Here is a 115,343-nt window from a genome sequence, read left to right on the forward strand (position 1 = left end):
CCATTGTAAGAATACTCTTTAAGCTACCCGAAAGCAGCCAATGTGTCTGTCTGTCCCGACCCGTTTTCCTTTTCCTTAGAATTGACGCAGGTAATTTACCCGCGCGGATTTTAATTTCGTCTCTTTCAATCTCTCAAAGAACCTGCAGAAGGACTTCCTCCTTCTCCTGTGCTACTGCTGTAGCTCGTGTTATTTTTTCCGTTTCAGAACCTTCTGTTCTGATTGGGGTTGCAAAGGTAAGCAAACTTTTTAACTTTGCAATGCTTTTGAAAAACTTTTTTTTCTTTTCTGTTTCAGCTACCCTGCCGCCTGCTGTGCATTTTTCAGGAAGCGGAGGCAAAGGTAAGCAGCTTTTTCCGACCTTCCAAAAGAAATTCAATTTCTTTTTTTTACCTCTTTCTGCTTCTGCTTTAGCTACTTACAGCTGTTAGCAAAACCTCTTTCTGGCCGCCTCCTGCTGAAACGGGTTACAAAGGTAAGCAGAACTTCTGAAGTTGCAAGCAAAAGCAAAAAATAATTTCAAGCTTTTCGTTTTCATCATGCGCCGGTAGCCACTGCCTGGCTTCCGTTTCCCGCCGCTCGTTTGCGTTGGGAGTGCAAAGGTAGAAATTGTTTTTCGCTTTGCAAGAGCTGTAGCTAACATTTTCCCGATTTTCAGGTAAAGTCCTCTGAACCAGCTGGATTATTTTGTCTGAACCGGGATTCCCGCTGATTTTCCTGATGCACCTGATGTAGTTCGTTGACACTACTTCCTGCCCGGCAGTGGCAATAGTGGCAGGAGCAGTCAAGGAGCAGGGAAAAGAAATCAATGAAATCAGATAAATCAGCGGGAATCCCGGTTCAGGCAAAGCAGCAGAGGCTGTGGTGACAGGTGCAGTAATTACTTGCAGCCATTTATCTTGTCAGATCTCACCTTATTTTGCCATCTTAGCGCTCTCATGCGTATGGTGCAGAGGAAGCACCATTTTAATCCGCTACACCACATGAACTACCAGAATTCACTCGCCTTTGCCCAGCAGCAGGACCAGCTGGATCCGCTGCAGCACTATAAAAGCCGCTTTTATGCACCACAACTTAAAGGCCAGGATGCTATCTACTTTTGCGGAAACTCCTTAGGCCTCCAACCCAAATCGGCACAGGCTTACCTGGACCACGAAATGCAGAACTGGGCCGACTTTGCTGTTGAAGGCCATTTTAAAGGCGATACGCCCTGGTTCAGTTATCATGAACTTCTTGCAGCAGCTACTGCCCGTGTAGTGGGAGCTAACCCTGCAGAGGTAGTGGTGATGAACCAGCTTACCGTAAACCTGCACCTGATGCTGGTGTCGTTTTACAGGCCGCAGGGCAAACGGTATAAGATTATTACCGAAGGCGGGGCTTTTCCGTCTGACCAATATGCCCTGGAGTCGCAGACACGGTTTCATGGCTACAATCCGGATGATGCCATTATCGAACTATTCCCGCGCGAGGGGGAGCACACGTTGCGCACCGAAGATATTATCCAAAGCATAAACAGCCATGCCGATGAGCTGGCGCTTGTGATGATGGGCGGCATTAACTACTACACCGGTCAGTTGTTCGATATGGCAGCCATCACAGCGGCAGGGCATGCAGCTGGTGCCTTAGTGGGCTTCGACCTGGCGCATGCGGCGGGCAATGTGGTGATGCAGCTGCACCAGTGGGAGGTGGACTTTGCGGTTTGGTGTAGTTATAAATACCTGAACTCCGGTCCGGGTGGCACATCCGGAGTGTTTGTGCACGAGCGCCATGGCAACAATCCCGACATTCCACGTTTTGCAGGCTGGTGGGGACACGATGCCTCTGTCCGGTTTCAGATGAAAAAAGGATTTATCCCGATGCCCGGAGCTGCAGGCTGGCAACTGAGTAACGCCCAGATTCTGCCGATGGCCGTACATCGCGCTTCGCTCGAGCTGTTTGACGAGGCCGGTATAGCCAACCTGCGCCAGAAAAGCGAAAAACTGACAGGTTTCCTGGAGTTTCTGATAGATGACCTGCAGGTAAACAAAAATACGCTGGAGGTAATAACGCCACGCGACCCGGCGGCACGCGGATGTCAGCTCTCGATGCTCGTGAAGCAGAACGCCCGCCTGCTTTTCGATAAACTGACAGAAGCCGGCATCATCGTCGATTTTCGTGAACCTAACGTTATTCGGGTCGCTCCTACCCCGCTTTACAATACCTTTGAGGAAGTTTTCCGCTTTGCTGAAGTGCTGCGCCAGTGCCTGACTACCCGCTAACGTCCCTCCTTCCCAGGCATTTAAGGTGCAGTGGCTGTGGTGGCGGGCGCAGCAGAATTTATGAGCGACAGGAATGCCTGGGTGGCGACATGCAAAACAGTTGATGCCGGGAAATCAGCCCGACACCAATCATCCGGAAAAGAACTGCTAATATCCGGGAAAGACGAAACAGGCGAAACCTACGTATGAAGCCCTACCGGCGGAACTGGTTCGCAACATGACAACCTCCGCCTGTCTTTAACGGCGCTATTACAATGGATAATTATATCGTACAACTCACTATTATAGGAGTTGCTGCCCTTTCCATGGCCTGGATACCCGCCATCATGGAAAGAACATTTGTTTCGTACCCTATCCTGTTTTTGCTGGCAGGTGTGGCGATTTACCTGTTGCCCTTACGGCTTGCCGATCCGGATCCTATCTGGCAGGAAGATTACGTTGTCAGGCTTACGGAGCTGAGTGTGATTATTTCACTGATGGGCACCGGCCTGAAAATCAGGCGCAGGTTTAGCTGGAAAAACTGGCAGATCCCCTTGCGCCTGGTGTCGGTAACCATGTTGTTATGTATCGGTATTCTGGCCTTGGTAGGGTGGCACTTCCTGGGAATGACTGTGGCGGGCGCTGTGTTGCTTGGCGCCGTACTGGCGCCCACCGACCCGGTGCTGGCGGAACAGGTACAGGTTGGTCCGCCACACGATAAAGAAGAAGACGATGTGCGCTTTTCGTTAACAGCAGAGGCCGGCCTGAACGACGGTACCGCTTTCCCCTTTACCTGGCTGGCCGTGGTGCTGGCGGTGGCGGCCCAGAATAACAGCGACTGGCTTGGCGAGTGGGTCGTGCGCGATTTGCTTTACAGGGTAGCAGCCGGTGTCGGCATTGGTTACCTGCTCGGGCGGCTGCTGGCTTACCTCATTTTTTTCCTGCCCCGTAAATCGAGCTTTCCACGGGCTACAGACGGTTTCCTGGCTTTATCGGCCACGCTGGTATCGTATGGGGTAACGGAACTGCTGCACGGCTACGGTTTTATTGCCGTTTTTGTAACGGCGCTTACCATGAGCAGCTACGAAGAAGAAGATTACTACCACACCGAAATGCACGACTTTGTAAACCAGGTGGAGCGCATCATTATGGTTATCCTGCTCATGCTCTTTGGAGGAAGTTTGGTGACCGGGGTGCTGGAGTACCTGACCTGGCAGGGCGCACTGGCCGGACTGGTCTTCCTGTTTCTGATCAGGCCGGCCAGTGCGCTTATCGGGCTGATCGGGGTCGACTGCTCGCTGAAAGAGAAGCTGGGGATCAGTTTTTTCGGGATAAGAGGGATCGGCTCTTTCTTTTACCTGTCTTTCGCGCTGGATAAGATTAATTTTGTTGATGCCAACCAATTGTGGGCGGTAGTTAGCTTTATTGTCATGACCTCTATTGTTTTACACGGCGTAACCGCCAGCAGGGCGATGCAATATCTTGATACTGCCCGGAAGCAGCAACCGGAAGTAAAAGAGGAGCAGCAAAGTCTAAAAAGCAGCCCCAACGACCGGTAACATATCACCCAACATCATTAACCACACACGGATGCCCTTAGCAGGTGATTTTGAAAAGCTGGCGATGCCCGATGCCGAGGTATATTTTGCCCCGCATTTCTTCGGTGCTACACAAAGTGAGCTCTATTTTCAGGAGCTGCTGCAGCAAATAAACTGGAAACAGGAAAGCATCAAACTTTTTGGCAAAGAAACCGCCATGCCGCGCCTTACCGCCTGGTACGGCGACAAAGCCTACACCTATTCCGGCCTGCAAAACAAGCCTGCTCCCTGGATTCCGGTACTGCAGCAACTGAAAGAGCAGGTAGAGCAGGCAACCGGCCACACCTACAACAGCGTGCTGCTCAACCTCTACCGCAGCGGCCACGACAGCATGGGCTGGCACTCCGACGACGAGCCGGAACTGGGGCAGGAACCTGTTATTGCCTCGCTTAGTTTTGGAGGCGAACGCCGCTTTGCCTTCCGCCACCGCTTCCGGAAAGATGTAGCACCCGTCCGACTGACACTGCCTTCCGGAAGTTTGCTGCTCATGCAGGGGCCAACACAGCACTTCTGGCAGCACAGCATCCCGAAAACAGCAAAAACCGTACAACCCCGCATCAACCTCACCTTCCGGCAGGTATTATAACAGCTGCTTTTGGGGTTGTCATTGCCAAAACTTACCTGTTACTTTACAGCCACAAGGGAGTTTGCCTTTCATTATGACGGATAAAAAGAACATTGCCATTATCGGAGCCGGTCTGGTTGGGTCGCTGCTTTCGCTGTACCTGTCCAGGCGGGGCCATAAAGTTGACCTGTACGAGCGCCGCCCGGATTTAAGAAAGATAACCGTAGATGGCGGCCGCTCCATTAACCTCGCCCTCAGCGACCGGGGCTGGCGCGCCCTGCGCGGCATTGGCATTGAAGAGCAGGTGCGCAAGGTGGCGGTGCCCATGCACGGCCGCATGATGCACGACGAACAAGGCAAGCTCTCGTTTCTGCCCTACGGCAAAGAAGGACAATATATTTACTCTGTCTCCAGGGCGGGTCTGAACATGGCGCTGATGAACCTGTCGGAGCCCGACCCCAACATCAACTTCCACTTTAACGAGCAGCTCCTGGACCTGGACCTGCGCAAACACGAAGCGCTGCTGCGAAACACGGAAACACAGGAACAGACCAAACTCAAACCGGATTTACTTTTCGGTGCCGACGGCGCCTTCTCGATGGTGCGCCTGGCCATGCAGAAAACGGAGCTCTATAACTATTCGCAAAGCTACCTGGAGTACGGCTACAAAGAACTGACCATTCCGGCAACAGCAGACGGTGGTTGGGCACTCGAAAAAAATGCGCTGCACATCTGGCCGCGTGGCAACTACATGATGATTGCCCTGCCCAACATCGACGGCAGCTTTACCTGCACCCTCTTTTTCCCTTATAAAGGCGAAGCGTCTTTTGCCTCGCTCACCACAGAGGCGCAGCTGCTGGAGTTCTTCGGGCGTGTGTTTCCGGATGCGGTGCCATTGATGCCCGGCCTGGCAGAAGAGTTTTTTGAAAACCCGGTTGGTTCGCTGGTAACCATCAAGTGCTTCCCGTGGTCGTACGGGGGCAACACCTTATTGATCGGCGATGCGGCCCATGCCGTTGTTCCTTTCTACGGGCAGGGCATGAACGCCGGCTTCGAAGACATCACCGTACTGGACCAACTGCTGGATACCTTCGATGGCGACTGGCAACAACTCTTCGAAACCTTTGAGCAGAAACGTAAACCCGATGCCGATGCCATTGCCGATCTGGCGGTAGAAAACTTCATCGAAATGCGCGACAAGGTAGCCGATCCGCGTTTCCTGCTCCGCAAAAAAATAGAAGCTAAAATAAACGAGCAGTACCCCGGCAAATGGATTCCGCTTTACTCGATGGTCACCTTCTCCGACTACCCCTACTCCTACGCCCTGGAAACAGGCCGCATCCAGGACAAGATCATGCGCAAGGTAATGAAGCACATTAAATCGGTGGACGATTATAGCAAGCCTGAAGTGCAGCAGCTCCTGGAGAAACAGCTTATCCAAAAGGAAAAGCTAAAACCTTACCGGGCGTAACCGCCAACACAAGTATCTAAGTCACACTTTCAGGAGCAGAGGCTGTGGTGGCCGGTGCAGCAGCGTTTAAAAACTTTTCTGCTGCAGCCACCACTCCTTCTGCTCCTGAAATGCTCTGAAAAATACGGCAAAGGAAGCAGTTACAGCCTCGTTTTTTCTGCTGCACCGGCCACCACTCCCGCTGCTCCCGTTCCGGCTTTTGCTGCCGAAAAATTCTGCGCATCCACCTGAAGGCTGTTGTACAATTTTGCCCTTACCCGGGGCCGCTAAAACAACAACTAATTTATACAAAATCAGTATAGTTATTAAGGCGGCACAACAACTATCGCCTTAATAAAATCTATTTTTTACCACATAACTTCATTGTTATTTTCTATAACCAAATTCCGGAATATCATGAAAAATATAAATAAACTAAAGGAGATAATTGTAGCCGCATGTATGGTGTGCCTGGTAAGCTTTACAAACAGTGTTTTTGCACAGGAGGCAACACCGCCGGAGACAGAACAGCAACAACCTTTGGCAGCCTTTACCGATGCTGAACTGCAGCAGTTTATCGATGCCAATGGCAGGCTGATGGTAGTACAGGAAGAGAGTGAAAAGCTGATGTTGTCTATCTTAGTAGAAGAGAAACTTGATATAAATAAATTTAATGAACTGGCCGTTGCGTACCAGAACCACAAATTCGATGAGGCAGACGCTACACCCGAAGAAAAAGCCGCTTTTAACAAAATAGCGCAACGCTTAATGGAACTTCAGCCTGTTGTACAGAAAGGCGTACAGGAAGCCATCGAAAAAGATGGCATGTCGCTGGATAAATACGAAAAGATCATGATCGCTTACCAGGAAAGCCCTGTGATACAGGCCCGGATACGGAGCATGATAGCTGTAGCTGACGAATAAGAAACAATCGGGCTGACAATGAAAAAGCCTCACGCCCGGTACCGGTGCGTGAGGCTTTTTTATGTAAAGGTGATGCTGCTTTTAGTTTTGAGCAAACTCCACAATTTTAAAGGTTTTGGAACGCTTGTCGTAATAGCCGTAATGCAGCTTGTTACCATAGCGGTAGCGGGTTCTTACTTCCGGCATCGGCTTCAGTTCTTCTTCGTATTTCTCAACCTTGTCCTCGATCAGACCATCTTCGCCCGTCTCTACTTTGGCAAGGGACTTACTATCAAGTACCGCTCTGAAATACGTGCTGATGCCCTGGTCAGCCGAAGCACCGGAACCGCTGTTCCGGAACGGATCGTACACGCCGTAGTAGTACCCCGGAAAAGCGCCGTAGCTGTACGGCAGGCTATAAGCAGGCACCCAGCGCCCCGGAATCATCATTAATCCACGGGAGGTGCTCACGTAGCGGTCGGGTGTGCGTACCATCCGCGACGGATCGCCATTACGCTGCGTTTGCGGCGGCTCATACGAACCAATGGTCAGCTGGATGGTGCTGTCGCTGAAAGCATCTACGGTAATGGCCGGTACACCGCTGGCCAGGTTTTTCATCACTTTAGAGGTTTTCTCCAGCACCTTGGTATCCGAAGAGAACAGCCCTTTCACACCGCGCTGATACACCGGTGTGGCTTTAATGGCGATCTCTTCTTCAGCCGTATAGCTATATTCTTTCAGCGGTTGCAGGGTGTTGAAATCGTACGCCGTCAGGTTCAGCTGCTCTTTGTCCATCAGCACCCGGAACAGCCGGCCCTGGTGCAGGAACGAATTAAACCCAAGGCTGCCTTTTTGCTCGATGGCCGGTAGCGCCCGGTAAGCGGATTGGCCCGTGTTCCAGTCCAGTGTCAGGATTTCGGTGGTTGTTTTGTTGCCTTCTCCTCGCAGGTAATAGCCGTCGAAGATCATGAAGATCTTATCGCCGTTGGTGTACATCTTGCTGCGGTGGTGGCCCGTGAACACATTGCGCTCCAGGTCAGGATGCACGAATATCAGCTGGCTTTCCCGCTCCATGCGCTGGCGCGTCTTGGGCATGTTGTTGACAAAGGTTTTCTTCTCGAGCCGGGCCTCGCCCTCCCCGTTGTCGCGGTGCAGGATCAGGTTACCTTTTCTATCGGAAAACAGCATGTACAGGTGGCTGGCATCGGCAAATCCGCCCATGAACTCTTCGCCCCGGCCTTTTACCACCTCAATGTCCTGCAAACTGCGGAACGCACCGGTATTTCGGCTGATGGCAAACGGGCGCACATACTCGCGGCGGCCATTTATATAGCGGCTATAGAAAACAAATTCGTCCGGCGTAACCCGTGAACCAAAAATCTGCGGCTGCTGGCTGTAACGGTACGGTATTTCATGCGAGGCGATTACTTCGCCGGTAGGAGAAATTACATTAAAATAAAGCTTATTGCTCTGGTAGGAGTAAATACAAACGTTGCCGTCGCCATCCGCCACCGACACCATATCTTCGGCACGTCGCACGGGCAGCTCTACATTTGCAAACTCCTGCTGGGCGCTTGCTTCTAAAGCAACCGCACCCATTAGAAACATGATTAAAAGGAACTTGCGCATTAATTTTATCTGATTATTTTAATTGTTTAACGTGCAAATTTCCGGCCAAAGTATACAAACAATCATTCGTTTCATAGCAACCGTCATTTTTCTTTTGATAAGAGTAGCATTTCATATCGAACAAACCCTATTTTGCCACTTTAGGTACACAAGCTGTTATAATAAGAAAGAGGCTGCCCCGTATCCAGAACAACCTCTCTTATCTTACCAGATTTAGCCGCTGCTAAAACTCCGCATTCTTCGGCGTGCGCGGGAATGGGATTACGTCGCGGATGTTGCCCATACCGGTCACGAACTGCACCAGGCGCTCAAAGCCCAGTCCGAAGCCGGCGTGCGGGCAGCCTCCGAAGCGGCGGGTATCCAGGTACCACCACAGGTCCTCTTCGGTTATGCCTACGCCTTTCATGCGCTCCACCAGCAGTTCGTAACGCTCCTCCCGCTGCGATCCGCCTACAATCTCGCCGATGCCCGGCGCCAGGATGTCCATGGCGGCAACGGTTTTGCCATCGTCGTTGAGGCGCATGTAAAAGGCTTTGATGTCTTTGGGATAATCCGTCACGATTACCGGCTTTTTGAAATGCTTTTCTACCAGGTAACGCTCGTGCTCGCTCTGCAGGTCTACGCCCCAGGCTACATCGTACTGGAACTTCTTCTTTTTATAGTGATTCGAGTTGAGCAGGATGTCGATGGCTTCGGTATAAGTAATGCGCTCAAAGCTGTTGTTTACCACAAACTCCAGCTTTTCCATCAGCGTCATCTCCTGGCGTTCCTGCTGCGGTTTGCTCTTATCTTCTTCCGCCAGGCGTTGCCCCAGGAACTCGATGTCGTCGGCGTTTTTCTCGATCGCTTCGCGGATAATGTATTTGATAAACTCCTCGGCCAGGTCGGCGTTCATCTTCAGGTCGTGGAAAGCCATTTCGGGCTCTATCATCCAGAACTCAGCCAGGTGGCGGGCCGTGTTGGAGTTCTCGGCACGGAATGTTGGTCCGAACGTGTAAATATCGCTGAAGGCCATGGCAGCCAGCTCGCCCTCCAACTGCCCCGATACGGTCAGGTTGGTGGCGCGGCCAAAGAAGTCTTCTTTAAAATCGATCTGCCCTTCCTCGGTGCGGGGCAGGTTGTCCAGGTCCAGCGTAGTTACTTTAAACATCTCACCGGCACCCTCGGCATCCGATGCTGTTACAATAGGCGTGTGCATGTACACAAAACCGCGCTCGTTAAAGAACTTGTGCACCGCGAACGCCAGCGTGTTACGCACCCGGAATACAGCCCCAAAGGTGTTGGTACGGAAGCGCAGGTGCGCAATCTCGCGCAGGTACTCCAGCGAGTGCGCCTTTTTCTGCAGCGGATATGTTTCCGGGTCGGCCTTGCCCAGTACTTCGATGGTTTTGGCCTGCACCTCGTAGGCCTGTCCCTTGCCCTGCGAGGCCACCAGTTCGCCGGTAACCGCTATGCTGGCACCGGTGGTTACATCTTTCAGCGCCTCTTCGCCGAAATGCTCTGAATCAGCTACAACCTGCAGGTTATGTATGGTGGAGCCGTCGTTCACGGCGATGAAGTTTACAAACTTGTTGCCGCGCTTGGTGCGTACCCAGCCCTTCAGCAGTACCTCTTTGCCTGCCTCGGCTCCTGTCAGCAGATCTTTTACTTTCGTGCGTTGCATGTGTTATGATTGCGTATAATGTATGAAAGCGATGATGCCTATAAAAGTATAAATTAATTTTTGAAACTTGTTGCCTTACTTCCAGTTAAGATATATCGGAACAGGTACAGCAGCCGCCCCGGCAGAAAGCCCAACTTCCCCGATGTTGGTTTGGTTTTCCGTTGCTTTTCGGGCAGGCGCTGTAAGAAAACCCTCAAAGTAACGATATTTTAACCTTTTTTGTAAATGCGAGTAAAATTATCCTAAATTTGGAGGTGCACAACCAAGCCTAGAAAACAGATTTTAACCTATGCAGCGACTCGATTTAAGACAACTTTTATCCCAGAAGTTATCGCCGCAGCAGATACAGTTCATCAAGCTGCTCCAGATACCTACTGCTGAGTTAGAGGCGCGCATTAAGGAAGAAATGGAGATAAATCCTGCCCTGGAAGAGGGGCGCGAGGAAGCCGAAACCGATCCTTTTGCCGAAAGCTCCGGCGAGGAAGAGTACGAAGACGATTTTAACAAGAACGATGAGATCGACCTGAACGATTACCTGCATGACGATGAAATAAGCGGCTACAAAATGCAGGGCGACCGTGGCGGCGGCGACGAGGAAGACCGGGAAATGCCTATTGCCATGTCCTCTTCCCTCACCGATAACCTGCTCGACCAGCTGGGTTACCTGGAGCTGGACGACAAGCAGTACAACATTGGGATGCAGCTGATTGGCAGCATCGACAACGATGGCTACATCCGGCGGGAGTTAAGCTCCATTGCAAACGACCTGGCTTTTTCGCAGAACATCGAAACCACCGAGCAGGAAATAGAACAGGTCCTGCACCTGATCCAGACCTTCGACCCGGCAGGCATTGCTGCCCGCGACCTGCCCGAATGCCTTTTGCTGCAACTGCACCGCCGTGAGCAGGACGCGACCACCGTGCTGGCAGAACGCATTATTACCGAAGCATTCGACGAATTCACCAAAAAGCATTACCACAAGCTGCAATCCAAATTCGGGGTTACAGAAGACGAACTTAAAAAAGCAGTCGACCTGATCGTAAAGCTCAACCCGAAACCGGGAGGCGCCGGAGCCGGTATGACGCGGGTGCAGTACATCATTCCCGATTTTATTTTAACGAACGAAAACGGACAGCTGCAGCTCTCGCTCAACTCCCGCAACGCGCCCGACCTGCGCATCAGCCGCTCCTACTCCGACATGTTTGATGCCTATGATAAATCAGACAAAAAAGATAAAAAGCTCAAGGAAACCGTAACCTTTGTAAAGCAGAAGCTTGATGCTGCCAAATGGTTTATCGATGCCATCCGGCAGCGCCAGAACACGCTGCTGCGCACCATGGAAGCCATCATCAAGTACCAGCACGACTTTTTCCTGGAAGGCGACGAAAGCCAGCTGCGCCCCATGATCCTGAAAGACATTGCCGAGGAAATTGGCATGGACATCAGTACCGTGAGCCGCGTAGCCAACAGCAAAGCCGTGCAAACCGAGTTTGGTATTTACCCGCTCAAATATTTCTTCTCCGAAGGTATTGCCACCGAATCGGGCGAAGATGCCAGCAGCCGTGAGGTGAAACACATTTTAAAAGAGATTATCGACAAAGAGGACAAGCACAAACCACTCTCCGACGAGAAGATTGAGAAAATGTTGAACGAGAAAGGCTACAATATTGCACGCCGCACGGTGGCCAAGTACCGCGAACAACTCAACATTCCCGTTGCCCGGCTACGGAAGGAGCTGTAGCCGCTGTAAACTGCTAACCATTAAAACATCAGCAACCCGGACTGCACAGAAACCTATGCCAGCAGCGGCAGCATATCTTGCCAGAAAATCCTGGCGTTACAAACTCTGATTTAATTTGTCATTCCTGATTATCAATACCTGCTTGTGAGCCGTTCTCTTGCGAAGGTACTGTCGGTGGTTTTCCATCCGCTGCTAATGCCTACCCATCTTTTTGCTTTTATCTTGTATTACCTGCCGGCCCCCATGTTCCCGCTGCCCCTGCAGGTGCGCTGGGCTGTGCTGGTCATGATTTTCTTTACCACGTTTATAATCCCCGCTTTAGGAGCCTATGCCATGATACGTGCCGGGCAGGTAGATTCTTTTGAAATGGAGAGGCGGGAACAGCGCAGCCTGCCCCTGCTCTTTACCGGGCTTTGCTACACCACCACGGCCTACCTGCTTTACCGCGAACCGGCCCTCGACCAACTGTTCTACTTTATAATGGGTGTAATTGCCGTGTCTGTTTTCCTGACCTTCCTGATTTCGCTGTTCTGGAAAGTGAGCGCCCACAGTGTGGGTGTGGGAGGCAGCCTTGGTATCCTGTTTATGCTCCACCGGTTGGTTCCGGATGGTTTGATGTTGCTTCCGCTATTATTCGCTATCCTCCTGACAGGGGCCGTACTTTCTGCCCGGCTTGCCTTGCATGCCCATACGCCGGCGCAGGTATATGCCGGTTTTGGAAGCGGTTTCCTGCTGGCCCTGGTAGCCGGTGCTATAGCATTTTAGACCTGCAAGCATAAAAGCAAAGGGAGCGCCCGCCGCATAGCACAGGCACTCCCTTCCTTTTTATCTCCCAACACCCCGTTAACTATTTGCTGCAGCAGTCACCACACCCGCTACTGCTACAGTAAACCAGGGAAAACACCGGAAAAAGGCTTTTCTCCCAAACCTACTGCTTCACGATCTTTTTAGTAAAGCCCGCGTTATCAGGCCCGGTTACCCGCACCAAATACACGCCACCCGGAAACGTACTCAAATCGATGGTGGCTTCGCCGCGCAGGCTGCTGCGTTCGTACATTTTCTGCCCGGTAATGCTGTGTATGCTTACAGTAGCATCCTGTACTTTGGCAGCATCCAGCGCCACATGCAACTTATCTGTAACTGGGTTTGGGTACAGCTGGGTGGCACCGGCCAGTACATCATCCTTAACACCGGTAACCGTTACATTTATAAAATCGCTGAAGGCAAAACGCAGGAAGTTCACTTCCTGCCCTGCCTCTTCATCAAAAAACCTGAAAACAATATCTGTAATGCTTCCTGCTGCATCTTTCTGGATTTGAGTAATCTCGCTGTTTCCGGCATCTACTATCCATTGGTTGTTTTCGTATACCTCACTTTTTAAGCTTACCAGGTAATCCCCTGCCATAAACTCCACTGTTGTTCTGTAGCCCGGCACCCAGGTATTGTTCTGGAAAGCATCGACTACTTCTGTTACGGTAGTGGTGTTGGCAGCAGCGTTGAAGGAGTAAGAGAACGTATGGCGGGCATTGTTAAACCAGGCGCCTCCATCATAAAGTTGCAGGATATAGCTTTGCTCAAACTGGTTCTGCGTATACACCAACTCTGTCATACGCTCGTCTGCTACCCAGGCGCCTTCCATACGCTCATAGGAGGTTATGCTAACCGGCACCAGACTGCTGCCTGCATATTCGTAAACAGATTTCGAGATATCGTTCCAGTTATTTTCTTCGTATTCAGCTGAAACAGATTGAGACAAGCGGTTATTGGAATCGTAGGTGTGGGTGTGCCTGGTAGCAGCGCCTATTTCCCACTGGTTTGTTTCCCGGTTCCACTCAAAAATGGCAAAATAGGTCATGTGGCCCTGCTGGTCGTATTTAATACGGGTACGGGACTCGTTTACCCAGTTGTTTCCGACTTTTACCTGGTTAAGCTCCAGCGTGTCACGCCCCTGTGCATCGTAGGCGTGCGTAGTGCGCAGCACGCCGGCTGCAAGTAAGTTGGTAGCCTCGCTAACTGTAACAAGTCCTTTGTTGTTGTACTGGTGGGTAATATCCTGCACCGGCATCCAGGACGTACCAAACCAGAAATACTGCTTTTCTGACCGGGGAAGCCGCATCGTCGTCTGGCTGGCGGCAAGTGCAGGCGTGGCTCCTCCTGCCGAGAGCGAAGAAAGGGAACTGCTGGCCGTTAAGCGGCTGGCGGGCCGCTGGCTTCTGGATTGGGAATAGCTCACAGAGCTCAGGCATAGCAGCATAGCTGCTACTAAAAGTAGACTAACTTTTTTCATAGTTTATAGATTAATTAAGGTTGTGCGCGTAAAGTATCCCAACGAAGAAAAAGCTGCTTCCGGGACGATTTGAGCAAAAGCAAAAAGTGTGCAGAAAATTAATTTTTGCTAATATTTATTCTTGGTTCAGCTAAAAAAACTATAAAAAAATTGCAACACTACTGATTAGCAGCTACTACACCAGGTAAAAAAGATAACCAAGTACACAGACCATGACGTATGAATGCCTTTTGTATGAAGTAAAAGAAGGAGTAGCCTCCATCACCTTAAACAGGCCCGAAGTGTTTAATGCCTTTAACGACCAGCAGAGCTACGACCTGCAGGATGCCCTGAAGCAGGTAGCCCGCGACGAGGGGGTACGGGTAGTGGTGCTAACAGGAGCCGGCAAGGCTTTCTGCTCCGGGCAGGACCTGAAAGCCATTGCCCAGGCCGGCAAACGCGACCTGTCGGAGTCGCTCGAGAAGCGGTACAACCCCATTATCCGGGCTATGCGCAACCTGCCGAAGCCGGTGATCTGTAAACTGAACGGGGTTGCTGCCGGTGCCGGTTGCTCGCTGGCGCTTGCCTGCGACATGATCATAGCCTCGGCAGAGGCCAGCATGGTGGAGGTATTTGTGCAGGTGGGCCTGGTGCCGGACTCCGGTTCTTCTTTTTTTCTGCCACGGCTCGTCGGCTCACTGAAGGCTTTTGAGCTGAGCACGCTGGGTTCTAAAGTAAAGGCTGACGAAGCGCTGCAACTGGGCCTGGTAAACAAAGTGGTAGCGCCAGCTGCACTCGATGCGGAAGTAAACAAACTGGCCGCCTATTATGCTGCAGCTCCCACCAAAGCCATTGCGCTTACCAAGAAGCTGCTCAACCGGTCGTTCAGTTCCACGCTGGATGAAATGCTGGAGTACGAGGCACAGTGCCAGAAAATTGCCGGAAACACCAACGATCACAAAGAAGGTGTCGCCGCTTTTATAGAAAAACGAAAACCAGACTTCCATGGCTCCTGATTTTCCGTATAACTATACCAAAATAAAGTTGCACTAAAGTTTTGATTTACAGCTTTTTTTAGCGATTTTACAGTACGTGTTTTACCCGTATACTGCCTCTCCGTTTCGGTCAGCGACAGCCCGAGTAGCCATTGCCAGTTATAACCTTACTTTATCAAATAAAATTATGAAACCTACCTTCTCCCACGTTACCCTGCAGGTCTTGCTCCTGCTGTGCGCACTACTCGCTTTTTCCTGTAAAGAAGATAAAGAAGAAGATCCTGCACCAGACACAACAAACCAACTGGAATACAACGGCCAGAAATACACGTTTAAATCCGGACTGGTAGAGGATTATGGTCCGCTAAGTGTGTTTGGGACCACGAATACGCACCACAACTACGACTTCACCATTTTAGACGGAACGTTTACCAAGCAGGCCGATAATTCCTATGCCCCAACATCTGCAAGCTCAACGGTGATGGTGTTTGCCGAACTTTTTTCTCCGGGCACCGCAGGGTTTACCACCGGTACGTTCACACACATTGCCCCCACCGACAATGATGACGATGACCTGAACGATACAGAACTTGAATCCAAGTACAAGAACAAAGCTTACTTTAACTATGCCCTTGTTTTTATCGACAGCAACAACAACAAAACACTGGAACAGACCGACATTATCCTGATAGCAACAGGCGGTACCATAAAGGTATCGGGCTCAGCAGCCAACCCCACCCTGGAGTATAACCTGACCTTACACGATGGCAAAACGCTGACAGGAAGCTATACCGGCGGCTTCACGTATTCGGATGAAACCGACTAGCTGAAACCCGTCCCCTTCCTGCTGAAAAATAAAAAAGCCTGCAACAGAATTACGCCATTGCCAAAAGCAAGTCCGGAGCTTCTGGGTGCAGGCTTTCGTGTTGCTTCTCCTGTTTTAACTGCACCTGTCACCACAGCCACTGCCCCAACACAAAGGAGCAGTGGCTGTGGTGACAGGTGCAGCAGAACAAAACCAGGCGGTTTGCGCCCTTACCTGAAAGAATAACCCAGCGCCACCTTAAACTGCGGCAGTGCGGTTGCCAGCAGAACGCCATTCCGCTGGGAGGTAATCTCTTTACCGACAAAGAGATCCTGCAGCAGTTCATTCGCATTTTTGGAGTAGCCATACTTTGCCCGTACGCCCAGCCCGCCGGCTACTTCCAGCGCGAAATGTTTATTTAACCTGAACTGGTAGCCAAACCGGTAGGCCAGGTCGAAGGTATTCAGGAACAGGCGCCCGATGTAGCGCGCATCGGGGTCGTTTACATCCGGTTCCGGCTGATTAAATATTTCATAGCTGGAATCGTCGAACAGGAGGAAACGGTAGCCGAAAAAAGGGCCATGAAAGAAGCCATAGGGAGCATTTCCTTCTTTAGAGGTATAGTGCCGCTGCTCCATCCGCAAAGCAAGGCCTTTTGTATCCCGGGCCTTATCTCTTGATAAGTTGGAGTCTCCGTCTTTCAGGTAGGTCCTGTAAATATAGCTTAGCCCGAGTTCGTTGCTGACATCGCCGGCCCTTACACGCTCATAGGCAAGGTAGATTTCGCCTAACTGCAGCGGATGCACTTTCAGGATCCTGTTCGGGTTGCCGGCCAGTATTTTCTGCCTGTATTCCTGCTCATTTCTGTAATCGTCGTCGTCTTCGGTTTGTGCCTGCACAGCAGAGAGCGGCAGCAGCAGTAAAAAGAAGCAAGCTGCAACAAATAAGGAGTTGATTTTTTTCATAATCTTAAGCTCTAGGGGTAAATAATTTGTCATGGGTACTATAACTATTGGTATTAGGTTAGGAACAGGTTTATTTTTCAGCAAAAACCGGCTCAGCACAAAGCTGCAGCAGGCGCTTTTCCGTAACAACCTCACTGCCCGGGCAGTGGTGTTGCAACAGGTTATACCGGATAACTACAACTTTGTTCGGGCGTATATAGTCATATGTTCAACTATAAATAGGTAACAAAGCCTAAAACTATGAAAAAATTAGCATCGACAGGATTTATTGCATGCGCCCTGCTGGCAGGGATGGCAGCTTGCGATTCCCAGAAAACCGACAGCGTTGAGCAGGCGCAGGAAACCAATGAGCAGAAGTTTGAGGAATCGGAAATGGAAGAGCGCAAAGCTGACCAGTCGGAGTTTTTGACGAAAGCGGCCAGCAGTGGTATGTTTGAGGTAGAAGCAGGAAAACTGGCACAGAAACAGGCACAAAATGCGGAGGTGAAAAACCTGGGACAAACAATTGCCTCGGGGCATGAAAAAGCCAACAGTGACCTGAAGTCGCTGGCATCGCAGCTAAACATTACGCTGCCCGACAGCATGAGCCAGGAGCACATGGACAAGCTGAAAGAGCTGCAGGAAAAGAAAAAAGGAGCAGAATTCGACAAAGCGTATGTGGATATGATCGTAAGTGCACATGAAAGCGACATCGACATGTTTGAGAACGCTTCGGAGAACATGCAGGCGCAGGAAGTAAAATCTTTTGCCTCGAATAAACTCCCCGCCCTGCGCGAGCACCTTGATCAGGCAAAGCAGCTAAAAGAAAAACTAAACAAGCAGTAAACAGTTTATTTAGTACAACTACCACGGATGCACCTGCCGGTGTTTAACGGCAGGTGCGTCATAAGTTCACCATTCTTATGAGAAACCTTTTCGCCACCGGCATGCTTGCTGCGCTGCTTGCTGTTAACAGCAGTTGCACCCCCGACGACAGCATACACCATGCTGCCGAACAAAGTGTGCAGCGCTTTGAGGAAGCAGGCATGCAGAACATGGAAAACGATGCATTATTTTTAGCCGAAGTTACAAGTGCCAATATGCTGCAGCTGCAACTGAGCGAGCTGGCAGCTAACCAGGCCGTAAGCCCGGAAGTGCGGGAGCTGGCCCAGCAGATGAAGCACGAGCACAGGCAGATACTGGACGAAATAAACACCGTTGGGGCTGAAGGAAATTTTATTCTGCCCTCCAAACTTGGAAAGGATCACCAGGAAACCTACGACGAGATCAGCTCCCGCTCCGGTTTACCGTTCGACCTGGCTTATATCGAGGAAGCCGTGGAAAGCCACAAAGACCTGCTGAAGCGCTACGAAGATATGGCAGACAACGGCGTTTCTATGAACATAAAGCAGTTTGCCTCCAAACAAGTGCCGCTGGCAAGACAACACCTGGAAACAGCGCAGGCCCTGGAAGAGAACGTGAGCGACTACTAAAGTCTGTTCTCGACATACTGCAGCAGCGGCTGTGGTGGCTGGTGCAGCAGAACTTTTGAAGCCAAAATAGCTAAGGCAAGGGCACAAAAGCAAAAGGATAGCTCCGGTTCAGGTGGCTATCCTTTCTTTTTATGCAGCTGCTATTCTTCTGTCGTTTCAGCAGGGTCGTAGTAGTGGCTGGTGCGGAGCTCTTCTGCCAGGAACCGGGCGGTGTAGCCTTTGCCCTGTGCTGCTATCTCTTCGGGTGTACCCGTTGCCACAATCGTACCGCCGCCTTCTCCCCCATCCGGACCTATGTCAATAATATGATCGGCAATTTTGATCAGGTCGAGGTTGTGTTCGATAATAAGCACCGTGTTTCCTTTGTCGGCCAGTTTGTGCAGCACGTCGCTCAGGTGCTCGATGTCCTGGAAGTGCAGCCCGGTGGTGGGCTCATCCAGGATGTAGAGCGTTTGCCCGGTGTCTTTTTTCGACAGCTCCGTCGCCAGCTTCACGCGTTGCGCCTCGCCACCCGACAAGGTAGTCGCCTGCTGCCCCAGCGTGATATAGTCCAGCCCCACATCGTTGAGCGTGGAAATCTTGCGCAGGATGCGCGGATGCGCTTCGAAGAACTCTGTTGCTTTCTCCACCGTCATGTCCAGCACATCGGTTATCGACTTGCCTTTGTAACGCACCTCCAGGGTTTCGCGGTTGTAGCGCTTGCCTTTGCACACCTCGCAGGGCACGTACACATCGGGCAGGAAATTCATTTCGATGGTACGCATACCGGCTCCCTCGCAGGCTTCGCAACGACCGCCTTTCACGTTAAACGAGAAGCGGCCTGGCGAATAGCCCCTGATCTTGGCTTCGGGCAACGAGGCAAACAGCGAACGAATGTCGGTGAAAACGCCGGTGTAGGTAGCGGGATTGGAGCGCGGCGTGCGGCCAATCGGCGACTGGTCTACCTCAATTACCTTGTCAATCAGTTCCAGCCCCTCAATGCTTTTGTAAGGCAGCGGCTCGCGCTTCGCCCGGAAGAAGTGGTGGTTCAGGATTGGGTACAGCGTATCGTGTATAAGCGACGACTTGCCGCTGCCCGACACACCGGTTACACAGATCAGCTTACTCAGCGGCAGCTCCAGCGTTACGTTTTTCAGGTTATGCCCCGTTGCGCCAACCAGTTTCAGCACATTGCCATTGCCAGGTCGCTTTACCTTCGGCACTTTAATGCCACGGCGGTTGCTTAGGAAGTCGGCGGTGGTGGTGCCGGCCTGCATCATCTCCTGCGGCGTGCCGGCGGTTACAATCTGCCCACCGTGTATACCGGCTCCCGGACCTATGTCCACCACATAATCGGCCTGCAGGATCATATCCTTATCATGCTCCACCACAATAATGGAGTTGCCGATGTCGCGCAGGTCTTTCAGGGCGTTGATCAGGCGCTCGTTGTCGCGCTGGTGCAGGCCAATGCTGGGCTCATCCATGATGTAGAGCACCCCCACCAGCTGTGTACCAATCTGCGTCGCCAGCCGGATGCGCTGGCTCTCGCCGCCCGACAGCGTGCGCACAGGGCGGTGCAGGCTCAGGTAGTTCAGGCCCACGTCCAGCAGGAAACCGATGCGCTTGCGAATCTCCTTCAGCAGTTCCCGCGCGATTACGTTCTGCCGCTCGCTCAGGCGTTCCTCCAGGTTACTGAACCAGGCAGCCAGTTTGTTGATATCAAGCACCGACAGTTCACCGATGTTTTTGCCGTCGATCTTAAAGTGCAGCGATTCTTTCTTTAAGCGGTAGCCGTGGCAGTCGGGGCAGACGGTGGTCTGGGTAAACTCTTCCACCCAGGCACGGATATTCTCCGAGTCCGATTCCATCTGGCTTTTCAGGAAGTTCAGGATGCCCTGGAACTCGATAATGTAGGTTCCTTTTTTGGTGTTTACCTCCAGGTCCTCATCCAGCCCGTAAAGCAGCACCTTCTGCACTTCCTCCGGCAGGTCTTTAATAGGCGTGGCAACCGAAACTTTGTAGTATTTAAAAAGCGCCTCTATTTGTTTGAAAATCCAGATGTCGCGGTACTCGCCCAGCGGCGCAATGCCGCCACGCCGGATGCTCAGGTCTTTGTCCGGCATAACGGATTCTTCGGTTATTTCCTGGATCTCGCCCAGGCCGGTGCAGGTAGGGCAGGCGCCGTAGGGGGAGTTGAAGGAGAAGGAGTTTGGCGCCGGATCATCGTAGGCAATGCCGGTGGCCGGGTCCATGAGGTGGCGCGAGAAGAAGTGGGTCTGGCCGGTATCGGCATCCATGATCAGCACCATGCCTTTGCCATGCGTCAGCGCATTCTGCACCGAACTTGACAACCGGAAACGGTCTTCTTCTTTGGCTACAATCTTGTCGATCACGATCTCGATGTCGTGAATTTTGTACCGGTCTACCTGCATTTTCGGCGTCAGCTCCAGCAGCTCGCCATCTACGCGCACCCGCACAAAGCCCATCTTCCGGATCTGCTGGAATAGTTCGCGGTAGTGCCCTTTGCGGCCCTTCACCACCGGCGCCAGCACAACCAGCCGCTTCCCGTTAAAATTCTCCAGGATGTGGTTTACGATCTGATCGTCGGACTGGCGCACCATTTTCTCGCCTGTTACATAGCTGTAGGCATCGGCGGTGCGGGCCCAGAGCAGGCGCATAAAGTCGTAAATCTCGGTAATGGTGCCCACCGTGGAGCGGGGGTTGCGGCTGGTGGTTTTCTGCTCGATCGAGATAACCGGCGACAGGCCTTCTATCTTGTCCACGTCGGGGCGCTCCAGGCCGCCCATAAAGCTGCGGGCGTAGGCCGAGAAGGTTTCCATGTAGCGGCGCTGCCCTTCGGCATAAATGGTATCGAAGGCCAGGGAAGATTTACCCGAGCCGCTGATGCCCGTAAAAACCACCAGTTTGTAACGCGGCAGCTTCAGGCTGATATTTTTGAGATTATGTTCGCGGGCACCGTATACCTCTATCTGCTGCGCTTCTCCGTTCGGGGAGAGCGCTGCTGAAGCAGTGCCTGTATCAGGTGATTGCTCTTGCTTAAAAGCCATTCAGTATGCTTTGATTTAATTTGCAAAGGTACAAAATTACCCGTGTTTTGGTGCAACAATGTGCAGGCACAGGTTCAGCCACACAGGCAGCCGCAGCGCTTTTAGGGAGATGTGTCACGTTCATCCTGCGCGGTAACTTCTGCCAGCACCGGACTGGTAGGAACATACTCGTGTGTATACCGCAGAATTTCGGCTTTCTTCTTCGAAAACCGGTAATAACCAAAGTAACCGACACCAAGCCCCACCGGAATAAAAATCAAACCGAGACCAATATAGGCAGGATCTTCAAAAATCTTCATAAACGTAAGTCCGGCCAGCACCATCCCGATGGCAGACCGCACGTAGGCCAGAAAAGTACGCTCATTGGCCAACTTGGTGCGTTCCATCGCCAGGCTGTCGCGAATTTCAAGGTTATGCTTTTCCTTTACTTTAAGCTCCTGCTTAATTACTTTTCTCTCCTTCCTGCTTAACAACCTTCTTAAAACCATAGATGTGTATACGATAGCAAAACCGTTGGGGGTTAGCAAGACCGCTGCTGCTGCTATATTTTGTTTCGGGTACTACAAGCAGTTCCTCCGCAGGAGCAGAGGCTGTGGTGGCAGGAGCTGAAAAGTTTTCAGCGCCTGCCACCACAGCCTTACCTGCACAAAAAAAGCAAGCCGCTGCTGGGCTTGCTTCCGATAGTAGAAACTGTTTTGATATTGATTAGAAGTTTGGAGACAGCAGGTATTTGCTGTAGAAATCGTCGATGATTTTTACGGCTTCCGACGGATCGTCTACGATGTGCACCAGGTCCAGGTCTTCGGGGCTGATGTTGCTTTCTTCCTGCAGCATTACGCTGTCTAACCAGTCGAAGAGGCCCTGCCAGTAGGAGCGGCCAACCAGCACAATCGGGAAAGCGCCTATCTTTTTGGTCTGGATCAGGGTGATGGCCTCGAACAGCTCGTCGAGGGTGCCAAAGCCGCCGGGCATCCCGATAAAGCCCTGGGCATATTTTACGAACATGACCTTGCGCACAAAAAAGTAGTCGAAGTTAATGAGCTTATCGGGGTCGATGTAGATGTTGCTGAACTGCTCGAACGGCAGCTGGATGTTGAGCCCAACCGATTTACCACCCTCGGAGTGTGCGCCCTTGTTGCCGGCTTCCATAATGCCCGGTCCGCCGCCCGTTATCACACCATAGCCATGGCGCACGAGTTTGGCGGCAATTTCTTCGGCCATCTGGTAATAGCGGTGGTCGGACTTAGTACGGGCCGAACCGAAAATGGAAACGCAGGGACCGATCTTGGCCAGCTTTTCGAAGCCTTCTACGAACTCGGCCATCACTTTAAATATCTGCCAGGAGTCGGCTATTTTAATTTCGTTCCAGTCTTTATCAACAAACGCCTGCCGGATGCGGATGTCCTGTTCAGAGGCGGGAGCACCATGAACGTTTCCGTGTTCACGTAAATCGGTGATAGAGGTCGCCTTGTTTTCATTTACATCGGGGTGACGAATGGTTTTCCCGCTGCCGGGGTTATGCACCTCGTCGTTGAGTTTTGTCTTGCTTGTTTTGCTAAGCTTTTTCATAATTTTTTTCTTCTTCAGGACAGGAATTCCTGCGGATCTGTTTTAGCTGACAACATCCGTTTTTATATAATTTTTTATTGAGCAACAGCGCCTTTTCATTTCCAGGAAGCGGGACAGACAGCCTGTTCTCTCTAAATCAAGCAGTTATCCTTATTTGGACCGGATAGCGACCACCGGATCTAAGTTAGAAGCAAGCACGGCAGGTATAATTCCGGACAACATGCCTATGACCGCCGATACGCCGAGCCCCAGCAATATGTTACTTACCGATAACACTATCTTCATCAGGTCCTGCGGGATGAGCGTGAGCAGGAACACCAGCAGTATGCCAATGCTGCCGCCGATCAGGCTCAGGAACACCGCCTCGAACAGGAACTGGAACAGGATAAAGTAATTCTTGGCCCCTAACGATTTCTGAATGCCGATAATGTTGGTACGCTCTTTTACCGACACAAACATGATGTTGGCGATCCCGAAGCCGCCTACCAGTATGGCAAACCCGCCTATTACCCATCCCGCCAGCCCGATCACCTTAAAGAAACCGGTTACTGCTTCTGCAATCATTTCGGGGCGGTTCAGGGCAAAGCTGTCTTTGTCGCGGGGCCGCAGGCCGCGGATGTTGCGCAGCATGCCCTGCAGTTCATACTCCAGTTCCAGGAGCCCTTCGTCATCGTCGCGCCCTTTTATGCCAATGGTGGCACTCACGCCGTTAGGGCCCGTGTTGTAAATCTTGCTGAAAGCCCCGAAGGGCACAATGCCCTGCTTATCTAGGGTCGGCATGCCGAACATACTTTCCCCCTGCTTCTCCAGCACCGCGATCACCGTAAATTTCTGCCCGCTTACCTTCAGCGGTTTCCCGATGGGGTCCTGGTTCGGGTAAAGCCCTTCGGCCACCGCGCTCCCAATAATAATCACATTGCGCGAAGCATCAATTTCCTGCTGAATAAAGTACCGGCCCTGCTCTATGGGCAGATCCCGTATAATGTTATAGCCATAGGTAACGCCTGTCAGGCCTGCGTTCGAGAAGCTGTTGTTCCGGTATTTGAACAGGTTGTTCCCGCGGTCCGAAAAAAGAGCCATACCGGCATCGTTCGTAAGGTTACGGTCCAGCTGCCGGAACTCCCGCAACGTGGGCTGGGGTCGTCTGAAATATTCCCACCAGGGCCTGTCGTGGCTGAAGCTGATCGGCCATTTCTGCACATAAATAACGCGCTCCCCCAGAAAGCTCATGCTCTCCCGCACGTTCCGCTCCAGCGAATCGACGAGTGTAAACACGGCAATAATGGCAAAAATACCAATCGTCACGCCCAGCAACGACAGGATGGTCCGGAACAGGTTAGCTTTAAGGGCTTCCCAGGCAAAACGAAAACTCTCGGTAACCAGGCGCAGGTATAACATAAAACGTGGCAGTGCTTATTTTCTAAATTAACAATTATTTTGCCCAAAAACCGAATTGTAGAACCTTTTTGTGCATGCACAGCAGCAGAGAACCGTCATGGGCAGCACTCCCTTCAGCCGATGCGCATGAAGGCGCCACTTCACTTAACTATTTCTGCCGTAAAACGTTTTCAGAAGCAGCTGCACCAGATTTCTTACCACAGTGCCTGAACAAAATCCGGCAGCTTGATTATCATTATTTCTTTAAGGCAAGCGATACAATTTATTGAATAAATTCTTATGTTTGTTTAGTCAAATTTATGGCATACTAGTTAAAGGTTGAAAAACATGGATGTGAAGCCAGTGTTTGCGGTAGCTCTTGTAGCATGTTGTATGGCTGTTAGCTTTATGCTAAAAGTATATACCAACCAGACCAATGTCATACTTTTCAGTACAGCAGAAGCACCGGATCTGGTTAACAACGAGCCGAAGGGGCTGGCGGAGCAGTTTAAAAAAGTAAAAGCTGAATCTGCCGGGAACAAAATAAGTCAGCAGGGCGAAAATCTGGCAACGCGTGCCATTACCGTGAAGCTGTACACACAATCCCAGTTCTAAAACACAGCAGCCCGCTACTACCGCTTCTTACCACCCCCTCCCCCACAACAGGATATTTATTACTTTTTAATGGCAGCGCCGGGTATAACAGGCCATACCAGCATGCCCCTTTTCAACGGCCGGTTTTAGCTGCAGGCACTAAGGCAATGGTGGCAATGGCAGCAGAACAAATGCCGGTCCCGGCACCACGGCATCACCGGAAAAACAAAAGAAATCAGTTCACAGCCACTCTCACCACACCTGCTGCAGCAGTATGCAGCAAGAAAAAGAGAAGCACGCGCTGCCTGTAAGCTATTTTGGACGGGTAATGTGTTGCCTTACAGCGAAGAGGAGCATAATCCCGGGCAGAGTTATGCGAATAAACAGGGAAAATTAAGATTTATGAACTACCTTTGCAAACTATTTTCGACAGGAGAGGTTATTTTTAATGGACCACTTTTACATTTGCGTGCCTGCCATTGGCCGGAAACAGCCTGTAGCCACAGCAAATGCATGTAGAACGAACATCAATTAACAGCTTAAATACCGTAATATTTAACATATGAAGTTATCAGAATTTAAATTTGAACTTCCGCAGGAACTTTTAGCTACACACCCCGCTGCTAACCGCGACGAAGCACGCATGATGGTGGTGCACCGCAGCAGCGGCAAAATCGAGCACAGAATCTTTAAAGATATCCTGGAGTATTTTGACGACGGCGATGTAATGGTTGTGAACGACACCAAGGTTTTCCCGGCCCGCATGTACGGCAACAAAGAAAAAACCGGCGCCAAGATCGAGGTTTTCCTGCTGCGCGAACTGAACCGCGACATCCACCTGTGGGACGTGCTGGTTGATCCGGCCCGTAAAATCCGTGTCGGCAACAAACTGTACTTTGGCGAAAGCGACCTGGTAGCTGAAGTAATCGACAATACCACCTCGCGTGGCCGTACGATCAAGTTTTTATTTGACGGCACCGACGAGGAGTTTTACAAAACCATAAACGACCTGGGCGAAACGCCGCTTCCTAAATACATTAAACGGGAAGCCGAGCCCGAAGACAGGGAACGTTATCAGACGGTGTATGCCCAGAACGTAGGTGCTGTGGCGGCTCCCACTGCCGGTCTGCACTTTACCAAAGAAGTACTAAAGCGCCTCGAAGTAAAAGGCGTAGATGTAGCGCCGCTGACGCTGCACGTTGGCCTGGGCACCTTCCGTCCCGTAGATGTGGAAGACCTGACAAAACACAAGATGGACTCCGAGAACTTTAATGTTCCGCAGCCTACCGCAGAGCTTGTAAACCGGGCCCTGGATAATAAAAAGCATGTGTGTGCTGTTGGTACTACCACCATGCGCGCCCTGGAATCGTCGGTATCGGCGAGCAGCCGCCTGAAGCCAAACGAAGGCTGGACAGACAAGTTCATTTTCCCGCCGTACGATTTCAAAATTGCCAACAGCCTGCTCACCAACTTCCACATACCGGAGTCTACGCTGCTCATGATGACAGCTGCTTTTGGCGGTTACGAGCTGATTATGAAAGCGTATGAAGAGGCTGTAAAAGAAAAATACCGCTTTGCCAGCTACGGCGATGTGATGCTGATTTTATAAGCGGCACCTATACCCGTTACAAAACAAATGCCCCGGTTAAGCAATAGCCGGGGCATTTGTTTTTATATTGCTGCAGCAAAAACAGTTTGAATGAAAGAGAAACCAGAGGAGTACGCGATTATTGTGGCCGGCGGCACGGGCAGCCGCATGCAGCGCGAAGTTCCCAAACAGTTTATTGAGGTAGCCGGCAAACCCATCCTGATGCACACCATCGAACGCTTCTATGCCTACAACCCGCAGCTACGGCTGATCGTGGTACTGCCGGAGAGCCAGCTGGAAACATGGCGGCAGCTGTGCCGGCAATACAGGTTCAACATTTTCCATTTAACGGTGGCAGGCGGCGCAACACGCTTCCAATCCGTAAAAAACGGGCTGGCTGCGGTTACTGCAGGCGAGGCACTGGTGGCGGTACACGACGGGGTGCGTCCTTTTGTGAGCACAGCCATTATACAAAATTCTTTCCAGACTGCTGCACAACAAGGCAATGCCATCGTAGCCGTTTCCCCTAAAGATTCGATCCGGGAACTGACCGGTACGACAAGCAAGGCTGTGGCACGCACCAATTACAAGCTGGTGCAAACACCCCAGACATTCCGGGCTGAGCTTCTGAAGCGGGCATACGAGCAACCGGAGCAGGACTTTTTTACCGACGATGCCTCGGTAGTGGAACAACTGGGCGAGCAGATCGTGCTGGTGGAAGGCAGCTACCGCAACATCAAAATCACAACGCCCGAAGACCTGCTGCTGGCAGAGGCATTTGCTAAGGAACCGTTATAGGCTGGCGGCTGCTCTCCAGGAACTCCTGGTTTTGCTGTATGGCTTCCAGGGAAATGGGTTCTAAGGCCGGAGAAGGTTTAGACAGGTTAAGGAGGTAGCCCTGCAGTGGCAGCAGGTTGTACAGGTCATGCGTGATGCACAGCACTGTTTTGCGGTTTTCCAGCACCCAGTGCTGCAGCAGCGAGAACACCTGCTTTTTAAAGTACACATCCAGCTGCTGCGTAGGCTCGTCCAGCAGGCAAATGGCGGCGTCCTGCAAGGTTAGCTGCGCCAGCCATATCAGTTGTTGCTCCCCGCCCGAGAGGGTCGTAAAATCCTGCTCCAGCAGGTGCGAAAGCTGCAGTTGTTCCACCACCGAAGCGGCCAGGGCATAATCGGCGGCGCTGTAGTTTTCCAGAAAGCGCTTCTTCCGGAACAACCCCATCACCACCAGGTCGTGCACCTTAATCGGGAAGGATACGAAGTTCTTTTGCGGGAGGTAACCGAGGATTCCGTTGGCAGCAGGATGGGGTATGGTCTTCAGGTTCTGCCCTTGCAGGATGATCTGCCCCTGGTAAGGCACCTGCTGCTGAAAAGCTTTGAAAAGGGTACTCTTGCCAACCCCGTTATGCCCAATTATGGCTACAAAAGCAGGCGCTGGTACAGAAAAAGAAAGGTTGCGGATAAGAACACGCTGTTCATAACCCGCAACCAGGTTTTTTACTTCAACGATCAAACGCTAATCAAATATTGAATTAAGCACGGCGGCAGCAGCTTTTCGCTTCCGGCCGCCTTAAAATTCTTAATGCTCTTAGTACTCGTCCTCGTTAAACATGAAATCTTCCTTAGTAGGATAATCTGGCCAGATTTCCTCTATGTTTTCATAAGGTTGTCCGTCGTCTTCAAGTGCCTGCAGGTTTTCCACCACTTCCATTGGCGCGCCAGAACGGATTGAGTAATCAATAAGTTCGTCTTTAGTCGCTGGCCAGGGTGCATCCTCCAGGTATGAAGCTAATTCCAGTGTCCAATACATAATATGTTCTCCTTAACTTATGGCTGAAAAAATTTAGTTTGCAAAAGTATTAATAAATATATAAACAAAAATTTTTTTTAAAAATAATTTGTTTTTTCTCCTTTTTTACCAACACAACGAATTCAAGTTGCAAATGTTGGTTATGCCCGGAGGTTTTTTTAAAAAAAGTTTGTCTCCGAAGGCATCTAAAAGAGGCCCTCTTGCGGGTTATTAATACTAAGGCAGGAACACAAGGCTAAGTATCAGCTGCTTCCGGCAACCGGCTTCTAACTTCCGGAAGTCACCAGTTTGTTTTTGAAGATAGAAATCAGGTGCTCTTTGGTATCTATTTTACGCTTAAAGTTCCGGATTTTGCCTTGCAGCATACTCCTGAACGCCTCGTTCCCGGGCGAATCGCTTAGCTTACCCAGGTTAGACTCCAGCACTTCTAACTCCTGTTTGTCTGACTTAATAAACTCTTTCAGGGCATTGATACGGGCCTGTGCCCCCTCCGTTTCACTCATTTTTTCGTTAGAGGCCTGCTGACGCTTCCGGATGTAGTGCTCCAGGCTGCTCATTTCAAATATCTTGTCGCATGCCTTTATAAAACGCTCCCACACCGCATCCGAAACAGAAGGGTGTACCGGCCCTACCTTCTTCCATTCGGCCTGCAGTTCTTTGGCGCGTTTTACGGAAGCATTCAGGTTGTTTTGCTGCAGCAACTGCTCTGCCTCGGTAACCAGCGCTTCCTTCTTCTCCAGGTTGGCCTCGTAGAATTTATCCCTGGACTGGTTTTTTTCGTTGTTGATCTTGTTTTTCAGCCGCTCAAAAAAGTGATTGTGGGCTTTGCGGAATTCCGTCCATAGGTTGCTGGTTACTTTGCGGGGCAGGCTGCCGCCTACTTCTTTCCACTCGTTCTGCAGTTGCTTGAGCTTTTGTGTGGTTGCCTCCCAGTCTTCGGAATTTTGTAGCGCCACCGACCGCGCAATCAGGTTTTTATACCTTTCGTAAATGCGGTTCTGCATTTGCTTCTTATCGGTAAAGAATGACTTTTTGCGTTCGAAGAACACTTCCAGCGCCGCCTTAAACCGCTCTTCAATCTCGTCGGTCAGTTCTTTCTCCACCGGGCCTGTTTTAATCCAGGTAGCGCGCAGTTCCTTCAGTTTATCGGATGTCTCCTGCCACTCCACGCTTTCCTGCAGCGCCTCCGCTTCCTGTATCAGCCCAATTTTTATAGCAAGATTTTTTTCCCTGTTCTGCTTGATGGTCTCTTTTATCTCTTCCTCGGCCGCACTCAGCTTGTAATAAAGCGCTTCAAAATCGCCTAAAGCATCGTAGCTGCCTATTTGCTCTTTCAGGTGCAGCACTTTCATCAGAAAAGAGCCTTTGTTTTCAGAGGTTTCTATACGTTCCAGCAGGTTTTTCACCTTATCCTGAAACATTTCAAAACGTTTTGCAAAGTAAACAAGCGAATCATTTTCCGATTCTTTCACTTCGCCTACCTGCCTGGCCGGATAGTTCATAAATGCTTTCAGCCAAACTTGCTGGTCTTGAGTAAAGCCATATTGCTGGGCTTCTTTCAATAGTAGATCGTGGTTTTCCATTTACTGGATCGGGTTTTTGTAAAATAAGGAGCAAGGTAAAAAAGTAACTTAACTAGCATACGCAGTTCATCGGGCTGCGTTTGCCGGGGTACTCCTAAAAAGCTGGAGCCAGGCCATACAACCCGGACCTGTGGTACTTTTCCACCATAGGTCCGGACCTCATTATGCTGAGTGCCTTTCACAAGTTTAATCATTTCGGTTCATATTTGTGAAGGGTAAATGCATGATTTTTTCCGATATTTGTAATTCCTTACAGAATAACTGATTTCTGGCTGCAGGTAATATCCCAAATCTGATATATTTTCCGGATTGGTCTGCATCAGGCACAGTATTTAAATTGGCACAAAACGAACAAACATACCATGAGTAACGAAACTATCATATTTTCGATGGCCGGGGTAAGCAAAATTTACCCTCCAAAGAAACAAGTACTTAAAAACATTTACCTGTCGTTTTTCTACGGCGCCAAAATTGGCGTGCTTGGTCTGAACGGTTCCGGTAAATCGAGCCTGCTTAAAATTATTGCCGGCGTAGACAAGGAATTCCAGGGCGAAGTGGTGTGGTCGCCGGGCTATACAGTAGGCTACCTGGAGCAGGAACCGCACCTGGACCCAACCAAAACCGTGCGCGAGGTAGTGGAAGAAGGCGTAAGCGAAGTAGTGGGCCTGCTGCGCGAATTCGACGAGATAAACATGAAGTTTGCCGAGGAGATGACCGACGATGAGATGAACAAGCTCATTGAGCGGCAGGGCGAAGTGCAGGAGCGCCTCGACCAGCTCAACGCCTGGGAACTCGACAACCGCCTGGAGCGCGCCATGGATGCCCTGCGCACGCCCCCCGAAGATGCCGTGATCGCCAACCTGTCGGGTGGTGAGAAGCGCCGCGTGGCCCTGTGCCGCCTGCTCCTGCAGGAGCCGGACGTGCTCCTGCTCGACGAACCTACCAACCACCTCGATGCCGAGTCGGTGGACTGGCTGGAGCAGCACCTGCAGCAATACAAAGGCACCGTGATTGCCGTTACCCACGACCGTTACTTCCTCGACAATGTGGCCGGCTGGATACTGGAGCTCGACCGTGGCGAAGGTATTCCGTGGAAAGGCAACTACAGCAGCTGGTTAGAGCAGAAGTCTACGCGCCTGTCGCAGGAGGAGAAGACGGAAAGCAAGCGCCAGAAGACGTTACAGCGCGAATTGGAGTGGGTGAAGATGGCGCCAAAAGCCCGTCATGCCAAATCCAAAGCACGTATCAGCCAGTACGACAAGCTGGCCGGCGAAGACGTGAAGCAGAAAGAAGAGAAACTGGAGCTGTTCATCCCGGATGGTCCGCGCCTGGGCGCACAGGTAATAGAGGCGCACCACGTGAGCAAGGCCTACGGCGATAAACTGCTGTTCGAGGACCTGAACTTCGCGCTGCCGCAGGGTGGCATTGTGGGCATCATTGGTCCGAACGGTGCCGGTAAAACCACTTTGTTTAAGCTGATAACCGGCCAGGAGAAGCCTGATGCCGGCGATTTTACGGTAGGCTCTACCGTACAGATTTCGTATGTAGACCAGGAGCACGCCCACCTCGACCCAACTAAGTCGGTGTTTGAAGTGATTTCCGGTGGCACCGAGCACATGATGATGGCCGGGCGCCAGGTGGTATCCAGGGCCTACGTGAGCAAGTTTAACTTTTCGGGTGGCGACCAGGAGAAGAAAGTAGAGAAGCTGTCGGGTGGGGAGCGCAACCGCGTGCACCTGGCCATGACACTGAAAGAAGGCGGCAACCTGCTGCTCCTCGACGAACCAACCAACGACCTGGACGTGAATGCTATCCGGGCGCTGGAAGATGCTTTGGAAAACTTTGCCGGCTGCGCCGTTATCATCTCCCACGACCGCTGGTTCCTCGACCGTATCTGTACGCACATCCTGGCCTTCGAAGGCGAGTCGCAGGTATACTGGTTTGAAGGCAACTATACCGAGTACGAAGAGAACAAGAAGAAGCGTATGGGCGATGTAGAGCCGAAACGCATCCGCTATAAAAAACTGGCTTAGCCCCCGGATTAAAAGATAAAAGCGCCCCGTGGTTTTCCATCGGGGCGCTTTTGTTTTCTATTGCCCCCCACCCTGCACCAGCGTTCTTCCGGCTCCTTGTTTTGTCTCTACAGCCATTCCTGCACCGAAACCAGCAGGAGAAAGACTGCCACAGCCATCCCTTCATTAAGCCCCGACTAACCAGCCTGAGGCTTCATCAGCCTTTTCAGAATTATTACAAGTATTTATTTTGTTTTTTTCTTTCCGAGCGAAAGCTCATCATATCAACCTTCAATTAAACCGATGTTACAACAGTACTTTTTCATTTTTTTATCAAACAAAACATAGGTAAACGGCTATTCATCTGTTTAGATGCGCAGGTCAATTTCCGGACTAATTTCCAGACGCTTTTTAAAACCGCAAATAGCTGTATATCAGCAAGTTAATTTACAAACCTAAATTTACCTTTTACTCAATAAAAGCTGCCATTCACCCTTGTTTTTGAACTATATACTTATTTTTTAAAACAATAAAATATATTTTTCATAAATTATATCAAAATCATAAAAAAAATCTACATTTGCATGGAACGAACAATCGTTTGTACTCGTAGATATAAAAACAAGAGCTATAAGGGCTTAATGACCTATGTTTTATAACTTTAATATTTATTATTATGAAAAAATTTTACTTAAGTGCCGATGCAGTTGCTTATTTGGTAATCGCTAGCTATTTCGCAGCTATTGGAACTGTTGCTTACTTTGTTTCTTAGTAACGGCAGTCCAGTGCAGAGCAGGAGACTGCATAGGAGAAAAAGCTCCTGCTCTGCATCTCTTTACAATCAGATTTGGTTCTGAAGCAGCTTATAACTGTCCCCCCTCATGTCTTTGGTGCAGGCACTGGTTACGATGGCCTTACCTCCTGTGCAGGAGCGAAGGCACCAGCACCTGCAGGCATCTTGCTGCGCTTCGCAGCAGCTCAATTCCTTTTTTTATTCTTTGGGTACCTCTCCACAAGCATTTCATCTTGTTTCCGGTGCTTATTGCTGTTTGCTTCGCCGGAAGCCCTAGCCGGGAGCTGTGGCAATGGTGGCTGGTACAGCAAAGCGCCAGAACGCTGTTGCCAATTGTCTTTGTTTTTGCGTACTTTCGGTAATCAACCAAAGTAACTAAACAGATGGCTATAGCAAGACCCTTTAACTTTAAGCAGTGGATAGACGAACACCGCCACCTGCTTAAGCCGCCTGTGGGCAACCAGCAGGTATTTAAAGGCAACGACGATTTTATTGTGATGGTAGTGGGCGGCCCCAATGCCCGTAAAGATTACCACTACGACGAAGGCGAAGAATTCTTTTACCAGCTGGAAGGCGACATCATGCTCAAGATAATTGAGGACGGCAAACCTGTAGATATTCCGATCAAAGAAGGCGAGATTTTCCTGCTGCCGCCCCGCGTGCCCCACTCGCCCCGCCGGCCTGCCAACACGATAGGCCTGGTGGTGGAGCGTTACCGCAAACCCGGCGAGAAAGACGGTTTCCTGTGGTTCTGCGAGAACTGCGGCAATAAACTTTATGAAGAATATGCCGATGTAACCGACATTGTAGAGCAGCTTCCTAAAATTATGAACAACTTCTGGGAGAGCGAAGAGCGCCGCACCTGCAGCAACTGCGGTGAGGTAATGCAACCGCCTGCCAAACCTACCGAAGCCCCGAAATAGGCATGTCCTCTTCTCTCCTCTCGCTGGGAACAGCAGCAGAGGCTGTGGTGGCAGGTGCAGCAAAGCTTTTTTCCTGTTAAAACAGCAGGTAAGGCAATGGTGGGTGGTGCAGCAGCGCAGAAAAAGCCTTTCACCTCACCAACAAAAAGCGGCTGCTCCGGTACATCGGGCAGCCGCTTTTTGTTGGTGAGGCATATTTCCTGTTAGTTAAAAATAGTCGTAGAAGATAGCGGCCAGGGCGTTGTTGGTAAAGGTATTGCTGGTTTCCACGTCTGCGTTCAGCGTGGAGTCGTCGCCGTACACATGGATGCCGTAGCCGCCGCTGTTGCTGATGGTTGAGTTCCTGATGGACAGGCTGCCTCCGTGCGATACGGCTATGCTTGTTTTTACTTCCGAAATCAGGTGTTCGCCACCGGCATATTTTATATCTACGTGTTCCATTACATTTGAAGAACTTCTGGTATAGATAACAAAGCCGTTCCAGGAGCCGGTGGTTTTAACGGCACCGGTAATCGTAATTTTCTTACCGGCAGTACCGATGGCTTTTATGTATCCTTCCCCAATATCAAAATGGGTATCTTCGGCCACCTCGATGGTAATGCCGGGCGTTAATTTCCAACCGGTCATGACGTTCATGGTGCCCAGCAGCCTGTAAGGCGTGTTGTCGTTAAAGGCCTGCCACACCACTTCGCCAGGACCATTAATAAATGAAGACTGTACTTCGATGATGTTTCTGCCGTTGTTACTGGTAAATACTGTAACGGCATCCAGTTTAGGCACGTTCACGGCTGTGAGCAGCACCGGGGCTTCGTGGTTGTTACTGAAAACATTAGAGGCAAAACCATAGAGGGTAGAGCCGTCGCGCAGGTACAACCCGTACCCGCCGCTGTGAGCTACTGTGGTGTTCTTTATTGTGATGCGTGCCCCGTCCGATACGGCAAGCGCCGTTTTTACATCGTCTACCAGCCCTGTGCTTCCTGCATATAAAATTTCAACATGAGAGAACTCGTTGGCGCTGCTGTTGGAGAAGAACATGAGGCCGGTCCAGTAGCCTTTCTGAGCCGCTTTGCCTGTAAAGCGAATCTTTTTATCTGCTTCGCCTTTGGCAATCAGCACACCGCCGTCATTAACATCCATGGCCACATCTTCGGCAAACGCAATCACAACGCCTGGCTTTATGGTAAGCTGCGCATCTACTCCTATCCGGCTGTTCACGACATAGTCCGGGAGCGCGGGGTCCTGCACCCTGTCTTCGAGCGTGGTGTTTGCGGTGATGTTGTCCAGTACCAGCGGTGTGGTGGCAGCAGTAGCAATAACCAGTACTTTGTCGGTGTGGGAAAGGGAGGCACTGCTTACAGTCAGTTCCAGCTCGTATTCGCCGGGCTTATCCGGCATAAAAGCAGGGTTGGTGGTGGTAGCACCCTCCAACAAGGCATTGCTGCCTGCCGGTTTTTTTACCAGGCTCCACGCATAGCTGAGCGACATGTTTGCGCTGCCTTTGGAGGCAGTGCCGTCGAGCATAACCGTTTCGCCGATCTCTACCGTTTTGTCGGTTCCGGCATTAGCGGTGATGGTAGCCGGTTGTGGGTCTTCTTTTTCGCAGGAAGTGAGCAGGACAGTGACTGCCACAGAGAGCATGAAAAATGGTCTGATGAATTTCATAGTTTTAGATTTAATCGGTTTGAAAAATGTGCTGTTTAGAATTTGTTGCTTATTCTGTTCTTTGGTAGACGAAGAGCGGGTCGGTGCCTCCCTGGTCATCTTCGCCAAACACATAGAGTAACTTTTCACCGTCTATTACCCTGATTTCATAAAGGATGGTAATGGGTTTTAAATCGTCCGGAGTAGCCTGTCGTTCGCTGGTTTCGTTGCTGCAGCTGGCGGAGGTGCCTTTTTTGATGGTTTTAAAGCTGCCCTCTACCGGGTAAAAAATGAATTTGTTCGTACCTTCGAACTTAACCGTGCCTTTTTTGCGGGTGTAGATTTCGGTAACACAGTTGGAGCCGTTGCGCATGCCCAGGTACTGCTCAAACTCCATCCGCCCTTTGCCATCTACTTCCGAAAAACGGTACTGGCGTCCGGCCTCCAGTTCTTTGCCCACTTCGTTGCCATCGGCATCGTAGTAAGACTGCGGACCGGAATACCCCCAGAACCAGACACCGCCTTTAAAATCGGCATGAACGGCAGTGCCTGGCGAATTCTGGTAGGGGTCCTGGGGTACTACTGGATCTTTTTCACACCCCAAGGTGATAAAAAGCAGCAGCAGGCAGGTTAAAAAATTAGCTTTTTTCATAGTATAGGTTTTAGAGGTTTTCAGGTGCAACTAAGCTGTAAAGGCCTCTGCACAGCAGGCAGCACGCTACAGCACCGGTTTTGTAAAATGCTCTCCTGCAACAATTTGCCTGGCGTTTATCCTCTTAGTTACATGACAAAATTAAGGCGCCGGAAGCCCGTGCGCCTGCGCAGAAATGCTGAAAAAAATAATTAAGTAGTACTACTTAGAAAATGAGGCCGGCACTGCCGCCGGCCAGGCAGGAGATACAGAGAAAGGTGCGGAAATGGCAGCAGCAGAAACTTACTCGATGAGTCCTCGTTTGATGGCTTCTTTTACCAGGGCGGCGGTGTTTTTGGCTTCGAGCTTTTGGGTGAGGTTAAAGCGGTGGGTTTCCACGGTCCGGAGGCTCAGGAACAGCTTATCGGCTATTTCCTGGTTGGAGTGCTCTTCGGCTATCAGTTTCAGGATTTCTTTTTCGCGCTTAGTCAGCGGAATTTCGTACATGGAGCGCCGCTGCCCGCCGATGCTTTCGCGGAGGAGCAGGTTTTTGATGGGCTCGTCGATGTATTCCTGCCCGTCGGCTACTGCTCTGATGGCTTTTAGCAACGTTTGCTGGTCGGCGTTTTTCAGTACGTAACCGGAGGCGCCATTCCGCAGCATCTGCTTCACGTAATGGGAATCATCAAAACTGCTGAAGGCTATTATTTTTATGTTCTTGTGCTGGCGAAGCACCAGTTTACACAAGTCGATACCACTGCAACCGGGCATCTGGATATCGAGCAAAATAACATCGGGCTGTGCCTCCTGCAGGTGCTCCAGCAAGGCGTTGCCATCGGTGGCGGTACAGATGATGCTAATACCGGGAACATCGGAAAGCATGGCTACCAGCCCGTTAATAACTACCTGGTGGTCGTCTACAATAGCGAGTCGTATGGCATCCATAGGTTATGCCAGTTCTTTTTCTAACATAGCGGTATTGAATTCCAGGTAAGCACTTACGCCACTTCCGGCTTCAGCATCCACTTCCATTTTCCCGTGGATGGCTTCCACCCGCGACCGCAGCGTCAGCAGCCCCAACCCGTCGGAAGAGGCGTTTTTGTTGCTGATGCCGACGCCGTTATCTTCTACGGTAATGGACAAGATGTTCTCCTGCTGGCTCATCTGCACAATGGCGTGGGTGGCTTTGGAGTGTTTGATGATGTTGTTGAGCAGCTCCTGCACGATGCGGTACACCGACAACTCAAAGCCGCTGCTGTAGCGCTTAATATCGCCCCAGGAATCGTACTGCACCTCCAGCATGTCTTTGTTCATGATGCTCTGGCAGTACCGGCGCAAGGCTTCGTCGAGACCGTAATGCAGCAGCACCTCCGGCATCAGGTTGTGGGCGGTTTTCCGTACTTCGTCCGAAGCCTCGTCGAGCAGGTAAATAGCCTGCTTATAGCCGGTGGCAGCACTTACCTCAGGGTTAGCAACCGACAAGCTGCTCATGTGCATTTTTACGGCTGCCAGCATACCGGCCACCCCATCGTGCAGGCTCCTGGAAATCCGGCTGCGCTCTCCCTCCTCCCCCTGCATCACGGCATGCAGCAGCTGAATTTCTTTTTCCTGCTGCATGGTCTGCAGCTGCCGGGCGTACAGTTTTCTTTTGTGGCGCAGGTTCAGGTACACCATGCCTGCCACCAGCAAAGCCACCAGCGTGGCGGCTACACTGTAGATGACAAAACTTTTTGTCTGCTGCAACTGCAGGTCCTGCTTTGCTATTTTCAGCTGGCTCTCGGATAAGGCTTTCTCCTTTTGTGCCGTCTGGAATTTGATTTCGAGCTCCGCTACATTTTTCTTGTCTTCGAGGTTGTTGGTGCTGTCTTTAAAAATCACGTACTTCTGGTAAAACTCCAGCGCTTCTTTGTGGCGGTTCAGCTTAGCATAGGCATCGGAGAGGCCCTGATATACATCGTCGAGCTGAATGGTAGTGCCCTGCTTCTGCCCCAGTTCCAATGCTTTGTTTAAATAAAAAAGGCGCTGCTGCTGGTTACCTGCCAGCTTGTGTCCCTCTGCCAGGTTGATATAGCTGATAAGGACATAGTGGTTATCTTCTGAAGCCAGCGCATGCTTCAGGGTTTGCGCTGCATGGTATAATATAGGCTTTGCTTCTTTTGTTTTGATATACACCTCTGTCATGCTGGTATGCGCGACTACGAGGTTACGAAGTTTTCCGGAGGCCTGCGCAACGGAAAGTGCTTCTCTGGAATACGTCAGGGCTTCCGGGAACTGGTCAAGCGACGACAGGCAGTTGGCCATCCCGTACAGGCCGTTGATCAGTTTGGTGGTGTCCTGCGCTTCCCGAGCCACGGCCACGCCTTTTTTAAAGTAGGCGATGCCCTTTTCGAACTTACTCAGGTTGTAATACATCACGCCCATGGCGTTGTTTGCCTGCGCCAGCATGGGCTTGTCATTTGTGTTTTCCAGGATGCGAATGGCCTGCATGGTTGCGTTAATCCGGGTATCCATGTCGCCGATTCGTTCGGATACCGCGCCCAGATTGAGCAGGCACATAACTACAGAGCTGGTGTCGTTGTCTTTCTTAAAAAGCGGAATGGCCGTTTTGAAATCTGCTATTGCCTTTTTATCCTCACCGGAATTGGCATGAATTACGCCCATATTGAGCCAGGCAATGCCCTGCCAGTAAGGGTAATCCAGCTTTTCACCTAACTTCAGCAACTCCCTGTAAAGCGCCATCGACTTCTTCGTATCCGTCTCTACAAGTTTCCAGGCATAATTTGCCAGGTCCACCACCTTTGCGCTGTCATCCTTCGCCGCCAGAATCCGGGCCATGGTGGTATCTTGCTGCGCCTTAGCCTGTAGCTGCAACAGCACCAGCAGCATGCATACGAGTAAGCTTGTTATACGCATCCTTAACACCTCTTCATCCATGAAAATATAGTACAACCAATATAGTATACCAGCTAAACAGTTATTGTACGACAGGAGAAGTATTTTCTTTCCTATCCCTGAGAAGCAGAACACCCGCAGGTGCTATAGATCTCAGAAAACGCTGTAATTAATTCACCCGCTGCACATTCCACCAGTTAACAGAATAGTTAAATTCACAAGAAAAATTATTCAACCAAGGTAACAAATCTCATTTTTATTTGAGAAAATAAAAACAAAATTTTTAACATTACTTAAAAACAGAGAGCATCTTGTACCAATAAGTACATCTGAAAGAAGCAGAAGGAGTGGTGGCTGCTGCTGTTAACTTTTCGGAGCCTGTATCAGGTGAAAAAAAACAATTTCCTGCCGCAGCGAAAGAGCTGACTTCTTTCTTTCGCTGCAGCAGTCCCCCCCCAAAAAACAGCCACTGAAACAGGTAAAATTCAGAATACTTTATTTATCAGTAAATTTTTTATTTATTTATAAAAACAACTGTTTGTTTTTATAAAAAGCTTTTATTACTTGCATCCTAATACCCTAATACCAATAACGTGTTTATAAGCAGCTTATTAAAAACAGATTACGACCCGGCAAACAGTATTTTGAAGGTCGTTTATCCGGATTTACAGGATTTTTTACTGGTTGAAATAATCAATGCCACCGACAAGTTAGTTGAAACAGTAAAAACATATAATGTAAAAAGGATCCTGATTGATTCTTCCAAAACGGCAGTGCCGGCAGGAAATGCCGAAGGCAGGGAAATTTCTCTGACGTTAGCCCTGGGATTGATGAAAACGCACGTTCAGAAAATTGCGCGTGTCGAGTCTTTTAGCGCTGACGTAGAGGCGACCGTGCAATCCCATATCAGTTATATCAACCAGACCATTTATATTCCCTTCCTGTTTAAAAACTTTACAGATAAAGCAGAAGCCCTGGAATGGCTGAAGCGGTAAAAACAACAGTGGCTACGGCAGGCATGCACCAGAAGACCAGCAGCGGCTGTGGTGGCAGGAGCAGCAGGTGCGTGCAGCGTAGTCTGTCCGTAAAGCTGGTTTACTTGTTACCCGGAAGCGCAAAATGTTTGGTCATGAACCGGATGAAGATGTCGTAGTCTTCCGGAAGTACGGCGTGGCCGCCGCTATGCATGTAGTAGCCCAGCGTGTTGAGGTTGGAGTCGTCGCCGGCGGCCGGGAACGTGTCACTTTCGATACCTTTTTTCCCAAACAACCGGTAAACAGGTTCAGCGGCTTTTGCTGCCAGGAACTCTCCTTTCGGGTCGGACCAGGAGTCGGTATCGCCGGTTTGCAGCAGCAGCGGACGTGGCGCGATGAGCGATATAAGCATGTGCCCGTCTACCGGCAGTTCGTTTACTTTATTTGAAAAATCGTGGTAGCGCGGGGCGAACTGGTAAAAGTAACGCGTGGTATCGGTCATGTGCGCTACCGTTTCGCCAAAATTCCGGCGGCTAAGCGCGGCTCCGCTCTCCCCTGAAATGCTGGCGATCACCATCGCGAACCGTGGGTCGCGCGCTCCCGTCCATAAAGCCGTTTTGCCCAACCTGGAGGCTCCGGTTACCGACACGCGTCTGGCATCTACTGTCTTATCGGTTTCCAGGTAGTCCATCACCCTGCTCAGGCCCCACGACCAGGCCGAAATCGCGCCCCATTCGTTGGCTGCTACCTGTGTGGCGCCCGGTTCCAGGTAGGCGCTACGAATACCATATTTTATCCCGTTCCGGAAGTCGGGTTCAATGTCGCCGTAGTAAACGGTTGCGTAGCCAATACCGGCATCGATGAATTTTTCAACGTTTACCTTTCTGAACGGAGACGCCGTGGCCAGCACGCGCGCTTCGCCTTTCCACACCGTTCCCTGTCGAATACCCGGGTCGTCTACTGTCGTGGCATTGGCTGTGAAGGAGATGTTTAACAGGAGCGGTGCGGGTTTGGTGGCTGCTGCAGGAACATAAAGCAACACATCCATCTTATGTTTGGCGGTATCTTTGTCGAAATAAATCCGTACCTGTTTCCGGATGGCTTTGCCGTTGAAAACAGGAGTACCTTTATCAAACACATCAAACGCCAAAAAAGCAGGCTTTCCCGGAACACGCCCAAACTGGTTCTCATAAAAAAGCTGCAGTATCTCCGGTCGTCGTTTTTTCGTCCACATAGCCGGGGTAGTTACTTTTTTCCCGTTTTGCAGCGTCAGCGGATCCGGCAGCGTATACGTTCCAACCTGCGCCTCGTCGTAATTAACCGGAATGCCCGCCACTTTAGTTGGCGGGTTGCCCTGCCCGTAGCTGGCGGAGCTGTAGCACACGATGGCCGCCAGGAGCAGCATTTGTTTGGAATAACGTACAAGCAGATTCATACTTTTAGTATCGGTTAAATAGTTCGGATTTACTATAAAGTGGCATAGTATAGCTACTTTATAGCTCTTGTTGGGAGATGTAATTCTTTTACCAACTTCTAATCCTTAAATCTCCACAATCTGCGGATTCCAGCCTGATTAGAGGTTACCAAAGAATCCTTGTCTGCTTTGATTATTTTGGTCTTAAAAAAGGGAATATTATCCTCAACGTATATCAGGGTATCGTTCCTGAATTCGTATTTTACATACTCGAAGGTGTCGACAAAGAGTATCGAATCTTCTTCGATGCTAAAGCTAGCATTTTCATTTTCTCCGGAGGCCCATACACCTTTTATATCTTCCTTAGTAAATTGAGCTTGGGTGCCTGAGTTCTGTAATTCTATTGCTGGAGAAGAAGCGTTGTTTTGATGTTGGTCAGTAAATTCTTTTTCTCTCTCTTTTACACTACAGCTTATCAAAAGCAGAACGAAAGCAAAGGTGTATATTTTCTTCATTTATTAATTCTTATATCTCCCAACTGGCTTATAATAGAAGAAGACACAGCATTTAGTTAAGATAACCATAACAGCTGACAAAACAAGGGCTGGCGATCAGAAAGATGTAGTTTTCCGGCTGCTTTCGTTCTGCTGTACCTGCCACCACAGCCGCTGCTGTTCCGCTGCACCCGCGACCATGGCCTCAGCACCTCAAAGAGAGCAAAAACGGCTTAACGTTTTCAATTTTAAGAAGAATTTTTTCCCTACCAGCAAGCAATTTCTGATATATTTGTTTAACGCTTGTTAGTTAAATCCTTTTTATGCTACGCAAGCGCATGCATGCTAACTGAAGAAGACGAGGCTAACGCTTATCTAACCAACATGACACATCCTAACTGCAGTTTCTTCCTGAAAGGAATGATGATAGCCGTATTCGTTTGCTGCTCCCTTGCAGGACGTGCACAAGACGCTGCCGCCCCCCTGAAACAAGGCTTCGAAAACCCACCGGCTGCTGCCTGGCCCCGGACGTGGTGGCACTGGACGAAAAGCAATGTCACCAAAGAAGGTATTACCAAAGACCTGGAGTGGATGAAACGGGTGGGTATTGCCGGCTTTCAACTGGCAGATGTGAATGCCGGTGGCGGGCAAGATGTAGACAACAAGATTCTTTTCGGTTCGCCAGCGTGGCTGGAGACTGTAAAATACACTGCTGCGGAGGCGGAGCGCCTGGGGCTGGAGATGGCTATTTTCAGCTCCGCAGGCTGGAGCTTAACCGGTGGCCCCTGGGTGAAGCCGGAGCAGGCCATGAAGAAGCTGGTCTGGAGTGAGCTACAGGTGGAAGGCGGCAAAACGTTTAACGGCAAGCTGCCGCAACCACCTTCCACCGAAGGACCTATCCAGAATCTGTCGCGAGGTGGCAACCAGGCAGGTGGAACCCGGTTTTATGGCGACTGCGCTGTTATTGTTTACCGTACCCCAGCAGCTGAAAGCCCTGCGGCTGCGCTTACACCTACTGTAACAACGAGCGCCGGCACGACCGACGCCAGGGCCTTGCTCGACGATGAATTAAACACATCCCTCACGGTCAGAACTTCTAAAAAAGACGGAACAGCCTGGGTGCAGTATGCCTTTGCTAAGCCCATCCAGGCACAGGCCGTTAGTATTGCCGGTCCCCGCGGAATACCTTTCGGACGTGTAACAGCAAGCGACGACGGCAAAAATTTCAGAACACTGGCAGTTCTTCCGGGAAAGCAGGGCTACCGGGGCGGCACCGTGCGAACGTTTGCTTTTCCGAAAACCACGGCCCGGTATTTCCGGCTGGAGCTAACCGGAGCCCCCAGGCGACCGGCAGACGTAATTTCAGAAGCTCCCCCGCAACCCGACAGCGTTTACGTACTGAACGATTTCAAGCTGCACAACGGCGGGCGCGTCCATCGCTGGGAAGACAAAGCAGGCTTCAACTTTCTCTTCGAATACGGGTCTACCGCCACGCCTGGAGTTGCGGCCGATGCAGCCATCCCACCCGCTGACATCGTTGACCTGACCTCCCGGATGCGCAAAGACGGCACCCTGCAGTGGAATGTACCAAAAGGCAACTGGACCATCATGCGTTTTGGCTATTCGCTGACGGGGGCAAAAAACCGCCCCGCCGTACCTGCCGGTCTTGGCTACGAAGTAGATAAGCTCAGCCGCCAACACACCGAGGCGTACATGGAAAACTACACGAAACCACTGGTGCAGGCGCTTGGCCCGCTTTACGGGAAAAGCCTGCGCTACATGCTGCTGGATAGCTGGGAAGCCGGCATCCAGAATTGGACCGACGAGATGCTGACCGAGTTTCAGAAACGAAGAGGCTACGACCCGACGCCTTACCTGCCGGTGCTTTCTGGCAAAGTAGTAGGCAGCGCCGAAGTCAGCGACCGCTTCCTCTGGGACTTCCGCCGCACGCTGGTCGATATGTTTGCAGAAAATCATTATGGCGTTATCACGAATTTCCTCCATCGGCAGGGAATAAAAACCTACGGAGAAGCAGGGGGCGTATCGCTCGAAACCATTGAAGATGCCTTGCTGAATAAAAAGTTTATGGACATTCCGATGGGCGAGTTCTGGGTAAAAGACCTGCACCCTTCCGCGATGTACTACGAGGATGTACGCGGGGCTGCCTCTGCCTCGCATGCGTATGGAAAAAACCTGACGGCTGCCGAGGCCTTTACGGGCGGGAATTTTGAATCGCCTTACACGCTAAAGAAGATAAGTGACTATTGGTTTACCCAGGGCATCAACCAACTGGTCTTTCACACCTCCGCACATCAGCCGCTCGATACCAAACCCGGTAACGCCATGGTCGGGACACATCTCCACCGGAACATCACCTGGGCAGAACAAGCCAGACCTTTTATCACGTACCTGGCCCGCAACTCCTTTATGCTGCAACAGGGCCAGTACGTTGCCGATATTGCCTACCTGCTGAACGAAGGCGCTCCGTCCACCATGCCCTTCTGGGGTGGCGGGCTGGAACCGGCAACCCCTAAAGGCTACGCATTCGACTACCTGAATGCCGATGTGCTGCTGAACCGGATGTCGGTGGATGCGGACGGGCAGCTTGTTTTGCCGGATGGCATGAGTTACAAGGTGCTGGTGCTGCCCGAAACCGACCAGATGACAGTGCCCCTGCTGCGCAAAATCCGGGAGTTGGTAGCAGGTGGCGCCACCGTAGTGGGACCACGGCCTGTAAAAGCGCCGGGCCTTGCCGGGTATCCGGGTTCTGATGCCGAAGTAAAGGAACTTGCAAACGAAATCTGGGGCGACCTGGACGGCTCCAGCCGGACCAGGCGTAGTTATGGCAAAGGACACGTGCTGTGGGGCTTACCATTAAAAGAGGTAATGGCCTCCATAGCCGTTTCCCCTGACGTTGCATACAGCCAGCCTTTAGACAGCGACGTATCCTGGATACACCGCCGCACCGATGCTGCCGACATATACTTTCTGGTTAACCGCTCGAATAGTCCCCAGGATCTGAACGTCCGGTTTCGCATTGGTGGCAAAGATGTGGAACTCTGGCATCCGGGTACCGGACAGACGGAACCGGCTGGCTACAGCACGTCCGACAACCACACCACCGTACCGTTGCATTTAGCGGAGCGGGAGGCTGTGTTCGTGGTATTCAGTCGGAAAGCACCGGAACCGGCACGCACGGTGGCACCTAAAGCAAAGACGGTCCTTAGCACGATAGAAGGTCCTTGGGAAGTAACTTTCCCTAACGGGTTGGGAGCGCCTGCGAAAATTAATATGGCGACGTTAAACTCCTGGACAAACAACCCGGAGGAAGGCGTAAAATATTTCTCCGGCACCGCTACCTACCATAAAACCATAAAAGCGAACAGGAACTGGTTTAAAGGTGGCAATAAGCTCCTGCTGGATCTTGGCAAGGTAGGCGATGTCGCCGAGGTTCTGGTAAATGGAAAGCAGCTGGATGTGGTATGGAAAGCTCCTTACCAGGTCGACGTGACCGATGTTCTAAGACCCGGCAACAACCTGCTGGAAATAAAGGTAACGAATGAGTGGACCAACAGGCTGGTCGGGGATAAAGCAGCGGGTCCTGACAAAAAAGTACTGGACACATACATCGCGCCTTTTGGTGGACAATATGAATTAGCGGAATCGGGACTGCTGGGGCCTGTGAAAGTTATTTCTGTGGGGAATTAGCAGCCTGAGATGCTGCACTAGTGCCACCCGTTTACCTCTTTCCTTTGGAAACGCACTATTTTTTGTTCTGCTGCACCTGCCACCACAGTCGCTGCTGCTCTGCAACAGGAAAACTTTTCCTTGTTTGTAAAGGCAGGAAACGTTTTGAAATACGCACCTTTTTCAGTCACGGAAGTTTACATGAAAGCAAAACTATTATTCTATCAGGAGCTTCACGTCCTTAATATACCCTTCTCTCTTTTGTTAGGCTTCTTAGGCTTAAGTATATCGGGTGATTTTTTAGTTAGCTTTGGACTCTCCCTGCTAACAGGAGGCTTTCTGCTTTCCTTGTATTTCTATGAGAAAAGGTACAAGGCAAACTACTATTTCTATTTTAACAAAGGGCTATCCAGGCTTAATCTCGTGTTGAGCGCCTACTCCCTAAATGTGCTGCTGCTGCTAATACTTCTTCTACTAAAGAACCTCCTCCTATGAATGTGCACGAACTAGAGGTTGATAGTGTCCTGAAGAATTATGGCGGCGTACAGGTGCTCACCAACGTCTACCTCCAATGTAAGACTGGCGATGTGGTAGGGCTCTTAGGGAGGAATGGTTCCGGCAAGTCCACGCTGCTCAAAATCATCTTTGGATCGGTGGACACCCCTGATAAAAGCATCAGGATTGACAAAAAGGTATACCCTGAGCCTTACAGGGAGAAAAAACTGGTTGCTTATCTGCCCCAACACAGCTTCCTGCCGAAAGGAATTAGCCTGAAGCGTATTGCAGCCATCTTCCTGGAAGACCGGGAAAGAAAGGAAGCGGTGCTTGGTAACGAAAGAATAAAGAAGCATATCAATAAAACGGCCACAGCGCTTTCGGGAGGAGAACGCAGGTATTTTGAAGTGCTGCTTTTGGTAAACCTGCCGGTCAGGTTCGTGCTGCTCGATGAGCCTTTTTCCGCCATTGAACCACTTTATAAAGAAGCCATACAGGAGCTGATTTATCAGTATAAGTCAGAAAAAGGCTTCATCATCACAGACCATGACTACCGAAGTATTATTGAAGTAAGCAACCGGCTTATCCTGCTCTCAAACGGTGTGTGCAGGCACATTAAAAGAACCCAAGAGCTGGAAGAGCTGAATTATTTACCCAAAGGAACTCTCACTAAGGAAGGTAAGCAACAAGCCGGGGATATCACGCCACAGGAAGATACTCCGTTTGAAGCAGACGAGCAGACACTCCGGGATTTGGGGTTGTTTGATTCTACACAGGAAGGCTCACTCTACTCTATCTTTGCCGGTACCCGGACAAAAGGAGGCAGGAACGCGCTGGATAGAATACTCTGTTCCCCCAGCCAAAGCCTGGAGGTGTTAGAGGCGAGAAGTGATGCCATCCGTTATATGCAGGAGAACAGGCCGGATCTGCTGATAGACCGAAAGCAGGTGGAGTTTGTCGAGCATTACATCACTTCTACTATTCACCTGTTAAGAAAGAACTACCTGGATGCTTTCCTGACACATGTTAAAAATAGCTACAACCTCTCTAATGACTATTACATCATTACAACAGGCATCCGAAACACCGTCGGTTTTATAAAGTACCTGGAAAACCTGCTGCCTCAGTTCCAGCACGAACACACACCCCATGCGTTATCGCACTTATGCTTTAGAGTACAGAATATTCTATCCAAAAGGGAGGTAAAGGAGCTGGTGGCGTCTTACGCAGATGAGCGAATGCACTTTTTCAGAATTGGGGAATACGACTACAGCTTGAGACAGGTCATCAAAAACGATGTGCTGGAACTGCTGGATTTCCTGTATAAGCTGGATGCATATGTTGCCGTAGCCAGCACAGCGGAAAGCCTGCAGCTGACTTATCCGGAGTACTTAAACTCCCCGGAACCAACTGTTGAAATTCAGGGATTGTTTCACCCAATGGTACAGCATGCGGTACCGAATGATTTTACAATCAGGCAAGCCCAAAACCTTTGCTTCCTGACCGGAGCAAACATGTCTGGTAAGTCCACTTTCCTAAAATCATTTGGGCTATGCATTTACCTGGCGCACGTCGGGTTTCCTGTTCCTGCTTCAGGTATGCGCACAACAGTTTTCAATGGGATCATTACCACCATCAATCTTTCTGATAATATAAACAAAGGCTACAGTCATTTCTATAGCGAGGTAAGAAGAGTAAAAGAAACCGCAGTTAAGCTAAAGAAGAACAAAAAGCTGGTGGTAATCTTCGATGAGTTATTCCGGGGTACTAATGTCAAGGATGCCTCAGATGCTTCCCTGATGATCATAGCCGCACTTTCCAACATCCAGACTTCCCTGTTTCTGGTATCAACGCACATCGTAGAGATTGCCGAAGAGCTAAAGAAACACCGTAATATTTTCTTTGCCTGTTTTGACACAAAGCTCCAGGACCAGGTTCCTGTTTATGATTACCGGCTAAAAGAGGGAGTCTCCAAAGAAAGCCTGGGCCTTCACATCGTCAGGAACGAAGGGATCGTGGAATTATTAGCGGAAGCCAGCCAGGAGCAAACGGCAACACCAGCCAGAAACAGCTGATTGGTCACTTTTTGGTCACCTAAAAAGCAAAAAGCCCTTGCAAGCTCTACGCTTACAAGGACTTCTCTTTATCTGAGGTAGCGGGGACAAGACTCGAACTTGCGACCTTTGGGTTATGAGCCCAACGAGCTACCAACTGCTCCACCCCGCACTGTTATTGTGTTACAAAAGTAGAGGTAAGATTTTAGAATTGCAAGCCTCCCCTCAAAAAAAGCCGACATTTTTAAAACTTACTTGTTATACCAAAATGTATCTTCGAATGTTTCAAAGAAAGAGGTTGCTGCTCTGATTTTCCGACTGCGTAGATTAACTGGAAGATGCCTGCTCCGGTACTGAAACTGATACCGCCGCCCAGGCCAAACGGATACGCCTGTGCAAACGAAGCCTGCAAATCGCTGCGGTAGTAGCCTTGGTCGTAGAAAAGCAGCACGTACGAATCTTCTGCGGTAAAAAGCCGGTACTCCAGCGTAGCTACTGCAAACGACGAGGCATAGAAAAAATAGTCGTCGAAGCCGCGTAAGGAGTTCAGGCCGCCAACGCGGTACATCTCGTTCAGGAAAATCTGGTCGTTTAGCAAAGCTTCCCCTTTCAGCCTCGCCAGCAAAGCACTGCTCTTGCCCATCCGGAAGAAGTTTTCGAGCCGCACCCCAAGGCTTAGCTGCGCCGATCGCTGCTGAATGGTATCATAAAAGCTCTGCTCCAGCGACGGGTTCCGCAGCACCTTTTTGTTTCCTGCCGAAAACTGCAGCTCCACCAGCCTCCCCCGCTTCGGAAAGTAAAAGTCGTCGAGGTTGTTCCAGAGGTAATTCAGACCATACACCGTTGTCTGGGCATCGGCCAGGTCGAGGGTCCGCAGGCTTTGGGGATTGGCGGTGGAGAGAATGCGGGAGTTGCGCCACTCCGTGAACACACTGAACTTGCCGTACTTAAGTGTGTAATAGGCAAACTGCAGGCGCGGCTGCACTGTTATAAACGAGGAATCCTGCTTGAGCAGGTTAAATCGGCCGCCTACCTCGATGGGGGTGCCGAAGAGGTTGGGGTGCAGGTATTCGCCGTTGAGAATAACGGAGCCACGGTTCACGCGCCGCCACTGCAACCCCAGCTGCTTGCCGCTGCCTTTTATGTTGCGGATGTTCAGGTTGGCCTCACCGGTTATCAAAAGCTTATTTTTGCTGCTCGTCGGGTCGGGCAGGAAACCTACTACGCCGTCCAGCTGGTTTGCCTGCCTGTCCTCCAGGAAATAGTACACCCGGGCTTTATCTTTGGCAAAACGCACCTGCGGCGGCCTTGTCACTTTAATATAAGGAAGCGCCGTGAGCATGCGTTGCGTCATGTTCACCTGGTCCTGGTTGTAAGGCTGCCCAGGGTACAGCTGCAGGTAACGCATCAGGAACTTCGGGTTGGTTTTGCTCCCTCCCATGACCTGCAGCGTATCATAGGTCACGACAAAGGCCTTTTCCACCATCAGAGCAGCCTCAATCCGGTTATTTTTTATTTCAACCGAATCGAGCCAGACCGTAGCAAAAGGGTAGCCGTTACGCTCGGCATAATCAAGGATGCGCTGCTGCAGCTTGACATATTCCGCAGGTTTGAACGGAACGTCGCGGTAAAATTTCTCCCGAAAACCCGACTCCACCAGGATGCCTTCGCTCAGGTTTCCGTTCCGGAGCGCCGCCCACTCGTACCGCCCCCCTATGTATAGTTTCACGTGAAGCGTATCCTGCCGCAGGTACATACTATCGGCCGAAGCCAACAGGTAAGCCTCCTGCTGCAGCCTGTACACCAGCGACCGTGCTTCTTGTACAGCTTTGGCGGAATCCGGCAGAAGCGCCGTATAACTAACCTGCTGCAACGCCGCCTTGTCATCCGCTGCCACATGTACTTTCAGCGCCACCTGCTTTGCCGGCTTTGTCTGCGCGTGCGCCTGCCTCAAGGGCAACCATAACAAGCAGCACAAAACTAAAGCGACTAATTTGTACATTTGCAGTGAATATTTCAGGGCCGGTTGTTGTTATCAGGTAAAGCAGAACGTGCTGCAGCAAGGCTACCACAAAGATACCTGAACGCAGGTAATATTGTTAGCAGGAACTTCGGCTGGCCAACTCCTCTTAAAAAGGAAAAGCCACCGGTTATAGTTCCGGCTCGTGGAGAGCACCAGTAACAGCACCTGAACCTATAACGACAGAAAACCCTTATCTATACATTGGCCGGTATTTACATCCATATCCCCTTCTGCAGACAAGCCTGCTACTACTGCGATTTCCATTTCAGTACCTCCATGGGCCTGAAGGAGGCAATGGTGCAGGCTATTTTGCAGGAACTCACGCTGCGCCAGGACTACCTGCAGGGCCAGCCGGTGCAAACCATTTACTTCGGCGGCGGTACGCCCTCGCTGCTGAACCGGCAGGAGTTGGAGACTATCCTGCAGCGGGTGCACGAGCTGTTTCCGGTTGCGGATGATGCCGAAATAACCTTAGAAGCCAACCCCGACGACCTGACGCCGGCCAAACTACAGGAATTGCGCGAGGCAGGTATTAACCGCCTGAGCATCGGGTTGCAGTCGTTCCACGAGCCGCACCTGCGCCTGATGAACCGCGCTCACAACGCCACCGAAAGTTTCCAGTGTGTCCTCAATGCACAGGCAGCCAGTTTCCAAAACATCACCGTCGATTTGATTTACGGCATCCCCAGCCCCGACCATAGCCTATGGCTGCGCGACCTGGAGCTACTGTTCTCCCTGAACGTGCAGCACGTTTCCTGCTACGCCCTCACCATCGAGCCCGACACCGCATTTGGCCGCTGGAGCAAGAAAGGGAAGTTTACCGCTCCTGAAGACGAATACACCGCACAACAATTCGAGATCCTGCTCCAACAAATGCAACAGCAAGGTTTTGAGCAGTACGAAATTTCAAACTTCTGCCAACCGGGCTACGAATCGAGGCACAACAGCAACTACTGGCGTGGCGTGCATTACCTGGGCATCGGTCCCAGCGCCCACTCCTTCAACGGCAGCTCCCGGCAGTATAATGTCGCCCACAATAAAAAGTACATCGATGCCCTGCAACAGGGACAGGTACCGGCGGAACAGGAAACGCTCTCGCCTACCGACCAGGTAAACGAGTATGTCCTCACCAGCCTCCGCACCAGCTGGGGCTGCGACCTGCGTAAAATTGAAAAGGAATTTGGCTTCAGCTACCACCACTCCCACGGCACCTACCTGCAGGAGCTACAGCAAAAAGGCTTGGCTTTTATCAAAGACGAGGTACTGTACCTGACGGATAAGGGAAAACTGCTGGCTGACCAGCTGGCGCTGGATTTGTTCCAAGAGTAGTGTTTGTCTGAACCACTGATTTTTGTGATTCGACTGATTAGTATGATTAACGAGGAAGAATAAGGTAGCCTGCCTTTGAGGAGCAGAGGGAGTGGAGGCAGGTGCAGCAGACTTTTTTGATTCATTTTAGTGCACTGCTCCTGCCACCACAGCCTCTGCTGCTTTTGTCTGAATCACAGATTTACCGGATTAATGGATTACTCAGATTTTGATTCTGGTATTTAAATACATTTTAATACCAGATAGTATTTACTCAGTTCCATAAACTATTCCTCCTTTGTCATCCCCGCAGGGGATCTTATGGGCGAGCTGCAGAAACATCTGCTAAAAGCCTATTCGTAATGGAAGGTTCTTTTTACTATTTGGTATAAATCCTTTCACATGGAAATTTTCAGCTCATAAAAAAGTCTACTGGCTGAACTTCTGATGAAAGTGAAAGAAAAATTGGGTTTAAACAAACTGCACCGATGCCACAGATTCAACGACAAGTACGACTATAACCAGTTACCTAAAAATCTGTGTAATCCATTAATCCCATAAATCTGTGATTCAGACAAACTAAAAAATAGCCTCAGCTACCTTCCGTACCGATTCTGATTTACCCATAGAATAGTAGTGCAGCGACGGCACACCGAACTCCACCAGCTCTTTGGACTGCTGTATGGCCCACTCCACGCCTACCTGCGCGACGGCTTTGTTATCCTTACAGGCTTCTACGGCATCGGCCAGTTCGGTTGGAATGTCGATGTGGAACATGCTCGGCAACAGGGTAAGCTGCGATTTGGTGGTGAAAGGCTTCAGGCCCGGAATGATGGGAATATCAATGCCTTCCTCGCGGCAGAGCCTTACAAAATCAAAATACTTCTGGTTATCGAAGAACATCTGCGTTACAATGTAGTCGGCGCCCAGTTCTATCTTCCTTTTGAGCCAGCGGATGTCGGCTTTCATGTTTGGCGCTTCGGAGTGCTTCTCGGGGTAGCCGGCCACGCCGATGCAGAAGTCGGTGCTGTTCTTGTAGGTCTGCTCTTCGTCAAGATAGCGGCCGCTGTTCATGTTTACCACCTGCTCAATCAGTTCGGTGGCGTAATGGTGGCCACCTGGCTCCGGCGTGAAGCGGGTTTCGCTTTTCACGCAGTCGCCGCGCAGTACCAGCACGTTGTCGATGCCCAGGAAGTGTAGGTCGATGAGCGCGTTCTCGGTTTCTTCCCGTGTAAAGCCGCCGCAAATCAGGTGCGGCACAGTGTCTACTTTGTAGTGGTTCTGGATGGCAGCACATATCCCAACTGTACCCGGACGCTTGCGCGTGGTCATTTTCTCGAGCAGGCCGTTCTCCCGCTTCTTGTATACATACTCTTCCCGGTGGTAGGTAACATCAATAAAAGGAGGCTTGAACTCCATCAGCGGGTCGATGTGGTCGAACAGGTTCTTCACGCTCTCGCCCTTCTGGGGAGGCAGCACTTCCAAAGAAAATAAGGTTTTATCTGCGTTCTTAAAATGGTCCGTTACTTTCATCTAGCGGTAAGGGTGTATGTTTTGTGGTGATTTGTTACTTGTTGGGTTGAAGTCCATGCTCCAACTACACATTATTGTCATTTCGAGGGGTTACACTTTTTCAAAGTGCTTAAAGTTTAACATGACAGCGTTAAATGTTACTTACTCTTAGTGTTTGTTCATTTGTATCTTCTTGCTCCCTTTTTCATTGTTAACTTTCGCGCTCCTCGGCCGCGCGGCCGCGTTTTCGCATCCGTCGCTGTCTACGTGAACCTGCCCTTCGCTGCGCTGCGGGCTGCTGAGCAGAGCTCAGCACCGGAACACGTAGAAGGCTCCTCCTGCGAAAACTGGAAAGGTTTTCTCTTCGAGCCAACTGTTGCAAAATCTGTCATTGGTACCGCAGGGAAAAATCTGGGTTATCTCTGTATCAGATTTCTCCCTGCAGTCGAAATGACAGGAATAGCAGGGTGGTTGAAAAAGCTATACCGCCTGCTGCGACACAGGCTTTGGCTCGTAGTTCAGGTTCGGCGACAGCCAGCGCTCCAGTTCTTCCTGCGGCATGCCTTTGCGTCGGGCGATGTCGGCTACCTGGTCTTCGCCTATCTTGCCTAAGCCGAAGTAGCGCGAATCGGGATGCGAAAAGTAGAGGCCACTCACCGAAGAAGCCGGGTACATCGCCAGGTTTTCTGTCAGGATGATGCCAGTTGTCTCTTCTGCTTTCAGCAGGTTGAAGAGCGTTATCTTTTCGGTGTGGTCGGGGCAACCCGGGTAACCTGGTGCCGGACGGATGCCCTGGTACTTCTCCCTGATCAGGTCCTCGTTGTTCAGGTGCTCGTCTGGTGCGTAGCCCCACAACTCCCGGCGCACTTTCTCGTGCATCAGCTCGGCAAAGGCTTCAGCCAGGCGGTCCGCCAGGGCTTTTACCATGATGGAGCGGTAATCGTCGTGGTCAGCTTCGTACTTTTCTATCAGCTTCTCGATACCAAAACCTGCCGACACGGCAAAGCCACCAATGTAATCCGGGATGCCGGTTTCTTTTGGCGCTACAAAGTCAGAGAAAGCCATGTTCTGCACCGACTCTCCTTTCTTGCCCTGCTGGCGCAGCGTATGAAACTGTGTGAGCACCTCCTGCCGCGTATCGTCTTTATACACCAGGATGGTATCATCGTCTTCCACGTTGGCCGGGTAGAAACCTACTACGGCACGTGCTTCGAGCAACTGCTTGTCCACTATCTCCTGCAGCATTTCCTGGGCATCGGCAAACAGTTTGCTTGCTTCGGCTCCTAATTCCGGGTCGTTGAGGATTTTCGGGTACTGCCGCTTAAGCTCCCAGGTGTGGAAGAACGGCGTCCAGTCGATGTACGGCACAATCTCCGACAGCGGGTAGTTCTCAAACACCTTGTTGCCGATAAAGGATGGTTTTATAGGGTGCGAGGCTTTCCAGTCAACCTTAAATTTATTTGCGCGAGCATCTTCTATGGTAGCAAACTGGCGGTCTTTGGTGCGGCCAAAGTGGTCGGCGCGCAGCTTTTCGTATTCTGCTTTTATCTCGGCAATGTATTCGTCGCGCTTGTCGCTGAGCAAGCTACTCACTACGGTCACGCTGCGGGAGGCATCGTGCACGTGTATCACAGGTCCGCTGTACTGCGGCGCAATTTTAACAGCCGTATGGATGCGGGAGGTGGTGGCACCACCAATGAGCAACGGAATTTTCATGCCACGGCGCTCCATCTCCTGCGCTACATACACCATCTCGTCCAGCGAAGGCGTAATCAGGCCGCTCAACCCGATGATGTCTACTTTTTGCGCTTCTGCCTCAGCCAGAATTTTATCCAGCGGCACCATCACACCCATGTCTATTACTTCATAGTTGTTACAGGCCAGCACCACACCCACAATGTTTTTACCAATATCGTGCACGTCACCTTTTACGGTAGCCATAAGTATGGTACCGGCGGTAGATTTGGACGTATCGTCGGCCAGCTTCTCCTGCTCCATGAACGGCAACAGGTAGGCCACCGACTTCTTCATCACGCGGGCACTCTTCACTACCTGCGGCAGGAACATTTTACCGGCTCCAAACAGGTCTCCTACCACGGTCATACCTGCCATCAAGGGTCCTTCGATTACATCGAGGGTCTTGGTGGCTTTCTGGCGTGCTTCTTCCGTGTCTTCGTCGATGAACTCTACAATGCCCTTCACCAGGGAATGCTTCAGGCGCTCCTCTACCGGTGCTTCGCGCCAGCTGTTGTCGGCCTGCGCTGCTCCCTTGCCTTTGCCTTTGATGGTTTCGGCATAGGTTACCAGTTTTTCGGTGGCGTCGGGGTGGCGGTTGAAAATAACGTCTTCGATGAGGTCGCGCAGCTCCAGCGGTATCTCTTCGTAGATGCCCATCATACCGGCATTCACGATCCCCATGTCCATACCGGCCTGGATGGCGTAGTAGAGGAACACGGTGTGCATGGCCTCGCGCACCAGGTCGTTGCCGCGGAAGGAGAAGGAAAGGTTACTCACCCCACCGCTTACCTTGGCATGCGGCAGGTTCTCCTTTATCCACTTCACCACTTCAATAAAGTCTACGGCATAGTTATTATGCTCTTCTATACCGGTGGCAATGGCTAAGATGTTCGGGTCGAAAATAATGTCTTGTGGCGGGAAGCCAACTTCTTCGGTGAGGATGCGGTAGGCGCGTTCGCAGATTTCTTTACGGCGGGGAAGCGTATCAGCCTGCCCCTGCTCATCGAAGGCCATTACCACGGCAGCGGCACCGTACTGGCGCACCTTGCGTGCCTGCTGTTTAAAGTTTTCTTCGCCTTCTTTTAAGCTGATGGAGTTGACAATGGACTTGCCCTGCACACACTTCAGCCCCGCCTCCAGCACCGTCCACTTAGACGAGTCAATCATGATAGGCAGCTTGGCGATATCCGGTTCCGAAGCAATCAGGTTGAGGAAGTTGGTCATGGCCTCTTCTGAGTCGAGCATGCCTTCGTCCATGTTCACGTCGATAATCTGGGCGCCGCCTTCTACCTGCTGCTGCGCTACCGACAGGGCTTCTTCGAATTTGCCTTCCACAATCAGGCGGGCAAATTTCTTGGAACCGGTTACGTTCGTCCGCTCGCCCACGTTCACGAACAACGTATCGGGCTTAATGGTAAGTGCTTCCAGTCCGCTGAAGCGGGAGTAAGGCGCAATCTGAGGAACAACGCGCGGCTTGTGTTTGGCGGCCAGTTCGGAAATGCGCTGGATGTGTGGCGGTGTGGTACCACAACAACCACCGAGAATGTTTATCAGCCCTTCAGCCATGTATTCTTCTACCACAGCACCCATTTCGGCAGCTGTTTCGTCGTAGCCGCCAAAAGCGTTTGGCAGACCGGCATTCGGGTAAGCACTGATGTGCACATCGGCAATCCGCGACAGCTCCTGGATGTAGGTCTTCAGCTGACGGGCACCGAGGGCACAGTTAAAGCCGATACTCAGGATAGGCGCATGCGACACCGAATTCCAGAACGCCTCCACCGTCTGCCCCGACAGCGTACGGCCGCTGGCATCGGTAATGGTACCGGAAATCATGATTGGCAACATTTTGCCGCCTTTGTTCACAAATTCTTCGATGGCAAACAGAGCGGCTTTACAGTTGAGCGTATCGAACACCGTTTCCACCAGCAGCAAATCGCAGCCACCATCCACCAGGCCACGCACCTGCTCGTAATAGGCCTCCACCAGCTGGTCGAAGGTGATGGCGCGGTAGCCGGGGTTGTTCACATCCGGCGAAAGCGAAGCAGTCCGGTTCGTCGGACCGATGGCACCGGCTACAAAACGCGGCTTGGCCGGGTTCTGTGCTGTTACCTCATTCGCTGCTTCCTTTGCTATTTTAGCCGATTCATAGTTTAGCTCGTACACGATGTGCTCCAGCTGGTAATCAGCCATGGCAATGGAAGTGCCGCTAAAGGTATTGGTTTCGATTATATCGGAGTTCGCGTTCAGGTAGTCCAGGTGGATCTGCTTGATGATATCCGGACGCGTGATGGAAAGCAAGTCGTTGTTGCCTTTCAGGTCGCCGGGATGGTCTTTGAAGCGTTCGCCTCTGAAGTCCTGCTCCCCCAGTTGGTAACGCTGAATCATGGTACCCATGGCACCGTCCAGCACGAGGATGCGCTCCTGAAGCAATTTATAAATAGGATGATCTTTCATGAATGGTGTCTCTTTCTTCTCTTAAGTCGTCTGCGTTTACTTATCAAGAAGGACACCCGGGCAGGATGAGCTTTCTTATCTTCTCCGGACAAAGTTGGTTCCGGAAGGGAATTAGCACCAGGCTGTTACAAGGTTGCTAAGACGTCAAAGGGCCCTATCCCTCGGTCTTTCTTGATAAGAAGCTGCAAGTTAGGAAAATATCTTCAGGAAATGAAATTTAGTTGTTTGTTATTGGTTATTAGTTATTGGGGAGGGCATGAGGGAGTTTGGGAGTTAGAAAGTTAGAAAGTTAGAAAGTTAGAAAGTTTAGGAGGTAGAAATTTTGTAGGGGTTGAAGATTTTCAACCCTATCACAAACCACAGACAAATCAAATCCTGTTAATCCTTTAATCTGCTTAATCCTGATTCAGACAAAAAAATTTCTTTCTGCTCCTGTCACCATTGCCTCTGCTGCTCGTCTGAACCGCTGATGGTAGTGATTAAATGATTTTTGTGATTTTATGTTTGTCTGAACTTGGATTAAGCAGATTGATGGATTTTACGTATTACAACCATTTACCAATTTAACCATTCAACCCCATTACCCCATTAGCACATGAGCACATTCCTAAATTAGCACATTATCCATTACCCAATCAGCAACATCGACAGGATACCGGTCAGCATCAGGAATTTGCCCAGGTTGCTCAGGAAGGTGAAGTCTTTCTTTTTATCCGAACGCACCAGCCTGACAATAAACCAGAGACTTGGCACAAGTACCAGCAGCGCCATATAACTATCAAACCAACTACCTGTTCTGTTATGAAAGATCACCACCAGCACAAACACCATAAACAGCGCTAACAGCGGGTACAGCACAAATTTTGTGTTACGCAGGCCGGCTACAATAGGCAGGGTGCGGCAGCCGAAGGAGGCATCGCCTTTCACATCTTCCATGTCTTTAACTATTTCCCGGATCAGGGAGATCAGGAAGGCAAAGAGGGCATAACCAAGGGTGATTTTGTTCAGTTTATCGGCATAAACCGCCACCACTAACAGCATGGAAGCCCCCAGCAGGGCAATAGCGACGTTGCCGATGAGTAGCATTTTTTTCAGCTGATCCGAATATCCCCATAGCAGCAGCACGGCACCCAGGTTGATCAAACCTACCTGCCACGATAGCCAGAAACCCAGCAGCACCCCTACCGCCGATACCATCATGTGTACGGTCATGGCATGGCGCCGCCGCACTTTTTTCCCGACTACCATGCGCTCAGGCTTATTGATGGCGTCTATTTTTACATCGTAATAATCGTTAATAATGTACCCTCCTGCTGCTACCAGTACTGTAGATACGGTAAGCATGATAAAACCAGGCTCCAGTGCTTTGCTCCAGTTAATGCCGGAAGCAAGCAGGCAGGCCTGCACCAGCGCCTGGCACAACACGATGAGGAGGAGGTTCGGAAACCGGACAAGATTCAGGATTTCTTTCAAGGCAACACAGGGTCTGGTTGTACAAAGGTAAGGCGGGCGGATGTGCAGTACAACCTTTTACCGGGCATAAAAAAAGCCCCTGCTGGAGGGGCTTTTTCTGTAACGGTAAAGTTATGTCTTATCAGATTCTTTGTACGTTAACAGCGTTTACACCTTTTTTGCCTTCTTGTGTATCAAAAGCAACACGGTCGTTCTGCTGAATCTGTAATCCGTTCAGGCCTGTTACGTGTACAAAGAAATCTTCATTTGTCTCGTCTTCAGTAATAAAGCCAAAACCCTTTGACTCAATAAAAAACTTTACTTTTCCTGTTTTCATAAAATAATAAATTTGTAATTTTTAACTGGTGGTAAAATTATAAGAAAAATCTATATATCCAAGAAGTATAAAAAAATTTTTGTACAATTAGTACCCAAAATAATCTAACCAGGCTACCAGGTGTCCTGGGCCTTCATAATTTTCTCAATCAGCTCGCGTGCAGCTCCCTGGCCGCCTCCTTTTGTGGCAACAAACGTGCTGATTTCTTTTATATCGTCGGCGGCATCGGCGGGGCAGGCACGCAGCCCGCAGCGTTGCATCACCTCCAGGTCGGGCATGTCGTCGCCCATATAAGCTACCGTTGCCGGATGAATGCCCTGCATATAAATGTAATCTTCAAACACCTCTGTCTTATCGTCGGCGCCCAGGAAAATGTCTTCAATGTTCAGGTCTTCCAGGCGCATCCGCACACCGGGCTCATTTTTGGCCGATATAATCGCGACATTGTACCCCTGCCGGATGGCATGTTTTATAGCAAAACCATCTTTTATATTAAAGGCTCTTACCTGCTCCCCATCTGCAAAGCAATACAAACGACCATCCGTTAGCACACCATCCACATCAAATACAAAGGTGTTGATGCGTGTTAAGTCTAATTGCGTGATTGTCATGACTAAAAAAACAAAAAAAGGTTCTTTACCAGAAAGAACCTTTAAATATATAGATATTATTTAATACTACAACAGTGCCTGCCGTGCAGATTTTTTTTAACTGTTGTTGTCGCGCCACTCATACACCCACTTGGCCTGGATCTGCTCCAGGTGCCCTTCGTTGGCTTCTTCGCGCTTGCCCTCAAAATTTGGCAAGGCCAGAACCCACTCGATCAGGTCGGTAAAGCGGATGCGGTAGATTTTAGACTCGTTGAAATCGTCGCCGAACTTTTCGTACAGCGCCATGGCTATGTCTTCGTGGTCGCCCCAGTGCATGGGCGGCTCATAACTTTTGTTCATCTCTCTTCTTGGTTTTACAGTTATGGGTAAAGAGCAGCCGGTGAACAGTTTCGGGTTCACCGGTTACTTTTATTTACTTCTAATGGCCTAAAAAGTCCTGCTCAGGTACCGTTACCACCAGGTCCTCGTTGCCCTGCACCACACACTGGCAGGCCAGGCGGGAGTTCAGGCGCGGGTCGATGGCGCGGTCAATAAAGTCTTCTTCCTTGTCAGAGATTTCCGGCAGGTCGTCCATTCCGGCTTCTACATACACATGGCAGGTACTGCACCCACACACGCCACCGCAGTTATGCTGCAACTTAATATTATGATCCAGGGCCACATCCAGCACCGACTCTCCCTCTACGGCAGGATGTGTCTGGTCTGGCGCGCCGTCTGCAAACTTAAACGTTATATTAACAACTTTCATTTTTCAAATTTATTTTAACTGCAAAGTTATGAAACCCGCCTCCCGAATCAAAACGAGAAACGGCTAAAGGCTCCGCTGCTCCTGTCACCATTGCCGCTGCTGCTGTTTGTCTGAACCGCTGATTCTTTTGATTTTGACCGTTGATGGTAGGATTGAATGATGTGTGTGATTCTGTATTTGTCTGAATCAGGATTTACAGAATTTTAGAATTTTCAGGATTCGGGTTTGTCTGAACAAGATGAAGATGATTTAAGGAATAACAGGATTGATTAGATTTGCCTGTGGTTCGTGCAGGAGACGCGGTGCCCGCGTCTCTACAGCCATACCCCCAACCTCTCTACCTTTCCGTTACAGGGTTGAAGATTTTCAACCCCTACAAATTATACCTCTCTACCTCCCAAACTTTCTAACTCTCTAACTCCTAAACTCTCTAACTCCCAAACTCTCTAACTCCCAAACTCTCTAACTCCCAAACTCTCTAACTTCCCCAATGCTCTCCGACAGCACCTGGTAAAGCTGCTGGTAGCGGGGCTGATTTTGCAGGAGGCGCAGGTGCTCCTGCAGTACATTCTGGTCGCCACGAACGGCCGGACCTGTCTGTACGGTAAAAGGATGAAATTGTGAGGCTTTGGCAATGGTTTCGTTTAGCAGTGGTTGCAGCAGATTGGTGGGCAGGTTGGCCTGCTGCAGAATTTCCCGGCTGATGCCCAGCAGGTGGTTGGTGAAGTTGCAGGCGAAAACGGCAGCCAGGTGCAGCTGCTTACGGGCATCAGACGACACCACCTGCACCTGTTGGCTGATGCTCCGGGCAAACTGCTCCAGTTCCTGCAGCGTCTCCTCCTCCCGTGCCTCCACCAGCATGGGAATGGCGTTAAAATCCACCGGCTTGGCTCTTGAGAAAGTTTGAAGCGGGTAAAAAACTCCTGTACGGGCTCCGGCAACAGCATCCAGCAGCGAAAGCGGTTGTGAGCCGGAAGTATGCACCACCATCGTACCTTCCTGCACCTGCAGGGCAGCGGCCACACCAGCCAGTGCGGCATCCGGTACAGCCAGGATAACGATGTCCAGGTCCAGGTTCCGGAAATCCGGAGTAGCTACCGGTGTGGCTGGCGATAATGCTGCGGCTAAGGCAGTGCGGCTTTCGGGGGTGCGGCTGCAGACGGCGGCGATGGTATGGCCTGCTGCTGCCAGTGCTTTGCCCAAGTGTACTGCTACATTGCCTGCGCCTACCAGGGCGATTGTACGTGCTTTCATTTTACTTTTGATTTCTGCTTCAGGTTTTCAAACTGGACCTGTTATATAGGAAAGCTTTCGGCTTTCCTAGCTAAAGTATTACCTGCTGCTCATTCTCGCAAGGTGAAAACTTGCTCAATAGTACTTCCAAGCTGAAAGCTTGAAAGAGGATTAAATATGCTTTCCTGACTTTTATAAACACCAAAGCCCCTGCGGGTGCAGGGGCTTTGGTGTTTATTTGCAGCAGTGCTTACGCTGCCTGCACTTTTCTTCTGGGGATGGATTTGCCTTTCTGATCGCTGCCTTTGCCGCCTTCTTTGTTGCGGCGCACAATGGCCATCACAAAACCAACAGACATGATAATTGTGCCTATCCAGAGGATGTTTACAAACGGCTTTTCAATTGCTTTCAGGATAATCCAGTCCTTTTGCGTGGCGTTAATACCTATTTTGAAGCGGCTCTTCTCGGTGTCGATGTGCATGAACGTGATGCGCAAGCCCAGGTCTTCGATTGTTTCCGGCAAAAGCCCCATCATGCCGTCTTTGATCATGAGCACCGGGTGTGCATGGTAGTTTTTGCGCTCCCCCATTATTTTCATATCCGCCTGCACTGCCACATCGCCAGCTTTCAGCTGCACGCCCGGCACCTGCGATATGCGCTCAATGCCATTGAATACAGCTACGTAGTCGTTCAGAATAATCGTGTCGCCGGCGGCAACTTCATACTCCTTCAGCTCGCCCCATTCTTTTTCTTCAGGCGCGATAGACGATACGTGCGTGTACAGGTCCTTGGTAAAGAAATGCTCTATATCCGGGGAAGCAAGCAAGCCCATGTTCGGGTTGGTCTGCGCCCGCGGATACAGCACAAAGCTATCATCCAGACTTTCGTACGACACTTCGTAGTAGATATTTTCCGGCGAGTGCAGCTCCAGTGTATCGCCTGTTTCGTGATATACCTTGTCACCTGCTTTAATAGCACCGCGCGCGATGGCTTTATACGGATCGTCGGTCGGGAAAAGAAGCTCCTGGTTCACATAACCGGGCACTCCTTTTACTTCCTGGAAGCGGCCGTGGTAGCTTACCTGATACTTGCCCATTTCTACAGGCGTATTACGCCAGAGCAGCACGTTGTCGCGGTTAATCTCGTCGGGGAATTCGCGGGAGTACAGCAGGCCCGAGTTGTTCTGCGAAATGATATTGGAATAGCCCGAAGAGAACAGGATACCCAGCAGCATCAGCGCTACCCCGATGTGTGCAACGGCCCCACCCGACAAGCTTACTTTTTTCTGCAGCAGTCCGAATATAATGCTCAGGTTAGCCAGCACAGCAAAAAGCGCAGCTATAAACAAGGTAATGTATACCGGGTTGTCCAGCTTAAAGCTGAACACATCAAACTTATTCGACAGGATGATCACCAAACTGGTAATCAGGAGCGTCAGCATCAACGGTACCGTAATGGCATCTTTAAAGCTGGTCTTATTTGCCTTCTTCCACCACAGCAACTGCCCCACGCCCGAAAGAATGGCGATGGCGATACCAGCCCACAACTGGAACTTGGTATAATGCGCAATCTGATCGGCAGGCAGGGCTGCGTTCGACTCGATCCCGATAAAGCCCAGGAAGGAGTTATAAACCGGGATAGACGTAGTAGCCAGCACCTGGAAACCAGCCAGGCAAAGTACGGCGGCGCCAATAAACACCCAGAATTCGGCACTGTAGGTAGTCAGTTCTTTTTCGGTAGACGGTATTTGTTTCCAGCGGTACACCAGCAGCGCAATGGCCAGCACCGTGAAGGCCGCCAGGTAGGTAAACAGCTGCCCGGATAAACCCAAATCAGTGAAAGAGTGCACGGAGGCATTTCCTAAGATACCGCTACGGGTCAGGAACGTCGCGTACAGGATGAGCAGGAAAGAAGCAATAACCAGGATGAAAGAGGCGGAAAGTCCCTGCTTGCTGCGCTTGTAGGCGATCATGGTGTGGATGGCCCCCACCAGCACCAGCCACGGGATATACACGGCATTCTCCACCGGGTCCCAATTCCAGTAGCCCCCGAAGTTCAGCGTTTCGTAAGCCCAGTAAGCTCCCATCATAATCCCGATGCCCAGTACTACAGCAGCGAAGTGCGACCAGGGCAGCGCAGGCTTCACCCACTCGGTAAACTTGCCTTTCCAGAGGCCCGCAATGGCAAACGCAAACGGTACGAGCGTAGCAGCAAAGCCCAGGAACAGGGTTGGCGGGTGAATCACCATCCAGTAGTTCTGGAGCAGCGGGTTCAGGCCGGTGCCGTCTTTGGGAACAAAGTTAGGATCCATTTTAAATACCGGCGCATCCGTCATGGCATCCCGCATGAGAATGAACGGCGAAGAGCCCAGTTTGAAGTCTCCGATTACCACGCCCAGGATCATCGACGTCAGGAAGATCTGCACGAACGAGAAAGTAGCCATCACGGGCGCTTCCCAGGTTTTATTTTTCTTTCCGAACTTAATAAGGGCAATTCCCAGGGCCACATGCCAGAAAACCCAGAGCAGGAAAGATCCTTCCTGGCCTTCCCAGAAGCAGGAAATCATATAGTACACCGGCAAATGGTTAGAGGAGTGGCTCCAGGCGTAATGGTACTCGTAGCGGTGTTCGTAAATAATATTGAAGAGAAAGAAGATAATGGCTACTACGGCAGCACCATGCACATAAAAAGCGGCACGCGCCATCGTGCGCCAACTGGTATCGGCAGAAGCTTCCACCGCAGGCCGCGAAGCCATAAAATAAGCATAAGAGGCTACAATGGCTGCCACAAAAGCAATGATCACACTCACATGGCCAAGGTCCCCGATCAGCGTATTTATCATGGTAATTAGTTAAGAGTTAAAAGTTATGAGAGTTTGGGAGTTAGAGAGTTTAGGAGTTAGAGAGTTTAGGAGTTAAAGAGTGTTGAATATTCTAAATAACTCTTAAACTCTCTAACTCCCAAACTCCTAAACTCAAAGGCTTGCCGTCACTTCTTTTTCCACATATTTAGACGGGCACTTGAGGAGGATTTTATCGGCTACGAACACGTTGTTCTGGATGTTCCCGGTAATAACCACCTGCTCCGAGCGCTCAAAATCCTGCGGTTTTGGCTGGTAATATACCACGCGCTGCTCATAGCGGTTGGTGTCTACGAGCGTGAAGGTAAAGTAATTCGGATCTACCAGCGGGTCGTACTGCATGCCCACAATGTGGCCCTGCGGATCTTTTTTCAGGCGGCCTACCACGTGCACTTTGGTGTCGTCGCCGTCCTGGGCGCGCTCAATGGCCTCGCCAAAGGAAACATAGGTACTGGCATCTCCGGCCGTCGACATGATAATGCCAATCGCCAGCGCAATTACAATTATCCCGATGATGTGTGATTTTTTCATCTATATAAATTCAGTGTAGATACTCTTTCCCGATAGCCTAACACCAGGAAGCTCATTTTAAATCCATGGCGATGGGCTATTTTTTAAAGTTATTCGGTGATTGTTGTCAGTTTTTGAGTCTGGAAGTAAAAAAACCATTTCTGCTCCTGCCACCATTGCCTCTGCTGCTTTGTCTGAATCACGGATTAAACAGATTCAAGGATGACACGGATTTAAGATTGTTTGTGGTTCGTGCAGGAGACGCGGGCACCGCGGCTCTACAGCCATCCCCCCAACCTCTCCACCTCTCTGTTACAGGGTTGAAAATCTTCAACCCCTACAAAAATTCCGAAATTTCTACCTCTCTACCTCTCTAACTCCTAAACTCTCTAACTCCTAAACTCCCAAACTTTTAACTTCTTTCTCCAGCCGGCTTACTTTGCGATCCAGGGAGATGAGGTAGACCAGTACGCCTCCCAACACGGTCAGCAGCACGGTTACCACCACGTATATTTTGCCGTCCTGGCGCAGGGTGTCGGCCATTTCTACTTCCGGTTCTGCTATAATGGTGGTGCCACCGTTTTGCTCCGGTTGTGCCTGAACATTGTTCAGACCCATAGTAGCACCAAGCAACAGGCACCAGAGCACCAGTATTCTAAACATTTTCATATATGCGTTGTCTCAGTATTTCAAATCTTGATTTCACATTCACTATCCAGATGCCCAGCAGGGTCCAGCCGAGCACGGCCGGGTAGAACACCAGGCGCAGGCGGTTGTCGAGGTCGTAGGCATTAAAGCCGGGGTTGCCGCCGCTACCGGGGTGCAGCGAGTCGGTGAGGCGCGGCAGGATAAACAGCAACGGAATAAGAGCGGCAAAGGCAAAGATGTTGTACACGGCACTGATGCGGGCGCGCTGCTGCTGCTCGGCAAAAGAACTGCGCAGCACCAGGTAAGCAAAGTAAATAAGCAGGCCAATGGCTGCTCCGTTCTGTTTCGGATCGTTGCTCCAGTACTCGCCCCACGTAAATTTCGCCCACTCCATGCCCGTGATAATGCCCAGCACACCAAACAGGATGCCTACTTTGGCAGCTTCATAAGCAAAAATATCGTTTTTGATGGTGGGGTTACGAAGGTAACGGATAGAATACACCACCGACACCAGCAGGATAAGGATCATCCCGAACCACATGGGCACATGGAAATACAGGTTACGGATAGTCTCGTTCAGGATAGCCAGGCGGGGCACATCAGACAACATGCCGGCCACTACTGTAAATACCAGCAGCAGCACCGTTAAAATTTTCCACCAGTTGTTTTTCATTTTACTATTCTTCTGGCTTTGTCAGCCGTTGTTATTATAAATCAGCAGCGCTTTCAATTTTTTCTTTCAGTTTTACCATTACACAAAGAACACCTGCCTTAGCTGCGCCAAAGGTACGGGAATAAGATGTAAGAAACCGTTACCACGATCATGTTTATAGCGAGCAGGGTAAGCAGTTCGTCGAGACTGGCGCTCCGGTCCAGCCCATCAAGCGCGTTTTTAGACATCTTGATGAGCATGAGCAGCATCGGCACGATAACCGGAAAGCTGAGCACGGCCATCAGGGTGCTGCTGTTGGCGGCCTTCGAGGCAATACCCGAAATCATGGTAAGGGAGGTGGAGAAGCCGATAGCACCCAGGAGCAGCGACAGTAAAAACATGGGCACATCCTGCACCGGGTTGCCCAGCACAAAGCCGTAAAACACAAAGCAGATGAGCGCCAGCACCAGCATCAGGCAGGCATTGTACAGGATTTTGGCCAGTATCACGCCCTGCGGACTCACAATGGAATAAAAGTAGAGCAGCCGCCCCCGGTTCTCCTGCATAAAGCTTTTGGCAATGGCATTTACGGAGGTAAACAGCAGAATAATCCAGAGTACCGCATTCCAGACCGGCACGGTAAGCACATTGGAGCGCAGCCCAAAACTCAGGTAACACACAAATACCGTACTACTCACATACAGCAGCATACCGTTAAAGGCATACTTCTGCCGCAACTCCAGCACAAAATCCTTCCGCATTAAGTGTAAAACCTCTTTAAACAGCACGGTTTTAAATTTTTTTGCAAAGTTACAACACAAAATGCTGGTTTCGAAAATTAATGTGCTAATTGGTTCATGTGCTGATGTGCAAATGGGTGGAGGAACTTTTCTGCACCTGCCACCACAGCCACTGCTGCTTCCGTAAGCTGCGGGCACAAAAAAAGCACGAGCTTAAACCCATGCTTCTCCTTTTGCCGGCCGCTATTGCAACTCAACAATTCATCCATTGAAAAATCAGCTCATCACCATCACGCCTCCGGAGGCTGGTTCTCATCATCCTTCTTCTTTTTCTTTTTCTTTTCTTTGTGCTTAATCACCTTGGCATCGCGGTAGAAGATGATTTCTTCGGCTATGTTGGTAATCTGGTCGCCTACACGCTCAAGCTTTTTAATGATGGGGAGCAGCGTCAGGCCGTCTTTCACACTATCGGGATTGTCGCGGATGAAGGTGACAATAATGCTGTCGGATTGGCGGTAGATGCTGTTGAGCATTTTATCGCGTTTGATCAGGGCCTTTGCCAGGTCGGTATCGTTGTTGCTAAACGCTACGCGGCATTCAGCCAGCATGACCAGCGCTTCCTCGTACATCTCCTGCACCCGCGTCTGGGCAACCAGGTCTGCAGGAAGTTGCTTATCCATTCGTTGCACAAACTGGGCAATGCCTTCTGCGGTGTCGCCGATACGCTCGAGGTTGGCATTTATTTTCAGGATGGCCAGCAGCACGCGCAGGTCTACGGCAACAGGAGTGAATAGCGCAAAAATATTTTCGCACATGCGGTCTATCTTCACGTCGTAGTTGTTCACCTTTCGCCCCAGCTTTATTATCTTCTTAGCCAGTTCCAGGTCAACGTTGTTCATGGCCTCGCGTCCGCTCTGGAGCTGGTACTCTACCAGGTCCCACATCTCCATCAGCTTGGTTTTAACTTTGGTTAGTTCTATATCTATATGCGACATGCTGCAATTTTATTGGGTGAGAATTTATAAGTATACGAAATTTCACATAGTATTATTACTTACCCGAAACGGCCCGTAATGTAATTTTGTGTACGCGTATCTTTCGGACTGGTAAACATGGCCTTGGTTTTGGAAAATTCTACCAGCTCCCCAATATAAAAGAATGCGGTGTAGTCGCTCACACGCCCGGCCTGCTGCATGTTGTGCGTTACAATCACAATCGTATAATCTTTCTTCAGTTCATAGATCAGTTCCTCAATCTTGGCTGTGGAAATAGGATCCAGGGCAGAAGCAGGTTCATCCATGAGCAACACGGAGGGCGAAATGGCCAGCGCCCGGGCAATACACAACCGTTGCTGCTGCCCCCCCGACAGGGCCAGGGCTGATTTGTTCAGTTTATCTTTCACCTCGTCCCAGAGCGCCGCCTGCCGCAACGACTTTTCTGCAGCTTCCTGCAGCACGGCTTTGTTTTTAACGCCTTGTATCTTTAGCCCGTACACCACATTTTCGAAAATACTTTTCGGGAAAGGATTTGGTTTCTGAAACACCATACCTACTTCTTTCCGGAGTTCATCTACCCGTATGTTTTTGTCATATATGTCTCTGCCGTCGAGCAGCACATCGCCCTCTACCCGGAAGCCTTCCACGTAGTCGTTCATCCGGTTAAGGGTGCGCAGGAAGGTAGACTTGCCACAGCCGGAAGGTCCGATAAAGGCCGTGACATGTTTCTCTTCCATGGCGAGACTGATATTTTTAAGGGCATGAAAATCGCCATAATAGGCATTGAGCTCTCTTGCCTCTAGCTTAGGTTCTTTTTTGCTCATGAGTATGTGCTTACCACTTAACTTTCTTCTGCTGTCTGTTGCGCAAGTATACGGCAATTCCGTTCAGCAAAAATGTAATCAATAATAAAACAATAATGGCGGCGGCGGCATTGGTTAAAAAAGCTGCCTGTGGCCTGGAGGTCCAGTTAAAGATCTGGATAGGCAACACGGTAAATTCGTCCAGCGGGCTCGAAGGCGTGAAGGGTACATAGGCCAGCGCCCCGATCACGATCAGGGGAGCGGCTTCGCCCACCGCCCGCGACAAGGCCAGGATCACCCCGGTCAGGATGCCGCCGAAAGAAGCCGGAAGTACCTGGTTCCAGATGGTTTGCCACTTCGAGGCTCCCAGTGCAAAAGAAGCCTCCCGGATGCTGCGGGGCACTGCTTTAATGGCCTCGCGCGTGGTTACGATTACGATGGGCAGGATGAGCAGCGACAGCGTGAGGGCGCCGGCCAGCAAACTGGGACCAAGCTTCATCTGCCGCACGAAAATCTCCAGCCCCAGCAACCCGTAAATAATGGAGGGCACACCGGCCAGGTTGGCAATGTTTATCTCCAGGAAGTTAGCCAGCTTTGTTTTGCGGGCATATTCTTCCAGGTACACCCCCGCTGCCACACCTAAAGGGAAAGCAATAATGGTCGTGAGCACGAGTATCCAGAGGGTTCCGGCCCAGGCGGTCAGGATACCGGCACGACTGGCCCTGCGGGAAGGAAGGCTAACCAGAAAGTCCCAGTCTATCCGGCCCAGCCCGTCAATCAGGATGCCAATCAGGAAAATTGCCAGTACTACCAGGCCTATAAAGGTGCAGAAAATGCCGAACACCTGAAAGGCTTTGTCTTTGTATCTGTTGAGGTCGGAGTTAGTCATATTTTTCCTGGTATTTCTTCTTAATCCAGAAGCTGAGGTTGTTGAGGGCGAAGGTGAACACAAATAAGGTGATACCTGCTGCAAAAATGGTTTTGTACTCCAGCGAGCCATGCGGCACGTCGCCCAAACTCACCTGCACAATGTAAGTGGTAATGGTTTCGATGGGCACGAGCGGGTTCATGGTAAGGCGCGGCTGCTGACCGGCGGCAATGGCCACAATCATCGTCTCCCCCACAGCCCGCGAAATAGCCAGGATCACCGACACCACAATACCCGACGAAGCGGCAGGCACCATGACACCGAAAGCAGTCTGCAAACGGGTAGACCCCATGCCGTAGGCCGCTTCCCGCAACGAGCGCGGCACAGCACTGATGGCATCTTCGCTGAGCGAGGAAATCATGGGAATAATCATGATACCCATGACGATACCGGCAGAAAGGGCGTTAAAACCGGCCATGTTCGGAAAGAAGTTCTGCAGGAAAGGCGTTACCACCGTCAGCGCAAAAAAGCCATACACTACCGTAGGAATGGTTGCCAGTATCTCGAGCATCGGCTTAACGATCTGGCGCATCCGGGCATGGGAGTACTCGTTGAGGTAAATGGCAATAGTTAATCCTATGGGCAAGGCAACCGCAATGGCGATAATGGTGGTGAGCAACGTACCGGCCACCAGGGGCAGTATGCCAAATTTCTTATCTGCAAATAGCGGAGTCCACTCTTTTTCGGTGAGGAACTCGATGATGGAAACTTCGCTGAAAAAGGAGACAGATTCTGATAACAGAACCCAGATGATACCCAGGGTAACCAGGATGGTGATGATGGCCGATAACCACAACAAGCCCTCGACAATTTTTTCTGTTACTCTCAAGATGCTGCTCTTTATTATGTAAATACAGGTATGGCTACGCAAAGGGAGCCATACCTGTATTTAGTTAAAACCAAGTATATGTTACTGCGCTTGCTTGTTGCCCGTTGCAAACTGCTCAAACTTCTGCTTCTGCTCTTCATAAAGCTCGGCAGGCATCGGAATGTAACCTACTTCCTGGCTTAATTCGCCGGCATTGTCCAGGTAAAAGTTTACAAACTCTACCACTTCCGGTCTTTCGGCAGCCTTGGAGTTTACATAAATAAACAACGGACGGGAGAGCGGAGCATACGAGCCATCTTTTACCGTTTCCAGCGAGGGCAGAATAGCGCCACTGCCATTGCTTTCGTCTTCGTCGTTTACAGGTACTGCTTTCAGTTTGCCTTTGTTCTCTTCGTAATAGGCATACCCAAAGAAGCCAAGGGCGAGCGGGTCGGTCGATACGCCCTGCACCAGCACGTTGTCGTCTTCGCTGGCGGTGTAGTCGCCGCGGCTGGCGTGGCTTTTTCCTACAATCGCTTCGGTAAAGTAATCGTACGTACCAGACTCTACACCGGCGCCATACAGGTGAATTTCCTTGTCAGGCCATTCCGGACGTATCTGGTTCCATTTCTTGATGGTACCTTGTGCCTCCGGCTCCCATATCTTCTTCAGCTCGGCTACGGTAATGTCTTTTACCCAGTCGTTTTCAGGGTGCACCACCACTGTCAGGCCGTCGTAGGCCACAGGAAGCTCGATAAAGGAAATACCATTTTCCTGGGCCAGTTTAGATTCGGCTTCATTTATGGTGCGGGATGCATCCACGATATCAATCTCGCCGCGGGTAAATTTCTTCATGCCGCCACCTGTACCCGACACGCCCACTGTTACTTTCACGTCTGGCGCTTCCGCCCTGAATTCTTCGGCTACCGCCTCTGTGATAGGATAAACCGTAGAGGAACCATCGATCTGGATGCTGCCGGAAAGGTCGCTTTCTGCTCCTTCTGTTTCGGAACCGCCACCGCCACAAGCGCTGATCAGGAGGGCGCCGCTTAGCAATATAGCTGCATTGAGCTTTGAATAGGTAAGCCTGATAGTAAACATCTGGTTAGTTGTTTGTGATTGATACTGATTTAGTTGAGAATGTTCCTGTTGTAATAAAGTGTCTACAGCCGATATACTGTTTTTTCTATACAGGAGTTATCTTTTTTATCCGGAGTGCTTTTTTAAGAGAACCGTATCTTTCAGATTTGCAAATTGTTCCGTCAGCTGCCGTTACAGCGCTACCTCCATCTGCAGCCTGAACATATAGCTGTCGGCTCTGTTTTGCTCCCTGATAAGCGTGGCATCGCCCTGTACTTTCAGGCTATGGCCAACAATGTATTTCGAAAGCCCAAACGTGTACTGCTTCTCATTGTTTATGCCGGTTACGTTTGTTGGATCGAAGGTAGTGTAACGTCCTGCTACTTCCCAGTTACTCTGCAGCAGGTATCCTGCCTGCACGTTAAAAGCTTCGCCGGTTACGAATGTCTCGTCTACAGAATTACCGTCGTAGCTTACCACCGGGCTTGCATCGGCTGCTTTACGGTCGGCATACTCTGCCATAGCCGAAAAGCCTTCGTATTTGAACATGGCGTCCACAAACCAGGTGCGCAGGTCGCGCTGGCCGCTCAGGAAGCTTCCTAACTGTCCGCGTGAACGTGTGGCATTGTCGTTAAAGTCGTAAGAAGCTGCCAGCGACAGTTTTGGTGTTTCTTCGCGTGCCAGGTCGCCGCCTACATAATCGCCTTCACTTTCAAAGTTACCAAAAGGCAACACTTCTACACGGGCAGTATACCCATAACCACCTTCGTTTACAGAAGTCACATCGCGCCCTTCGCCCATCGACACAGCACCAATTTCGCGCAACACGACACCGCCTATCTGGTGCTCGTTGTGTAACTGCAGACCTATGTCACGATCCAAGTTAAATTCTGAATTAAGCAGGCTTCGGTCTACGAGCTGAAGTTTTTGAGAAGAAACAACCCGCTCACGATTTCCGGGAAGTTTTGTCTGTCCGGCCCAAAGTGCCAGGGTGGGCGTCATCTGCCATTTGGCTACCGCATCGAGGATGATGTTATCCGCATTATTGAACTGATCCAGGTTATCACTACCGATGTCACGGTTACTCAGGCCAAGTTCTATCTTATATTCTATTTTTGGAGAATACACAAAGCCATCGAATTTAAGACGGGCCCTGCGAATCATCATGCGATCGTTCCAATCGTCGGAACCTTCACTTTTTATAGTCTGGTAGAGCGTCTGGAAACGTGTGCTGAATTTTAAGCTAAAAGAGGAATCTGCAGCGATAAATTGCAACCCTTTTCCAAATCTTGATTTGTTTACACTTTGCGCCTGCGCATAATGAGCACAAAACAATGTCAGGAGCAGCAAAAAGGCCGCCTTTGTGAGTTTTAAGTTCACGATAATATAAAGGTTTAGGTGAGAAATAATCCTTCTTTGTCTCAGTAACACAGCTCACAGAAAAATTTTCAGTTAGTCAGACTGAAGTTTAATCTGTGACTCAAGTGCTTCACATTTGCAGCCTGAAACCACTATGCTACTGAATCACGCTGCAAAACTATTAAGACCGTATTACCTCTCTGTTATTCCAATGTTATCAAAATGTTAAGAAAGTAGAGTTCGTACAGGAGGACAGGCTGTGGTGGCTGCAGCAGAAGTCTTTTACAGCTTCTACCACTACCGGCTGCAGAAAGGAAGCGACGGTAGCACTGGTGGAGCTTAATTTTTTTGCGCAGACACTTTATTAATTTGAATTTCTGCTAAAAATTATCATACTTTATCAAAAAAACATTTGCAAAGAACCCTTATAGCACTACCCATGAAATTTCTGCTTACACTTCTGTTAATGCTGTTTGCCTGCACATTTGCACCGGCTCAGGAAGCGCCGCCTAAAATCAAGAAAGTGGCTACAACCAATCACTTTTGTACTGAGAAATACACAGTTTTGCGCGATGATTACTCGGTGAAGCACGGGCCGTACGAAATGGTTGGCAAGCCGGCCTGGCGGGTAGCCGGCCAGTATGCGGCAAGCAAACCTGTGGGGGTTTGGTCTTATTACCGGGCTAATGGGCAGTTGGATATGCAGTTTGACTTTGAAGAAAATAAGTACCTGAAAGTATCGAAAGGATCTTCGTTCTGCAAAAAGCTGAAAGTATTAACCGAAAATGGATTTGCAGAGGCCCCTGTTGATCAGCAGCCGTTTTATATAACCGGAGATGCCGGTGTATTCGGCATTGTGGCTATAAATATTAAGTACCCCCGGGATGCCATCAACGCAGGCATATCAGGAGTTGTAAATATAAGTGCTGAAATTACAGAAACGGGGGCAATTGTTAACGAAAAGGTAGAAAAAGGACTTTATCACAGCATGGATCAGGAAGCCTTAAGAGTAGTAACATTAATCCCGGATGAGTGGGTGCCTGCCAGAATAGATGGGAAACCGGTCAGAACCAAGATTATGATACCCATTAAGTTTACTATAAAGTAACCCACTTTTAACTTCCCTGAATTATGCGCAAAATCGTGCTCTACATCGCTGCCAGCCTCGACGGCTACATTGCCCGCCCCGATGGCAACATCGACTGGCTGCACGATGAAGCGTATACCATTCCTGGCGAAGATTTTGGTTACAGCAGCTTCCTCCAAACAGTCGACACCACCCTGATGGGCCACACCACTTACCAGACCGTACTTGGCCTTGACATGCCCTTCCCCTACCCCGACAAAAAGAACTACGTCTTCAGCAGGAACAAGAGCCACCAGGACACGGAGTTCGCAGCGTATGTAAAAGAAGATGCGGTAGAATTTCTCCGGAAGCTGAAGGAGGGTCCGGGGCAGGATATCTGGCTGATTGGCGGCGGGCAACTGAACACGCTGGTACTGAATACGGGCCTGCTCGATGAGATTATCCTCACTTATATCCCGGTTCTTTTGGGCAAAGGCATCCCGCTGTTTGCACATGGCGTGCAGGAGGCAAAAATGAACAGAACCACCACCAAAGCGTTTGATAACGGCTTTACGCAGCTTACCTTTGCTACCTGAACAGTTACTGTAGTATTAAACATTTGAACAGCCGCATCAAAAATCAACTCCTCGCTCTTAGCCTGTACCAGATCATCGGCGGGCTATTGGGCATCGCGCTTACGGTTTGGGTGCTTTTTAGCGGCGAAGTGATAATCGACCAGTCTGCCCTGCGGATTTCACTTTTTGCTACCGCGCTTTTTGTTTTCTCTATTATTTGCGGCAGCCTGCTGCTACGCAACCCGCTGCGGGGCCTGCGGCTTTCGCTCCTCAACCAGGTGCTGCAGGTTATCTACTTCAGCTTCGGGGCCTACAGCTTCCAGTACGTAGCGGGCCTGCGCATCGGTCTCGGCTTCGACCTGACCGGCTCCTGGACCTTTAAGTTCCGCCTCGCCCTCTCCTCCTTCCGCTTCGACTTCGGCACCGCCACCGGCGAGAAGTTCCTGGGCATTAACCTGCTGGCGCTGTTTCTGATTTTTTGGGTGGAGCAGTTGCTGGAGAGGGTAAGGAAAGTCTGACGTGCCAAATCAAACTAAGCCCATTCAGAGATGCTCCTTCTCTAGCTGCTTCCTCCTGACAATTTTATTCAGGAAGTAGTTACATAAGGGGCAGATGGTAAGGGTAAGTAACAAGTATAGTATAAATATGTTTGGATAGCGATGTGATGATGTAAAAAGACCAATAACGGACGCATAAGGCAATAATACGCCCATTACTAACATCAATGCATAAAAGACAACAAACTTGATAAGTATAGAGCCTGAATTCAGCTTCGTATTAACATAAAGCAGACTGTAAGGAATTAACACAAATACTAAATAGGACCAGGTAAATGCAAAGAGGGTATAGCCCCATCCCAGATACCAATAAGAGCCAAAGGAAGTCACTTGACTAGGTGGTGTTAACTTCGCAATTAAAGCCCAGAACAAGCCTGTACATATTGGAACAATTACTAACGTAATAGCAAGTAAACGGACAATTGCATATGCCAACATAACACCTTCTGGTTAGCCTTACAGAAAATTTTTACCGCTTCTTCTTCCCTTTTTTCTTTTTAGCAGCAGCCTCCCCTTCCTCTGCTTCCTTCATAAGGGCGCGCCAGTCGTATTTGGCGTCGGCGGAGAAGTCGATGGTGGCTTCGTAGTCTTCTTTGTCTACTTCCAGTACTTTGATGTCTTTGGTGAGGTATTGCTGTATCTCGTCGAGGATGGGTTTTTCTTCGGGGCTGCAGAAGCTGACGGCGATGCCTTTCTGGGTGCCTCTGCCGGTACGGCCAACGCGGTGCACGTAGTTTTCGGGCTGGTCGGGCAGGTCGTAGTTCACCACGTACTCCACGCCGGGAATGTCGATGCCGCGGGCACTCACATCCGTTGCCACCAGCAGCTTTACGGCGCCGCTTTTGAAGCGCTTCATCACGTCTGTCCGGTCGCGTTGCTCTTTGCCGCCGTGGATGCTGGCGGCCTCAATGCCTACGCGTTCCATGGCTTTTACCACCCGCTCGGCCCGCACCTGCGTGCGCACAAAAGCCAGTATCTTTTTATCGGGGTTCTCCTTTACCACCCGCTCCAGGAAGAAGCGCTTGTCGTCCATGTCCACGTACATCACGGAATGGTCTACGTTTTTGGCTACCGGGTCTTTGGGCGACACCTGGATGCGCACCGGTTTGTTCACGAGCGAGTAAGCCAGTTCCTTGATGGTTTCGTTGATGGTGGCCGAGAAGAACAGTGTCTGGCGCTTGCGGGGCAGGTGGCGGATCAGCTGGCGGATGTCGTGGATAAAGCCCAGGTCGAGCATATGGTCCGCTTCATCGAGTATCAGCACCTCTACCCTATCCAGCTGGATATAGCCCTGGCTTACGAGGTCGAACAGGCGACCGGGCGTAGCCACCAGGATGTCGATGCCTGCTTCCAGTTTGGCTATCTGCGGCCCCTGCTCCACCCCGCCGAACACGCAGAAGGTCTTGACGCGGGTGTGGCGGCCAATCTGTTCGAACACCTCCGTCAGTTGCAGGGCCAGCTCGCGCGTCGGCGCCATCACGATGCACTTTATGCCGTTGGAGCGTTTGGAGCTCTTGCGCACATGCAGCATGTCGATCACCGGAATGGCAAAGGCTGCTGTTTTGCCGGTACCTGTCTGGGCGATGGCCAGCACATCCTCCCCCTTCAGAATGGGCGCAATGGCTTTGTACTGGATATCCGTCGGCTTCTTAAAACCCAGTTTTTCCAGGCTCTTTTTTATTTCGGGCGAGATGCGGTAGTCTTCGAACTTCATGTGTGGCTATGGTAACAGGTGCAGTGCGCTTTTTAGGTGTATGTACGGCAAAAGCAGTTTGCAAAGGTAAGGCTTCTTTTTTTCAGAATCACGGATTCAACGGATTTAAGGATTTTACGGATTTTGCTGCCCGTACTATGCCTGATAATTAATAAGGTTTATATCATCCAAAAAAATCTGTGCCATCTGTGTAATCCAACAAATCCGTGATTCTGACAAAATAAGTAACGGTCAAATAAAGCGCCGGGATCAAAAGGAATTCCCGCTTTTGTTAGTTAATTTTAGCTTCTCAAAACAGCGTTGACAGTAAGTGGCTCTGGTTGTATTTTAGTCGTGGCTGAACCGGAACCGCCTGCTGCCGGCAATCCTTTTTCACCCTAAAACAACCTGCCATGGATGTTGAAATTCTCTCCCGCATTCAGTTTGCCTTTACCATTGCATTCCATTACATCTACCCGCCGCTGAGCATTGGCCTGGGGCTGGTGCTGGTTATTATGGAAGGCACTTACCTGCGCACCGGCAACAAGCTCTACGAAGACCTGACCCGCTTCTTTATTAAAATATTTGCTCTCATTTTTGGCATCGGCGTAGCCACGGGCATTGTGATGGAGTTTGAGTTCGGCACCAACTGGGCCACCTACTCCCGCTACGTAGGCGACGTGTTTGGAAGTGCGCTGGCGGCAGAGGGTATTTTTGCTTTTGCCCTCGAATCGGGGTTCCTTGGTATTCTGCTCTTTGGCTGGAACAAGGTCAGCCCCCGCGTCCACTTCTTCTCTACCGTGATGGTGTTCCTGGGCTCGATGTTCTCGGCTATCTGGATTGTGGTGGCCAACTCGTGGCAGCAGACGCCGGCGGGCTATCACATTGTAGGAGAGGGAATGGAGGCTCGTGCAGAGATTACCGATTTCTGGGCGATGGTGTTTAACCCGTCGTCGGTGGAGCGGATACTGCATGTGTGGGTAGGGGCTTTTATTGCCGGGGCTTTCCTGGTGCTCAGCATCAGTGCCTATTACCTGCTCCGCCACAAGCACGTCGAGTTTGCCAAGGCCGCCTTTAAAATTGCGCTGGTGGTTACCACGGCCAGTTCCGTGCTGCAGCTCTTCCTGGGGCACCTGTCGGCGGAGGTGGTGGCCGAGCACCAGCCCGCTAAACTGGCCGCCATGGAAGGCCACTTCGAAGCTTCCGCTCCTGCCGATATGTATTTGTTCGGCTACATCGACAAGGAAAAACAACGCACCGTTGGCCTCGCCATCCCCGGCGGCCTCAGCTTTTTAACGCACCAGGATTTCGAGACGCCCATTACCGGACTCAATGCCTTTAAACCCGAAGACCGGCCCGGTTCGCTCAACATCGTGTTCCAGACTTACCACCTCATGATTGCCATCGGCATGTTTTTGATTGCCCTCACCCTCTTTGCCTGCTACCTCTGGTGGAAAGGCAAACTTTTCCAGCAGCGCTGGCTGCTGCACCTGTTTATGTGGGGCGTGATTCTGCCGCAGCTGGCCAACCAGGCCGGCTGGTTTGCCGCCGAAACAGGCCGGCAGCCGTGGGTGGTGTACGGACACCTGCGAACTTCGGACGCGCTCTCGAAGGCGGTAACGGCGGAGCAGGTACTGTCTTCGCTGATTATGTTCGCCTTTATTTACACGCTGCTGTTCGCGCTGTTCATTTACCTGCTCAACAAAAAAATTCAGCACGGCCCTTACGACAAGCACGACTTCGAGCATAACCCGTTGCAGGAATCCATGGCCGCTCAACTTGGAAGCAAATAGTTACAGACATAAATAAAAAGTGCATCAGCTGGGAAAGTCTCCTTTTGAAGGGCAGGGCCGTTTCATTTTAATATTCTGTGTCATTTCGAACGCAGTGAGAAATCTGGGACAGACACAAATGCTTGAAATAACCCAGATTTCTCACTGCGTTCGAAATGACATTTACTTTTATTTTTCTTTTTGAAAAGCAGAAAGCTAGAATGAAACGCCCCCTTCAAAATGGGACAAGAAATAGCAGGCGCAACATAAAATAACAGTTATGGAAACTTTTCTGAACATCGACTATCCGACCTGGTGGTTTTTAGTAATGGGCGGCGTTTTTACCGGCTACGCTATCCTCGACGGCTTTGACCTGGGGGCCGGGGCACTGCACCTGTTCTTCCGGAAAGAGCAGAGCCGCCGCATCGCCCTCAACGCCATCGGCCCGGTGTGGGACGGCAACGAGGTGTGGCTCGTGATTGGAGCAGGGGTGCTGTTTGCCGGCTTCCCGAAAGTGTATGCCTCGGTCTTTTCGGCTTTTTACCTCCCGTTCATGCTCTTCCTGATGATGATTATCCTGCGGGCGATTTCGATTGAGTTCCGGAGCAAGGAGCCCATGGCCTGGTGGCGCCGCATGTGGGATGTATCCTACTCCCTCTCCAGCGCCACCCTCGGCTTCCTGCTGGGCCTCATCCTGGGCAACCTGCTGCAGGGCATCCCGATTGACAAAGAAGGTAACTTTACCGGGCACTGGCTGTACTTCCTCAACCCCTACGCCATTATGGTTGGCATTACCACGCTGGCGCTTTTCATGATGCACGGGGCTATTTACCTGGTAATGAAGACGGAGGACCGGCTGTATGCCAAGCTCACCATCCTGGTGCGGAATACCACCATCTTCTTCTCGCTCTGCGTCATCCTGCTCACCATGTACACGCTCATCTACATTCCGCAACTCACCAACACCATCCGCGAAAACCAGTGGCTGTTCCTGATTCCGGCACTCATGGTACTGGCCGTTGCCAATATTACCCGCCAGATTACGAAGCGCAGGTACATTTATGCCTTTGTGTCGTCGGGGGTAACGCTGGCGCTGCTGCTGATACTGGTGGCCGTGGAGCTGTACCCGAGCATCGTGGTGTCCACCCTCGACCCGGCCTACACCCTTACCGTTTACAACTCAGCTGCCTCCACCAAATCGCTGGGCATTATGCTGACCTTTGCCGCCATCGGTGTTCCGCTTGTTGCCATCTACACCACCTTCGTGTTCTGGACTTTTAAAGGCAAGGTGAAGCTGGACGAGGCGAGTTATTGATATTCTGAGGAGCAGTGGCTGTGGTGGCAGGTGCAGTGCACAATTCCAAGCCTTCTGCCGGCACAACTCACCTGGATTTTTAGTATATTCGGTCAGGTTACTCCGTTTATGTTCCTGTAGTGGGAGGATAGCGGGTGTAATGTTGTTTGATAGTACCGTTAGCGGTTAAGCTAAAAGACAACTCTACAACACGATACAGACAGATAAGAAATAAACAGCAATGCGAAAATTATCCCTTTTTATAGCGACAAGCTTAGACGGCTACATCGCAAAACCAAATGACGACCTTAGTTTTTTGAGTTTAGTGGACAAGGAAGGGGAAGATTACGGTTACACAGAATTTACCGCAAATATTGACACCATAATTCTTGGAAGAAAAACCTATGATTATGTAATGAGAGAAATTGGGGCTTCCCATTACGACAACGGACAAAGAGACGTGTATGTAATTACAAGGACTGAAAGACCGAGAACAGGTAGAACAATATTTTACACAGGAGAACTGAGTGAGTTAGTTCAACGACTAAAATCAGAAAGCGGTAAAAACATTTATTGTGACGGAGGAGCAGAAATTATAAATGAACTTCTGCAGCACGATTTAATAGATGAGTTCATAATTTCCGTTATTCCTATTTTGGTTGGTAACGGGACAAGACTTTTCAAAGACGGCAGACCTGAACAAAAGCTTGAATTTGTAAGTGCAAAATCTTTTGAAACAGGATTAGCTCAATTACATTACAAGCGAAATAAATAAAGTGGGAAGTAAGTCAAATTAAAGACAAGTAAAAGCCCGAACCGCTAATCATATAGACGGCCCCGCCAGCGCTAACTGACGGGGTGCGCCTCACACCATCCCAATAGCATTCGTGACGGTTCGTTAAATCATCAGTATAAACAAGTGGCTGCTTTGCTGCACCTGCCACCATACCCACTGCTGCTCCTGTTAGCTGATGAAACTCAGTCAATAAAGCTAATTTCCTTACCTACACCGTTCCTGCACGTAGCCCTATAAATAACCAGCACAGTTACGCGGCAAAAGTCGCCCAAACACAACCTTGATAGTTAATGAAACTTTTACGATAGTAATACTATTACAAGTAAAAGTTTCGTTAGCTTTGCAGCGGTTTAAACAGGCTTACGTAAGCCAAACAGTTGAGCTGCTTAGCTGTTATGGAAAAAGAATGACAAAAAATATAAAGAAGAATACCAGGTAAAATGGCTGACAAAACGACAAAATCGCGTGCAACTCCCATGCAGCGTTTCCTGAGCCTGCTGAGCACCGAGAAACGGGAGATCATCTACCTCTACACCTACGCCGTGGCGGCGGGCCTTATCAGTCTGGCGCTGCCGCTGGGTATCCAGAGTATTATCGGCTTTGTATCGAGCGGGCAGATTTCGGTTTCGGTGGTGGTACTTATCGGGCTTATCATTCTGGCGCTGCTCATTGTGGGCGGTCTGCAGGTCATGCAGCTGTGGCTGGTAGAGTACCTGCAGCAGCGCATTTTTGCCCGGACGGCCTTCGACTTTGTGTACCGCATCCCGCGCTTCCAGGCCGAAGCCCTGAACAAGTACTACCCCCCCGAGCTGATGAACCGCTTTTTTGATGTGGTGTCGCTGCAAAAGGGCTTAGCCAAAATCCTGCTTGATTTTTCTACCGCTGTAATCCAGATCCTGTTCGGGCTGATCCTGCTTTCGCTTTACCACCCCTACTTTATTTTCCTGGGGATCATCCTGGTGGTGGTGCTGGTGTTCATTATCTGGGCAACCGGCAAAAAAGGCGTGGACACGAGCATCATGGAATCGAAGTACAAGTACAAACTGGTGGCCTGGCTCGAGGAGCTGGCCCGCTCCATGAGTTCCTTTAAACTGGTAGGCCATACCAACCTGCCCACAGCCCGCACCGATGGCTACGTGAGCAACTACCTGAAAGTACGGAAAGAACATTTCAGCGTGCTCATGACGCAGTACCTGAGCTTTGTCGGCTTCAAAACCGTTATCACGGGCGGTTTGCTGGTGCTGGGCTGTATCCTGGTAGTGCAGCGGGAAATCAACATCGGGCAGTTCGTAGCTTCCGAAATCGTTATCATCCTCATCATGACGGCGGTCGAAAAAATTATCGTTAAGCTGGATACCGTGTACGACGTGCTCACCAGCCTCGACAAGCTGGGGCATGTAACAGACTTACCGATCGAAGAAGTGAAAGGCATTAAACTCGCAGAACTACAACTGGACGCGGGCTTGGGCATACAGGTACAACGCCTGAACTACACCTACCCGGGCGCAGCGAAAGAAACCCTGAAAAACATCACATTCGACATCAAGCCCTCCCAGCGCGTTTGCCTCGCGGGCTACAACAGCTCCGGCAAGAGCACGCTCATCAGTTTGCTGCTGGGCCTGTACCCGTCTTACGAAGGCAGCATTGTGTACAGCGGCGTATCGCTCCGCGACCTGCACATTGGCAACCTGCGCAGCCTCATTGGCGATAACATGTCCAAAGAACAGGTTTTTGACGGAACGCTGCTCGAAAACATAACGCTGGGCCGCGACCTGCCGCTAAAGGATGTACTCTGGGCGACAGACCTGGCGGGCCTCAGCGATTTTGTGCACGAGCTCCCGGAAGGGCTGCAATCGTACCTGGTGGGCGGAAGCCTGCGCATTCCCGGCAGTGTGGCCCGAAAAATCGTGATGGCACGCAGCCTGGTGGGCCGCCCGAAGCTGCTCATCATCGACGACTTCTGGATTGGCATGAGCAAAAAAGAAAAAATGACCCTCCTGCGCACCCTCGCCAGCCCGCAGTTTAGCTGGACCATGATTATCGTATCGAACGACCTGGATGTGATGGGGCTTTGCGACCAGACACTGCTGCTGCAGGATGGACAGTTGGTAGCTTCCGGCACCTATGAACAGGTAAGCCGGCACGCCTTAATGAAAGAAATAACAGAAGTGACCGTTTAAGCAGCCATGGCAAAGATAGTAAAAGATACAAAAGAGGCTGATTTAATGCAGCTGGAGTCGATGAAGCAGGTGCAGACGCCCCGCCAGGGCCGCATCCTCACCTACTGGATTGCGGGTATCTTCCTGGTGCTGTTGCTCTGCCTCTTTTTACCCTGGACCCAGAACATCAGCTCGCAGGGAATACTCACAGCGCTCACGCCACAGGACAGGCCACAGACCGTGGAAGCCATTATTCCCGGCCGCATCGAGGCCTGGCATATCATGGAAGGCACGCTGGTAAACAAAGGCGACACCATTGCCACCTTATCCGAAATAAAGGAAAAGTACATGGACCCTAACCTGCTCAGCAACCTCAACGAGCAGCTGGAAGCGAAGCAGGGTTCTGCCGAAGCCACCGAAGCCAAGGCAAAAGCCATGCAGGAGCAGATACAGGCCTTGCGCGAAGGCCTGGTGTTCAGCCTGCAGAAGGCCCGGAACAAAGTAGCGCAAACCCGCCTGAAGCTGCAGAGCGACAGCATGGATGTGGTGGCGCAGCGCACCGAACTGGCCATTGCCGAAGCACAGTTTGCCCGCCAGGAAAACCTTTACCAGCAGGGCCTGAAGTCGCTGACGGAGCTGGAGCAGCGCCGCCTGAAACTGCAGGAAGCGCAGGCTAAGCTGCTCTCGCTGCAAAACAAATACGATGCTACGCGCGCCGAACTGCAGAATGCCCGCACCGAACTAAACTCCCTGCAGGCAGAGTATGCCGACAAAATAGCTAAGGCCGAGGCGGAACTGAACGCCACCCGCTCTTACGTGCTGGGCACGCAGGCCGAGGTGGCAAAGCTGCAGAGCGAATACAACAGCACCCAAATCCGCAGCCAGTACTATTATGTAGTGGCGCCGCAGGCCGGTTACCTGGTACGTACGCTCAAAGCCGGTATCGGCGAAACCGTGAAAGAAGGCGAAGCGCTGGCCACCATTATGCCGCACAACCCGCAGCTGGCTGCCGAACTCTACATCGATGCCCTGGACCTGCCGCTGCTAAAGCCCGGCGACGATATGCGCCTGCAGTTCGAAGGCTGGCCTGCCCTGGTGTTCTCCGGCTGGCCCGGCGCCAGCTTCGGTACGTTCGGAGGCGAGGTGGCGGTAATAGACAACACGGGCACCAACGGCAAGTACCGTGTGCTGGTAGTGCAGGACCCCAGGCAGGAGGAATGGCCGGATGCCCTGCGCGTAGGCTCCGGTGTGGAAGGCTGGGCCATGCTGAACACGGTGCCTGTCTGGTACGAAATCTGGCGCCAGCTCAACAACTTCCCGGCAGATTATACCGGCGACACAAAAGCCGGCGCAAAAGAAAGTAAGGAAAAGAAAGAAACGGCCTCCACCTACTCCGAATAACCTGAAGCATGATACGAAACCACAGAATCCGTAAGTTGCTGCTGGCGCTGGTACTGTTCCTCTCCTGCCTGTCTAAAGGGCAGGCACAGACGCAGGACACGGCGCAGGTGCTCACCTTGCAGGATTTTCACCGGCTCATCCTGCAGTACCACCCGGTTGCCTCACAGGCTGCCCTGCTTACCGAACAGGCGCGCCAGGAACTGCGCATGGCCCGCGGCGCCCTCGACCCCGTTATCAGCTCCAAACTCTACCGCAAAGAGTACAACGGCAAAGAGTACTATCACCTCTGGACCAATACCCTGGAAATTCCCACCTGGTTCGGCCCGGTACTAAAGGCAGGCTACGACCAGACACGCGGGCAGTACCTGAACCCGGAAAACAACACACCAGCGGCAGGCTTAAGCTTTGCCGGCATCTCGGTGCCGCTGGCCCAGGGTCTGTTCATCGACGAGCGGCGGGCCATTATCCGGCAGGCCAACCTGATGCAGGACATTGCCGAAGCAGAGCGCGTCAAGCTCATTAACAAGCTGTTGCTGCAGGCTACCAAAGATTACTGGGACTGGCTGCTGTACTTCCGGGAGGTAACGCTTTATGAAGAGGCCGTGGACCTGGCCGCTTTCAGGTTACAGGGCGTACGCATACGGGTGCAGGAAGGCGACTTGCCTGCCATCGATACCGTGGAGGCGCTCATGGCGGTGCAGGACCGGCAGGTAATGCTGCAGCAGGCCCAACTGGCCTACAACAATGCCCGGCTGATGGTGGCCACCCACCTGTGGGGTGAAAACCAGGTCCCGCTGGAGCTACAGGCACGCACCATACCGGCACTAACCGGCAGCGAGCTTACCGCACTACCCCAGGACTCGGTGCAGCAGCTCCTGGCCATTGCTAAAGCCAACCACCCCGACCTGCGCAAACTCAGCCTGAAGGGGCAGCAACTGGAGGTAGAGCAGCGTTTTGCGGCCAACAAGCTCCTTCCCAAACTCAACGCGGAATACAATGTACTGCAAAGCGATTTTTACCTGCAACCCGACGCCTTCGAGCGCCCGTACATGGGCGCCAACTACAAACTGGGCCTGAGCTTCAGCCTGCCCCTGTTCCTGCGCGAAGAGCGTGGCAAGCTGCAGCTCACCAAAGCCAAACAGCAGGCCAACAGCCTGGAACTGGTACAGACGACCCGCGAGATCGAGAATAACCTGCTGGCTGCTTTTAATGAGTGGCAGGCGCTGGAAGAACAAATCAGGCTGCAGGAGCGGATGGTGGAGAATGCCAACACCCTGCGCAACGGCGAAGTTATCCGCTTCCAGAATGGCGAAAGTTCGCTGTTCCTGGTAAACTCCCGCGAGGTGAAGCTGATGGAGTCGCAACTGAAGCTTTTTGCCCTGAAGGCCAAATACGCCAAAGCCAAAACCATGCTCTACTGGTCTGCAGGTGAAATCCGGGTGAACTGAAATGGCTTATACAGCAACAGCTGAGGCTCTGGTGGCAGCAGCTGAAGGCTTTCAGAAGAAACAAAAACTAAAAAAAAGACGGTTGCTACTGCATCTGGGAGGTATCGACCGTGTTGGTATTCGTAGGCAGCCACACTTCATCAAAAGTGGCTACAATGTTGTTGGCGCCGCCAAAAAATCCCAGTACTCTGGCTGTGTCCTGTCCCAGGTTCTTGAGGTTGTGCGGCACCATCCGGGGCACGACCGCTAACTGGCCTTTCGCCAACCTGCCGCTTTCGTCTCCTACGGTTGCTTCTACTTCTCCTTCTAACACCAGCAGCGTTTCCTCGGCACTATCGGTGTGCCGCCCCAACTCGTTACCGGGGGCAAGCTCAATGTAAACTGCTGCTGAAGCGGAGGTGCCATGTACCGCTAACAAAGGAAATGCGGCTTTGCATTTTTGTCCGGGTTTTGATTTAGCGGTAAACTCGGTTAACGCGATGGTATTTAAATCTGCCGTTATCATACGTAAATTGTTTGGTATCCTTCAACACTTTTCCCCTTCATTACGTCCTGATAACGAATGTGTTATCAAACAACAGCAGTTGAGAAGTTTGCTGCACCCGCCACCATACCCACTGCTCATCACCCTGACAGCAACAATGGCACTAACCGGCAGCAAATTGTGTTGAAGCAGAACAGGCGCTTGCCTTCCGTAATGAAATTAAAGTACTTATGATAAAGCGATTATATCTCTACAGCCTGCTGCTGGCACTGCTTACTTCCTTTACAGCATGCCAGCAAAACCAGGCTGAACCGACACCGGTTGTTGCAGAAACAGCCAAAGATCCCTATGTGTCGTCTCAACTGCTGCTTTCCGTGCCCCTGAGTACCCTGAAGCCGCTCCTGACCGCACAGGGCTTCGGCACCTACAGCGACCAGGTGAAATATGGCGTGTCGGTTTATAAAATGGTTTACACCACCTCCTACCAGGGCAAAGAGATAAAAGCCTCCGGACTGGTTTGCATCCCGGTTGGCATCACAACGCCGGCTCCTGTTATCAGTGCGCAACACGGCACCATCTTCGCCCACCGCGAAGCCCCCACCGCCAGCACCGACGTTTCCGGGTTTGAGCTGCTTGCCGCGGCAGGCTACATCACCTTTATGCCGGATTACATCGGGTTTGGCGAATCGAAAAACGTTTTCCACCCCTACTACGACCAGAAGCACTCTGCCCTGGCAGTAGTGGACATGCTTAAGGCAGGCAGGTCCTTTTATAAGGAGCAAAATTTAACCACCAACAACAAGCTTTTCCTGGTAGGCTATTCGGAAGGCGGCTATGTAACGATGGCTGCCCAGAAAGAAATAGAAACCAATCCGGCCCACGGCCTGAAAGTAACTGCTTCGGCTGCCGGCGCCGGTGGCTACGACTTAACAGCCATGCTGAGCGATGTTACATCCGGCCAGCCCTATTCCTTCCCGGCCTACCTGGCTTATATCCTGCAGGCCTACAACTACACCAACGACTGGAAGCGCCCGCTCTCGGAGCTGTTCCAGGAGCCTTACGCCTCGCGCTTGCCAGGCTTGTTTAACGGCAGCAACCGTGCCGGCGACATCAACAACCAGCTGCACCCCGACCCAGCCACCCTTTTTGCCCCAGCCTTTTTCAACGGCCTGAAAGATGCCAACAAGGAGCAGGTATTCAAGCAGGCGCTGCAGGACAACAGCCTGACGGACTGGGCGCCCCAAAGTCCCACCCGCCTCTACCACGGCACCGCCGACATGATTGTACCTTACAGCAACTCCGAAAAAACCTTTGCAGCGTTAAAGGCCAGAGGAGCTAAGAATATTACATTTACCCCCATCCCCGGCGGAGCCCACAACACGTCTTTCGAAACCATGCTGGAAGATATCATTCCATGGATGCAAAGTTTTAAGTAGGGGTACCCTTTACGGGTACCCAATCACCTGCGGTCCATTATAGGAGGAAATTTATCAACGATCGGGTACCCATAAAGGGTCAACGATTGGGTACCCGTAAAGGGTACCCCTACCGTCCTCCTACCACCACCTTTTCCTTGTGCACATGCATCTGCCCGTTCAAGTCGAAGAGCTCGATGTACAGGAGGTAGTACCCAACAGCAGCTTTGGTGCCGTCGGTACGGAGGCCGTCCCAGCGGAAGAAGCCGTTGGTGGCGAGCAGCTCGTTGCGGGCCAGTTTTCGTATTTCGCGGCCGTTGGCATCGAAGATGGTGATATTGGCCACGAAGCCGGTTTTATCGGTGCTGTAGTTGATGGTGGTGAAATCCTCCATGCCGTCGCCATCGGGGGTGAACACGCGGGGGGCAATGGTGAAGATGTTGGAAGCTGCCATGCGCTCCTGCGATTGGGAATTACGATAGCCGGGGGTAGCAAAGCCTGCGGTGGAAGCTGCAGAATGAAAATTACTCCCTGTCGTCGGTCCCTCCAGCCGTATCCGCTCCAGCGACACCCCGTTCTGGTCATCAATCAGGTTAAAATGCATGCTGGCGTTATAGTCGAAGCGGTCGGCGATGCGGCTGTCAGGTTGCAGCACCACTACCGTTCCGGCAGCGTCGGGGTACGAGGGGAGGCTGCTCATGCGCAGGAAAGTTTCTTCGCGGGCGGCGGGGTAGTTGGTTTTGATGTTGTCGGGGCTGGAAGTCAGCACCACGTACTGCCCCGGTGCCAGCACATAGTTGGCGGTGGTGATGGTGCGGAAATTGGCAATGCTGTCGCTGCTGACGTTGGCCAGTTGCCAGTGCTGCAGGTCGAGGTACTTGCTGCTCCGGTTCACCAGCTCTACAAAATCGGAACCACCGCTGCGCGGGTTGAACAGCACTTCATTTATCACCACATCGCCGGGCGCGGGAGCCGCAGGCAAAGCAAAAGCTACCTGCAACGGCTGGCTCCCCAGGTTACCGGCACAGTCGCGGATGCCGGTGACGGTGAGGGTGTAGAGCTGGTTTACCTGCAGCGGTGCGGCCAGTTGCAGCTCCACCTCCGTAAACAGCGGCCCCCGCACCAGCGCCTGCGCCACAACCACGCTGGGGCTGAGGCTGTAGTTACTGCTGCTGACGGCCTGCAGACTGTCGAGGCGCTCGTTGAAACGGAGCAGCAGCCTGTCAGGAGCAAGCGGCGTAGCTGCTAACAGGGCAGGCGGTGTGTTATCCGGAACAGAAGCAGCTACAGAGTTGGCCTGGGCAGGCGTACCGCCACGCGCATCAGCAGCGGCCATCCAGTTTTCACCTCCCGCACAGGGATTGGTCACGTCAATCATCTCTAAGCTCCAGCCACCATTGCTTTTGCTGCTATTCTTGTACCAGGCATCGCTGTAGTTAACGGCGTAAATGAGGCGGCCATTGGGCTGGCGCAGCTGCAGCAGTTCGCCGGTGTTGTTGAGCGACGGGAAATTGCTGATGCCAATCACCCTGCCAAACTGGGTAAAATTCGCCACCTGCGCATTCGGCACCACCACCGCATACTCCTTCGGCTGCAGTTGCACATTGGGCAGTGTGGTAGTAGAGGTCGCATCGGAGTAGCGGATGCCCTGCAGCGTAAGTACCCGCTCCGTAGGGTTGTAGAGCTCGATATATTCCTGTGCCGGTAAGCCGACAGCAGGTGTTTCGCGCGCCATTATTTCGGTAATGAGCACTTCGTTGTAGCCCGGCAGCACGGCAGGGAGTACAAAGGCAAAGGTAGCTTCGGCAGGAGCAGGCATCGTGTTGCCGTAGAGGTCGGCAAGGCCACTGATGCGGATGCTGTTGTTTCCGTTGCGGAAGGGTTGTGTAAACGTCAGCCGCACGGTGCCGTCTTCAGCAAGAGTGGCTGTGGTGGGTGGTGCAGTACCATTCAAGGTGTAGTTGCTGATTGTCTGCGCTTCCTGCGGCCGCAGCGGCTCGCTAAAAATCAGCTCCAGCTCAGTTGCGCTCAGCGTACGCACCGTCTCCAGTACCGGCGGCTGCTGGTCCGTCACCACAAAGTCATCAAAGTAAAAGTTGCGGCTGTTGGCGGAGGAATAGCGCAGCAGCAACCCGAAGAAACTGGAGCGCTTGTAGGTGGCGTCGGTGGCAGTGCCCTGGCTCATGTAGCTCTCCCCGGTGCCCGTCAGGTCAATCTCCAGCTGCCACTCGTAGCTGCTGCTCCGGGTTACGCGCACCCGCACCACATTGTTGGAACTGCTGCCGATGGTGCCGTCCTGCCCGTTAATCACATACACGCCGCTACCGCCTTTGTCTTTGCGGAACAAACTCACCTCGTCGGGCGTACCGCCGATGCGCACAAAATAGCCGCTGTTGCTGCCCTGCAAATCATCGGAATCGGAAATCAGGAAGATATCGGCGTAGTTACCCGAGGAGGTGGCCAGCTTCAGGTTCGCCCAGAACTCCCATACGGTGCCGGAAACTGCCTGCGAAGGGGTGGTGAGGACGAGGGTGCTGCCGGTAACGGCTGGTCCGTTGCTCTGCAACTGCCCTGCCGTGTTCACCTGGAAGCTTTCGGTGTTGCCCGACCAGGCGGGGTTGCTCGCGAAGTTGCCGTCTGAGAAATTGTCGCGGAGCTGGGCCTTCAAAAAATACGGAAATAGCAGAAGCAGAACAAGTAAAGTTTGTTTCATGTGTAGAAATGTGGTAAAAACTTATTTACTTTGCACCCGCGTGCGCGAAGCGCTGGCACCGCCTGTACTTGATTCTTGTTTTAAATTTTAGGACTTTTACGGGAACAACAGCAATTAGGCTAAAAGAAAGTGCTGGTGCTGCAATTTTTAGTTGCCGCTGTGTGTTACACAGTAACAGGCCGTACAGCAATGCACGCCAAAACAAACAAGCTTAACCATTTATCTATTTATAAACTTAAACCATGAAAGTAGCAGTTGTAGGCGCCACAGGACTAGTTGGCGGCGAGATTTTAAAAGTGCTGGAAGAACGTAACTTCCCGGTAACAGAATTATTGTTGGTTGCTTCAGAGAAGTCTGTTGGTAAGGAAATGGAGTTTAAGGGTAAACAGATAAAGGTTATCGGGATGCAGGATGCGATTGCAGCTGCCCCGCAAATTGCGATTTTCTCTGCCGGCGGCGGTACCTCTACCGAGTGGGCGCCTAAGTTTGCAGAAGCAGGCATCACGGTAGTAGACAACTCTTCTGCCTGGCGCATGGACCCTACCAAAAAACTGGTAGTGCCTGAGATTAACGCAAAAGAACTTACGAAAGAAGACAAAATCATTGCCAACCCGAACTGCTCTACCATCCAGATGGTAGTGGCCCTGAACAAGCTGCACGAAGAGCTGAAAATCAAGCGCATCGTGGTAAGCACCTACCAGTCTGTAACCGGTACTGGTAAGAAAGCGGTTGACCAGATGATGAACGAACGTGCCGGTAAAGAAGGCGAAATGGCCTATCCGTACCGTATCGACCTGAACGTGCTGCCGCACATCGACGTGTTCACCGACAACGGCTACACCAAAGAGGAGATGAAAATGATCAAGGAAACGAAAAAGATCATGGGCGACGACTCTATCCGTGTAACAGCTACAACAGTGCGTATCCCCGTTATGGGCGGCCACTCGGAGTCGGTTAACGTGGAGTTCGAAAAAGACTTTACGCTGGATGATATCTACCGTATCCTGAACGAAACAGAAGGTGTGGTAGTAGTAGACGATGTGAAAAACCTGAAATACCCGATGCCACAGGATGCCCACGGCAAAGACGAAGTTTTCGTAGGCCGCGTACGCCTCGACGAAACCCAGCCACGCACCGTGAACATGTGGATTGTAGCCGACAACCTGCGCAAAGGCGCTGCTACCAACGCGGTACAAATTGCCGAGTACCTGATGCAGCACGACCTGGTAGCAAAAGAGTTAGCTTAATTTGATTGTTAAATTGCTGCCGTTGAAGCGCAGTAATTTTGTAGAATAAGAAAAGCCAGCTGCTGAAGCTGGCTTTTCTGTTTGTTAACAGGATATGGTGTAGGGACAGGTCGCGACCCAATGCCATCAACTTAAGCGCTGTGAAGGCAGGTGCCGTAGCCCTTGTTGTGTGTTTTTCACCAACAAGCACAGTAACCTCTTGGGTTTTAGCAGCAGCGCAAACAAGTTTTATTTGCTGCAACCGTAAATACTTTCATCCGCTGGTGCGAGCTTGTAGCTCGTACTTACATACCACGCACAAATTAGGTGATGTATGTAAAACCGGAGCAAATTAGTCTGGAAAGTGAAGGTACGAGCTACAAGCTCGCACCAGCGCACCCGTTTCGGATTTGCTTTTATAAAAATAGCATTGGAGGGAGACAAGAAACTGTCTGTTTTCTGTCATCTGCCTCAGGTCTACAATTCCAAAAACCATGAGCCTACTAACAGTATCCGGAATAAGTGTAAAGGAAAACAGTAAGTTTGCCCTGCAGGATGTCACGTTTTCGCAGGAGCCCTTCCAAAAAATAGCCATTGCCGGCGAAACAGGTTCAGGCAAAAGTACACTGCTGCAGACTATTGCCGGACTCGTGGAGCCCACGGCGGGCGAGGTGCTGTTCAACAACAAGAAGGTAATCGGGCCGGTGGAGAAACTGGTGCCGGGGCACCCGGATATTGCGTACCTGTCGCAGCAGTTTGAGCTGGCGCAGTTTCTGCGGGTGGAGCAGGTGCTGCGGTATGCCAACAAGCAGTCGGCGGCGGAGGCGCAGCTGCTGTACGAGGTGTGCCGGATAACGCACCTGCTGGAGCGGAAAACAAACCAGCTGTCGGGCGGCGAACGCCAGCGGATTGCACTGGCGCGGCTGCTTACGTCGCACCCCCGCCTCCTGCTCCTCGACGAGCCGTTCTCGAACCTGAACATCACCCATAAGAACACGCTCAAAGCCGTTATCCGCGACATCAGCGAGAAACTGGGCATCACCTGCATCCTGGTGTCGCACGACCCGCACGACACGCTTTCGTGGGCCGACGAAATCCTGGTGCTGCAGGAGGGGCAGGTAATCCAGCGGGGAACGCCGGAGCTGGTGTATCGGCACCCGGTCAACGAATACGCCGCCTCCCTCTTTGGCAACTATAATTTGCTTTCTGCTGCAGCCACCAAAGCCTTTGCTGCTCTACCCGGCATCTCCGTCCCATCAACAGACAAAAGTATGCTTATCCGCCCGGAAGCTTTTAAGCTCCTAACAGCCGGACAAGGCATCGCCGGTGAAGTAACACAGGTCAATTTCTTTGGCAGCCACTATGAACTGGAAGTGCAGGTCCCGGGAAGTACTGTAACGGTGCGAACAGGCGACCGGAATTTTGCAGCAGGCGACACCATTAACTTAGATCTCGCTGCGGAGGATGTGTGGTTTGTGTAGATGAGTTGCTCATCCCCTACTCATACCGCTTCTGAAACGAATAAGTAACCCGGAAATCTATATATTCTGCTACCTGCCGGTGGGCCAGCAGACTGAAGCCTGCTCCCAGGTGGCGGTTTACCCGGTACAGCAGCCCCCAACGGTGAAACAGCTGGTCGTAGTAAGGCGTCTGGTCGAACACATAATAGCCCAGGCGCTGGCTGAACAGGAATTTGCCCAAAATAAACTCATGCCCTGCCATCACACCGGCTTTCACGGGACTGGCATCTATCGACTCTTTGCTTAGCAGGTTCCGGAGTTCGCCATCGCGGTAAACTTCTGCTCCCAGCGTGAGGGCACTGACGCGCCCCACCTGCTTCGCCCCCTGCGCAAATACCCCCACCAGCGGCGACCGGATGCGCTGCCCCTCCACATCGTACCCTCTCCTGGCGGCGCCCATCAAGCCAATATCCCAGCGGGGCGAGTAGTCTTTCCAGAACTTTTCTTTTGTGCGGGTGCCGGTGTAGTAAGGTCTGAACTGCGGCTGGTAACTGATTGCCACCCCTGCCGTGGGCCAGTTGATGCCTTTGTTGGGCTTTTTGGTGCCGCCATTCGAGATGTGCTGGTAATTAACCGAAGGATTTAGCCACCAGCGCTCGCTCACCCGAAACCAGGCGCCCACCCCAAACAAGAGGTAGCCGTTGATGGCGGTGCTGTACGATTGGTTGGTGGGGTTGCTGGTGCTGTCGAAGGGATTGGTGAGGTACGAGAGTCCTGCAGCTCCTTTAAAGGCGAAGAAGGCACGGTCAGTAATACGATAGGTGGGTTCCAGGAAGTAAGCGGCCGTAGCTCCCTTCCCCAGCAGGGCGACATCAAAATCGTAATAGTTGAGCAGCAACCCTTTGCGGGGGAAGCAGTTGCAGAGGCTCCAGGTGGGGGCATCGTTGCTCTGCCAGCTCAGGATAAACTCCACACCAATGGGGCGTGCGCCACTCGTATTCTGCACATCCTCGGAATGGGCAAAGATAAACCCGTACTGCGCTCCTGCTCCAACTGAGAAAAGGTCCTCCTGCTTGCCGGTATTTTGAGAGGCTCCTGTAGTGTCTGTTTGTGCAACTGCCGTATGCGTGATGGCAGCAGTACCAATTGCCAGCAACAACCACCTGCTGCTCCTGAACGCTTTTCCAACCTGAAACAACAGACGAAGGAGGAGGCTAAACGGAAAATCGGTAGCTGGCATGAACATGGACTTCTGATTTTGTGCAGTTGTTGATGAAAGCAGCAACTGTACGAGTAAAATACTTCAGAAGCACGGTTAAGGTTGAGCAGAGGCAATGGTGGCAGCAGCTACAGACCTCGCAGCGTCTTTAAGACCTGCGAGCGTCTTCGGGGATAGCAGAAGCTACAGGAGTCTTGTAATTTTAATTTATTGCTTTACTGTTTCTGCGGTTGTAGCTGCGTAGCAAATAAGACACTCGCAGGTCTGGAAGACGCTGCGAGGTCGTTGACTTTCTGCAGGAGGCTACCCCTTCGCCAGAATCGCATTCGCCAGGTCCAGTTCTTCCTGCAGGATGGTGTGCGGACGGCCTTTGTAGATTTTCTTCTTCACAACAGCTCCCATTTCCTCCATAATGTTAACCGTTTCCTCTACACGGCTCACCGGCACATGCGGATCAGGATCGCCGGTGGTGATGAGGACGGGTGTGCCGTCGAAGGTGCCCTGGTAGTTGCTCGTATCCAGCTGCTGCCCGATTAGGCCGCCGGTGAAGAGGAACAGACCGCCGTAGCGTTGGGCGTGGCGGGTGGCGTATTCGGAGGTAAGGCAGGCGCCCTGTGAGAAACCGAGCAGGTAAATATTTTTGCTGCTGATGCCGCTGTCCAGCACCTGCTGCACCGTTTCGTGCAGCAGCTCCAGGGCTGAGCCGAGGGCAGGCTGGTTTTGTGCCGCAGGGGCCATAAAGCTGTAGGGGTACCAGCTGTGGTTGGTAGCCTGCGGCGCCAGCAGCGTGAAATCAGCCACGTCTAAATAGTCTTTCAGCGACAGAATACTTTCGGCGGTAGCTCCCCGGCCATGCACCATGATGAGCGCTTTGCCTGCCTGCTCCAGCGGTTTGCCCCGGGTAATGATTTTCTTTTCGTGTGTATACATAGCGGCCTTGCTCTTAAAGCTTTCCTTGTAGTTACTGATTTTCCTTTGCACCTGCAGCCACCACAGCCACACCTGCTGTACATGCGGTGCCGAAGCGGCAGGTGCATAAATTAAGCGCTTCCGGTTTTAGTTCAGCTTTGGCAGCACGGCTTCAATCTGGGCCCTGTTAGCCTCGTACTGTGGCGGCAGAAGCAGACTGGAGCCCAGTTTATCGAAAGGTTCGTCTATCCCGAAGCCCGGGTTATCAGTGGCTATTTCGAACAGCACGCCGCCCGGCTCCCGGAAATAAAGCGAATAGAAGTAATTACGGTCTATTTTGTTCGTGATGTTGAGGCCGCTGCTGGCCACCTTCTCGTGGAAAGCCATCAGGATTTCTTCGTTCTTCACCCGGAAGGCGATGTGGTGGTTTGTACCGGCACCTCCCACACCGCGTGGTGCGTTCGGAACTTCTAAAATGTCGATGATGGCGGCCGTACCAACAGCGTCGGTGATGTAGCGGTAGCGGTTGCCCTGTTGCTCCAACAGCTTATACCCAAAAATATCTGTCAGTACCGCGGCTGTAGGTTTCACGTCGTTTAAGGTAAGCGTAACGCTGTGGAAGCCACGTGTTGCTACACCGGCGTTTACTTCAGCAGTTTCCCAGGGTTTGCGGTCGTCGGCACTTTCAGGCACCACCAGTTCCAGTTGCAGCCCGTCCGGGTCGCGGAAGGCCAGTATCTGCTCGCCGAATTTTTCTGATGGCATATCAAAATGCACGTCGAGGGCTGCAAAGCGGTCCATCCAGAAGTCGAAGCTTCCTTCGGGCACTGCATAGCCAATTTGCGTGGCCATACCGGCTCCTGGCCTGCCGCGGCGGGCGCCTTCGTAAGGGAAGAAAGTCAGGATAGTACCCGCGCTGCCGCGCTCATCGCCATAGTACAGGTGGTAAGTACCCGGGTCGTCGAAATTGACGGTCTTTTTGAGCAGGCGAAGCCCGAGCACGTTGATGTAGAAGTCTAAGTTGCGTTTAGCCTGGTCGGCTATCGCCGTAATGTGGTGCAGGCCTAATATTCTGTCTTCCATGTTCGTTTTATTTATAATGTATATGCCGGAACGAAAAACTTGTTGCATCTTTTCCGCCTGGTACTCATAAAGGACAAACCCGGTACAGCGGGTAAATAAAAGAAAAGCAGCGGCTGGATACCAAGTTCAGTTAGCCAGCCGCTGCTCTATGCAGGATGAGCTTAAGCTTGTTTTACCAGCTGCACTTCGGCGTGCAGTTTAATTTCGTCGCTTACCACTACGCTGCCAGCTTCGGTTACGGCATTCCAGGTTAAGCCAAACTCTTGGCGGCTGATTTTACCACTTACCGTAAAGCCGGCTTTTGTCTGGCCATACGGGTCTACCACAATACCACCGAATTCCACGTTTACCGTTACCGGTTTGGTAATGCCTTTGATGGTCAGGTCGCCGTGCAGTTTGTAGTCGTCGCCGCTTACTTTTTCGTACCTGGTGCCCACAAAGCGGATTTCGCTATGATTTTCTGCATCAAAGAAATCAGCTGACTTCAGGTGCGTGTCGCGCTGGTCGTTGTTGGTGCTGATGGAGTTGACGTCGGCGGTAAACACCACGCTGTCAGCACTCGTGAACTGACCGTCTTCGGTTTCGGCTTCGATGTTAAAGCTTTTGAAGTAACCTGTTACGGTGGTAATCATCAGGTGTTTTACCTTAAACTGTACTTCGCTGTGTGTTGGGTCTACTGCCCATTTTACGTTTGTCGCTACTGTTGTTTCTTGCGTTGCCATAGGTATAGTGTTTAAGTTTTGATTGTTGTTTCTATCACAAATGTATAAACATTTAATGTATATACATACAATTAGAAAAAAAAGTTTCTCCTTCTTCAGCATTATCTTCTGAAAAGGGCAAAAAAGCGGTTACAGGGGCCTAAAAAACATTACTGCTCCTGCCACCACAGCCACTGCTCCTCTTGAAAAAACAGCTACATCAGAAATCGACGCGGTAGAGCCACTCCATCTGGCTTTGGGTAGAGAATTTGGGCATGAGACGGAAAAGCAGGTTGCGCACACGGCACAGCACCGGGTTCTGCCATTGCGCCACCTCCCCCAGCAGCCGCGACAGGCGAATGACTTTGGCCGTACGGGCCAGACGGCGTTTTTCGTACTGCTGCAGCGCCGACGCCAGGCTTGTCTGCTGCTGCAGGCAGTTGCGCAGCACCACGGCATCTTCAATGGCCTGGCAGGCGCCCTGGCCCATGTTGGGGGTGGTGGCATGGGCGGCATCGCCGAGCAGCACGATGCGCCCGAACACAAACTGCTTCAGCGGCTCCAGGTCGGCAATGTCGTTCCAGATGATTTCTTCGGGTTTGGTAGCACCCAGGATGGCAGGTATAGCAGGGGGTAAAGTGGCAAAGCGCTCCGCCAGCTGTGTTGGCGTAAGCTGTTGCATGTGCGGATCACGTTCGGGGGCGTTGATGCACACATACCAGTAGATTTTGTTGTCCTGCAGGGGCGCGATCCCCACCCGCCCCTGCGGCGCCCAGGTTTCGGCAGAGATGGCTGTGTTGATGGCAGCACCCGGATTTTCGGTAACGCCGCGCCAGCAGGTGTAGCCGGCGTAGCGGGGCCTGCGCTGCGGCAACAGGGCCTGCCGCACCAAAGAGTTGATGCCGTCGGCGGCAATAAGCAGATCCGCAGTGGCTGTGGTGGCATCTGCAAACGTAACCTGCACCTGCCCGTCCTGTTGCCGCACCTGTTGGCAGCGCTTGCCCAGCTGCACGGTACCGGGCTTCAGGTGGCGGTAAAGCACCTCGTGCAGGTCGGCCCGGTGAATGACAAAGTTGTTGATGCCGTACTTCTTGCTCAGGGGACGGGTATCGAAATCGCTGATAATGCCGCCTTTCTCGTCGAAGATGGTGAGCGCTTTCAGTTGCCTGCCCCTGGCCACCACTTCCTCGGCTACTCCTAACCTGGCTAAGCCCTGCATGGCATTTGCTGCCAGCCCGATACCTGCACCCACAGGTTTGATATGCGGGGCTGCTTCGTAAACAGTAACGTCGGCTCCGGTTTGCTGCAGGGCAAGGGCAGTACATAAGCCGCCGATACCTCCTCCTATGATGATGGCTTTCATGGGTGTACGATCATGTCATTATAGAGTGATACATCAGCCGGGAAAAGCGCCGGGGCCGGCTAAATAACGATTCGAGGCTCCGACAGGTGGGTTACGACGGCATCACCCAGAAACTCTGTTAAGCCGGTATTATCAGTTGCATGCTTATTGGTGAGTTCCAGCAGATACTCCGACGGATTTGCAAAGCCTTCCTCATAAACCCAGAACCTGAACCTCCTCTGGGTGCCCTTCCTTTCCAGGTACGTCAACTCCTTAAAGCAACAAACGGTTAACGACTTTTTCCTGATGATATAAAGGTAATTCGGGTTAAGGATATTTTTCGTGAAAATTAATTTATAAGCTTCCTTCTCAACGCGCAGTTTTAGCCTTAGCTCATCAAAATAAATCACACCAAACTCGTCCAGCGAGTCCCGCAGGATCAGGCCTTCAAATTTTGCATAAGTGCCAGGCGCATACTTCTCCCGGAAGTACTCTTTTATCAGCTGCTTCTCGTACTCTCCCTGGTTGGTATAGGCAATTTCATCTGCCGCTATTTCATCTCCGCCTGATGTTCTGCAGCCGAAAAGGGCAATAGCAACAACAACGAAAAATTTACTATTCGTCAGGATGGTTTCCATTATCATTTAGCCTGCATCGTTGGCCTGTACAGGTGCATACGGCTGTTACCTTGTTCTGTTAAGGAACTGGTAGTAGCTGCAGCTACCGCTTACCCGCTCCTTCAAAAATGGTTTGCTCACCCTATCTTCACCTCGTTCTCCTGCTGCTGGCGCCCGAAGACTTTGGCGATCCAGCGGGGGAGGAAGATGGAGCCCAGCACCAGGTACGGGTAATAGGTGATCAGGCGGTAGAGCACCACCACGATGTTGCTGAAACTGCCCAGGAACAACCCGAAGAAGCTTGGGAAAGCCATCTCAACGATACCGGCACCACCGGGCGTAATGGCAATGAGCATCACAATCCAGAAGATGAGGTTGCGCGAAATGATGAGCAGGTGCTCGGCCAGCGTTACGTCCGTGAAAGCGGCAATCAGGCAGTTGAGCAGGAAATAGCGGGCACACCATACAAAGATGGTGGAGATGATGGCGCGGGCCCAGTAGTTAAAATTCTTGCCTTTTAACTGCTGCGAAGCCCATATTATTTCGTTGCCATGCTGAAAAGCACTTACCCGCCACCTCCGCAGGTACTTGAAAGAGGTGATTTTGAGCAAAAGCCATTTAAAGCCGCGGGGCCTGACAAAGAGCGCAAAAATCATCAGGAAGGTGTAGAGGGCAATGAGGCCGTAGCTGATGTAAAAAGCCGATTTTAGTTTGGCTACATCCGAAGGATCGAGGTTGAAGGTAGGGAACACCTCGCCTTGTGTGGCCAGCAGCGCAATGGGAGCGGCAATAATAAAAAACATATTGTCGAGCACGGCCGTGAGCATGATGTAGGCCAGCGACTTGCCCAGCGGAATACCTTCTTTGTTCAGGATAATGGTAGCTACGGTTGTACCGCCCACCACCGAGGGTGTAATAGCAGAGGCAAATTCCCAGAGCATGATCACATCGAGGCTGTTGCGCCAGGTCAGGAATTTGTCGGTCAGGCTCCGGATGCGGTACATGTAGCCCAGGTCGCGGATAACCAGCACCAGCAGCGAGGCCAGCAGCCAGCCGATGTGCGCTTCGGTGATCCCCTTCAGGTCGCCCAGTTTATCGTCTTTTATAAAAAGCCATGCCGTAGCTGCTAATCCCAGCAAAACCGGAATCAGGATCTTGACCGGACTAAAGCTTTTAAGTATCGTCTTTTTATTTTGATCCATGTAGGTCAGTTGGCAGCCTGCCGTTTTCAGCACGAACAGGAGGCAGGCCTGTAAAACTATATAAGAGTATGTTTAAATTTCGTTTTTGCAAGCGAAAATTGTTTGGGAAGGGTTCTGACGAAATGTTTTTTGAGCAGCATAGCAGCGCTATGGTGCGAGAAAAAAATGAAGTCAGGTTCCTTTCCGGGCAATTTGCAGCGCAAAGGACGGAATTTAAACATGCTCTAACTACTCTGCAAATCAGCAAACGGTTTTGCATGCTAACAGTTATGGCAGCGTCTGCTAAGACAAATGCAGTTGTGTCACCTGGTTGGCATCGCCCTCGGCTATGGTCAGGGTAAAATCGTTGAAACCCTCGCCTACCTCTACCCCGACCAGGTTAAGCTGCAGCATCTCGAGTATGGCCAGGAAGTTAAAAATCATGCCAATCTTATCGGGGAAAGTCCTGGTTATTTCGGAGAAGGAGATGCGCTGCCGCTGCACCACTTCTTTCAGGATAAAAGCTTTCTGATCTTCGATGGTATAGGGGTAGGTGATGACGGTATGCTTCGGTTTCTGCTGCTCTTCGTCGTAGCGCTGCATCACTTTGCCAAACACCCGCATGAGTTTGTAAAGGCTCAGGTCCTGCAGCTCGTACTCGAAATGGTTGGCATTGGCAATCTGCAGCACTTCCTCCTCAATGTTGCCGCGGCTCTCCTGGCTCATCCGCATTTCCTCCATCAGGGCCAGGTCGCTCAGCACGCTTTTGTATTTTTTGTACTCCAGCAGGTGCTGTACCAGCTCCTTACGCGGATCTATTTCGTTTCCTTCCTCGTCTTTTTCGGTGCGCGGCAACAGCATTTTGGCTTTAATGCGCATGAGCGTGGCAGCCGTCAGGATAAAATCGCTGGCCACCTCGATGTTCAGGTGCTCCAGTTCCCGCACATACGCCATGAAGTCGTTTGTGATTTTAAAGATCGGAATATCATGGATATCCAGCTCATCGCGCTCGATAAAGAAAAGCAACAGGTCGAACGGCCCCTCAAACAACGGTAATCTAATCTCAAAACTCACCTCTATATCTCTTTTTTTAGCACCAAATACCGATGAAATGCAAAAGTAAGCATTTTCGGTTGATTGCAGGCACTTGTTCTGCCACATCTGCAGGCATCCGGATACATAGAAATCAAACTATTTTCGCGGAGAAGTTGTATACAGGTGGGCACGGCCGCAAATGGCACAGGCGCAACTGCAGCCAATTGCTAACTTGCCCAGCACGAACCAATTGCAGCGATGCTTTTGGTTTTTGAATAGCCTGGTAACATATCTCGCAGAAGACAAAAAGGCTACTCTTATTCTTAAATTTACTACCTTTACATTCTGTCCGGAAAAACAGCATTTGCAGTGCAAACTTTTACGGAGAAAAATTGTTGAGATCTATAAAGGCTATTCTATGATCATCAAACCCGGAGAGCTGCTTGCCTCCATCGACAAACCTGCCGACCTGCGGAAGCTGAAGGAAGAGCAGTTGTTGCAAGTGTGTCAGGAACTGCGGCAATATATTATTGATGTAGTCTCTATCCATGGCGGGCATTTTGGCGCCAGCCTGGGGGTGGTAGAGCTCACAACGGCACTGCATTATGTGTTTAACACGCCCTACGACCAGCTGGTGTGGGATGTGGGGCACCAGGCCTACGGGCATAAAATATTAACCGGCCGCAGAGATAATTTCCATACCAACCGCAAATACGGCGGCCTTTCCGGCTTCCCGAAACGCAAGGAAAGCGAGTACGATGCTTTTGGCGTAGGCCACTCCAGCACCTCCATTTCGGCGGCACTGGGCATGGCGGTAGCCTCACAATATAAAGGCGAGAATAACCGCCAGCACATTGCCGTAATAGGCGACGGCGCCATGACAGGCGGTATGGCCTTCGAGGCCCTGAACCACGGCGGCGTAGCCAACGCCAACCTGCTGGTAGTGCTCAACGACAACTGCATGAGCATCGACCCGAATGTGGGCGCGCTCAAAGAATACCTCACCGACATTACCACCTCCCGCACCTATAACAAAATGCGCGACGAGGTCTGGAATATACTCGGCAAGATAAGCAAGTTCGGACCGGATGCCCGGCATATTGTAGCCAAGATAGAGGCGGGTGTGAAAGCAGCCATCCTGAAACAAAGTAACTTGTTCGAAGGTCTGAACTTCCGCTACTTCGGCCCCATCGACGGCCACGACATTCATCACCTGACAGCTGTTCTCAAAGACCTGAAGCACATTCCGGGTCCGAAAATCCTGCACTGCCTCACCACCAAAGGCAAAGGCTTTGCCCTGGCCGAAAAAGACCAGACCAAATGGCACGCACCCGGCCTGTTCGATAAAATTACCGGCGAGATCTACAAAGTGCAGTACGACAAGCCGCAGGCGCCTAAGTACCAGGACGTGTTTGGCCATACCCTGGTAGAGCTGGCTGAGCAGAATGAGAAGATAATGGGCGTGACGCCTGCCATGCCTTCGGGCTGCTCGCTTAACATTATGATGAAAGCCATGCCCGACCGTGCGTTTGATGTGGGTATAGCCGAGCAGCATGCGGTTACGTTTTCTGCAGGCCTGGCCACGCAGGGACTGGTGCCGTTCTGCAACATCTACAGCACCTTTATGCAGCGTGCCTACGACCAGGTGCTGCACGATGTGTGCCTGCAGAACCTGCACGTGGTTTTCTGCCTCGACCGCGCAGGCTTTGCCGGCGCCGACGGCCCTACCCACCACGGCGCTTACGACATTGCCTATATGCGCTGCATCCCGAACATGGTGGTGGCGGCCCCTATGAACGAGCAGGAACTGCGCAACCTTATGTATACGGCCTCGCAGGAAGGCGCTGGTCCGTTTACCATCCGGTACCCGCGCGGCGAAGGCGTTATGCCAAACTGGCGCACGCCACTGGAACTGCTAAAAATAGGCAAAGGACGCACGATCCAGGAAGGCGAAGAAGTAGCCATCCTGACCTTCGGGCATATCGGCAACTATGCGGTGGACGTGTGCCAGAAGCTGAGCTACGAAGGCCTCACGCCCGGCCACTACGACATGCGCTTTGCCAAACCGCTCGACGAGGAGTTGCTGCACCACATCTTTACTAAATACGACAAAGTAATAACCGTGGAAGACGGCTGCCTGCAGGGCGGCTTCGGAAGTGCCGTGCTGGAGTTTATGGTAGACTACGGCTACACCGCCAAAGTAAAACGCCTGGGCATACCGGACCGGATTTTTGAGCATGGTTCGCAACTGCAGCTGCAGCGCGAAGCAGGCTACGACCCCGATGCCATTGAGCAGGCAGTACGTGAGCTGATGGATGTGTCGGTGAAAATAAAGTTTTAGCCCCGGAACGAATAAAATCAGAAACCTCCTCCTTTTAACAAGGCAGGAGGTTTTTTTATGCCCCTGTTTTACCTTCTTCTGTGCAACACACGTAGCCTGATTTTTATAAACCAGGAGCAGTGGCTGTGGTGGCAGGTGCAGAGAACTAAAAAAGACAAATTTGAACTTAATTTATGATAAATTAAAATATTGCTATTCCAGAAAATATAGTAAAAATTTTTTATTTCAATTTATTCATCTTACTGTCAACTGCTTACGTATTGGTCATGAATTTTATTTCAAAAAACTCAAATAAAAAAATGCCATCTTACGTATTAATCACACAGTTAAAACAATTCATATAACATGAAAAAACTTCTTTTATTGATCTGCATGGTAGCTGGTGTTTATACAGCAAATGCTCAGTCGGCTACTGTGGGTGTGCGCGTGGGCGCCAACATTTCTAATCTTTCAGGCGATTTACGCGACGAAGATTTATTTGAAAACAAAGTAGGCCTTCATGCAGGCGCTATCTTTAACTTTCCGATCGTGGAAGACTTTTTCTCTATTCAGCCCGAGCTGCTGTATTCGGTAAAAGGTTTTAAGTTTAACGAGACACAGGAATCACCGTTACCTGTTTTAGGTGGCACAAGAACCAGGGAAGGAAAGGTAAATTACAGCTACATAGACCTCCCGATTTTAGCCAGAGTAAAGGCCGGTCCGTTATATTTTGAGGCAGGCCCCCAGGCTTCTTACCTGCTAAGTGTGAACAACAAAACCAAAACATATTACAATGGCAACCTGCAAAGCTCTACGTCAGACGAAAAAAGCAAAGCAGGTTTATCAGAATTTGAGATTGGTTATGCCGCCGGTATTGGCTTTGCCTCTAACAACGGCATTAGCGTTGGCGTACGCTACAATGGTAGCCTGAAAGATTTTGTGGAGGATGATATGAACTTTGATGGGGATGTGACCAATGCACGCCACTCGGTATTCATGATCACCTTAGGATTAACGATCCCTTCCGGAAATTAACAATCCTACTTACACTTTCACAAGAGCCGCTACAGCAACGTAGCGGCTCTTGTTGTTTCTGCACACCCGCTAACCTTTTAGGTGCAGGCCAGTACAACCCAGAATAAACAGTTAGTTTTCTGATAACATGAAAAAGGCAATCCTACTACTATTCATCCTGATGTCGCCGGTACTGGCTGCCAACGCGCAGGTTCTCCGGGTTGGCGCCAAAGCAGGAGGCGGCGTTACAAACGCGACAGGCGACGATATTCCTTCCAGGCGGGTAAACACCAATGCCAGTTTGCATGCTGGCTTCCTCTTAAATTATGATTTTGTTTCGGCTGTTGCGGTGCAGCCCGAACTGCTCTTTGTAAAGAAAGGCTTCACCTACGACGGCTACGAAGTGAGCGATACCGAATCGTTTTCAGGTGATGTGCGCCTGAACTACCTGGAGCTGCCCGTGATGGTGCAGCTGCGCAAAGGAGCACTTTTTGTAGAAGCCGGCCCGTATATTGCCTACCTGCTGAGCGTGGGCAGCGATGTGAACCGCATCGACCGCAGTACTGCCGGCTCAACCGATCCGGTGGTGCTGGGGCAGCAGCACTACGACCGCAGCAACTTTAACTCGTTCGATTACGGGTATGGCATTGGAGCCGGCATTTTGCTGACCAACGGCTTCCTGCTCAGTGCGCGCCATACAGGTGGCTTCCGCACTTTTTCAGCAGATGGACTTACGCAGAAAAACCAGGTATGGCAGATTTCGGTCGGGTATGTGCTGTCGCACCGGAAAATGCTGTAGCGCTGCTTTTGCAAGCAGCAGCGGCTGTGGTGGCAGGGGCAGCAGAATAAAATAATAGCTCAACCATCAAAAATATTCTGCTGCCCCTGCCACCACAGCCGCTGCTCTGTTATTGAAAAAGGCTTACCGCTTTTTACTCATTTCCGCGAAATTCCTGAAGAACAACGGGATTGTTTCGATCCCTTTCAGGAAATTAAAAATCCCAAAGCTTTCATTTGGCGAATGTATGGCATCAGCATCCAGCCCGAAACCCATCAACACCGAATCGATACCGAGCTCTGATTTAAACATGGCTACAATCGGGATGGAGCCTCCGCTGCGCACCGGCACCGGTTTAATGCCAAAGGTTTCTTCGTAAGCCATGGCAGCTGCCTGGTAGGCAATCGAGTTGGTTGGCGTAACCACCGGCTCTCCGCCATGATGCGGCTTTACGAGCACCTTTACACTTTTGGGCGCGATACGCTCGAAATGCTGCGTAAACTTTTCGGTGATCTCCTCCGGCGACTGGTTGGGTACCAGGCGCATGGATATTTTGGCAAAGGCTTTGGAAGGAATCACAGTTTTAGCGCCTTCTCCGGTGTAGCCGCCCCAGATGCCGTTCACGTCCAGGGTGGGTCGGATGGAAGTTCGTTCCATGGTTACATAGCCTTCCTCGCCGTGCACCTCCTGCAGGTCCAGTGCTTTTTTATACTTCTCCAGGTCGAAGGGTGCGCGCGCCATTTCCTCCCGTTCTTCTTTCGAGAGCTCTACTACGTTATCATAAAAGCCCGGTATGGTGATCCGGTTGTGCTCGTCGTGGAGCGAGGCGATCATCCGGCACAGGATATTGATGGGATTAGCCACGGCACCACCGTACATACCGGAGTGCAGATCGCGGTTTGGCCCGGTTACTTCTACCTCCACGTAGCTTAAGCCGCGCAAGCCTGTGGTGATGGAAGGTACATCGTTGGCCAGCATACCCGTATCCGAAATCAGGATGACATCGGCCTGCAGCCGGTCTTTATTTTCTTTCACAAAAGTGCCCAGGTTGTCGGAGCCTACTTCTTCCTCCCCTTCTATCATAAATTTCACGTTGCAGGGCAATGCGTTGTGCTGCATCATCACCTCGAAGGCTTTTACGTGCATGTACATCTGGCCTTTGTCGTCGCTGGCGCCGCGTGCGTAAATTTTCTCGTGCTTTACCACCGGCTCAAACGGCGGCGAATCCCAGAGTTCGTAAGGGTCGGCGGGTTGCACATCGTAATGTCCGTACACCAGCACCGTAGGCAGCTGCGGGTCTACTATCTTTTCGCCGTACACGATCGGGTAGCCGCCTGTCACGCAAATCTCAACCTTATCGGCACCGGCTTCTGTTAGCTTGCCGGCAACAAAATCAGCTGTTCTCAGCACATCATTTTTAAATTTAGGATCAGCGCTTACCGAAGGAATCCGGAGCATGTCCAGCAGCTCCTGGATAAAGCGGTCCTGGTTTTCGGAGATATAGTTTTTCATCATAGTTCTGGTGTTGTCTGGTTAAATATACAAAAAAGCCACCTCTGCAAAAAGGTGGCTTCTGTTAATTTGGCTGCCCTGTTATTTCAGGCAGTTTAACTATTACGGTATTTATCTTCTCTTTCCGAGATGGATGTTGGCTTTGCTTTCTTCGCCGTGCAGCAGGCGGTTGATATTCTTCCGGTGCGTGAGCACGACCACCGCAAAAAGCACAAAACCAAAGATGATCAGGATCGGGTTATCGGGGCTGAAGCGGGGCAGCAGCATCAGCACCGGAAAGGCCAGGGCTGCGATCATAGAGCCCAGCGACACGTATTTTGATGTAAACAGTACAATCACAAAAATAACGGTGCACAGCAGCGCCACCTCCGGCTGAATGGCCAGCATCATGCCCAGCAAAGTAGCTACGCCTTTACCGCCCTTAAATTTCTCATACACCGGGAAGATATGGCCTACCACCGCCAGGGCTCCCATGATCAGCTGATAAAAAATAAGGTTATCTGCTTCGATTGCACTAAACACAACCAGCAGATTGGCCAGCGAGGTAGCAGCCCATCCTTTAAAGATATCAATAAGCATCACAATCGTGCCCGGCTTTTTCCCTAACACCCGGAAGGTGTTGGTAGCGCCAGAGTTTCCGCTGCCATGCTGGCGTATGTCGATGCCGTAATACGATTTTCCTAACCACACGGCAGTACATATAGAGCCAATCAGGTAAGCAGCTACTAACAGTACAGCTATCAAAAGTACATCCATGAACTAGTATTTTATTTTCGAGCCACTATTACTATACCCTAAGTACAATAAAAGGCAGACGACCTCAACCGGAAAAGGAACCAAATATAGCAAAATATAAATGTAATATCCAAAACCGGAAGCAGTGCATCCTATATTGGCAGTATACGTTCCCGCGCTACGGTGTGGTTATCGGAGTTTCCGAAACCGGGAATGAGCGCTGCCGGTATTCCGAAAAAAAATTAATTTCTGCGTCCTTTGGCTACTTCCTCCACGCCTTTCAGGTAACTGGTTCTAAAATGCTTAATAAATTCATCCTTATCAATAGACTCTGCAGGATAGAAGCCGTATTTGGTGGAAGTTCCCCGGCGTCCGCGTGCTTTTGAAGTTATAATCTTGTTGAATTTATCGTCAGAAGAAACCAGCACCAGGCCGTTCTGCTCAAAATTCAGGTAGTACCAGTTGTACTGGTTCACCTGGAAGTACAGCGACAGCACCGGCTCGCCATTCATATCGTGGCGTACTTCCAGGTAGCTCTCCAGTTCACTGCTTATGTCTTCTTTCTCGATACTGGCAAACCCGATTTTGCCGACACTGTACCAGGCTTTGTGCTTGTCGGACCACTGCAGGTTTACGGAACTCAGCAGCAGGCTCCGCGCCAGGTTAGAGGACGCATCATAAAAGGGCACAAATTGCATGGTGCTTTTTTCACGGTACTTCTCAATGTCCTTGTTACTCATAAAGCCGCCGAGCTTATAAAGCAGGTCATCGTTTCCATTGTACCTTACTTCCCACCTCACGGAATTTTCTTTTATGGTTTGCGCCATGGCATCCAGCGCCTGCCCGGGAATATTCAGGTCTAAGGCCATGATAACATCCAGCGCAAAAAGGGCACTGTCGAGGTTGGCTCTTCCGATACCGGCTGCTTCTACGCCAAACTTATCGGTTGGTTTGAGCAGGTTTATCTTGCCTGCCAGCCCCAGTATTTTGGTGGCCTGGTTGTAAGTAAGTACATTGCCTTCAAAGGAATTGCCAAAGGCACGATTCTCTTTTCCTATTTTAAACTCGTTCGTTTCCTTGTTGTAGGCCAGGTAGCCGTCGGCTAAAAACATATCCAGGTCTTCCTTATCCTGCTTCCTGGACACAAAGGTATTGTAGAGTTTGGCCGATGTTGCAGACGCATGCAAGCCGATTCGGAGTGGTTCGCCATCGCTTGCGGTTGGGTTAAGGATGGGAATCCGCATATTTTCCGGGTCCAGCGTGTCGCGCTTAAAAGGGAACCAGTCTGTATCAGCTTCTCCGATCTTTAACTTCAGGTTACCGTCAAAATCGAGGTTCTTACGCGAAGAATGCAGCTTTATATCGCCGTGGTAAAGAATCTGCGGCAGTATGAAGATCGGTTTTGCTTCGTCAATCCTGGCAACAGAATGCGTTACAGGATTTTTAGTGCCGGGAGAAGCGTTGTAAACAAAGTCGGTGAAGTGCAGTTTATAGATTTCGCCTGCCGAATTTTTGTAGTCGTAAAGCGCATCTCCGGTAAATGTTTTGCGGGACAGAATATCGATATTACCGGCATACAGCTTATGGAACTGGTTCAGGGTATCGGCAACGATACTGGCATTCCGTAAGGTTTTGATGGTAGCATCGGCAGCGATGGCCACTTTCCCGCTATCGGGCAGAATATGTGCGTCACCCACTGCAATGTAAGGCACACCTCCAGCCAACAGCGTATTTCCTTTCAGGTCGTATTCGCCGCTGGCCGCCAGGAAGCGCAGCCCCTGCTGCTGCGGGTGCAGCGAATAAAAGTAACTTGTACCGTCTTCGGAACTTGCCTTCAGGCTCACCTTCTGCTTGTTCATATCCCAACGGCCGCCTTTCAGCGATGCTTTGTACTGGGCCTGCGGGAATTCGATACTGGCTGCACCCTGCTTTTCAATCGCAAAATCAACACTTCCTTTCGCCAGATCATACTCCAGGCTCACATCCTGCACCTTCAGCGCCGGACGCTCTTCGTCGCCCGACTTTACCAGGAATATGCCGTTCTTACCGGAAAAGCTTTTTTCCCCGAAAGCCAAAACAGGCGCTGTAACTTTTGCCACGGCATGGTCTACTTCACCGTTCCCGAACATACCTCCGGGCGAGAGTTTGAGAAGGCCGTTAAAGGTATAGTTTTCCTTAAACACGGTCATGGGCGCTGATACTGTGTTCACATACATGGTATCTGCTTTTGGCAGCCATTTCATGGTGTAACCGGCAAGAGAAGCCATAGGAAATCCGGCATCGTTCAGCTTCTGGCCTGCCATCGTTAACACAGCGCCCTCTTTTGTAACGACCGAGTCCGGGTAAAATGTAAAGGAAGGGGCCTCCAGCGTAGTAGTCAGGTACTTCAATTTCCCTTTGCTCTCTATCCCTTTGGAGCTGAGCGAGATGGTATCGTACACCATGCCTTTGCCACCATAAGCCGGCAACCCTGCCTGCGGTGCATCGTATACAAACCCCATGGAGCCATCCGGCATCAGGACAGCATCTGTTTCGAAAGGCGGGAAAATACCACCGGAATAGAATTTTCCTTTAAAGCCAACCGAACCCTGCCGCACGTTACTTAAGCTGTCTACTTTAAACGGATACATTTCAAAGTACACGGTGCTGTCGTAAGCGCCACCTAAAACCTGCTTGCTGGAAAAGCCTAACTGACCGCCCGACAACGCCTCGAACTTTGGATATTCATACAGCTTCTCTTTGCCCGACTTGTTGTCCGGCTTGTTCAGGTAAAGCTGCCCGGATAACTTACCCGCACTTTTCGATACCATCTGGTTAGGCCCTTCTTTCTCATTAACCTTGGAATTGTTGGAAAGAACGGACATGCTTTTTAGCTGCTGCAGGTCTATCATGTACTTCTCATAATTAAATTTGAAGTCTGTACCACTAAAAGCAAGCTGGTTGGCAAATATTTGCCCGTTGAAATTAATATCCCGGTTGGCCAGAATCTGGATAATGCCATTGTCAGGCACCAGGTAAACACCGGTTGCATCGCTGGAGAAGGTTATTTTTTCTACGCCATGTACTTCGATTATTTTTGACTCCAGATCCAGGATTGCATTACGGCCCGAAGGCGCCACCGATCTGATTACCAGGTGGTCGTAGTCATTTTTCGCCTGCGCTGCGCCTACATAATGCCATGCTTTCTCCTTTAGTATGATGTAGCCGGAATTAGCATCATAATCCAGGAACCCCTGGTACGACAGGTCGTGCACCGCCCCTTTTAATGCTTTTTCATTGATCTTGGTATAATCCGCTACTTCTGAAACAAAAAATTCTTTTTTCCGGGCTTTCGCAGCATAAGCTATCAGCGGCCGCAAAGGGTGAAAGTCGGATATACCAACCAACTGCTGAAACCTGCTGTTGGAAAAATAATCGACCGACTCGAACTGCACCGGAATAAGCGTTTTGGTATTGATGGTTGAGAAATTGATCAGGTGGCTGTCCAGGTCCCAGATAACACGCTCGGCTGCAATCTCAAATTTATGATAGGTATCAAAGAAAGGGGCTTTTCCATAAGGGCCTTCTTTCTTTGTTAAGGTAATTACTCTGGCTGGTTTTGAATATTCGAACTGGATGGCCGCATGCGACAGGGAATCTTTCTCCTGGTAAATAGCAACAGCAGCCAGGGAAGACGTGATCAGGGAATCGTTCATGGCAAAGTTCCGGGCTTTGGCGCGAAACTTACGTACCCCAGCCTCCGACACCATAATCTGCGACAAGCTGCCATCCAGGCAGTTGCTGCCCCGTGTGTTCCCGGACAGCGAAAAGCCACCGGTATAAGCAATGTTGTCGCCCAGGTTATTGAGCAGGGCATTGTTTGTAAACGAAGCGAATTTAGGATAGCCATTCCCGCCATTGCTGCCGCGCTTCTGGCTTTTAAATTCGAAGCTGCCTTCGATCGGCTTTTCCAGGAATTCGGAATAGGTAAGCGTGGCATCCGGCACCCGGAACGCTGCCTTGGTAATATCGAAGTTGTATTTTTTAAAAACTGCGCTTACAGGCCTGCCCGCTACCTGCCACTCGTAAGAGCCTCCTTCACCAACAAAGAGGTTGTGCGCCAGCGCTACCTGCCCGCTTGTCTGCTGAATGCTCACAGAGTCGAAGGGTGTTACAAAGGTAAGCACTACATTCTCCAGTTTCAGGGCAGGTCCGTTTACAGCAGGTTGTGCCGGGACAAAAAGTTTCTTTACACTTTCTACCGACTTTTCTTTTTTCTTTGCGGCTTTCGGGGCTACCTCAACGGTTCCCCAGCCATCGTCTGTGCTTTCCTTACCTGCTACTTCGTCGTCCCAGGAGAAGTTGTCCCACTCGCCGCCGTTGTTTTCGGCTGCTTTGGCATCGGCCTTAGCGGCAGGTCCTCCTTCGTAGGCAAAGCTGAACTGCCCTCCGGACACTCTGAGCTTAATAAATTTGTTCTGCTGCAGTTCTTTGGACGCCAGGAAAAGAGCGGATGTGGCCATAAAACGGTCCAGCGTGGCAGCATCGTCCTGTTTTACGGCTTTCGCTGTTACCTCCAGCATGTTGTCGATAGCACGGGCATCAAGGTTCTGCACATTAACACCATTGGCCAACATGCTAAAGAAATTCTCGAAGTGCGGGCGCGACCGTAGCTTTTTGCGCAGCATCTGCTGCGAAATGCTGATAATTTCCTGCTGTTGCTTAGAAGCAAGTTTGCCGCTCTGCCAGGCCATCTCCAGGTCAGCGGCAAGCTTTTCTGCATTTGCTCCCTTTCCTGAAATAACTAAAGCTTTCGCATCTATTATAAAATCTGCGGGACTATCGGAAAGCTTGTTTTGTGCCTGAGCACCCAGTGTGATAAGAAAAAAGAAAAAGAGTAAAAGTTTATGCTTCATATACAAAGAATTAGCTATCCTGAAAAATGGCAGAAACCCAGTTATTCTTAACCCGGTGTGAAATAAAATTAAGATTCAATTTGGCTGCGCGCTCCCGGAGCATGGGCAGGTCTTCGGTATAGAAACCGCTCAGCACCAGCCACCCGCCCGGCGCCAGCACTGCTTTGTAGGCAGGCATGTCTTCGAGCAACACGTTTCGGTTAATATTGGCCAACACAACGCCAAAAGGATTTTCTCCCTGAATTTGTTCCGCACCACCCAACTTTACTTCGATAGCCGCACAATTATTCTGCTGCACGTTCTCCCGCGCGTTCTCTACCGTCCAGTCTTCTATGTCTACTGCCACCACATCGGCTGCGCCAAGTTTGGAAGCCATGATCGCCAGTATGCCTGTGCCGCAGCCCATGTCCAGCACACGCTTTCCGGTATGGTCGAGGGTCAGCTGGTTCTCGATCATGAGGGTGGTGGTTTCGTGGTGGCCGGTACCAAACGACATTTTCGGGTTAATGACGATATCATAAGCGGCTCCTTCCGGCACTTCATGAAAAGAGGCCCGAACCGAAACTTTATCGCCGATATAGAGCGGCTCAAAATTGCGTTCCCATTCCTCGTTCCAGTTCTGGCGGGCAATCTGCTGCACCTGGTACGTTACCTGCACCAGTTCCGCATAGCGCTGCAGCACTTCGTCCAGGGCCTCCTGCTCAAACAGGTGCTCCAGGATATAGGCGCTAAAACCATCTTCTGTATCTACAAAGGCTTCAAAGCCTAACTCGCCCAATTCGGCTACCAGGATGTCGGAAAATTCCGGGTTTACCTGTATGGTTACTTCTATATAATCCATGGGTATTGCTATTGCCGGCACTCCGCAAACGCGCGGGCATCGGTGAAATAAACTGAAAATTGAGCCAGGTTGCGGTTTTCGGTTACGTAAAGCACGTGGTCGGCAAAGGCTTTTTTAGGCGTGATGTACCACACGGCTGTTGCATCGGCAAAAAGCTTGTTGCTTTCGCGGTACACGATCATGTTGGCAAAGGCATCTTCTTTTTCTATATAAACCGTATAGGCTGCCGTGTTTTTGTACTTCGGGTCGCGCTCCAGGTACACAGAGCCGTAGATGCGGCAGTAATCTTTTTGTATAGCCACTGGCTGAGCGGCCGGTGCAGGAGCAACGGGACGCACCGTGAAGGCAAACACCTGCAACAATAGGATTATTATGATATTCATAAGCGAAAATTTTCCAAATATATATTAATTTTACGAAAAAAAGGCTGTCGATAGTACGTATCAACAGCCTTTTTTTGTATTAATTTTATTTAACGTTATTTTATCCTAAAAAGACTTAATAATATCTAAAAAGTCTCTGGACTTCAACGATGCTCCTCCAATCAGGCCACCGTCTACGTCGGGTTGTGCAAATATCTCTTTTGCGTTGCCGGGGTTGCAGCTGCCGCCATACAGGATGCTGGTATTGAAAGCTGCCTTGGCATCGAACATACGCGAAAGCTGCTCCCGGATATAGGCATGCATCTCCTGGGCCTGCTGGCTGCTGGCCGTACGGCCTGTACCGATCGCCCAGATTGGTTCGTAGGCAATCACCACCTGGTCAAACTCTTCGTTGCTCAGGAAAGACAGGCTGTCGTGCAGCTGCTTGCCTACGTAGTCGAAGTGGCGCTCGGCATCTCTTTCTTCCAGTGGCTCGCCGCAGCAGAAGATCGGCTGTATGCCCTGGGCAAGGGCCATCTTCATTTTTTTGTACAGCGTCTGCTCATCTTCGTGGTGGTACATGCGGCGCTCGCTGTGGCCTACGAGCACATACTCCACCCCTACCGATTTCAGCATGGCCGCCGACACCTCTCCGGTAAAAGCGCCGCTCTCGTGCTCGCTCACGTTCTGTGCCGCCAGGTGCATTTTGTCGTTGCCCTGTGTCAGTTTGCCTACAGGCTGCAGGTACGGGAAAGGCGGCGTTACAATGACGGTTACATCGCCGGTTGCTTCGTCTTTCACCATGTTATCTATTTCCGATACCAGCGAAAGGGCCTCTTCGTAGGTCTTGTTCATTTTCCAGTTACCGGCAACAATTTTCTTTCTCATGATTTTATGCGTTTGTTTTGAATGATGACAGATTAGAGTATGTTAAATTTTGCTTTTGTAAGCGAAAATTGTTCAGAAAGGGTTCTGACGAAACAGTTTTTGAGCGTCATAGCAGCGCTATGGGGCGAAAAAAATGTGAAGTCAGGTTCCTTTATGGGCAATTTGCAGCACAAAAGGCAAAGTTTAAACATACTCTTAAGTTATTCAAAGGTAAAACTTCCGCCCATTTCACCAAAACCAAACCCCATATACTTTAATTTACAGGAGCAGCGGGTGTGGTGGCAGCTGCAGTAAATAAAAATGTCCTGCAGCAGCGTACAGGACATAACCGGGAGGAGCAGTGGGTGTGGTGACAGCAGCAGTAAACTTTATTTGTATTGGAGCACCTCTATTTCGAAGCCTACCACACCGGCCCGGTGCAACGGAACGATGCTGCGGTTGTAGGCATCTTCATAACTATTAAACTCCCAGATATATACCTCATCGGGTTTCTTTGCACTTTCCGGCAAAAATGGTTCCAGCAGAAGTTTCACGCCGGCTTTTCCGGCACCGGCAAACATATCATGTTCTTTTTTACTGATGATTTCGGTAATAAACATCCTGTTATGTGTGCGTTCATCGCCTTTGTAGTACATGCACACAAAGAAATAGGGACTCCTGGCAGCAGACAGCTCTTCCACTTCAGTTTTAAATATGCCATTCTCATAATCAAAATTGGCGGGATTTTCAGCTATCCGCTTCAGGGTTGGTTTGCGGTAGTCCGGCGAGGGAAGCAGTTCCGCAAAATAAAGATACTCAATGGTGTTCGGTTTGGCATTTCCATGATAGGTAAGGTGATACCCTCCTCCCTTGCACTCGCCACAGGCCTCGAAAGGCGGATAGCCGTCGGGCCTGAATATGATGGGGCTGCCATAGCACGCGCTGCAGTAGTTTAACCCGTAGCGGCCCGACTTCACGAGCTTGGTGTATTTCTCCATAAAAATCTGCTGCTTTTCTTCCAGCAGATCCAGCTCCTGCCTGGCAGTAGCCGCAACGCTGCCTCTTGCCAGTTTAGCTTCATCTATCCTGACGAAGGCATCGGCAATGGTGTGTAATCCTTCTAAAATAAAGGGGTCGCTGTTAACGCGGATGGAATCCAGTTCTTCCTGCGTCATTATTTTTAACAAGCGGTCCTCTGTCACCTGGTC

93 protein-coding genes, 1 tRNA gene and 1 riboswitch (1 of these 95 running past the window's edge) are annotated in these 115,343 nt (G+C 51.0%); of the genes, 37 read left to right on the forward strand and 57 right to left on the reverse strand.

From position 1 onward, the window contains the following. The 6 genes from DCW36_RS22705 to DCW36_RS05375 form a co-directional block, all read left to right on the forward strand. Positions 1–431, forward strand: a 431-nt coding sequence (locus tag DCW36_RS22705) for a hypothetical protein (protein WP_205702880.1), incomplete at its 5' end; no start/stop codon positions are given. 552 nt (positions 432–983) lie between these two features. Continuing rightward, complete coding sequence (gene kynU, locus DCW36_RS05360; protein ID WP_114777331.1) at positions 984–2,258, forward strand: kynureninase; 1,275 nt, start codon at positions 984–986, stop codon at positions 2,256–2,258. Positions 2,259–2,318: 60 nt separating this feature from the next. Continuing rightward, positions 2,319–2,447: a hypothetical protein gene (locus tag DCW36_RS22940; protein WP_262708143.1), complete on the forward strand. Its 129-nt coding sequence runs from the start codon at positions 2,319–2,321 to the stop codon at positions 2,445–2,447. Positions 2,448–2,512: 65 nt separating this feature from the next. After that, on the forward strand, positions 2,513–3,796 hold the full coding sequence (locus DCW36_RS05365) for a cation:proton antiporter (protein WP_114777332.1): 1,284 nt from the start codon (positions 2,513–2,515) through the stop codon (positions 3,794–3,796). Between the two features lie 31 nt (positions 3,797–3,827). After that, a complete protein-coding gene (locus DCW36_RS05370) occupies positions 3,828–4,421 on the forward strand; it encodes an alpha-ketoglutarate-dependent dioxygenase AlkB family protein (RefSeq protein ID WP_205702881.1) in 594 nt (197 codons plus the stop codon). Positions 4,422–4,494: 73 nt separating this feature from the next. Continuing rightward, a complete protein-coding gene (locus DCW36_RS05375) occupies positions 4,495–5,871 on the forward strand; it encodes an FAD-dependent oxidoreductase (protein WP_114777333.1) in 1,377 nt (458 codons plus the stop codon). A gap of 16 nt (positions 5,872–5,887) precedes the next feature. On the opposite strand, the gene DCW36_RS05380 is transcribed toward DCW36_RS05375, so the two are convergent. Continuing rightward, positions 5,888–6,094: a hypothetical protein gene (locus tag DCW36_RS05380; RefSeq protein ID WP_128396950.1), complete on the reverse strand. Its 207-nt coding sequence runs from the start codon at positions 6,092–6,094 to the stop codon at positions 5,888–5,890. A 173-nt stretch (positions 6,095–6,267) separates the two neighbouring features. Here DCW36_RS05380 and DCW36_RS05385 point away from each other — a divergent pair, with 173 nt between their 5' ends. Then, the gene (locus DCW36_RS05385; protein WP_114777334.1) at positions 6,268–6,774 is read left to right on the forward strand and encodes a hypothetical protein; all 507 of its coding nucleotides are present in this window, start codon (positions 6,268–6,270) and stop codon (positions 6,772–6,774) included. Between the two features lie 81 nt (positions 6,775–6,855). On the opposite strand, the gene DCW36_RS05390 is transcribed toward DCW36_RS05385, so the two are convergent. Continuing rightward, complete coding sequence (locus DCW36_RS05390; protein ID WP_114777335.1) at positions 6,856–8,382, reverse strand: hypothetical protein; 1,527 nt, start codon at positions 8,380–8,382, stop codon at positions 6,856–6,858. Positions 8,383–8,605: 223 nt separating this feature from the next. Beyond that, on the reverse strand, positions 8,606–10,045 hold the full coding sequence (gene asnS / locus DCW36_RS05395) for an asparagine--tRNA ligase (RefSeq protein WP_114777336.1): 1,440 nt from the start codon (positions 10,043–10,045) through the stop codon (positions 8,606–8,608). Positions 10,046–10,334: 289 nt separating this feature from the next. Between asnS and rpoN the strand changes: the two genes are divergently transcribed. Beyond that, positions 10,335–11,786, forward strand: a complete 1,452-nt coding sequence (gene rpoN / locus DCW36_RS05400) for an RNA polymerase factor sigma-54 (protein ID WP_114777337.1) — start codon at positions 10,335–10,337, stop codon at positions 11,784–11,786. Between the two features lie 144 nt (positions 11,787–11,930). Continuing rightward, positions 11,931–12,551 carry a hypothetical protein gene (locus DCW36_RS05405; RefSeq protein WP_240676064.1) on the forward strand — a complete coding sequence of 207 codons (621 nt, stop codon included), beginning with the start codon at positions 11,931–11,933 and terminating at the stop codon, positions 12,549–12,551. Positions 12,552–12,714: 163 nt separating this feature from the next. On the opposite strand, the gene DCW36_RS05410 is transcribed toward DCW36_RS05405, so the two are convergent. Next, a complete protein-coding gene (locus DCW36_RS05410; protein ID WP_114777339.1) occupies positions 12,715–14,073 on the reverse strand; it encodes a T9SS type A sorting domain-containing protein in 1,359 nt (452 codons plus the stop codon). Positions 14,074–14,285: 212 nt separating this feature from the next. Here DCW36_RS05410 and DCW36_RS05415 point away from each other — a divergent pair, with 212 nt between their 5' ends. Together DCW36_RS05415 and DCW36_RS05420 are read left to right on the forward strand one after the other, a co-directional pair. Further along, positions 14,286–15,068, forward strand: coding sequence for an enoyl-CoA hydratase-related protein (locus DCW36_RS05415; protein WP_114777340.1), 783 nt, complete (start codon positions 14,286–14,288; stop codon positions 15,066–15,068). Between the two features lie 166 nt (positions 15,069–15,234). Beyond that, entirely contained in the window at positions 15,235–15,873 is a 639-nt protein-coding gene (locus tag DCW36_RS05420; RefSeq protein WP_114777341.1) for a hypothetical protein, read from the forward strand. Positions 15,874–16,082: 209 nt separating this feature from the next. Here DCW36_RS05420 and DCW36_RS05425 read toward each other — a convergent pair whose 3' ends face one another. Further along, on the reverse strand, positions 16,083–16,817 hold the full coding sequence (locus tag DCW36_RS05425; RefSeq protein ID WP_114777342.1) for an ABC transporter ATP-binding protein: 735 nt from the start codon (positions 16,815–16,817) through the stop codon (positions 16,083–16,085). Positions 16,818–17,057: 240 nt separating this feature from the next. Between DCW36_RS05425 and DCW36_RS05430 the strand changes: the two genes are divergently transcribed. Both DCW36_RS05430 and DCW36_RS05435 read left to right on the forward strand, forming a co-directional pair. Beyond that, positions 17,058–17,642 carry a DUF4142 domain-containing protein gene (locus DCW36_RS05430; RefSeq protein ID WP_114777343.1) on the forward strand — a complete coding sequence of 195 codons (585 nt, stop codon included), beginning with the start codon at positions 17,058–17,060 and terminating at the stop codon, positions 17,640–17,642. A 77-nt stretch (positions 17,643–17,719) separates the two neighbouring features. Next, a complete protein-coding gene (locus DCW36_RS05435) occupies positions 17,720–18,289 on the forward strand; it encodes a DUF4142 domain-containing protein (protein WP_114777344.1) in 570 nt (189 codons plus the stop codon). Positions 18,290–18,429: 140 nt separating this feature from the next. Here DCW36_RS05435 and uvrA read toward each other — a convergent pair whose 3' ends face one another. From uvrA to DCW36_RS05455, 4 genes are all read right to left on the reverse strand, one after another. Continuing rightward, on the reverse strand, positions 18,430–21,336 hold the full coding sequence (gene uvrA, locus DCW36_RS05440) for an excinuclease ABC subunit UvrA (RefSeq protein WP_114777345.1): 2,907 nt from the start codon (positions 21,334–21,336) through the stop codon (positions 18,430–18,432). Between the two features lie 101 nt (positions 21,337–21,437). Then, positions 21,438–21,824 (reverse strand): DUF202 domain-containing protein, encoded by a 387-nt coding sequence (locus tag DCW36_RS05445; protein WP_114777721.1) that lies wholly within the window; start codon positions 21,822–21,824, stop codon positions 21,438–21,440. 217 nt (positions 21,825–22,041) lie between these two features. Further along, positions 22,042–22,905, reverse strand: a complete 864-nt coding sequence (locus tag DCW36_RS05450; RefSeq protein WP_114777346.1) for an LOG family protein — start codon at positions 22,903–22,905, stop codon at positions 22,042–22,044. A gap of 150 nt (positions 22,906–23,055) precedes the next feature. Then, positions 23,056–24,303, reverse strand: a complete 1,248-nt coding sequence (locus DCW36_RS05455) for an ABC transporter permease (protein ID WP_114777347.1) — start codon at positions 24,301–24,303, stop codon at positions 23,056–23,058. A 387-nt stretch (positions 24,304–24,690) separates the two neighbouring features. Between DCW36_RS05455 and DCW36_RS05460 the strand changes: the two genes are divergently transcribed. From DCW36_RS05460 to DCW36_RS05470, 3 genes are all read left to right on the forward strand, one after another. After that, positions 24,691–24,897 carry a hypothetical protein gene (locus DCW36_RS05460; RefSeq protein ID WP_114777348.1) on the forward strand — a complete coding sequence of 69 codons (207 nt, stop codon included), beginning with the start codon at positions 24,691–24,693 and terminating at the stop codon, positions 24,895–24,897. A gap of 541 nt (positions 24,898–25,438) precedes the next feature. Then, the gene (queA, locus tag DCW36_RS05465; RefSeq protein WP_114777349.1) at positions 25,439–26,485 is read left to right on the forward strand and encodes a tRNA preQ1(34) S-adenosylmethionine ribosyltransferase-isomerase QueA; all 1,047 of its coding nucleotides are present in this window, start codon (positions 25,439–25,441) and stop codon (positions 26,483–26,485) included. Positions 26,486–26,575: 90 nt separating this feature from the next. Continuing rightward, positions 26,576–27,262, forward strand: coding sequence for a 2-C-methyl-D-erythritol 4-phosphate cytidylyltransferase (locus tag DCW36_RS05470; protein ID WP_114777350.1), 687 nt, complete (start codon positions 26,576–26,578; stop codon positions 27,260–27,262). Here the strand turns inward: DCW36_RS05470 and DCW36_RS05475 are convergent. The 3 genes from DCW36_RS05475 to DCW36_RS05485 form a co-directional block, all read right to left on the reverse strand. Beyond that, positions 27,246–27,977: an ABC transporter ATP-binding protein gene (locus tag DCW36_RS05475; RefSeq protein WP_114777351.1), complete on the reverse strand. Its 732-nt coding sequence runs from the start codon at positions 27,975–27,977 to the stop codon at positions 27,246–27,248. The two genes, DCW36_RS05470 and DCW36_RS05475, sit on opposite strands and share 17 nt — an antisense overlap. 75 nt (positions 27,978–28,052) lie before the next feature. Continuing rightward, positions 28,053–28,274 (reverse strand): DUF2795 domain-containing protein, encoded by a 222-nt coding sequence (locus DCW36_RS05480; protein WP_007652164.1) that lies wholly within the window; start codon positions 28,272–28,274, stop codon positions 28,053–28,055. A 266-nt stretch (positions 28,275–28,540) separates the two neighbouring features. Further along, the gene (locus DCW36_RS05485) at positions 28,541–29,857 is read right to left on the reverse strand and encodes a DUF349 domain-containing protein (RefSeq protein ID WP_114777352.1); all 1,317 of its coding nucleotides are present in this window, start codon (positions 29,855–29,857) and stop codon (positions 28,541–28,543) included. 362 nt (positions 29,858–30,219) lie between these two features. On the opposite strand from DCW36_RS05485, the gene ettA reads away from it, so the two are divergent. Continuing rightward, positions 30,220–31,890 (forward strand): energy-dependent translational throttle protein EttA, encoded by a 1,671-nt coding sequence (gene ettA / locus DCW36_RS05490; protein ID WP_114777353.1) that lies wholly within the window; start codon positions 30,220–30,222, stop codon positions 31,888–31,890. A gap of 1,155 nt (positions 31,891–33,045) precedes the next feature. Further along, positions 33,046–33,585, forward strand: a complete 540-nt coding sequence (locus DCW36_RS05495; protein WP_114777354.1) for a 3-hydroxyanthranilate 3,4-dioxygenase — start codon at positions 33,046–33,048, stop codon at positions 33,583–33,585. Positions 33,586–33,792: 207 nt separating this feature from the next. On the opposite strand, the gene DCW36_RS05500 is transcribed toward DCW36_RS05495, so the two are convergent. The 4 genes from DCW36_RS05500 to DCW36_RS05515 form a co-directional block, all read right to left on the reverse strand. Then, the gene (locus tag DCW36_RS05500) at positions 33,793–35,247 is read right to left on the reverse strand and encodes a PKD domain-containing protein (protein ID WP_114777355.1); all 1,455 of its coding nucleotides are present in this window, start codon (positions 35,245–35,247) and stop codon (positions 33,793–33,795) included. Positions 35,248–35,296: 49 nt separating this feature from the next. Next, positions 35,297–35,878 (reverse strand): hypothetical protein, encoded by a 582-nt coding sequence (locus tag DCW36_RS05505; protein WP_114777722.1) that lies wholly within the window; start codon positions 35,876–35,878, stop codon positions 35,297–35,299. A 282-nt stretch (positions 35,879–36,160) separates the two neighbouring features. Beyond that, positions 36,161–36,802, reverse strand: coding sequence for a response regulator (locus DCW36_RS05510; RefSeq protein ID WP_114777356.1), 642 nt, complete (start codon positions 36,800–36,802; stop codon positions 36,161–36,163). Positions 36,803–36,805: 3 nt separating this feature from the next. Beyond that, the gene (locus DCW36_RS05515; protein WP_164891040.1) at positions 36,806–38,770 is read right to left on the reverse strand and encodes a tetratricopeptide repeat-containing sensor histidine kinase; all 1,965 of its coding nucleotides are present in this window, start codon (positions 38,768–38,770) and stop codon (positions 36,806–36,808) included. 623 nt (positions 38,771–39,393) lie between these two features. On the opposite strand from DCW36_RS05515, the gene DCW36_RS05520 reads away from it, so the two are divergent. Next, the gene (locus DCW36_RS05520; RefSeq protein WP_128396952.1) at positions 39,394–39,744 is read left to right on the forward strand and encodes a hypothetical protein; all 351 of its coding nucleotides are present in this window, start codon (positions 39,394–39,396) and stop codon (positions 39,742–39,744) included. Positions 39,745–39,844: 100 nt separating this feature from the next. Here the strand turns inward: DCW36_RS05520 and DCW36_RS05525 are convergent, their stop codons facing one another. Together DCW36_RS05525 and DCW36_RS05530 are read right to left on the reverse strand one after the other, a co-directional pair. Then, positions 39,845–41,158, reverse strand: coding sequence for an alpha/beta hydrolase family protein (locus DCW36_RS05525; protein WP_240676065.1), 1,314 nt, complete (start codon positions 41,156–41,158; stop codon positions 39,845–39,847). A 98-nt stretch (positions 41,159–41,256) separates the two neighbouring features. Next, positions 41,257–41,652, reverse strand: a complete 396-nt coding sequence (locus tag DCW36_RS05530; protein ID WP_114777360.1) for a hypothetical protein — start codon at positions 41,650–41,652, stop codon at positions 41,257–41,259. Between the two features lie 363 nt (positions 41,653–42,015). On the opposite strand from DCW36_RS05530, the gene DCW36_RS05535 reads away from it, so the two are divergent. Together DCW36_RS05535 and DCW36_RS05540 are read left to right on the forward strand one after the other, a co-directional pair. After that, positions 42,016–45,339 (forward strand): glycosyl hydrolase, encoded by a 3,324-nt coding sequence (locus DCW36_RS05535; RefSeq protein ID WP_205702882.1) that lies wholly within the window; start codon positions 42,016–42,018, stop codon positions 45,337–45,339. Between the two features lie 470 nt (positions 45,340–45,809). Then, positions 45,810–47,888: a MutS-related protein gene (locus tag DCW36_RS05540; protein ID WP_114777362.1), complete on the forward strand. Its 2,079-nt coding sequence runs from the start codon at positions 45,810–45,812 to the stop codon at positions 47,886–47,888. A gap of 78 nt (positions 47,889–47,966) precedes the next feature. Here DCW36_RS05540 and DCW36_RS05545 read toward each other — a convergent pair. Both DCW36_RS05545 and DCW36_RS05550 read right to left on the reverse strand, forming a co-directional pair. Further along, a tRNA-Met gene (locus DCW36_RS05545) sits at positions 47,967–48,039 on the reverse strand. 72 nt (positions 48,040–48,111) lie between these two features. Further along, complete coding sequence (locus DCW36_RS05550; protein WP_240676066.1) at positions 48,112–49,821, reverse strand: BamA/TamA family outer membrane protein; 1,710 nt, start codon at positions 49,819–49,821, stop codon at positions 48,112–48,114. A 270-nt stretch (positions 49,822–50,091) separates the two neighbouring features. On the opposite strand from DCW36_RS05550, the gene hemW reads away from it, so the two are divergent. Continuing rightward, positions 50,092–51,219 (forward strand): radical SAM family heme chaperone HemW, encoded by a 1,128-nt coding sequence (hemW, locus tag DCW36_RS05555; RefSeq protein ID WP_114777364.1) that lies wholly within the window; start codon positions 50,092–50,094, stop codon positions 51,217–51,219. Between the two features lie 558 nt (positions 51,220–51,777). Here hemW and metF read toward each other — a convergent pair. From metF to DCW36_RS05650, 19 genes are all read right to left on the reverse strand, one after another. Beyond that, positions 51,778–52,731, reverse strand: a complete 954-nt coding sequence (metF, locus tag DCW36_RS05560; protein WP_114777365.1) for a methylenetetrahydrofolate reductase [NAD(P)H] — start codon at positions 52,729–52,731, stop codon at positions 51,778–51,780. A 459-nt stretch (positions 52,732–53,190) separates the two neighbouring features. Further along, the gene (metH, locus tag DCW36_RS05565; protein WP_114777366.1) at positions 53,191–56,901 is read right to left on the reverse strand and encodes a methionine synthase; all 3,711 of its coding nucleotides are present in this window, start codon (positions 56,899–56,901) and stop codon (positions 53,191–53,193) included. A 72-nt stretch (positions 56,902–56,973) separates the two neighbouring features. Then, a riboswitch (SAM riboswitch) is annotated at positions 56,974–57,082 on the reverse strand. A gap of 446 nt (positions 57,083–57,528) precedes the next feature. After that, complete coding sequence (locus DCW36_RS05570) at positions 57,529–58,374, reverse strand: geranylgeranylglycerol-phosphate geranylgeranyltransferase (RefSeq protein ID WP_114777367.1); 846 nt, start codon at positions 58,372–58,374, stop codon at positions 57,529–57,531. A 121-nt stretch (positions 58,375–58,495) separates the two neighbouring features. Then, positions 58,496–58,690 (reverse strand): cold-shock protein, encoded by a 195-nt coding sequence (locus DCW36_RS05575; protein WP_114777368.1) that lies wholly within the window; start codon positions 58,688–58,690, stop codon positions 58,496–58,498. Positions 58,691–58,803: 113 nt separating this feature from the next. Continuing rightward, positions 58,804–59,301, reverse strand: coding sequence for a KdsC family phosphatase (locus DCW36_RS05580; protein WP_114777369.1), 498 nt, complete (start codon positions 59,299–59,301; stop codon positions 58,804–58,806). A gap of 96 nt (positions 59,302–59,397) precedes the next feature. Beyond that, positions 59,398–59,640 carry a Fe-S cluster assembly protein IscX gene (iscX, locus tag DCW36_RS05585; RefSeq protein ID WP_114777370.1) on the reverse strand — a complete coding sequence of 81 codons (243 nt, stop codon included), beginning with the start codon at positions 59,638–59,640 and terminating at the stop codon, positions 59,398–59,400. A 79-nt stretch (positions 59,641–59,719) separates the two neighbouring features. Beyond that, complete coding sequence (locus tag DCW36_RS05590) at positions 59,720–60,049, reverse strand: 2Fe-2S iron-sulfur cluster-binding protein (protein ID WP_114777371.1); 330 nt, start codon at positions 60,047–60,049, stop codon at positions 59,720–59,722. Positions 60,050–60,511: 462 nt separating this feature from the next. Beyond that, positions 60,512–61,303, reverse strand: coding sequence for a Rossmann-like and DUF2520 domain-containing protein (locus DCW36_RS05595; protein ID WP_114777372.1), 792 nt, complete (start codon positions 61,301–61,303; stop codon positions 60,512–60,514). A 229-nt stretch (positions 61,304–61,532) separates the two neighbouring features. Then, complete coding sequence (gene ccsA, locus DCW36_RS05600; protein WP_114777373.1) at positions 61,533–64,124, reverse strand: cytochrome c biogenesis protein CcsA; 2,592 nt, start codon at positions 64,122–64,124, stop codon at positions 61,533–61,535. Between the two features lie 132 nt (positions 64,125–64,256). Next, on the reverse strand, positions 64,257–64,673 hold the full coding sequence (locus tag DCW36_RS05605) for a cytochrome c maturation protein CcmE domain-containing protein (RefSeq protein ID WP_114777374.1): 417 nt from the start codon (positions 64,671–64,673) through the stop codon (positions 64,257–64,259). A 375-nt stretch (positions 64,674–65,048) separates the two neighbouring features. Then, complete coding sequence (locus DCW36_RS05610) at positions 65,049–65,321, reverse strand: CcmD family protein (protein ID WP_240676067.1); 273 nt, start codon at positions 65,319–65,321, stop codon at positions 65,049–65,051. Then, on the reverse strand, positions 65,308–65,973 hold the full coding sequence (ccsA, locus tag DCW36_RS05615; RefSeq protein ID WP_114777376.1) for a cytochrome c biogenesis protein CcsA: 666 nt from the start codon (positions 65,971–65,973) through the stop codon (positions 65,308–65,310). The genes DCW36_RS05610 and ccsA (DCW36_RS05615) overlap by 14 nt, the downstream gene beginning before the upstream one ends. A gap of 98 nt (positions 65,974–66,071) precedes the next feature. Then, complete coding sequence (locus DCW36_RS05620; protein ID WP_114777377.1) at positions 66,072–66,713, reverse strand: heme exporter protein CcmB; 642 nt, start codon at positions 66,711–66,713, stop codon at positions 66,072–66,074. Positions 66,714–66,982: 269 nt separating this feature from the next. Then, the gene (phoU, locus tag DCW36_RS05625; protein ID WP_114777378.1) at positions 66,983–67,687 is read right to left on the reverse strand and encodes a phosphate signaling complex protein PhoU; all 705 of its coding nucleotides are present in this window, start codon (positions 67,685–67,687) and stop codon (positions 66,983–66,985) included. Between the two features lie 59 nt (positions 67,688–67,746). Next, complete coding sequence (pstB, locus tag DCW36_RS05630; RefSeq protein WP_114777379.1) at positions 67,747–68,511, reverse strand: phosphate ABC transporter ATP-binding protein PstB; 765 nt, start codon at positions 68,509–68,511, stop codon at positions 67,747–67,749. Positions 68,512–68,521: 10 nt separating this feature from the next. After that, on the reverse strand, positions 68,522–69,379 hold the full coding sequence (gene pstA, locus DCW36_RS05635) for a phosphate ABC transporter permease PstA (protein ID WP_114777380.1): 858 nt from the start codon (positions 69,377–69,379) through the stop codon (positions 68,522–68,524). Next, on the reverse strand, positions 69,372–70,247 hold the full coding sequence (gene pstC / locus DCW36_RS05640) for a phosphate ABC transporter permease subunit PstC (RefSeq protein ID WP_114777381.1): 876 nt from the start codon (positions 70,245–70,247) through the stop codon (positions 69,372–69,374). Before pstC ends, pstA begins: the two co-directional genes overlap by 8 nt. An 81-nt stretch (positions 70,248–70,328) precedes the next feature. Then, positions 70,329–71,327 (reverse strand): PstS family phosphate ABC transporter substrate-binding protein, encoded by a 999-nt coding sequence (locus tag DCW36_RS05645; protein ID WP_114777382.1) that lies wholly within the window; start codon positions 71,325–71,327, stop codon positions 70,329–70,331. A 171-nt stretch (positions 71,328–71,498) separates the two neighbouring features. Continuing rightward, a complete protein-coding gene (locus DCW36_RS05650) occupies positions 71,499–72,686 on the reverse strand; it encodes a porin (RefSeq protein ID WP_240676068.1) in 1,188 nt (395 codons plus the stop codon). Between the two features lie 544 nt (positions 72,687–73,230). On the opposite strand from DCW36_RS05650, the gene DCW36_RS05655 reads away from it, so the two are divergent. Genes DCW36_RS05655 through DCW36_RS05665 form a run of 3 tightly spaced genes read left to right on the forward strand, consistent with a single transcriptional unit; the run spans position 73,231 to position 74,824 of the window. Beyond that, positions 73,231–73,773 (forward strand): energy transducer TonB, encoded by a 543-nt coding sequence (locus DCW36_RS05655; RefSeq protein ID WP_164891041.1) that lies wholly within the window; start codon positions 73,231–73,233, stop codon positions 73,771–73,773. Between the two features lie 23 nt (positions 73,774–73,796). Continuing rightward, complete coding sequence (locus DCW36_RS05660; protein WP_114777384.1) at positions 73,797–74,327, forward strand: dihydrofolate reductase family protein; 531 nt, start codon at positions 73,797–73,799, stop codon at positions 74,325–74,327. A 23-nt stretch (positions 74,328–74,350) separates the two neighbouring features. Further along, entirely contained in the window at positions 74,351–74,824 is a 474-nt protein-coding gene (locus DCW36_RS05665) for a hypothetical protein (RefSeq protein WP_114777385.1), read from the forward strand. Positions 74,825–75,332: 508 nt separating this feature from the next. On the opposite strand, the gene DCW36_RS05670 is transcribed toward DCW36_RS05665, so the two are convergent. Next, entirely contained in the window at positions 75,333–76,577 is a 1,245-nt protein-coding gene (locus DCW36_RS05670) for a DEAD/DEAH box helicase (protein WP_114777386.1), read from the reverse strand. Between the two features lie 392 nt (positions 76,578–76,969). Here DCW36_RS05670 and DCW36_RS05675 point away from each other — a divergent pair, with 392 nt between their 5' ends. From DCW36_RS05675 to DCW36_RS05700, 6 genes are all read left to right on the forward strand, one after another. Continuing rightward, positions 76,970–78,349, forward strand: a complete 1,380-nt coding sequence (locus tag DCW36_RS05675; protein WP_114777387.1) for a cytochrome ubiquinol oxidase subunit I — start codon at positions 76,970–76,972, stop codon at positions 78,347–78,349. A 259-nt stretch (positions 78,350–78,608) separates the two neighbouring features. Then, positions 78,609–79,643, forward strand: coding sequence for a cytochrome d ubiquinol oxidase subunit II (gene cydB / locus DCW36_RS05680; protein ID WP_114777388.1), 1,035 nt, complete (start codon positions 78,609–78,611; stop codon positions 79,641–79,643). Positions 79,644–79,863: 220 nt separating this feature from the next. Beyond that, the gene (locus DCW36_RS05685) at positions 79,864–80,397 is read left to right on the forward strand and encodes a dihydrofolate reductase family protein (RefSeq protein WP_114777389.1); all 534 of its coding nucleotides are present in this window, start codon (positions 79,864–79,866) and stop codon (positions 80,395–80,397) included. Between the two features lie 461 nt (positions 80,398–80,858). Further along, positions 80,859–82,598 carry a peptidase domain-containing ABC transporter gene (locus DCW36_RS05690; RefSeq protein WP_240676069.1) on the forward strand — a complete coding sequence of 580 codons (1,740 nt, stop codon included), beginning with the start codon at positions 80,859–80,861 and terminating at the stop codon, positions 82,596–82,598. A gap of 6 nt (positions 82,599–82,604) precedes the next feature. Continuing rightward, a complete protein-coding gene (locus tag DCW36_RS05695) occupies positions 82,605–83,978 on the forward strand; it encodes an HlyD family secretion protein (RefSeq protein ID WP_114777391.1) in 1,374 nt (457 codons plus the stop codon). 8 nt (positions 83,979–83,986) lie between these two features. After that, positions 83,987–85,426 (forward strand): TolC family protein, encoded by a 1,440-nt coding sequence (locus DCW36_RS05700; protein WP_114777392.1) that lies wholly within the window; start codon positions 83,987–83,989, stop codon positions 85,424–85,426. Between the two features lie 85 nt (positions 85,427–85,511). Here the strand turns inward: DCW36_RS05700 and DCW36_RS05705 are convergent, their stop codons facing one another. Further along, a complete protein-coding gene (locus DCW36_RS05705; RefSeq protein ID WP_114777393.1) occupies positions 85,512–85,931 on the reverse strand; it encodes a cupin domain-containing protein in 420 nt (139 codons plus the stop codon). A 209-nt stretch (positions 85,932–86,140) separates the two neighbouring features. Here DCW36_RS05705 and DCW36_RS05710 point away from each other — a divergent pair, with 209 nt between their 5' ends. Continuing rightward, on the forward strand, positions 86,141–87,346 hold the full coding sequence (locus tag DCW36_RS05710; RefSeq protein ID WP_240676070.1) for an alpha/beta fold hydrolase: 1,206 nt from the start codon (positions 86,141–86,143) through the stop codon (positions 87,344–87,346). Between the two features lie 109 nt (positions 87,347–87,455). Here the strand turns inward: DCW36_RS05710 and DCW36_RS05715 are convergent, their stop codons facing one another. Continuing rightward, complete coding sequence (locus DCW36_RS05715; RefSeq protein ID WP_114777395.1) at positions 87,456–90,038, reverse strand: lamin tail domain-containing protein; 2,583 nt, start codon at positions 90,036–90,038, stop codon at positions 87,456–87,458. A gap of 242 nt (positions 90,039–90,280) precedes the next feature. Between DCW36_RS05715 and DCW36_RS05720 the strand changes: the two genes are divergently transcribed. After that, positions 90,281–91,285: an aspartate-semialdehyde dehydrogenase gene (locus tag DCW36_RS05720; RefSeq protein WP_114777396.1), complete on the forward strand. Its 1,005-nt coding sequence runs from the start codon at positions 90,281–90,283 to the stop codon at positions 91,283–91,285. A gap of 473 nt (positions 91,286–91,758) precedes the next feature. Beyond that, positions 91,759–92,745: an ABC transporter ATP-binding protein gene (locus DCW36_RS05725; RefSeq protein WP_114777397.1), complete on the forward strand. Its 987-nt coding sequence runs from the start codon at positions 91,759–91,761 to the stop codon at positions 92,743–92,745. 16 nt (positions 92,746–92,761) lie between these two features. On the opposite strand, the gene DCW36_RS05730 is transcribed toward DCW36_RS05725, so the two are convergent. The 8 genes from DCW36_RS05730 to DCW36_RS05765 all read right to left on the reverse strand — a co-directional run bounded on the left by DCW36_RS05730 (position 92,762) and on the right by DCW36_RS05765 (position 100,850). Next, on the reverse strand, positions 92,762–93,964 hold the full coding sequence (locus tag DCW36_RS05730; RefSeq protein ID WP_164891042.1) for an acyloxyacyl hydrolase: 1,203 nt from the start codon (positions 93,962–93,964) through the stop codon (positions 92,762–92,764). 282 nt (positions 93,965–94,246) lie between these two features. Then, entirely contained in the window at positions 94,247–94,873 is a 627-nt protein-coding gene (locus DCW36_RS05735) for an alpha/beta hydrolase (RefSeq protein WP_114777725.1), read from the reverse strand. 126 nt (positions 94,874–94,999) lie between these two features. After that, positions 95,000–95,935, reverse strand: a complete 936-nt coding sequence (locus DCW36_RS05740; protein WP_114777399.1) for a ring-cleaving dioxygenase — start codon at positions 95,933–95,935, stop codon at positions 95,000–95,002. A 161-nt stretch (positions 95,936–96,096) separates the two neighbouring features. Beyond that, positions 96,097–96,657 (reverse strand): YceI family protein, encoded by a 561-nt coding sequence (locus DCW36_RS05745; protein WP_114777400.1) that lies wholly within the window; start codon positions 96,655–96,657, stop codon positions 96,097–96,099. 199 nt (positions 96,658–96,856) lie between these two features. Next, positions 96,857–97,999, reverse strand: a complete 1,143-nt coding sequence (locus tag DCW36_RS05750; protein WP_114777401.1) for an FAD-dependent oxidoreductase — start codon at positions 97,997–97,999, stop codon at positions 96,857–96,859. Positions 98,000–98,058: 59 nt separating this feature from the next. Continuing rightward, positions 98,059–98,616, reverse strand: a complete 558-nt coding sequence (locus DCW36_RS05755) for a hypothetical protein (RefSeq protein WP_125185083.1) — start codon at positions 98,614–98,616, stop codon at positions 98,059–98,061. Between the two features lie 116 nt (positions 98,617–98,732). Continuing rightward, on the reverse strand, positions 98,733–99,797 hold the full coding sequence (locus tag DCW36_RS05760; RefSeq protein WP_114777726.1) for a lysylphosphatidylglycerol synthase transmembrane domain-containing protein: 1,065 nt from the start codon (positions 99,795–99,797) through the stop codon (positions 98,733–98,735). A 282-nt stretch (positions 99,798–100,079) separates the two neighbouring features. Further along, positions 100,080–100,850 carry a segregation and condensation protein A gene (locus DCW36_RS05765; RefSeq protein WP_170312503.1) on the reverse strand — a complete coding sequence of 257 codons (771 nt, stop codon included), beginning with the start codon at positions 100,848–100,850 and terminating at the stop codon, positions 100,080–100,082. Positions 100,851–101,229: 379 nt separating this feature from the next. Between DCW36_RS05765 and dxs the strand changes: the two genes are divergently transcribed. The 3 genes from dxs to DCW36_RS05780 all read left to right on the forward strand — a co-directional run bounded on the left by dxs (position 101,230) and on the right by DCW36_RS05780 (position 104,944). Beyond that, entirely contained in the window at positions 101,230–103,152 is a 1,923-nt protein-coding gene (gene dxs / locus DCW36_RS05770; RefSeq protein WP_114777728.1) for a 1-deoxy-D-xylulose-5-phosphate synthase, read from the forward strand. Between the two features lie 345 nt (positions 103,153–103,497). Beyond that, complete coding sequence (locus DCW36_RS05775) at positions 103,498–104,166, forward strand: porin family protein (RefSeq protein ID WP_114777403.1); 669 nt, start codon at positions 103,498–103,500, stop codon at positions 104,164–104,166. A 127-nt stretch (positions 104,167–104,293) separates the two neighbouring features. Then, positions 104,294–104,944, forward strand: coding sequence for a porin family protein (locus tag DCW36_RS05780; protein ID WP_114777404.1), 651 nt, complete (start codon positions 104,294–104,296; stop codon positions 104,942–104,944). Between the two features lie 123 nt (positions 104,945–105,067). Here the strand turns inward: DCW36_RS05780 and DCW36_RS05785 are convergent, their stop codons facing one another. The 7 genes from DCW36_RS05785 to DCW36_RS05815 form a co-directional block, all read right to left on the reverse strand. Then, positions 105,068–106,435 carry a dipeptidase gene (locus tag DCW36_RS05785; RefSeq protein ID WP_114777729.1) on the reverse strand — a complete coding sequence of 456 codons (1,368 nt, stop codon included), beginning with the start codon at positions 106,433–106,435 and terminating at the stop codon, positions 105,068–105,070. A gap of 111 nt (positions 106,436–106,546) precedes the next feature. Then, a complete protein-coding gene (gene plsY, locus DCW36_RS05790) occupies positions 106,547–107,191 on the reverse strand; it encodes a glycerol-3-phosphate 1-O-acyltransferase PlsY (RefSeq protein WP_114777405.1) in 645 nt (214 codons plus the stop codon). 221 nt (positions 107,192–107,412) lie between these two features. Beyond that, on the reverse strand, positions 107,413–112,065 hold the full coding sequence (locus tag DCW36_RS05795) for a hypothetical protein (protein ID WP_128396953.1): 4,653 nt from the start codon (positions 112,063–112,065) through the stop codon (positions 107,413–107,415). Positions 112,066–112,075: 10 nt separating this feature from the next. After that, positions 112,076–112,906: a 50S ribosomal protein L11 methyltransferase gene (prmA, locus tag DCW36_RS05800; RefSeq protein WP_114777407.1), complete on the reverse strand. Its 831-nt coding sequence runs from the start codon at positions 112,904–112,906 to the stop codon at positions 112,076–112,078. Positions 112,907–112,914: 8 nt separating this feature from the next. Continuing rightward, positions 112,915–113,289 carry a DUF6150 family protein gene (locus DCW36_RS05805; protein ID WP_240676071.1) on the reverse strand — a complete coding sequence of 125 codons (375 nt, stop codon included), beginning with the start codon at positions 113,287–113,289 and terminating at the stop codon, positions 112,915–112,917. A 105-nt stretch (positions 113,290–113,394) separates the two neighbouring features. Next, positions 113,395–114,156 carry a triose-phosphate isomerase gene (gene tpiA, locus DCW36_RS05810; protein ID WP_114777408.1) on the reverse strand — a complete coding sequence of 254 codons (762 nt, stop codon included), beginning with the start codon at positions 114,154–114,156 and terminating at the stop codon, positions 113,395–113,397. A 368-nt stretch (positions 114,157–114,524) separates the two neighbouring features. Further along, positions 114,525–115,343, reverse strand: partial view of a hypothetical protein gene (locus tag DCW36_RS05815; protein WP_125185084.1) — the 3' portion only. 963 nt of this gene lie beyond the right edge of the window; the window shows 819 of its 1,782 coding nt (coding positions 964–1,782); the start codon falls outside the window, past its right edge; it ends in the stop codon at positions 114,525–114,527.

Origin of the sequence: Botryobacter ruber, from assembly GCF_003347595.2 — a bacterium.
GTDB lineage: Bacteria > Bacteroidota > Bacteroidia > Cytophagales > Hymenobacteraceae > Pontibacter > Pontibacter ruber_A.

Excerpts from the sequence above, each read along its gene's own strand:
- DCW36_RS05795 (WP_128396953.1), bottom strand. The coding sequence starts at position 112,065 with ATGAAGCATAAACTTTTACTCTTTTTCTTTTTTCTTATCACACTGGGT.
- DCW36_RS05785 (WP_114777729.1), bottom strand. The coding sequence starts at position 106,435 with ATGAAAAACTATATCTCCGAAAACCAGGACCGCTTTATCCAGGAGCTG.
- DCW36_RS05670 (WP_114777386.1), bottom strand. The coding sequence starts at position 76,577 with ATGAAGTTCGAAGACTACCGCATCTCGCCCGAAATAAAAAAGAGCCTG.
- DCW36_RS05745 (WP_114777400.1), bottom strand. The coding sequence starts at position 96,657 with ATGGCAACGCAAGAAACAACAGTAGCGACAAACGTAAAATGGGCAGTA.
- DCW36_RS05595 (WP_114777372.1), bottom strand. The coding sequence starts at position 61,303 with ATGAAAGCACGTACAATCGCCCTGGTAGGCGCAGGCAATGTAGCAGTA.
- ccsA (WP_114777376.1), bottom strand. The coding sequence starts at position 65,973 with ATGAAAAACAACTGGTGGAAAATTTTAACGGTGCTGCTGCTGGTATTT.
- dxs (WP_114777728.1), top strand. The coding sequence starts at position 101,230 with ATGATCATCAAACCCGGAGAGCTGCTTGCCTCCATCGACAAACCTGCC.
- DCW36_RS05470 (WP_114777350.1), top strand. The coding sequence starts at position 26,576 with ATGAAAGAGAAACCAGAGGAGTACGCGATTATTGTGGCCGGCGGCACG.
- DCW36_RS05535 (WP_205702882.1), top strand. The coding sequence starts at position 42,016 with ATGACACATCCTAACTGCAGTTTCTTCCTGAAAGGAATGATGATAGCC.
- DCW36_RS05505 (WP_114777722.1), bottom strand. The coding sequence starts at position 35,878 with ATGAAAAAAGCTAATTTTTTAACCTGCCTGCTGCTGCTTTTTATCACC.
- DCW36_RS05605 (WP_114777374.1), bottom strand. The coding sequence starts at position 64,673 with ATGAAAAAATCACACATCATCGGGATAATTGTAATTGCGCTGGCGATT.
- DCW36_RS05375 (WP_114777333.1), top strand. The coding sequence starts at position 4,495 with ATGACGGATAAAAAGAACATTGCCATTATCGGAGCCGGTCTGGTTGGG.
- rpoN (WP_114777337.1), top strand. The coding sequence starts at position 10,335 with ATGCAGCGACTCGATTTAAGACAACTTTTATCCCAGAAGTTATCGCCG.
- DCW36_RS05420 (WP_114777341.1), top strand. The coding sequence starts at position 15,235 with ATGAAACCTACCTTCTCCCACGTTACCCTGCAGGTCTTGCTCCTGCTG.
- queA (WP_114777349.1), top strand. The coding sequence starts at position 25,439 with ATGAAGTTATCAGAATTTAAATTTGAACTTCCGCAGGAACTTTTAGCT.
- DCW36_RS05730 (WP_164891042.1), bottom strand. The coding sequence starts at position 93,964 with ATGCCAGCTACCGATTTTCCGTTTAGCCTCCTCCTTCGTCTGTTGTTT.
- DCW36_RS05450 (WP_114777346.1), bottom strand. The coding sequence starts at position 22,905 with ATGAAAAAGCTTAGCAAAACAAGCAAGACAAAACTCAACGACGAGGTG.
- DCW36_RS05805 (WP_240676071.1), bottom strand. The coding sequence starts at position 113,289 with ATGAATATCATAATAATCCTATTGTTGCAGGTGTTTGCCTTCACGGTG.
- metH (WP_114777366.1), bottom strand. The coding sequence starts at position 56,901 with ATGAAAGATCATCCTATTTATAAATTGCTTCAGGAGCGCATCCTCGTG.
- phoU (WP_114777378.1), bottom strand. The coding sequence starts at position 67,687 with ATGTCGCATATAGATATAGAACTAACCAAAGTTAAAACCAAGCTGATG.
- DCW36_RS05430 (WP_114777343.1), top strand. The coding sequence starts at position 17,058 with ATGAAAAAATTAGCATCGACAGGATTTATTGCATGCGCCCTGCTGGCA.
- DCW36_RS05715 (WP_114777395.1), bottom strand. The coding sequence starts at position 90,038 with ATGAAACAAACTTTACTTGTTCTGCTTCTGCTATTTCCGTATTTTTTG.
- DCW36_RS05540 (WP_114777362.1), top strand. The coding sequence starts at position 45,810 with ATGAATGTGCACGAACTAGAGGTTGATAGTGTCCTGAAGAATTATGGC.
- DCW36_RS05690 (WP_240676069.1), top strand. The coding sequence starts at position 80,859 with ATGGCTGACAAAACGACAAAATCGCGTGCAACTCCCATGCAGCGTTTC.
- DCW36_RS05775 (WP_114777403.1), top strand. The coding sequence starts at position 103,498 with ATGAAAAAACTTCTTTTATTGATCTGCATGGTAGCTGGTGTTTATACA.
- DCW36_RS05760 (WP_114777726.1), bottom strand. The coding sequence starts at position 99,797 with ATGGATCAAAATAAAAAGACGATACTTAAAAGCTTTAGTCCGGTCAAG.
- DCW36_RS05610 (WP_240676067.1), bottom strand. The coding sequence starts at position 65,321 with ATGAAAATGTTTAGAATACTGGTGCTCTGGTGCCTGTTGCTTGGTGCT.
- DCW36_RS05575 (WP_114777368.1), bottom strand. The coding sequence starts at position 58,690 with ATGAAAACAGGAAAAGTAAAGTTTTTTATTGAGTCAAAGGGTTTTGGC.
- DCW36_RS05495 (WP_114777354.1), top strand. The coding sequence starts at position 33,046 with ATGGCTATAGCAAGACCCTTTAACTTTAAGCAGTGGATAGACGAACAC.
- DCW36_RS05500 (WP_114777355.1), bottom strand. The coding sequence starts at position 35,247 with ATGAAATTCATCAGACCATTTTTCATGCTCTCTGTGGCAGTCACTGTC.
- DCW36_RS05675 (WP_114777387.1), top strand. The coding sequence starts at position 76,970 with ATGGATGTTGAAATTCTCTCCCGCATTCAGTTTGCCTTTACCATTGCA.
- DCW36_RS05735 (WP_114777725.1), bottom strand. The coding sequence starts at position 94,873 with ATGTATACACACGAAAAGAAAATCATTACCCGGGGCAAACCGCTGGAG.
- DCW36_RS05485 (WP_114777352.1), bottom strand. The coding sequence starts at position 29,857 with ATGGAAAACCACGATCTACTATTGAAAGAAGCCCAGCAATATGGCTTT.
- DCW36_RS05480 (WP_007652164.1), bottom strand. The coding sequence starts at position 28,274 with ATGTATTGGACACTGGAATTAGCTTCATACCTGGAGGATGCACCCTGG.
- metF (WP_114777365.1), bottom strand. The coding sequence starts at position 52,731 with ATGAAAGTAACGGACCATTTTAAGAACGCAGATAAAACCTTATTTTCT.
- DCW36_RS05410 (WP_114777339.1), bottom strand. The coding sequence starts at position 14,073 with ATGAAAAAAGTTAGTCTACTTTTAGTAGCAGCTATGCTGCTATGCCTG.
- iscX (WP_114777370.1), bottom strand. The coding sequence starts at position 59,640 with ATGAACAAAAGTTATGAGCCGCCCATGCACTGGGGCGACCACGAAGAC.
- DCW36_RS05660 (WP_114777384.1), top strand. The coding sequence starts at position 73,797 with ATGCGCAAAATCGTGCTCTACATCGCTGCCAGCCTCGACGGCTACATT.
- DCW36_RS05755 (WP_125185083.1), bottom strand. The coding sequence starts at position 98,616 with ATGGAAACCATCCTGACGAATAGTAAATTTTTCGTTGTTGTTGCTATT.
- asnS (WP_114777336.1), bottom strand. The coding sequence starts at position 10,045 with ATGCAACGCACGAAAGTAAAAGATCTGCTGACAGGAGCCGAGGCAGGC.
- DCW36_RS05590 (WP_114777371.1), bottom strand. The coding sequence starts at position 60,049 with ATGAAAGTTGTTAATATAACGTTTAAGTTTGCAGACGGCGCGCCAGAC.
- DCW36_RS05455 (WP_114777347.1), bottom strand. The coding sequence starts at position 24,303 with ATGTTATACCTGCGCCTGGTTACCGAGAGTTTTCGTTTTGCCTGGGAA.
- DCW36_RS05445 (WP_114777721.1), bottom strand. The coding sequence starts at position 21,824 with ATGGTTTTAAGAAGGTTGTTAAGCAGGAAGGAGAGAAAAGTAATTAAG.
- DCW36_RS05725 (WP_114777397.1), top strand. The coding sequence starts at position 91,759 with ATGAGCCTACTAACAGTATCCGGAATAAGTGTAAAGGAAAACAGTAAG.
- DCW36_RS05435 (WP_114777344.1), top strand. The coding sequence starts at position 17,720 with ATGAGAAACCTTTTCGCCACCGGCATGCTTGCTGCGCTGCTTGCTGTT.
- DCW36_RS05425 (WP_114777342.1), bottom strand. The coding sequence starts at position 16,817 with ATGAAAAAAATCAACTCCTTATTTGTTGCAGCTTGCTTCTTTTTACTG.
- ettA (WP_114777353.1), top strand. The coding sequence starts at position 30,220 with ATGAGTAACGAAACTATCATATTTTCGATGGCCGGGGTAAGCAAAATT.
- pstB (WP_114777379.1), bottom strand. The coding sequence starts at position 68,511 with ATGAGCAAAAAAGAACCTAAGCTAGAGGCAAGAGAGCTCAATGCCTAT.
- DCW36_RS05720 (WP_114777396.1), top strand. The coding sequence starts at position 90,281 with ATGAAAGTAGCAGTTGTAGGCGCCACAGGACTAGTTGGCGGCGAGATT.
- pstA (WP_114777380.1), bottom strand. The coding sequence starts at position 69,379 with ATGACTAACTCCGACCTCAACAGATACAAAGACAAAGCCTTTCAGGTG.
- DCW36_RS05460 (WP_114777348.1), top strand. The coding sequence starts at position 24,691 with ATGCTAAAAGTATATACCAACCAGACCAATGTCATACTTTTCAGTACA.
- DCW36_RS05415 (WP_114777340.1), top strand. The coding sequence starts at position 14,286 with ATGACGTATGAATGCCTTTTGTATGAAGTAAAAGAAGGAGTAGCCTCC.
- DCW36_RS05705 (WP_114777393.1), bottom strand. The coding sequence starts at position 85,931 with ATGATAACGGCAGATTTAAATACCATCGCGTTAACCGAGTTTACCGCT.
- DCW36_RS05390 (WP_114777335.1), bottom strand. The coding sequence starts at position 8,382 with ATGCGCAAGTTCCTTTTAATCATGTTTCTAATGGGTGCGGTTGCTTTA.
- DCW36_RS05740 (WP_114777399.1), bottom strand. The coding sequence starts at position 95,935 with ATGGAAGACAGAATATTAGGCCTGCACCACATTACGGCGATAGCCGAC.
- DCW36_RS05530 (WP_114777360.1), bottom strand. The coding sequence starts at position 41,652 with ATGAAGAAAATATACACCTTTGCTTTCGTTCTGCTTTTGATAAGCTGT.
- DCW36_RS05525 (WP_240676065.1), bottom strand. The coding sequence starts at position 41,158 with ATGAATCTGCTTGTACGTTATTCCAAACAAATGCTGCTCCTGGCGGCC.
- DCW36_RS05580 (WP_114777369.1), bottom strand. The coding sequence starts at position 59,301 with ATGACAATCACGCAATTAGACTTAACACGCATCAACACCTTTGTATTT.
- kynU (WP_114777331.1), top strand. The coding sequence starts at position 984 with ATGAACTACCAGAATTCACTCGCCTTTGCCCAGCAGCAGGACCAGCTG.
- DCW36_RS22940 (WP_262708143.1), top strand. The coding sequence starts at position 2,319 with ATGAGCGACAGGAATGCCTGGGTGGCGACATGCAAAACAGTTGATGCC.
- DCW36_RS05370 (WP_205702881.1), top strand. The coding sequence starts at position 3,828 with ATGCCCTTAGCAGGTGATTTTGAAAAGCTGGCGATGCCCGATGCCGAG.
- DCW36_RS05380 (WP_128396950.1), bottom strand. The coding sequence starts at position 6,094 with ATGCGCAGAATTTTTCGGCAGCAAAAGCCGGAACGGGAGCAGCGGGAG.
- DCW36_RS05710 (WP_240676070.1), top strand. The coding sequence starts at position 86,141 with ATGATAAAGCGATTATATCTCTACAGCCTGCTGCTGGCACTGCTTACT.
- DCW36_RS05695 (WP_114777391.1), top strand. The coding sequence starts at position 82,605 with ATGGCAAAGATAGTAAAAGATACAAAAGAGGCTGATTTAATGCAGCTG.
- DCW36_RS05685 (WP_114777389.1), top strand. The coding sequence starts at position 79,864 with ATGCGAAAATTATCCCTTTTTATAGCGACAAGCTTAGACGGCTACATC.
- DCW36_RS05365 (WP_114777332.1), top strand. The coding sequence starts at position 2,513 with ATGGATAATTATATCGTACAACTCACTATTATAGGAGTTGCTGCCCTT.
- DCW36_RS05620 (WP_114777377.1), bottom strand. The coding sequence starts at position 66,713 with ATGCGGAAGGATTTTGTGCTGGAGTTGCGGCAGAAGTATGCCTTTAAC.
- DCW36_RS05385 (WP_114777334.1), top strand. The coding sequence starts at position 6,268 with ATGAAAAATATAAATAAACTAAAGGAGATAATTGTAGCCGCATGTATG.
- DCW36_RS05510 (WP_114777356.1), bottom strand. The coding sequence starts at position 36,802 with ATGGATGCCATACGACTCGCTATTGTAGACGACCACCAGGTAGTTATT.
- cydB (WP_114777388.1), top strand. The coding sequence starts at position 78,609 with ATGGAAACTTTTCTGAACATCGACTATCCGACCTGGTGGTTTTTAGTA.
- DCW36_RS05515 (WP_164891040.1), bottom strand. The coding sequence starts at position 38,770 with ATGCGTATAACAAGCTTACTCGTATGCATGCTGCTGGTGCTGTTGCAG.
- DCW36_RS05645 (WP_114777382.1), bottom strand. The coding sequence starts at position 71,327 with ATGTTTACTATCAGGCTTACCTATTCAAAGCTCAATGCAGCTATATTG.
- plsY (WP_114777405.1), bottom strand. The coding sequence starts at position 107,191 with ATGGATGTACTTTTGATAGCTGTACTGTTAGTAGCTGCTTACCTGATT.
- DCW36_RS05700 (WP_114777392.1), top strand. The coding sequence starts at position 83,987 with ATGATACGAAACCACAGAATCCGTAAGTTGCTGCTGGCGCTGGTACTG.
- uvrA (WP_114777345.1), bottom strand. The coding sequence starts at position 21,336 with ATGGCTTTTAAGCAAGAGCAATCACCTGATACAGGCACTGCTTCAGCA.
- prmA (WP_114777407.1), bottom strand. The coding sequence starts at position 112,906 with ATGGATTATATAGAAGTAACCATACAGGTAAACCCGGAATTTTCCGAC.
- DCW36_RS05780 (WP_114777404.1), top strand. The coding sequence starts at position 104,294 with ATGAAAAAGGCAATCCTACTACTATTCATCCTGATGTCGCCGGTACTG.
- ccsA (WP_114777373.1), bottom strand. The coding sequence starts at position 64,124 with ATGATAAATACGCTGATCGGGGACCTTGGCCATGTGAGTGTGATCATT.
- DCW36_RS05750 (WP_114777401.1), bottom strand. The coding sequence starts at position 97,999 with ATGAAAGCCATCATCATAGGAGGAGGTATCGGCGGCTTATGTACTGCC.
- tpiA (WP_114777408.1), bottom strand. The coding sequence starts at position 114,156 with ATGAGAAAGAAAATTGTTGCCGGTAACTGGAAAATGAACAAGACCTAC.